The organism is Cupriavidus sp. NPDC089707, from assembly GCF_044748965.1.
Lineage (GTDB): Bacteria > Pseudomonadota > Gammaproteobacteria > Burkholderiales > Burkholderiaceae > Cupriavidus.
Genome location: NZ_JBIVHB010000006.1, coordinates 112,709 through 222,902, shown reverse-complemented (window position 1 = coordinate 222,902; position 110,194 = coordinate 112,709). Strand labels below are relative to the sequence as shown.

The window sequence follows — 110,194 nt, the reverse complement described above, 5'->3', positions numbered from 1 at the left end:
AATCTGGTCCCTCCGGGCGCTGCCGCGACGGCTGATTGTGCTGGGTGGTGGCCCGGCCGGCTGCGAGCTGGCGCAAGCGTTCGCCCGCTTCGGGGCGGAAGTCACGGTGGTGCAGCGGTCGCCGCGACTTCTCGTCCGTGAGGACCCAGAGGCCTCCGCACGGATCGCCGCGGCGCTGGCGGCGGACGGCGTGCGGGTTCTGGCCGGCCACCGCGCGGTGCGCTGCGAGCAAGCCGGCGACCAGAAGCGGTTGATCGTCAGCGGCGGCGAGCAGGAAACGGTCCTGGAGTTTGATGCACTGCTGTGCGCAGTCGGGCGTCGCCCGCGCACAGCGGGGTATGGCCTGGAGGCGCTGGGTATCCCGCTGACGCCGGCCCGCACCATCGAGACCAATGCCTACCTGCAGACGCTCTACCCGAATATTTACGCCTGTGGCGATGTCGCCGGGCCGTATCAGTTCACCCATGCCGCAGCCCATCAAGCCTGGTTCGCGGCGGTCAACGCGCTGTTCAGCGGCTTGAAGCGCTTCAAGGCCGACTACACAGTGATGCCGTGGTGCACCTTTACGGATCCGGAGGTGGCCCGTGTGGGTCGGAGCGAGCAGGACTGCGCGGAGCACGGCGTTCCCTATGAGGTGACTCGCTATGATCTTAGTGAGCTGGATCGCGCCATCACGGACGAGCGCGCTTATGGCTTCGTCAAGGTTCTGACCGTACCGGGCCGGGACAGGATCCTCGGGGTGACCATCGTCGGGGACCATGCCGCAGACCTGCTGGCGGAGTTTGTGCTGGCGATGAAGCATGGCCTGGGACTCAACAAGATTCTCGCCACGGTCCACACCTATCCGACACTGGCCGAGGCCAACAAGTACACTGCTGGCGCTTGGAGACAGGCACACACGTCGCAACGACTGCTGGGATGGCTTGCACGTCTTCACGCCTGGCGGCGCGGTGGCGTCGCGGCAATGCGGGGGGAGCCGGAATGATGAGATTGTCGGGAACCGCAGCCCAGAAAGCCAACCGCATCCGCGTCCTGGTCGTGGTGGCAATCCTCATGCTGTTCGCGGCCTATTTTGGCCTCGATCTCGGGCGTGACCTGAATCTGGCCCACCTGAAAGCAGCGCAGGCGGCATGGCAGGCGTACTATGCGGAGCATCCAGTTGTGGCGATGTGGGGCTATTTCCTGCTCTATGTCGCTGTCACCGCGCTCTCCCTGCCCGGTGCCGCGATCATGACGCTGGCGGGCGGCGCAATCTTCGGTCTGTGGGGCGGCATCTTGCTCGTGTCGTTCGCCTCGACCATTGGTGCCACCCTGGCCTTTCTCGCCTCGCGCCACGTATTCCGCGACGCGGTACAACGCCGCTTCGCCGATCGGCTTCCAGCCATCCATGCCGGTCTCGCGAAAGACGGGGCGTTCTATCTATTCGCGCTCAGGCTGGTTCCATTGATTCCGTTCTTCGCGATCAACCTGGCCATGGGGCTGACACCGATGAAGACCAGCACATTCATCTGGGTCAGCCAAGTCGGCATGTTCGCCGGTACGGTGGTCTATGTGAACGCCGGCACCCAATTGGCTCGCGTCAGCGACGTTGCCGATATCTTGTCGCCGGCGCTGCTCGGCTCGTTCGCGCTGATTGGGCTGCTGCCACTTGCCGCGCGAGCGGCCGTGCGACGCATTCAGGCAAGTGGCCGTTTCCGGGGAGAACGCTGATGCGCCTGTCAATCGTGGTCCCGACCTGGAACGAAGCGACGCAGATCGAAGCAGCGCTTACCGCGCTGCAACCGCTGCGCCGAAAGGGCGTGGAAATCGTCGTGGCAGACGCTGGCAGCGCGGACGGCACGGCTGGCCTGGCGCAACCCCTGGCTGATCGAGTCGTCATCACCGCCCGCGGGCGGGCACGCCAGATGAATGCCGGCGCCGCTGCAGCCCGTGGGGAACTGCTGATTTTCCTCCATGCCGATACGCGCTTGCCGGCCGAGGCCGACCTGGCTGTCTGCGCCGCCCTGCAAGCTGGCCAACGGGCGTGGGGCCGGTTCGACATCCATATCGCCGGAAGGCTGTGGCTCTTGCCCGTTGTCGCGGCATCGATGAACCTTCGCTCGCGGCTTACCGGCATCGCCACCGGGGACCAGGCGATGTTCGTGCGCCGCGAGGCCTTCTTCGCCGTCGGGGGCTTTCCGGATCTGCCGCTGATGGAGGACATTGTGCTGTCGGCCCGCCTGAAGCGCCGCAGCCCCCCGGCATGCTTGCCTGAGCGCGTGATCACGTCCGGGCGGCGCTGGGAGCAGCATGGACTCTGGCGGACGATATGGCTGATGTGGTGGCTGCGCCTGCAATTTTTCTTCGGGCGCAGCGCCGCCGCCCTGGCGCAACGTTATGAAAGCAAGGAGCACCCATGCGCCCCTCCCCGTGCAAAGTGATTGTCTTTGCCAAGGCGCCCGAGCCAGGGTACGCAAAGACCCGGCTGATGCCCGCGCTGGGCGCCCATGGGGCGGCGGCGCTGGCCGAGCGCCTGCTGCGACATACGCTTGCCTCAGCCTGCGCGGCCGAACTGGGCCCGGTAGAGCTTTGCTGCACGCCGGATACGGAGCATCCGGCGTTCCTGGCCTGTGCGCGGGAATTCAATGCGACGCTGTCGCGCCAGTGCGACGGCGACCTCGGCCAGAGAATGGCGTCGGCCGCCCGTCGGGCCTTGGCGCGTGCCCGCAGCGTGCTCATCATCGGCACCGACTGCCCGGCGCTGGCGCCAACGCAACTGAACACTGCGGCGCGAATCCTGAACGCCGGCCATGATGCGGTATTCGTTCCCGCCACCGACGGCGGCTATGTCCTGCTGGGTCTGCGGCGCGTGGATCGCCATCTGTTCTCGGCAATACGCTGGGGCACTGCCACCGTCATGACTGAAACACGCAAGCGCCTGACTGAGCTTGGCTGGCAGTGGGCAGAACTGCCAGCCTTGCCGGACATTGACGAACCAGCCGATCTGCGGCACGTCCCCATCGCGCTGCTGCCAGCAGCGCCGAACTTGAGTCCTGACGAGGAGTAGTCACCATGCTAGGGATCATTGGCGGAACCGGAATCTATGCCATCGACGGGCTCAGCGTGATCGGGGAGCACCTGGTGGACACGCCATTCGGCGCGCCGTCGGCGCCCGCGGTCCATGGCCGTCTCGGCGCCATGGAGGTCATGTTCCTGCCCCGGCATGGCCGACAACATGAACTATTGCCCCACGAGGTCAACTACCGTGCCAATATCTACGCCCTGAAGGCACTCGGGGTACGCCAGATCATCGGCCTGTCCGCCGTCGGTAGCCTGCGGCAGTCGATCACGCCTGGCGAATTCACCATCCCAACCCAATATGTGGACTGGGTGCGCGGCAACCGAGCCAAGACTTTCTTTGGGGAAGGGCTGGTCGCGCACATTTCTTCGGCCGAGCCCACTTGTAGCCGCCTCGCCTCGACCCTCGAAGCGACCGCGAGAGCGCTGCGACTGCCCGTGCATTCCAGGGTGACATACGGCTGCGTGGACGGCCCGCGCCTGGGCACTCGCGCCGAGAGCCATTTCCTGCGCGATGCGATGGCCTGCGATGTCGTGGGCATGACTAACGTGCCGGAAGTGTTCCTCGCCCGCGAGGCCCAGATCTGCTACTGCACCCTGGGCATCGTCACCGACTATGACTGCTGGCTCGAGGATCCCGCGCAGCATGCCACCGTGGCGGCGGTGATCGCCCGCTATGGGGAGAGTGTCGGCAAGGCCAGGCAGATCCTGGCCCACATCCTGTCGACAGGATTGCCCGACCACGACGCTTGTCCCTGCCGCCACGCCCTGAGCGAAGCGGTACTGACCCCGGAGGGAGCAGTCCCCGCGGAAAAGCGGTCGCTGCTTCAACTCTTGAGGGCATAGCGCGACCAGAGCCAGTCCAGTTGCGCCGGTGCGCGCAGCGCTGCGCCTGCGTCCGGGCCAATACGGGCGGATTGCCACCAAAGGAGACGAGTCGTGCGTTTCATGTCTAGCGAGGAAGTCGAGGCTGGTGCGCCAGAGGCCTGGCCACGATCCCCAGCCGACGCCCTGTGGCGCGCGCGGGCCGTCATGGCCAAGCAAGGGCTTGCGCAACCGCACCAGCAGATGGGGCAGCGATGGCCGATCGGCTGTGTCGCACTGGAAATCACGCAGCGCTGCAATCTGGACTGCACGTTGTGCTACCTGTCCGAGAACTCGGAGGCGGTGAAGGATATTCCCCTCGATGAGGTAATGGCCAGAGTTGACAGCATCTTCCGCGCCTATGGGAGGAACACCGACGTCCAGGTTACGGGCGGCGAGCCCACCCTGCGCAAGCGCGACGAGTTGCTCGCCATCGTACGCAGGATCCATGCGTTGGGCATGCGTGCCACGCTGATGACCAATGGCATTCGGGCGACCCGCGCCCTGCTCGGCGAGTTGGCTGCTGCCGGACTGGCGGACGTCGCTTTCCATGTCGATACCACGCAGCAGCGACCGGGTTACCAGACGGAAACCCAGTTGAATACCCTACGTCAGCGCTACCTGGAGCGCGCGGCGGGATTGCCACTATCAGTGATGTTCAATACCACGGTTCACGATGGAAATTTCGACGAGATTCCCGCCGTCGTCGCGTTCTTCCGGGCGCGCGCCGGGCGGATCCGCACGGTCTCGTTCCAGTTGCAGGCCGACATTGGCCGGGGCGTGCAAGGTGCGCGGCGGCGGGGCATTTCGCTCGATTCCACAGCCGCTCAGATTGAGCGCGGAGCGGGAACGGCGCTCCAGTTTGCCGGCTCCCTGATCGGGCATCCTTCGTGTAGCCGCTATGGGATGTGCTTGGCGGCGAACGGCAATCTCTACGACGCCTTTGACGACTTGCACGTCGTGGCCACCTTCCAGGCAGCTACCGCCGGCGTGGTGTTGGACCGGACCCGCCCCACCAAGACCGCCCGGAGACTGGCGCTTTGGCTATGCGCCCACCCGACCTTGTGGGCGCCGGTCTTGTCGTGGCTGACCAGGAAAGCCTGGGCAATGAGGGATGATCTCATCAGGAGTCGAGGGCATGTGCACACCCTCTCGTTTGTCATCCATAATTTTATGGATGCGACCAGGCTGGAAGCGGACCGGATTGAAGCCTGTGCGTTCAAGGTCATCACCGCCGACGGCCCCATGTCCATGTGCTTGCATAACGCCAGGCGTGACGCGTTCATTCTGCGGCCCATTCGATTCTACCGGGCTGCATCGCCGCTCTTTTGGGACCCGCTGACAGGCACCGAGACAACTGAGGCCGCCGCGAGCATCGGCCTCGCTTGCCAGCCCCGACAATTGAAAGGTCGCGCGCGCGACCGGTCGCCGCGACGCGCTTAGAGGATTGCCGGCGAGATTGGCTATGTTCCCCAGGATACTTCGCGCATCACTCCTAGCCATGTGCATGTCGCTGACAGCTGCCTTGGGTCCAGGCATCGTGCAGGCCGACATGCCTGGCGCCGGTGTGCACTGGGCACGCGTGCTTCAAAAGTATGTGAATGATCACGGGCAGGTCGACTTCTGCGGACTCGCCAAGGACCCAGCCGATTTGCTCGCCTACCTCGACTATGTCGAGCGCGTGAGTCCGCAAAACATGCGGGATGCATTCCCGACGCGCGGCGCGGCGCTTGCCTACCACATCAATTCCTACAATGCGCTCGCCATGTACAACGTCATCGCCTCCGGCATGCCCAAAGAGTTGGGATGGCTGACGCGGCTACGATTCTTTGGTGGCAGGCGCTTTGTGATCGGTGGAAAGGCAATGACGCTCTACACCTATGAGAACACCGTGATCCGTCCCTTGGGGGATGAACGCGTCCATTTTGCGCTGAACTGCATGGTGATCGGCTGTCCGCAATTACCCACCCAGCCATTCTCTGGCGAACACCTCGATGCGCAGCTGGAAATGGCCGCGCAGCGCTTCTTCAGCGAGCCGCGAAACCTTCAGGTCGATCCGGCAAGAGGCACCGTCCGAGTCTCATCGATCCTCAAGTTCTATGAGAACGACTTCCTGACGCGAAGCCCGACCTTGCTTGCCTACATCAACCGTTATGCGCCCGTGACGCTTCCTCCGTGGTTGGAAGTCGAGTTTATTCCCTACGACTGGAGCATCAACATACAAGAGCACGGTTGCCAGCCCAGTGATTGACGTTTTCGGCACCCATTGCAGCGGGAGCGGCGCAGCACGGTCGCTCGATCCACGGCTGATCTCCCACGAAGAGGGGAGTCGCTGGATACAAATTGACGCTTGACTCTGGAGTTAGGTCCAAGGTTTATCTTGAGATCATGACGGGCTCTTGCTCATGCGGTGTCGCTCGTCATGCTGCCGAAAAGGAGACCGTATATGACTGCCAAACGCAAAGTCGAAGTCTTCAGCGCCGGCTGTCCCGTCTGCGCCGAAGTGGAAGCACTCGTAAAAAGCCTGGCTTGCCCGTCGTGCGAAGTCGTTGTGCTCGACATGCGCGATATCGCCGTGGCGCAGCGCGCCAAGGCGCTCGGCGTGCGCTCGGTGCCAGCCGTGGCAATCGACGGCCAGCTCGCCAGCTGCTGCGCCGGACGCGGCGTCGATGAAGCCAGTCTGCGCGCCGCCGGCCTCGGCCAGCCATGATGCTGACCATCGGCAGGCTCGCACGGGCAGGTGATGTCAGCCCCGACGCACTGCGTTACTACGAGCGCGAGGGGCTGTTGATTCCCGCCGGCAAGACCGCAGTTGGGTACCGGCTCTATGGAGCCGACGCCGTGCGTCGTGTGCGCTTCATCCAGCACGCCCAGGCCTGCGGCTTCACGCTGGCGGAAATTGGCGAGCTGTTGCAGCTGCGCCGGACCGACAGCGCTTGCTGCGACGACGTGCGGCAGCGTGCCTGCCATCGCGAAGCAACGCCAACTCGCCGAGAAGGTCAATAGTCAGTAAGCGGGTCTCGCGTAGCTGACCGGAGCATATCAGACGCCCTGCCACGCGCCACATGCCCTTAGGAAGCAATGTTGCGAGAACCGCTCTGAGAGAGATCAATCTGCTGTTCATAGCAAAACCCCCAACCGGCCCGCGCGATGGACGGCGCCACCCGGAACCGGCGTGATCGAGCGTCGTCAAACTTGTATGGTGCTGGGTGAAGGGGACGACTCCCACGCCTTGATGCTGTGTAGCCGTTACGCGAAATCGAACGAAGATGCTGCATTCTCTTCTGGCGTGTGCGTTGCCCGTCATGGTCGCGGCTTGTGCCCAGGGACTTGACCGGCAAAGCATGGTCCCCCCTGGGGACCTTGCCCGCGTGATCGGGACATCCGGTAGCGCTGTCGTGAGTATCAGCGCGAGCTCGGACGGGCGTTCCTATCTCGGGCAAGCGACTCCCGGTCCCGCCCCTGGTGATATCCGTATCCGGTGGTCCCAACGCGCATACCCGGGTGCATACTCGCCATCAGAAAATGGTCAGAAGGTTCTTGGCGGCAACGGTTCAGGATTCATCTTCAGCCCGGCAGGATTGATCCTAACCTGCGCGCACGTGGTCGAGAGCGCCAGGTTCGTGCGCGTGAAGCTGCCCGACCGTCGTGAGTTCGATGCCACGGTGGTTGGAAGCGACTTGCGCAGTGACATTGCGGTCTTGCAGATTCAGGGCGATCAGCTCCCTGTCGTGACGATAGGCGATTCGTCACGGGTCCGCGCCGGGAACTGGGTCGTAGCAATCGGCGCGCCGTACGGCTTCCAGAACAGCGCCTCATTCGGCATTGTCAGCGCCGTCAGACGAACTATCACGGCCGGCTCCGCGCCTATACCGCTGATCCAGAGCGATGTGGCAGTAAATCCGGGAAGCTCCGGTGGGCCGCTGCTCAACGCTAATGGTGAGGTCATTGGCGTCAGTACCCATATCTTCACGCTGACCGGTGGATTCCAGGGCCTGTCCTTCGCGATTCCGATCAACCCGGCCATGCGCATCGCGCAACAGCTCGTCGCATCCAGCCACGTCAATCGCGGCCACCTTGGGGTCGGGGTGCAGGATGTCGATCAGGACCTGGCCGAGGCCTTCGGCTTACCGACTGTCGCGGGTGTGTTGATCGACTTGGTGGAACCGGACAGCCCCGCCGCGCAAGCGGGTGTGAAGGTTGGCGACGTGATCGTACAGATTGGCGATGCCCGGGTCGCCGACGCGATGGCGCTGGCAATGGCGGTCAGCGACCTGCTACCGGGAAGCAAGATCCGGCTGCACGTGGTGCGAAACGGGGTCCTACAAACCGTCGTTGTCGTTATCGGCGCGCCTCCATCGCTCGCTTTCCCGGCGAACCGCGTCCAGTCGGATGCCGTAGGCGGAAATGGCCCGGAACTCCAGGTACGTCGTCTTGCTGCTTCGGAGGCTTATGCAAGCGGGATAAACGGGGGTGTGATGGTTGAGCAAGCCAGGGGCGCAGCACGCCGAGCGGGCATTCTGCCGGGCGATGTGATTCTCGCCGTCAACGGCATCGCGGTCACTACAGCGGCCCAGTTGCATTCCGCCATGGCGGCGACTGACACGAAAGCCGCGCTGCTGGTGCTCCGGGGAGATGTGCGGACATATATTCCCGTTGACACCAGTCAACATAGTGATCTTCGGCAGCACGAGTTCCGCCAATCTGGATTCTTCGAGTCCGCCATCTGAAAAGTCCGGCACGCGCCGACCAATTCGTCCACCAGCATTGGGTGCGCGCAAGTTCTTCGAACGCGTCCGGCGCAGCCGGAGTGGCGAGGTGCGAGGCCGAGTACGTCAGGACAAAGGGCACGGCCCGTCCTGCCTCCACAGTGAACTCAGCAACGGTGGACAGGTCCTCGCCGTGCAAAGGAACGGGCGTACGCAAGACCGCCATGGCGGGTCCTGCCACCGCGCGTATGCCGTGTTCACCGTCCAGCCGTGTCACCCAGGGCACCGTCGCCCCATAGTCAAATCGCAGAGTCAGGTCCATTCTCATTCATACCCTGCCGCGCCGGCCGTATACGATATGAATCAGATTCGCCCGTGCGCTTGAATCGGACATGCCTTGGCGTACCGGCATGTAGTCGACGATCGCCACCACACCTTCAGGATGGTCGCGGGCATGGCATATCCAGATCAGAAGTATGAACGAGCCATTGTGTTGAGCGCAGCCAAGGGACCGGCGCGAGGGCTTTGCTTTCGCAGGGATGTATAACGCCTCAAATAGTTCGACGCGAGGTTGCCGCGAAGGTGCCTGTTGTGGTTCATGGTATGCGGCGCGACGGTTCTAACGCGTTCTCGTCCCTGGGCTTTTGCAGCACATTTTCCTAGACTGAAGAGGCGGACGCCGCACGGCAAAGCCTGGTAGCCTGGTCGGGTCGGGAATTGCCATTAAGTGGTGCAACGATGGTAGGACGCATCGACCTCGTCCTTTGTAACGTTGGAAGCGTCAGTCAGTGGAGCGCAACCATGGAATTCGTCGTCAGCGCCACCAGCATCGCCGTCTTGGGAGCCCTGCTTGTCATTTCATCCTTCCGCGTACTGCGAGAGTACGAACGGGGCGTGGTCTTCATGCTCGGTCGCTTCTGGAAGGTCAAAGGCCCCGGGTTGGTACTGGTCCTGCCGATGGTCCAGCAGATGGTGAGAGTTGACTTGCGCACCGTGGTACTGGAAGTGCCGCCGCAAGACGTCATTTCGCGCGATAACGTTTCAGTGAAAGTCAGTGCGGTCGTGTACTTCCGAGTCGTTGATGCTCAGTTCGCCATCATCCAGGTGGCCAATTTCCTCAATGCCACGAGCCAGCTGTCGCAGACCACATTGCGCTCCGTCCTGGGCAAGCATGAGCTGGACGAGATCCTGGCCGAGCGCGAGCGGCTCAATGCCGAAATCCAACAGGTGCTCGATGGCCAGACCGAAGGCTGGGGGATCAAGGTGTCAAACGTCGAGATCAAGCATGTCGATCTCAACGAGAACATGATTCGTGCCATCGCCCGCCAGGCCGAGGCAGAACGCGAACGCCGCGCCAAGGTGATCCACGCCGAAGGCGAACTGCAGGCTTCGACGAAGTTGCTCGAGGCTGCTCAGATGCTTGCCAAAGCCCCTGAGGCGATGCAGTTGCGCTATCTGCAGACGCTCACGCAGATCACTGGGGAAAAAAGCTCGACCATCGTCTTTCCGCTGCCGGTCGATATGCGATGACACTCAGTCGCTATTCGGCGCTTGGACAAAGCATCTGAGGGACGGCGCCTTTGCTGAACTGAGTCCAAAATATGAATCAACACTTTTTTGACATGCCTGGCGGCAACTACCCTCGCGCTGATGCTGGCGGCTTGTCCGGCGCGACGCCAGGAGAATGCTTGCGTGGCGAAGGGGCAAGTCTGCTGTGTGGTGGATACCAGCCCCTCACAAGACATAAAGATGTGTGTACCAGATGGCAGCTTGCTTGGCGAAGCGGCCCGCCGGGGCGACCACACCTTATCCGCGGCCGCATACCGAAACCGCTGTCGATCTGTGCACCGGCGGCTAAGTCAGCCTGCGCCGGTGGAACCGTGAAATTGTGTTGATTCCAGCTAACTGGACTGTACGGGCCAGACGCGTAAGGTGCGCGTCTAGTGCGAGACCGGTCAGTCTTTCACGTAAAATCGCCATAGGGTGTCAGCACTGCACATTGCAGTGAGACAGGTTGACGCGTTGGTCGGGCCGCCAACGCGAATCTTCTATGACCCTGGATCGCCCCCCATCCCAACAGGAGTTGCCGCGCGCGCAGGCCTTGGCTGAAAAGGCCTTCTCGGCGCTTGAGCACTTCATTCATATCGAAGCCGTAAGCGGCATTGTGTTGCTGGCCGCCGCCGGGATCGCGCTGCTCTGGGCGAATTCGCCAGCAGCCGACAGTTACCACGCGCTCTGGCATGCCCCGCTGTCGGTGGGAATTGGTCCCTATTTGGTGTCGCAGTCACTGCATTTCTGGGTCAACGACGCCCTCATGACCATCTTTTTTCTTGTGGTGGGAATGGAGATCCGGCGCGAGATCCATGAAGGCGCGCTGGCGAACTTTCAGCTGGCAGCGCTACCTATGGCGGCAGCGCTCGGCGGCGTGATCGCCCCGGCATTGCTGTATCTTGCGATGAACGCAGAGATGCCCGAGCGCCGGGGTTGGGCGATACCGACCGCGACCGACATTGCATTTGCCGTCGGCGTGCTGGCACTGCTTGGCAAAGCGATACCCGGCAATGTTCGTGTGTTCCTGCTTGCGTTAGCGATTATCGACGATATCGTCGCCGTAATGATCATAGCGGTAGCCTTTTCCGCCGGGCTGGACTATTCGGGGCTACTGGTTGCCGGTGCAGGTATTCTGATGGTTCTGGGGCTGCAATGGATCGGTGTGGGGAGCGCCTACGCTTACATCATCCCCGGGGCCATTCTATGGTGGGGCATGCTGAAAACGGGTGCCCACCCCACCCTCGCTGGCGTTGTGCTCGGCATGATGACCCCGGCGCTTCCTGGCCGTACGCGAGAGAGGCCCCTGGACGCTGCGACCCAAGCGCTTCATGATCTTCGGGTGCGCGCGCGCGGTCCGGCACCGCAGGCCGAGCATCTCGCAGCACCACTCAAGCAACTTCGCCAAGCGCAGCGCGAGGTGCTGCCGCCTGTGACGCGCGTGCAAATGGCGCTCCATCCTTGGGTTGCGTATCTCGTGATGCCGCTCTTTGCGTTGGCAAACGCGGGAGTCAGCCTCGATGGCGTTGATCTCGGGGTGGGCAGCTCGAAAGGTGTGCTGCTCGGTGTGGCGGTTGCACTGATTGTCGGCAAGCCACTGGGCATTGTGTCGGTCAGCTGGTGTGCCGTGCGTCTGGGCTGGTGCAAACTGCCGCCAGGCGTGACATGGGGCGGCGTCTGCTTGATTGGCCTGTTGGCGGGGATCGGCTTCACGATGTCCATTTTCATCGCCACGCTTGGCTTTTCGGATGCCAACCTCCTTGGCGCTGCTAAGCTTGGTGTGCTGTTGGCATCCGCTCTGGCCGCTGTCAGTGGGCTTACCTGGGGCTTCATCTATGCAAGGCGCCTGAAGCCGGAGACCGAAGAACGTGCAGGCGAATCCGGTGCTACGACGGCAGACTGATTCTCGCGCGCGTTAAGAAGCCGCCTTGCTCAGTAACGGCGCATGCAGGCGCGCGAAGCGACGCTGGGATCCAATATTGCATGCCGTGGTAGTGGCGCACAGTCGATTGCGAATCCGAGCTCAGAGGAATGGAGGAGACGTTATGGATGGCAGCTTGAAGATCGGCTTGGGGCCATCTACACCGCAGCGCGAGTGATGGGTATGGATATGAGCGCAGCGGATGTGGTTGAGGTCGTTGGTGCAGCATGGCACCGAGTTTTTGCATGGTCTTTTCTATTTGTGAACTGTCCCTAGACTGTGGCACATGAGCCGGCGAGGACTGGCGCTCGGCATGGCGCTCGGATTCTTTTTCGGCCTGCTGATCCCGCTGGCACAGATACCACGGAGCGCAGCCGCTGCGGTGGCGCTGCGCGCCAACGTGCCCGCCGCAGTAGCCAGCACCCTGGTGACCAATCCGCTGACCTTCGGTCCGATTTACTATGCCGCCTGGCGCGTAGGCAGCGCGATTCTCGGGGAACCGGTCGATGCTCCGCCGGCACGAGGCGCAGAGGCAAGCACGAACCGGCCGACGAAAGCTGGTTTCGTATGGTGACTCGGCGAGTCCTAGGCGTCGGCAAGCCCCTGCTGCTCGGGCTGGCAATCATGGCCGTCGTCGTCGGAGTCGCGACCTACTTCCTTGTCTCGGCGGCATGGAGGGCCTCCGTAGCTGGCGCATCACGTTCACATCGGTCGAATCTGCCTGGACTGCGCAGGTCAACGCATTCGACCAGCGCTGTACAAGATCGGCATCCTTGTCGATGCCCATGACATCGTGGCCCAGGCGGATAAGCGATTGCGCCACTGAACTGCCAAAGCGCCCGAGCCCGATCACTACGACGCTGTCGCCTGCAGAGAACGCAAATTGCTCGGTAAACAATCTAGCCAACAATTGGGTGCTCCTCCGGGTAGCGGTATGGTGTGCGGTGTTCGCCCATCGCCAGAGATACCGCGAGCGTGATGGTGCCGACCCGGCCAGCGTACATGAGCGCTATCAGCGTAAGTTGGCCGGAAGCGGGAAGGTCCGCCGTGATGCCTGTCGACAAGCCAACGGTGCCGAAGGCCGAAATGACTTCAAAAATGACTTGATCGGTCGGCAATTCGGTAACGAACAGGATGGTCAGCGTTCCCAGCGTAATCAAGGCGCTTCCCAATACCAGCACGGTGATCGCCTGCCGCTGTGCCGATCTGCTGACTCGCCGCCCGAATGCCTCGCTGTCGCCGCGCCCGCGAATCTCGGCAATTACAAGCAACGCCAGGATTGCGACGGTGCCGACTTTGACGCCGCCGGCGGTACTGGCGCTGCCTCCGCCGACGAACATCAGGAAGTAATGCAGCGCCAGGCTTTCATGGGTCAGCGCACCGATGTCGATCGAATTAAATCCGGCGGTGCGAGCGGAGACTGAGGCAAACATTGCGGACAACAGCTTCCCTGCAGATGACATCGCGCCGAGCGTCCTCGGATTGTTCCATTCGAACAATAGCAGGCCAAGAAAGCCGGTGATCAGCAGCACCACCGTAACGGACAAGGTGAGCTTGCTATGCAGGGACCATCGACGCGGATCGGATATCTTGTTCCGCAAATCGTGCAGCACCGGGAACCCAATGCCGCCGACAACGATTGCCACCATCACCGGCCCCAGCATCCATAAGTCGGCCACGTAGCGCGTCAGGTTGTCTGCGTGGGTTGAGAAGCCAGCGTTGTTGAAGGCTGAGATCGAATGAAACAAGCCATTCCATGCTGCCTCGCGCCAGGGGAGGTCATAGGTGAAATACAGCCGCGAGGCTAGCCACACCGCGATGACAATCTCGAAGCTCAATGTCACCACCAGCACCAGCCTGGCCACGCCGGCGATGTCGCCAAGGCCGATCGTATGGGTCTCGACCTGAGTAATTAGCTTGGTCCGCAATCGCAGCGAGCGATTGACCATTAGGCCCAGTAGCGTGGACGCGGTCATCATGCCAAAGCCGCCAAGCTGGAACATCACCAAAATGACTGCCTGGCCGAAGCCGGACCAGTAAGTTCCCGTATCCACGACCACCAGGCCGGTCACGCAGACCGCCGAGACTGCGGTGAAGAATGCGGTCAGCCACGGCACGCCTTCGTCATCGACACGGGACCAGGGTAACATCAGCAGTATGCTGCCTGCCACGATGGCCAGCAGGAAACCCATGGCAACGGTCCGGGTTGGATGCAGAGATGCTCTCATTCCGGAATTGTGCACTGAAGGCTGTCACAAATCCACGCTTCCATGGACGGCCCGCGTCCGAGCGGGCCTCACTCGCCGCTGCTGCAACTGGCGCTACCAAGAGGGACCTTTCGGAATAGTGTTCGGCCATCCGGGTAGCGAGGGCTACCTCACGCCAACAACTGCAACTTTGCAGAATTGCCCCTGAAGGCGGCAAGCCCCGCTTTGACGCTGGTCGCGTGATCAATCGCGTTGGGTTGGTCCTTGGACAATCTCATGGGTCAGCTCAGGTGATGCAAGGCGGACGCTCTATGGCGCATTTGTGAAGCTATTTGGCTGGCGCTGCACGAGTCGCCGGCCACCCAGCGCGCCTATCGGAAGGAGGCTGAGCGCCTGATCCTGTGGGCGATCGTTGAGCGCCAACGGCCGCTGTCGTCGCTGACCACCGAAGACGCGATTGCCTATCGCAGTTTCATGCGCCGGCCAACGCCGCACAGGCGCTGGGCGGCACCACCACGGCCGTGCACGTCGCCGGAGTGGCGCCCGTTCACGCAAGGCCTGTCGGCTCGCTCAATGGCCTATGCGTTGTCCGTGCTCGCGGCCATGTTCCGCTGGCTGATCCAGCAGCGCTACGTGCTGGCCAATCCGTTCGCCGGCATCAAGGTACGCGGCAGCGGCCGGGCCGCGCCGTTGGATAGCTCACACGCGTTCACGGAAGGCGAATGGTTGTTGATCCGCACCATTGCCGACGGCCTGGAGTGGTCGTATGGCTGGGACGCGTCGGCGGCGCAGCGGCTACGCGTCGTGCTGGATTTTGGCTACGCGACAGGTCTGCGCGCCAGCGAACTCGTCGGAGCGACCCTCGGCGGCATTGAAAGCGATCGTCATGGCGACCATTGGCTCAACCTCGTCGGCAAGGGCGTGAAGCCGGGCAAGGTGGCGCTGCACCCGTTGGCGCGCGTGGCGCTCGACCGCTATCTAGGGGGAGCGCGGCCTGCCGGTGACGCCGGCGCGCTGGAACAGGCCAGTCCCCACTGGATGCGGCACACTCATGCGACCCATGCGCTGGCGCGCGGCGCGGAATTGACGACCGTCCGGGACAACCTGCGCCACGCGTCAATTTCAACCACCTCGATCTACCTGCACGGCGAGGAAGTGAAACGATCGCGGCAAATTGGCGCGGCATTCTCCGCTCCGTAGCAAGTTTGACCAAGGGGGGCGATTGGCAAATATCGCTTATATTGAGGCCGGCCGGTCCTATCCCTTCTTATAACCGATGAGGTCCAACGCAAGGAGCGGACGATGAGTGACATGATGAACGGGATGATGAGCGGCGGCATGATGTGGGGCATGGGGCTCTTCGGACTTCTGATACTGTTGCTGCTGGTGCTTGGCGTGGGCGCATTGATCAAGTATTTGTTTTTCGACGGCCGACGAAAGTAGAGTCTCCTCACTCGACCACGCATGGCGGCTCGTTGTTGGATCAACATCTCTTCTTGCGTCAGGTCCACGTCCACGCCGCGCACCGTCCATACGCCCCCCGAGCTTTAGTGATTTGGCGCTTGCGCCCGACTGGACGAACGGCATCCGGGGCGCTGGTCCGAGCGACGGACTGCTTGGCAACCCTCATTGCCATTGCTCGGGGATCGACTTCGCGCTGCGCCGTCTTCCTGGCGTCCAAAATGTGCACGCCAATGCCGCGGCCCAACGGATTCGGCGATCATTGTCGTGCTGGTCGGGGCGACTCGGCGCGGTGGGGACGCCTACCCATCGACAGCCGCGGTGGAGCACGGCGTCGGTGATGGTTACCCGTGTCGGGATCAACGGCAAGCGGACCTTCGCCCCCCGCATCGACGAAGGGCTGAAGGTCTACCTGCACCGGGATGCCTATCCCCAAGGGCTTGCTGACCGAATCTGCGTTGGCCTGGTGCGTGCAGTTCCTCAAGGAAGCCGTTCGGCTCGCGCAGAGCAAGAGCTACTTGTGGGCGCGGATGAACGGCTCGGATCCGCCGGTACGGCTGTTTGCCTATAGCCCAACACGGGCGGCGAAGCAAGCTGCGGCGCTCTATGCCGGCATCAAGCCAGGCGCGGCATTGATGACGGATGGGATAAGAGCCATACAACAACATCGCGCAAGCAAATCGGCTGGTGCACCTTGCATGCTGGGCCCGCCGCTACATGATCGAGGCCGAGGACGCGTTGCCCAAGGAGCAGCGCGGCGGCAAACATCCCGCCACGCAGTTCATCAAGCTCATCGGCAAGCAAGCTGACGGTGGCGCTTCGTTCAGCAATTGGCAAAGCATTAGCGGCCACCCTGGCACGGCGCCAAGGTCCTCAGAATGGCGTTGAAAGATGGCTTACGCCCGGGTAGGCTGTTCGCTCCGTTTTCAGTGTCAAGGATATCCTTTGCCGCGTGCGCAAACGGAATTACCTCTTCCTGTGGAGAATCTGAAATGCCATTGCCACTTGATTTGCCTTTACCAGCCAGTTTCGACGATACGGCACTTCAGATGGAAAGACTAAAAGAGATAACAAATTTCCTGCGGAACGATGAACGATGTCAAGGAGCTGCGCTTGTTGGCTCTTTCGCAAAGGGCACGGCAGACCGAATGTCCGATCTGGATCTCATCGTCTACGCGCGAGACGAGGAGGTTGGCGAGATCGCAGATGGCTTACGGGGATTGATCCCCGACGAAGACGTGCTCTGGAGTTTTTCAGGCCACTACGATGATTTCAGCGTCTTCACGAAATGCATTCTCCTGAACTTCACCAGTGTCGAGTTCAGCGTAATCGGCACCTCAACGACATCGAGGTTTAAGCTTCGCCGACCGTACATCGAACTTGCAAACAGAAATAGCTTCTTGTCTTCAAGAGTCAGTGACTTGCCGACGATCGATAAGGCGGAGTTCCCCGTTTATGTGAACGGCGAACGAGGGCTCATGTGGGAGCTATTTAGCTACCTCAAGCGACTTCGGCGTGGTCAGGTCGAGTCTGTTAAGAAAGACCTACTACGTCTTGCAGGCGAGATTTCGCGGACCTTGGATTGATTTCTCCGGGCGACCTCCAAGGGCAACAGGCATTTCCGACCCACTGCCGACAACGAGGTCGGCCATAGTTGCCAATGTCGTTCGCCCCGTGTGCGGAACAGCATCAAGGCGCGCATCAATATCACGAGGCGTTGTTCTTGAAGAAGCTCCTTTGACCGCTAAAAGGCGTGATCATTTCTCACAGTCATGCTGACCACTTCGGCGGAATCGACGGCGTCTATGCTGCGGGGCTTGCCGAGCCCGAGGATTTCAAAAGCGGAAGAATCCCGCTAGTTGCACCGCAAGGGTTCTTGGAGGAAGCCATTGCCGAAAACGTCACGGCCGGCAACATTATGTCTCGGCGTGCCGGCTATCAATACGGCAATGTGCTCAAGCCCGGCGAGCGAGGCATCATTACCGGCTCGCTTGGCGCTGCGCTCGCGAATGGCAAGTCGGGCCTGCCAATCCCGAACATGTCGATCACCAAGGACGGTCAGAAGGTCACCATCGATGGGGTGGACTTCGTCTTTTATTTGGCGCCGCATTCGGAAGCTCCGGCGGAAATGGTCATGTACATCCCGCAATGGAAGGCCCTGTCCATGGCGGAGGACGTCAACCATTTGCAGCACAACATTTACACCCTGCGCGGCGCCCAGACACGCGATGCCAGCGTCTGGGCCAAGTATATTGGCGAGGCGCTGGCAAGATGGGGCAGCGAAGTGGAGGTCAACTTCGGTCCCCACACTTGGCCTGTCTGGGGTAACAAGAACGTAGTCGAGTACCTGAAGAATCAGCGCGATGTGTATCAGTCTCTCTATGACACGACGCTTCGCTATGCCAATTATGGTTACCGACCCGATGACATTGCCGAGAACGCACAGTTGCCCAAGGCGGTGTTCAACCAATGGGACAACCGGCCCTATTACGGGCATACACGCAACAACTTGAAGTCGACGTACGTACGGAACCTTGGCTGGTACAGCGGCAATGCGGCCGAACTCGCCAGGTATCCGGATGCTGAACGCGGTAAGCGATACGTTGAAGCCATGGGTGGGGCGCAGAAGGTGCTTGACCTGGCAACGGCGAGTTTCCAGAAGGGGGACTATCGATTCGCGTCGGATCTGCTTAACAACGTGGTTGCCTATGAGGGCGGCAACCAGAATGTCAACTTCCTGATGGCGGACGCGCTTGAGCAGTTGGGCTATCAGGAGGAGAACTCCCTGTACCGCAATTGGTATCTGGGCGCCGCCGTCGAATTGCGTCAAGGTGGCAACGTGAAGAACGAGCTGAGCACCTCGTCACCGGAAGTGATTGCCGGACTTCCGCCGGAGCATTTCATCAACTACCTCGGCATGCTCGTCGATCAGATCAAGGCGGAGAAGGCCGGCAATGCGACCATCAATCTGAACCTGGCTGGTGGTGCCAAGTTCGGGCTGGACCTGCACAACGGCGTGCTGAACCGGGTCTCCGGCCTGCAAGCCAAGAAGCCCGATGCAACACTGGAAATCTCCCAGGCAGACCTGCTGGCCTTTGCCTCGGGAAAGTCTTCGCTTGATGACCTGCTGGGCGCAGGGAAGGCAAAGATCACTGGCGACAAGGCCGCCGTAGGGAAGCTCAACGGTATCTTCGCACTGGACCTGAAGAACAACATGAACCTTGTGCTGCCGCTTCAGACCGAAAACCGCGTTCGGTAAGTTGGCAATCCTGCCTTGCCACCCCGAATTCGGGGTGGCAGAAGGGCCAGTAGAGCCCCAGCGCGCAGCATTGGAACTACCTCTCTCATGTTCTTCGTCACCACTTTTCCAGCTCGCATGGCTGCGCTAGGTCTAATGTCCTTAGGCCTGAGCTCGCCCACCATTGCGCAAGACTCGGCCGATCTTGCGAAGAAGCTCAGCAACCCCGTCGCCGCGCTGATCAGCGTACCGTTTCAGTTCAACTACGATCGCGGCATCGGTCCCGCCCATGACGGCGAACGGTTGACGATGAACTTCCAGCCCGTGGTGCCGATATCGCTGAACGCGGACTGGAACCTGATCTCGCGTACGATCCTGCCGCTTACGTACCAAACGTCAGGCGCCCCCGCGTCTCACCGTCCTGCAGACGAGGGCAGGCATCAAACAATCCTTAACAAACTCGGAAGTCCGTCGGTCGCCGACCCCGCTGCCGCGTCGAACTTCCGTAGCGGACCCTGAGACGCCAGTCAGCATGGCGGAAAAGCAACGCTGACGAACTTCGTACGCGGTCATACGAATGGCAACGCATCGAGCAAACGCAACACCGGTCAATTTCCAAAGGCAGCACTCTTTTGAGGCAGCCTTGCCAGGCAAGCCTTTGAATGGCAACGTGAGGCTAGGTGCCTACTTGTACTTGATCTCATAGCGCCAGGCCGCGGCGTCGGCCGGAGGCTTGTCGACCAGCGTGGCCAACTGCGTCGCCAGCGCCAGCGCCAGCGGCAACGCCGCGCGGTGGCTTCGGTGCCTTGGCGGGAGTGGCGGCGCCGGCTTCCCTGCCCGCTTCCTAGTCCGCTTCCTAGTCCGTTTCCTTGTCCGCCTTCCCGCCGGAATCAGCCTTGCTGGCGCGCGGTGCGGCTGTCGCCGGAGTCCTGTCGCGTCGTCTTGGCCATGGCTGTCGCCGGTTGGGGGAATATGCATCCAGCTTAGGCAGCACATGGCGCTGCCGAAATCGGCGCCAGTCCTACAGCGGGACAGGATGGCATCATGGTGGCCCATGCGCGGCAGCGCGCGCAGGCCGGCATGTGGTTCTTACCGGACGTTGTAATTCTGCCGCGCGTCCTCTGCCACCCATGCGCGCCCGCAGGCCGGCGCGCATGGGAACGCAATTTGCGATGCATGTATTTGCGATGCTCTGTTGGCGCTGAACCATTGCCACGCCCGGTGCCCTGCCGGGACCATCCCGAGGAGGAAGCGGCAGATGAAACCAACCCTGAAGAAAATCGGTTCGCAGGTGATCGTGCTGACCGGCGCCACCAGCGGCGTGGGCCTGGTCACCGCGCGCAAGGCCGCCGCGCGGGGTGCGCGGCTGGTGCTGGCGGCGCGCAGCGAAGATTCGTTGCACAAGCTGGCCGAAGAGCTGCGCGAGCAGGGCGCCGAAGTCATCACTGTCACTGCCGATGTGGGGCGGCATGAAGACGTCGCCAAGGTCGCGCATGCCGCGATCGAGCGTTTCGGCAGCTTCGACACATGGATCAACAATGCCGGCGTGACGATCTTCGGCCGCCATGGCGACGTGCCGCTGGAAGACCAGCGGCGGCTGTTCGACACCAACTACTGGGGCACCGTCCATGGCTCGCTCGCCGCGGCCGCGCACCTGCGCGAATGCGGTGGCGCCATCATCAACATGGGCAGCGAAGCCTCTGACGGGCCGCTGCCGCTTCAAAGCGCGTATGTGGCCTCGCAGCATGCGATCAAGGGCTTTACCGATTCGCTGCGGCTGGAGCTGGAACAGGAACAGGCGCCGGTCAGCGTCACGCTGATCAAGCCCGCCGGCCTGGAAACGCCGTTGGCCATGCATGCCAAGAACTTCCTCGACGTCGAGCCGCGCCTGCCGCCGCCGCTGTACGATCCGGCGCTGGCCGCCGACGCGATCCTGTTCGCCGCCGAGAACCCGCGCCGCGATCTCTTCGTTGGCGGTGCGGCCAAGGCATTTTCCGCCGCGGCGTACTACACGCCGCATACCTTCGACCGCTTCATGCGCCGCTTCATGGGCCGTGCCCAGCAGACGCGCCATCCCGCGGGCCCGCTCGAGGACAACACCCTGTACGGCAGCGGCAGCGGGCTGCAGGAGCGCAGCGGCACGCGCACCGCCCTGCAATCCTGCCCCTATACGACCACGGCTCGGCATCCGGTGCTGGCCACCGCGCTGGTCGTCGGCGCCTCCGCCGTGCTGGCGGCGGTGGTGCAGATGCGAAGGGGACGCTAGCCTCCTCCGGCCCGTCACGGCCGTACGGGCAAGCAGCGCGCCGCGTGGCATGCACTGCGGTCGCGGTCGGTGCCACGAACACCTATCATGGATCTGGATGCCCGCCGGCTGGCGGGCATTTAGCCGTGCCGTATGCGTAGCGCATGCCGGCCATGGGTGGCATGCCGGGCGCCCGCATCCGCCGTAGCGAACGGCCTGCCAGGTTCCTCCACTACCACATAGGGTTTGTCCATGTCGGAGCTGCAAGCGGCAAGAAGTGCCCGCGCGCCACATCTGGCAGAGGCGGGAGGCGTCCTGCCCGGGCAAGCCGGCCAGCCGCTCGTTGAGCAGTACCGGCGCCTGCTGGACGCGGTCGAGGACGTGGCGGTGTTCGAAACGGATGCCGAGGGCCTGATCGTGGCATGGCCCGACGCTGCGCGGCGTGTCTTCGGCTACCGCGCCGAAGATATTGCCGGCCGCCATTTCTCTTGCCTGCACCGTGCCGATGATGTCGCCGCCGGGCTGCCGCTGCAGTGGCAGCAGGCCGCGGAGCGGGCCGGCAGCGCGCGCGACCGGGGCTGGCGCGTGCGCCGGGACGGCAGCCAGTTGCAGGCCGCCTGTGTCATGCATGCGGGCGCCGGGGGCTTCGTGGTGGCTTGCCGCGATATCACCGTGCAGGAAGCCGCGTCCGAGCACGCGCGTCTGGCCGAGTCGCGCCTGCAGCTGCTGGCCGACAATTTGCCCGGCACCGCGGTCTGCGAACTGGATCTGGATGGCACCATCCGCAGCTGGAACGTCGGCGCGCAGGCCGTGACCGGATACGAGGCGGCTGACGCGATCGGCAAGCCGCTGGCGCTGCTGTACACCGGGCCGGATGCCGCGGCCGGGCGCGACCGCACGGCGCTCGAAGCGGCGCGCGCCTGCGGCCAGTGGGCAGGCGACGAGCGCCTGGCACGCCAGGATGGCGCGATCGTGCGCTGCCAGACCCGCATGGCGCTGGTGCGCGATGCCGCGGGCTGCCCGGTCGGGCTGCTCTGGAGCGCGCGCGACATCAGCGACGCGCTGCGCCTGGAACTGCTGGAAACCGGCAACCGGCGGCTGCAGTCCTTCCTTGCCATCCTTGGGCACGAACTGCGCAACCCGCTGGCACCGGTGCGCAATGCGGTCGAGGTGATCGCGCTGACGCCGGACGCAGATGCCCGTATCCGCCATTGCGCCGCGATCATCGACCGACAGTTGCGCCAGCTCGAGCGGCTGGTCAATGACCTGCTGGATGTGGGCCGCGTTACCGCGGGCAAGATGAAGATGGAGTTGATGCCGACCTCCTACAACGACGTGGTCGGCAACAGCCTGGAGGCGATCCGGCCGGTCCTCGATGCCGCCGGCCAGCAACTGGTGGTGGACCTGCCCGCCGACTCGCCGCACGTTCGCGCCGATGTCAACCGGCTGGGACAGGTGCTGCTCAACCTGCTCAGCAACGCCACCAAGTACACCCCTCGCGGCGGCACCGTCAGCGTGCGGGTCCACGTGGAGCCGGCGCGCGTGGTGACGACCATCTCCGACACCGGCCGTGGCCTGCCGGCGGCGGCGCTGGACCGGATCTTCAACCTGTTCTCGCAGGAAACCGAGGTTGGCAGCCGCAGCGGGCTCGGCATCGGGCTGGCGCTGGCCAAGGCCGTGGTCGAAGCGCATGGCGGCGCGATCCAGGCCGAGAGCGCCGGGCCGGGCAAGGGCAGCACCTTCACCGTGATCCTGCCGCGTGCCGGCGCGCCTCGCCACGTAGCGGCCGCACCAGCGCCAGGAGCGCTGCCGCGGCGGCGCGTGCTGGTGGTCGACGACAATGCGGATTCCGCCGACAGCATGGCCGAACTGCTCGCCATGCTCGGCCACGATGCGCGCGCGGCCCATGGCGGACATGAGGCGCTGGCGCTGGCCGGGAGCTTTCACCCGGACTGTGTACTGCTAGACCTGGAGATGCCCGACATGTCGGGCTATGAAGTCCTGCAGGCGTTGCGCCAGACCTGCGGCGCGGAGGTGCGCTTCCTGGCGCTGACCGGGCGCGGCACCCCCGAGGACCATCGGCGCAGCAAGCTGGCCGGCTTTCATGCGCACCTGATCAAGCCGCTGGGGATCGACACGCTGTCGCGCGCGCTGGCTGATCCGGACGCAGGCGCGCCGCCGTCTCAGAGCGACCGGTAAGCGTCCAGCCGGTTGTACAGCGTCTTCAGGCTGATGCCCAGGGCGCGCGCCGCCTGGCGCTTGTCGCCGTCGAAGCGCGCCAGCGTGGCCATGATGATCTCGCGCTGGGTATCGGCCAGCGTGGTGCCCACGCGCACGTTGACCACGCCGTCCACGGTGGTGGGCCGCGGCGGCTGCGTGGCCAGGTTGGGATTGCCGATCTCGACCACCTTGTCGGCCAGGATAAAGGCACGGTAGACCGCGTTTTTCAGTTCGCGCACGTTGCCCGGCCAGTCATAGCGCACCAGCCGCTCGAGTGAAGCGGCCGAGAAGGCCTTGTCGCTGTGCTCCATCGCGTTGTATTCGGCGAGGAAGTGCCGCGCCAGCGGCACGATATCGTCCGGGCGTTCGCGCAGCGGCGGGATATGCAGCGGAAACACGGCCAGCCGGTACAGCAGGTCTTCGCGCAACTGGCCGGTGCGCACGGCCTCCACCGGGTCGCGGTTGGTCGCGGCCAGGATGCGCACGTCGGTGACGATCGGCGTATCGCCGCCGACGCGGTGGAAGGTGCGGCTTTCCAGAACCCGCAACAATTTGATCTGCATGTCGAGTGGCATTTCGGTGACTTCGTCCAGGAACAGGGTGCCGCCCTGTGCCTGCTCGAAGTACCCCGCCTTCTGCTCGATCGCGCCGGTAAAACCGCCTTTCTCGTGCCCGAACAGCTCCGACTCGATCAGCGTCGGCTGGATCGCGCCGCAGTTGACGGCGATGAAGGGGCCGTTGCGCCGCGCGCTGCGCTCATGCACCGCGCGCGCCACCACTTCCTTGCCCGAGCCGCTTTCCCCCACCGCCAGCATGGTGACATCGGTCGGCGCCACCCGCTCCACCTGGGCCATCAGGCGCTGCATGGCCGGCGCGGCGCTTTCCCACAGCAGCGAGACCTGCGAGGGCACGGCACGGCGCGGCGCGCCTTCCCCGGCCGCAGGGGAGAGAGTGGCCGGGCGGGTGGGGGCGGGGACGGCGGCGCTGCGCCGCGCAGGCGTGGTGGTCACGGGCACGATCGAAGGCAGGGCCTGGCGAGCTTGTCGTGTGAGGGTGGGAAGTTCCTATGCTAGCCTTTGCCACAGGGCCTTGCCATAGCCGCGCGGTCCTGCGCGGAAAGTTCCGACAGCTGTGTCAGACAGACACCGGCAATCACGACACCAGGCCCCGCTTAGACTTGCATTACGCTTGTATTACGCAGTGGACTGGCAGTACGCAGTCGGAACCGTGCCGCCCCTGCCCTGAACTGCCCGGAATGCCTGCCTTGCCGCGCTTCGCATGCGCGCGGCGGCGGCTTCGGTACCTGGTGCCGGGTGGGAAATCGCGCAGGCTTTTGCTGGTTCCGCAGAAGTTTCCATTAAGTCTCACTGACGGATCGTATGCCCCACATCCTGATTGTCGATGACGACGAGAACGCATGTGCCGCGCTGGCGGAGATCGTGGCCATGGAAGGCTTCACTTCCGCCACCGCCGGCAGCCTGCGTGAAGCCCGGCTGCAATTCGGCTGGCACATGCCTGACGCGATCGTCGCCGATCTGCGCCTGCCCGATGGCAACGGCATGGAGCTGTTCGACGAGGTCGGCGCCTCCGGCGTCGAAGTGATCCTGACCACCGGTTACGCCAGCGTCGAAAGCGCGGTCGAGGCACTGCGCGCCGGCGCGACCGACTACCTGGTCAAGCCGATCAACGTGGCGCGGCTGCAGACCGTGCTCAAGCGCCTGGCCACCACCGGCGAGTTGCGCGCCGAAATCCATTCGCTGCGCGGCGAATTGCGCCGCTACGGTCGCTTTGGCCGCCTGATGGGCAGTTCGGAAGTGATGCAGACGGTCTATGACCAGCTCGCGCGCGTGGCGCCCACCGAGGCCACGGTGCTGCTGATCGGCGAGAGCGGCACCGGCAAGGAGCTGGCGGCACAGACCGTGCATGAGCTGTCGTCGCGGCGCCGCCAGCCCTTCCTCGCGGTCAACTGCGGCGCGATCTCGCCTACGCTGATCGAAAGCGAGATGTTCGGCCACGAGCGTGGCAGCTTTACCGGCGCCGACCGCCAGCACAAGGGCTATTTCGAGCGCGCGGACGGCGGCACGCTGTTCCTCGACGAAATCACCGAGATGCCGGCCGAGTTGCAGGTCAAGCTGCTGCGCGTGCTGGAGACCGGCACCTTCATGCGCGTGGGCACCAACCGCGAATGCCATGCAGACGTGCGCGTGCTGGCCGCCACCAACCGCAACCCCGAAGAGGCCGTGGCCGACGGCAAGCTGCGCGCCGACCTGTTCCACCGCCTGAATGTGTTCCCGGTGGAGCTGCCGCCGCTGCGCGCGCGCGGCGACGACGTGATCCAGATCGCCAACCTGATGCTGGACCAGCTCAATGGCGAGCAAGGCACGCAGCGGCGCTTCGCCCCCAACGTGCTCGACAGCCTGCGTCTGCATGCCTGGCCGGGCAATGTGCGCGAGCTGCGCAATTTCGTGCAGCGTGCCTTCATCATGGCCGACGAGGACCTCATCACCGAGGTGCAGGTGCCGCTGCAGGTGGCGGCCACGCAGGCCCCCGGCGCGGCGGTGGTATCGGTGCCGGTGGGCATGTCGCTGGCCGACGCTGACCGCCAGCTGATTTTCGCCACGCTGGAGCAGTGCGCCGGCGTCAAGAAGCACGCCGCCGAAATCCTCGGCATCAGCCTGAAGACTTTGTACAACCGGCTGGAAGATTATGCCGCCCGCGGGGAGCTGCCCGAGTGGCTGCGCGCCTCGCGCAATGACACAGGATCGTCCGCGACCGGTTGAGTGCCCTGGGACGGCACGCGGACTGGCGCCGCCGGCGCTGCGCGCAGCACGTTTCTTGCTTCCACGCCAAGCAGCCAACCTGGCCGACCCGACAATCCGATCATGACGCTACTGCAGCCGCCGTCCAACCAGCCGGACGTTTCTGACGATCATTCCACGGATGTGGCCGCCGGCGCAGACTCCCGGGGGGAGGACTCCGCGGCCGCGGTGCGCGCGGTGCAGGAAGTCAGCACGCTGATCGAGCAGTCGGCCCATGACCTGCGTTCATCGCTCAATGCCATCCAGAGCTGGGCCTACGTGCTGGACCGCGCCTTTGATACGGCGCCGGCCCCGGCGCAGCGCGCGCTCGACGGGATTCGCGCCGGCACCCAGCAGCAGCTGGCGCTGATCGAGGAAATGGAGGAGTCGGTGCGCCTGCTGGCCGACGAGCGCGCGCCGCGCTGGGAGCACGTCGACCTGCTCGACGCGGCCGCGCAGGCCATTGCCGACCGCCGCCCGGCCGCCGAGGCGCGAGGGGTGCTGCTGGCCCCTGTCACCACTGACGGCGCGGGAGATGGCGCGTATGGTATCGACGGCGACGCGACCCGCCTCGCCCCGTTGCTGCGGCACTTGCTGGTGCATTGCATCTGGCGCGCGCCGGCGGGGGGGGCGGTGGCCATGCAGCTGTTCGGCGAGCCCGCCCACGTGAAGCTGCGCATCACCGAGAGCCCCCCGCTGGACCAGCAGCGCAGCGCCAGCCGGCTGGCGGCGCTGACCGATTTCTTCGGCCGCCGCGCCGCGGCCGACGGTGCCACGCCGGCGCGGCAGAGCACCGCGCTGCTGCTCACGCGGCGCATGGTCGAGATGCATGGCGCTCTCCTCAGCGCCGAAAGCGACGGCTGCGAAGCGGACAAGATCAGCGTCTGCATTGCCGTCAGGTTCCCGCGCCAGCCACGTGCGGCGTGACATCGCGCGTTGCGCGCGCCTCTATCCTTTGCTTGACGATGTAGTTTTTACCGGCATGTCCGGCGCGACGCGCATTGGCTGGGCGCCGGTGGCGCGGCCGGCGTGGCGCCTGGCGCGCCGGTAGCGCGGCCGGCGTGGCGCCTGGCGCGCCGGTAGCGCGCGGCGCACCGGTCCGGCGTGTCTGGCCCGGGCTTTGCATGGGTAAGTCACTCACACTAGGAGGGAACAACCATGCCTAAAGCCAGCCGCAAGTCCGACAAGGCCGCGCAGGTTGCCCACAAGCCGTCCGGCGCGAAATCCTCGGCATCCACCGCAAGATCCTCGGCCAAGCCTGGTGCGCGATCGGCCACCAGACCGGCCGCGAAGCCTGCTGCAAAACCTGCTGCAAAAACCGCAGCCAAGACCGCGACCAAGACCGCGTCCATGAGCAAGCCAGCAGCAAAGCCAGCAGCAAAGCCAGCAGCAAAGCCAGCGGCCAAGCCGGCAGCGAAGTCCGCCGCCAGGCCTGCTGCGAAGCCTGCCACAAAGACCGCGGCCCGTCCTGCAGCCAAGGCCGCCGCCAAGGCTGACAAGCCGCAGGCCATGCGCGCCGGCTCCGCCTCCGACAAGCCCGGCAAGGCCGGCACCGCGTCGCGCTCCGGCGGGGCCAGGGCCGGCATGGGCACGGACAAGCCCCTGCGCGGCAAGGAGGCCAGGACCTACCAGGCTGCGGTCGACGACTCGCTGGAGATGACCTTCCCGGCCAGCGACCCGATCTCGCCGAGCGCCGCCATGCATGCCGAAAAGAGGACGCAGACCGCGCGCGACGACGTCGACTGGAAGCTCAAGCGCGGCAGCGAGCAGCAGCCCGTGGGAGCCAAGCCGGCGGGCCAGCGCAAGGGCAGTGTGCGCGGCCGCTAGCGTGGTCCATGGGCGATTCCGATCAACAAGAAACGGAGCCAGCATGACCGTCATCGTCGCAGGTCGTTTCGACAGCTTCAGTACCGCCGAATCCGTCGCCAGCCGCCTCAAGGCACGCGGTTTCGCTGAGCAGGACCTCAGCCTCTTCTACGTCAATCCACCCGGGCAGCACGCCGCCTACGCGGTGGGCGGAGACCATGCGGCCGATGCCGGCGCGCGCAAGTCTGGCGCCGGGGCCATCGCCGGCGTTGTGATCGGCGCCGCGGCCGGCGCTGCCGTAGGCGCGATGCTGGTGTCGGCGCTGTCCGCCGTACCGCCCGTGTCGATCCTGGTGCTGGTGTTTGCCGTAGGCCTGGGCGCTTACCTCGGCTCGCTCGCCGGCGCTCTGGCGCTGGCGCGTGATGGCCGCCGCAATCCGGTGACCGGCCAGCCGCCCGTGCGCAACGCCGGCGTGCTGCTGGCCGCGCACGTTCCCAGCGGCAATACCGCCGCGGTCGCGGACCTGCTGCGCCAGGAAGGCGCCAAGGACGTGGAGCGTGCCGACGGGCAATGGGTCGATGGCCGCTGGGTGGACTTCGATCCGCTGGTACCGCCGGTGCCGGCAGACGCGCGCCGCCAGGCTCAGGGCAGCTGGGCCCGCACGGAATGACTTTTTTGCAGCGACTTGTTGCAGCCAACCCGAAACGGAGGTGTCCATGACCCCAGTCCAACCTGAATCCCCTGGCGAACAGCCGCGCGGCGCATCGATCGTCGGCGGCATCGACCGCAATTCCCCGGGCCCAGGCCCGTTCGTGATGGCCGCCGATACGCTCGAGGGCAACAAGGTGGTCGACCCGGCGGGCGACGACATCGGAACCATCGACCACATCATGATCGATGTTCTTGGCGGCCGCGTCGCGTATGCGGTGCTGGCCATGGGCGGCTTCCTCGGCATCGGCGAGAAGCTGTTTGCCTTGCCGTGGTCCGCGCTGACGCTGGACACGCGCCGCAAGTGCTTCGTGCTCGGCGTCGAGAAAGACCGGCTCAAGGCCGCGCCCGGGTTTGACAAGGACCACTGGCCGAGCATGGCCGATTCGCAGTGGGCCACCAGCATTCACCAGTACTACGGCATTTCCCCGTACTGGGAGGCGGACCGCTACGATCCGTGGGGCTGACCCGCGGAGAGAGCGCGGTGCCAGTGACCGATGAGCGGAGGCGCCGGATTTAATCCGGCGCCTCAGGCTGCTGACAAAGTCAAAGATTGCGAATGTTGTCTCCCCTCTCCCATTTATGGGAGAGGGGCGGGGGAGAGGGCAGGAGTTGCCACGAAGTGAGGCGCCACGGTGCTTGCCGTGCGCCTGCCCTCTCCCCCGGCCCCTCTCCCGCAAGCGGGAGAGGGGGGCAAACCACCTGGAATTCTCCCTTTGTCAGCAATCTGAGGCGCCGGATTCGATCCGGCGCCCCTGTCTTTCCGGGAGTCAGACCTTGTGGTTGATCTGTCCGTACGGACGCTGCGATGGGTCGGCTTGCATGCCGCTGTCTTCGGGCTGCGCCGGTGCCTCCGGTGGCGATTCGCGCCGCAGCGACAGCGCGTTGTGTACGCCGAGCACGCCCGCGCTGACGGCCGCTGCTTTCTCGATGCGCTGCGCGGTGTCGACATCCTCAACGCAGCCCCGCACGGTGACCCGGCGATCCGCGACTTCGAGCGTCACGCCGTCGGGAAAGCGCCCGTCGAATGCCGCGGCAATCTCGGCACGCACCGCTACGCGCAGGGCTTCGTCGTCGTCGGCGGATGGGGAAGGGGCATTCTGGTTCATCTCGGCTCCTCGACAGAAAAAAACATATCCGGCGCAAGAAGCATTCCCGCGCGCCGCGCGCCGCAGAAACGCAAGCCGTGCGCCGCGGTTTGCCACGCAAGTGCTGCGCGCGTTGTAGGACTGCGCCCGCTGCTCATCGGCCCCATGCCCTCCATACAATGAAATCAGCATACCCCGCGCCGGCGCACAGCGCGAACGGGCAAGCGCAATCGAGGAGCGCAACGATGAGCAAGTCCAGCCCAATCCTGCCGGGCGCTAAGCATCTGCCAGCGTCTGGCAAGCATGCCAGCGTACTGCACGCGTTTGACAGCTTCGCGGGTGCTGCCACACGCCATGCCGGCTCTCCCACTGCATTCGTGCTCGCGGTCGGCGTGGTGGCCGCCTGGGCCATTACCGGACCCATGTTCGGGTTCTCCGAGACCTGGCAGCTGGTGATCAACACCGGCACCACCATCGTCACCTTCCTGATGGTGTTCCTGATCCAGCAGAGCCAGAACAAGGATGCCGTCGCGGTCCACCTCAAGCTCAACGAGCTGCTGGCCTCGCACCGCGAAGCCAGCAACATGCTGGTCTCGATCGAAGACCTCGACGAGGAAGAACTGCGGCAGCTGGTGACCTTCTACCGCCACCTGGCCGAGCTGGCCGACAAGGAAGACGGCGTCAAGATGAGCCATTCGCTGGACGAGGCGCGCGAAAACCACGCGGCCAAGCAACACGCCCGCGCCTCGCGCCAGCGCCAGCCCGAAGACGGTGGCAGCGGCGCCGATGCGCGTGCCACCGCCGCCGCGAGTCCCTAGGCAGCACCATTGGGGATCACCACCGGGCGGCGGCACGCATGCCGCATGCCGCGGTAGCCGTCAACTTGTCGCGCCAACCAGGTCATCGAGCAAGGAGTCACCCGTGTCCGATCCGAACAAGGCAAGCCAGCGCAAGCAGATGGGACCGGAGGCCGTTGCGTCCCGCGCGGTCATGGTGTATGGCTGCGAGTCGCTCGGGCAGCCGGACAGCCACCTTGGCACCACCATGGCCAATATCGCGCGCAAGGTGGCCGAGATCGCGGGGATCGGCTATGCCGGCGCCTACGATGAAGCCGCGCCGGGCCAGCCGCGGCCCTACCTGGTGCCCGCACAGACGCTGGTGGGGCAGGACTTTGCCGAGCGCCTCGGCGTACACGGGGAGGCTGACCTGTTCGGCGGCGTGGTGCCGTACGCGTTTGTCGCCACCAAGGCGATCACGCATGGGCTGGTCGAGCCCGGCGCGGCGGCTCCCGAAGGATGGAGCGAGGCCTTCGTGCAGCGCGTGGTGGGCGCGACGCTGCCGGGCTTCACTGCATTCACCCTCGCCGATGCGCGCACCGCCGGCAAGCGCCTGCTGGCACTGGGCCCGGTGCGGCTGAAAGAGCCATGCGGTATCGGCGGGCTGGGCCAATGCGTGGTAGACAGCGAGCGCGCGCTGGACGAAGCGCTTGCCGCCATGCCCGATGCGGTGGTGGCGGCCCACGGCATCGTGGTGGAGCGCGACCTGGACGCGCCGCAGACCTATAGCGTCGGCCAGGTGGAACTTGCCGGACTGCGCGCCAGCTATTGCGGCACGCAGGGGCTCACGCAGAACAACCGTGGCCAGCAGGTCTACGGCGGCTCGACGCTGACGGTGGTGCGCGGCGGCTTCGATACGCTGCTGCAGCAGCCGTTCGACGCGCGCACGCTGGCCGCGGTGCGCGCGGCGATGGTGTATCACGATGCCGCGCTGGCCTGCTATGGCGGCATGGTGCTGACGCGCTGCAACTACGACGTGGCCTTCGGCCCGGCTGCGGGCCCCGGCGCCGACCGCGAACAGGTGCTTGGCGGCGTGCTCGAGCAGTCGTGGCGCGTAGGCGGCGCTACCGGTGCCGAGCTGGCGGCACTGGCGGCGCTGCAGCGCGACCCAGGCCGCGCTCAGGTGGTAGCGTCCACGCGCGAGGTGTACGGCGCCAACGTGCGGGTGCCCGACGGCGCCGTGATCTATTTCCAGGGAGAGGACCGCCACGTCGGTCCCCTCACCAAGTACGCAAGGCTGGAGCCCGATTCCCATGGCAACCCATGAAGAACTGCTGCAGATTCAAAGCGAGGGCGGCACGATTGCCGGCACCCTGATCAGTCCCGAGACCCGCTTGCCCGGCGTGCTGTTCGTGCACGGCTGGGGCGGCAGCCAGCAGCAATACCTTGCGCGCGCGCGCAAGGTCGCGGGGCTGGGCTGCGTCTGCCTGACCTTCGACCTGACCGGCCACGCCGGCACCAAGTCGCAGTACGAGACCGTCACCCGCATGCGCAACCTGGCCGACGTGGTCGCCGCGTACGACACGCTGGTGCGGCAGCCGGAAGTCGATCGCAACGCCATCGCGGTGGTAGGCAGCAGCTACGGCGGCTACCTGGCGGCTCTGCTGAGCGTGATGCGCCCGGTGCGCTGGATGGGCTTTCGCGCGCCCGCGCTGTACATGGATTCCGGCTGGGAGCTGCCCAAGCGCCAGCTGCATCGCGAACAGGACCTGGTAGCGTACCGGCGCAGCGTGGTCCCGCCCGAAGACAACCGCGCCGTGCGCGCCTGCGCGGAATTCGGCGGCGACGTGCTGGTGATCGAGTCCGAGCATGACCAGGTGGTCCCGCACGCCGCGGTGATGAGCTATGTCGACGCATGCGTGCATGCCAACTCGATGACCTACCGCGTGATCAAGGGCGCCGACCATGGACTGACCGACGAGGAAAGCCAGCGCGCCTACAGCAGCCTGCTGGTCAACTGGCTGCGCGAGATGATCACCGTGGCGCGCGCCGGTCCGGTCAGCGCCGACCGTGCCTTGCAGCCGAAGCCGCGGCCCACGGCACCGGAGCCCGACGACAAGGACGTCGCCATGGGCGGGGCGGTGCCGCCGCCGGCTTCCGGTTCCGCCAGTGTTCCGCCGGCCGGCGCCGAATAGCGCCGCGTGGCGCCAGTTGCCCGCACACCGCCGGCATGGACAGCACCCTGCCCGCCACCGAGCCCGCCGCGGCGCTTGACGCCGTGCTGCGCGATGCTGGCCTGTGCTACGTCGACGACGGCAGCCCCGGTATCACGCGGCGCCGCCAGGGCGGCGGCTTCAGCTACATCAACCCCGATGGCCAGCGCGTGCGCGACGAAGCCACGCTGGCGCGCATCGCCGCGCTGGCCATCCCGCCGGCGTACGAGTCGGTGTGGATCTGCCCGGATGCGCACGGCCACCTGCAGGCCACGGGGCGCGACGCGCGCGGGCGCAAGCAGTACGTCTACCACCCCGAATGGGCGGCATTGCGCGATTCGGACAAGTACGCGCGCCTGCCCGCCTTCGGCGCGATGTTGCCGCGGCTGCGCGCCTGTGCCGCGCGGGATCTTGGCCGCAACGGCATGCCGCGTGAAAAGGTCGTGGCGGCAGTGGTGGTGTTGCTCGATGCCACGCTGGTGCGCGTGGGCTCGCCGCGGTATGCGCTGCAGAACCGCACCTACGGCCTGACCACGCTGCGGCGCCGGCACGTGACCGTGCGCGGCAGCCGGCTGCGCTTCCAGTTCACCGGCAAGAGCGGCATTACCCATGACGTCTCGGTCAACGACCCGCGCCTGGCGCGCGTCGTGCGCAACTGCGCAGACCTGCCGGGCCAGCGTCTGTTCAAGTACCGCGACAATGACGGCGAAATCCGGGAAATCGGCTCGGCCGACGTGAACGCCTACCTGAAGGAGGCGACGGGCGGCGAATTCACCGCCAAGGATTTCCGCACCTGGGCCGGCAGCGTGCATGCGCTGGCAATCCTGCGCAAGCTGCCGCCGGCAGCCAGCGAAACCGCACGCAAGAAGGCCGTGGCCGACGCAATTCGCGAGGTGGCGCGCCAACTGCGCAACACCATGGCGGTTTGCCGCAAGTGCTACGTGCATCCCGGCGTCATCGAGGCCTACCTGTGCGGTCTGCTCGAATCCGGCGGGCGAGCGCCTTCGGTGACCCGGCTGCGCGCTGACGAAGCCCGCTTGCTGCGGCTGCTGGCCGCGGTGCAGCGCGAAGGCTGAGCGGCCACCCATTCGCAGCCACCCATTCGGGCAGGCGACGATTCAGTGAGCGGCCATCCGGCACCGGCCTTCAGCACCGCAGCGTGCCGAGATAACCGGGCAGCGCGCGCGCGCCTTCGGCATGCGCCAGGCGGAACGCGCGCGCCAGCGCGGCGGCGAAGTGATGCGCCGTGTCGAACGGACCCGGCACGTTGCGGCGGAAGTAGTCGGCCCAGCGGAAATCCGGGTAGGCGGTCTTGACCTTGCGGTAGCCGCCGGCGAGCTGCACGAAGGCCTCCAGGCTGCGGTAGGGATCGTCGCGCATGTCGTGGATGGCTTCGGGCAGCTCGGTCAGCGGCCGGCGGCGGCCGTGCTCGTCATACGGGTGGACCAGGTGGTTGGCAACCATGTAGCGCCAGAACGCCGGCACGTCGAGATCGCTGACATCGGTGCGGACAATGCCGGGCACGTGGGTCAGGCCGAGGTCGTGCCAGGCGCGCACCCAGTGGTGGTGGTCGACCACGTAAAGGCCCAGGTCCGGCCCGACCACAAGGTGGACGCGGTGCCGGTCCAGGAACGCAGCGCGGTACTCGGGCGGCACGCGGCGCGTCACGTGGACCTTTTGCGCCACGTGGTAGCCGCCGACAGTGATCTGGGTCGGGTGCAGCGCGTCCAGGGGCACCATCAGCTTGCTGCCGGGACAAAATTTGCGGGGATGGCGTGGCACGTCGGCGCGGCGCGGCGCTTGCTCGCGCCGCGCCGGATGTCTGGTGCTTCAGCTCTTGTTCAGCGTGCGCTCCGGCGACGTGCCGGTATCCGCCGCGCTGCCGGCGGTGTCTTCGCCACCGACTTCCGAACCCGCGGCCCAGGCCGAGCCTCGGCCGCCCTGGCTACCTTGCCCGCGTTCCACGCGCAGGCGGTTGTCGACCTCGGTCACGCCGAACACCGCGTCAGCGATTTCCTCGATCACATACTTCTCGCGGCGCTCGCGCACGGTACCGTCCAGCGTGACCACGCCGTTGGCCACTTCCACGCTGACTTCGCCGACATCGATGTAGGGGTTCATGGCGAGGCGCTCGCAGACATCCTCGCGCACGCGCTCGTCCGAGCGGCGGTAGCCCTTGGGCCCGGTCATGCGCCGGCCGGCATGCGCGGTCGCCTGCTGGCCGAAGGCCCGGCTGCGGCGATAGCCGGGATCGTCCGGATAGACCCGTTGCCCCCCGCTGAACGACTGGCCGCCGCTGGCGGAATCGCCGTAGTAGCCGCTGCCATAGCTCGGCTCGCCGCCGCGCTGGCTGCGGTCGCGCTCCAGGCCTTCGCGCCAGTGCATGGCGCGGCCGCCACGTTCGCCACCGCCGCCCCGGTCATCTCGCTCGCCGCCACGGCCGCGCGGCCCGAAGCGGTCTTCGTCGCGATAGCCATAGCCCGATTCCCGCTCCTGGCTGCGATAGCCGCTGTCTTGCGCGGACGGACGGTAGCCGCCGTAGCCGCTGCTGTAAGGATGGCCGGTGCCGCCGGCATCCGAAGCGCCATAGCCCGGCTGGCCCCAGCTGCCGCGGCCCTGGCCGGCGGGCGTGTCCTGCTGGTACCACGGACCGCCGTGGCGCGTGGATTCGCCGCCGCGGCGTTCATCGCCACGTTCGTTGCCGTACGAGCCGGTGCCGGAGCGGCCTCGGCCTTCACCGCGCCACTCGCCGCGGCCCGCGCGCGCCTCTGCGCGCTCATCCCCTGCGCGCTCATCACCGCGCCAGTCTTCGCCCCATTCCTGGCCCCAGTCTTCCGAGCCGCTGCCCCGTCTCTCGTCGCGCCGGCCCGCTTGCTGGCCCTGGCTGCCCTCGCGGCGCTGGCCCTGATTGCCCCCGCGGCTGCCGCGGTCGTTGCGGAAGTTGAACATCGCTTGCCTCCTGGCTGAGTGGTCCGGCTGGGCCGTTGCCTGCGCAAACGCCGGTTGCGGCGCCGGGCCGTTGAAGTGCGGTGGTTTCCGCAGGGGAAAGCCGCAAAATCCGTGCCCCTTCGCTACCGCGCTGGCACGCTGCTGCGCGCGCTGCGGCGCTGTAAGGATTGCCGGGCGATGTAACGGTTACGGGCGGCTGCGACGTCACCGCAGGTGGCGCGGCGCGCCGCGGGGTAGCATGCAGAAGTGCCATCCCAGCGGCATGGAACTTGCGCGGCACGCGCATGGGCCCAGCGCCCCTCCACAGACAGGAGTCAGCCATGTCCACACCGAAGAGCGTCCCACCCCAGCACCAGGATCGCCAACCCGGGCTGGAAGCACCCATGCGGCCGCAGCCGGATAGCGGCGCGGACGACTACGTCGGCAGCGGCCGCCTGCAAGGGCGCGTGGCGCTGATCACCGGCGGCGACAGCGGCATCGGCCGCGCCATCGCGGTGGCCTTCGCGCGCGAAGGCGCCGACGTTGCCATCGCCTACCTCGACGAGCATGCCGACGCCCGCAAAACCGTCGAACTGGTCGAAGCCTCCGGGCGCAAATGCCTTGCGGTCGCAGGCGATCTTGGCGACTGCAGCCATGCCGAAGGGGTTGCCCGCCAGACGCTGCAGCAATACGGCAAGCTCGATATCCTGGTCAACAACGCCGCCGAGCAGCATCCCGAGAAATCCCTGGAAGACGTCGAAGAAAGCCAGGTCGAGGCCACCTTCCGCACCAATGTCTTTGCCATGTTCCACCTGACGCGGGCGGTACTGCCGCATATGAAGGCGGGCGCGTCGATCCTGAACACCACGTCGGTGACCGCGTATCGCGGCAGCAAGCATCTGCTCGACTACTCGGCGACCAAGGGCGCGATCGTGTCATTCACGCGTTCGCTCGCGCTGCAGGTGGTCGAACGCGGCATTCGCGTCAACGGTGTTGCGCCGGGCCCGATCTGGACGCCTCTGATCCCGTCCACCTTTACTGCCGAGGAAGTCGCCGAGTTCGGCAAGAAGACGCCGATGGGCCGGCCGGGGCAGCCGTTCGAAGTGGCGGCGGGCTTCGTGTTCCTGGCCTCGGATGCGGCGAGCTATATCACGGGGCAGATCCTGCACATCAACGGCGGCGAGGTCGTCAACGGCTGAGCCGGTGCCGCTGTTCGCGCACGCCGCGCATGCCGCGCGTGTAGTTAGGGCGCCGCGCTTGCAAAAATTGCACATGCCGCGCGCCGCCGCGACCGCCACCGTGCAGATCGGGCGCGGGCGTGGCTCTTGCGAGCGGCCGGAGAAGTACCGCATCCATTCATCGCATCCATTCACGTATCCCAGGAGCCACCATGTCACCGATCGTAGCGGGTCGCTTCGACTCTATCCCCAGCGCCGAAGACGCGGCGCGGACCTTGTTCGCCCGAGGATTCTCGGTATGGGACGTTTCCATCATGTCGGTACGGCCGTCAGGCGAGGCGCAGCCCGGGGAGAGGGCCGGCACCGAAGCTCAAACACAAGCCGACGAGAGCGCCTGCAACGTGATGCTGGCCGCTTGCGTCGGCAATGGCCTGTCGTCGGTTGCGGTCGACGTGCTGCGCGAAGCCGGCGCGAGCCATCTGGAGCGCGCGCAGGGCTGCTGGGAATGCGGCCAGTGGACCGACTTCGACCCGAACGCGCACGGCGAGCCCGTGCAGGACGGCGAGGGTGAATACTGGCCGCGGCCGCTGGCACGGGAATCGGTGGCCGAGCAGTCCACCGGCAACGAGGACCCGGGCAGCGAGCTGGAGCATTTCGTCAACCAGAAGCGTGCCGAACACGACTGAACGGCGCGACCGCGCCAGCCCCCGGAGCGGCAATGCCATTGCCGAACTCGTACGGCTGCGTCCCACGCAACTCACGCTGGGCTATGCGCATGTCAGGCACAAGAAGGAAGTCACGCAACGCCACGCGGACCTCAATGACCTCGCGGCGCTGCGGCGCTTCATGCGCAGGCATCGCATCAAGACCGTGGCCGGCCCCGGCGGCAGCCTCTATATCGTCGATCGCCATCACTGGGCGCGCGCCTGGCTGGAGCTGGGATACCAGTGGGGACCGGTGCGCATCCTGCGCGACCTGAGCGCCCTGAGTCCGTCCGCGTTCTGGAAGCGCATGCGCCAGCTCGGCCACGTCCATCCGTACGACGAGCACGGCAAGCTCCAGGGCCACAGGGCGTTGCCGCCCACCGTGATGGGCATGCGCGACGATCCGTACCGCAGCCTGGCGGCATTTGCGTGCGCGGCTGGCGCTTACCGCAAGCCGGGCAGTGCTTATGGGGACTTCTGCTGGGCCGGCTTCCTGCGCGATCGGGTGCTGCAGGATCTCGACAGCATCGCGGGCTTTGGGCTGGCGCTGGCCGAATCGATCAAGCTGGCGCGCAGCAGCAAGGCCAGGCGGCTGCCGGGATATTGTGGTGGGCCTGCGAACAACAAGGAAGGGAAGGGCTGAAACGGACGCGTCGCTCCCGCGCCAGCGGGAACGACGGGATGCGGGAGCGCGTCAGCGCTCCGCTCAGCGCTCTGATTTGTGCTTCGGCAGTTTCTTGGTCTTGGTCGATGCCATCTTGTCGAGTTCGCTTTCGCTCATCGACTTGTACATCGAACGCGAAGGGCCCTTCAGCGAACTGGCCTTCTTATCCCCGCGCTTGGCGGAGAGCGCCGCTCCCGCGGCCTGCTGTTGCGCCTTCGATTTGGCTGGCATATCAGTCTCCTTGGGATAGGGTGGCAGCAAACCGGACGATGCGGCAGCGGCCCCGGCATGCATGGCAACGCCGCAGCGATGCCATGCATGCCGGGGCCTGTCTGCCGCTGTCGCCCGCTGGATGGCCGGAACGCTATATCCGGCCGAGAAGCACGAGCAGCAGCACGATCAGGACGATCAGGCCCAGGCCGCCGCTTGGCCAGTAGCCCCAGCCGGAACTGTACGGCCAGGCCGGCAGGGCACTGACCAGCAGCAGGACAAGAATGATCAGAAGGATAGTGCCGATTCCCATGGCGTGCTCCTTGTTCGTGGATCGGGGAAGCCAGGGCTTCCGTACCGAAGCGGCCCGCGCATCTGAAAGGCCACTGCTCAAGGTTCAGCCTAGGTCAAGGCCCGGCCGCATCCCTCCGGGCAGGGGCTGATATCGGTGTAGGAATCGGACGACGCCGTGCGCCGACGAGCGCATCTGGCGCGTTGCACAACGGCCCGCGCAGCACATGGCTCTAGTTGTGGCTGGGCCTTCAGCCCGCCTCCGTCAGGCCGTGCTCGACCGCGTAGACCGCCACCTGCACGCGGCTGGCGAGGTTGAGCTTCTTCAGGATGTTCTGCACGTGGATCTTCACCGTGCTTTCGGCCACGCCGAGATCGCGTGCGATTTCCTTGTTGCTTTCGCCGCGCGCCAGCCCCTGCACGATTTCGCGCTCGCGCGCGGTCAGGCGCGGCGCGTCGTCGTGGCGCGGCGCGGCGGCGGGCGCCGGCGTGCGGAACTGCGCCACCAGCTTGGCCGTCATGCTGTCGGAGATCACCGGCTCGCCCGCGGCGGCGCGGCGGATGCCGGCGATCAGCGCCTCGGTCTCGATGTTCTTGATCAGGTAGCCGCGCGCACCGCTGCGCAGCGCGGCGGCCAGTTCTTCGGCTTCCTCGGACACGGTCAGCACGATCACCGCGGTCTGCGGCAGGTCTTCCACCAGCAGCTGCAGCGCCTCCAGCCCCGACAGGCCGGGCATATTGAGATCCAGCAGGATCACGTCGGGGCGATGCTGCTTGGCGCGCTTGATGCCCTCCACGCCATCGGCGGCTTCGTCGACGATCTCGAAATCGGTCTGGCGCTGCAGCAGCGCGCGAATGCCGGAGCGGAACAAGGTATGGTCGTCGATCAGCAGGATGCGGATAGTCATGGCTGGGTCTCGGTAGTCTGTGGGGCGGGGCGCGGCAGCACCAGCTCGATGCGCACGCCGCGGCCCGGGGCCGCCTGCACGTGCAGCTGCGCGCCCAGGCGCGCGGCGCGCTCGCGCATGATGCTCAGGCCGATATGCGCGTCGGCGCGCGTGGCGAGTTCGGCGGGATCGAAGCCTTCGCCGTCGTCTTCCACCACCAGGCGGAAGTCGCGGCCATGGCTGAGCGCCACCGTCACGTGCGCGGCCAGCGCGTGCTTGCGCACATTGGAGAGTGCTTCCTGCAGGATGAAGAGCACCTGCAGCTGTTGTTCCGGCGACAGCGGTCGGCCGCCTGCGCCGTTGCCGTCGGCATGCTCGTCGATGGTGAGCGTGGCTTCGGTGCGGCACTGCCGGCGGAAGCGCGTCACGGTGTCCTCCACTGCCGGGCGCAGTTCGCCGCTGCCCAGGCGCGAGCGGAAATTGTTGAGCAGCTCGCGCACGTCCTGGTAGCTCTCTTCCACGCCATGGCGCAGCATTGGCACGATCTCGCGGGTCTCGGCCAGGTCGTCGCGCGCCACGGCGTCGTCGAGCAGCTGCACCTGCAGGTTCAGGTAGTTCAGACCCTGCGCGATGCTGTCGTGCAGGCCCTGCGCCACCAGATTGCGTTCTTCCACCACCGCCAGCTGGCGCGCCGTCGCCGACAGCCGCAAGTGTTCCAGCGCCGTGCCCAGGTGCTGGCCCAGCGTTTCGAGCAGTTGCCGGTCGGAGGCGGGCAGCGCGCGCGGGGCGCGGAAATGCAGCGCGAACACGCCGGTGGCGCCGCGCTGGCTTTCGATGCGGAAGGCCGCCAGCGCCTGGAAGCCGTTGCGCGCGCACGGCGTGCCGTCCTGCATGGCCGCGGCGCCTTGCATGCCGCGCAGGTCGGTGATGGTAATCACGGCCTCGCGCGTCGCGTTGCCACAGTGGCAGGCATCGGCGGCGGCACACGACGCGGCCTCGGCCAGCGCCGCGGGCAGGCCCGCGCTGGCCAGCAGGTGCATGCGGCCGTGGCGCGGGTCGAGCACGCGCACGCTGCCGCCCTCGGCGTCGAACTGGCGCATCACGCGCGCCAGGAAGCCACGCGTCATGGTATCGACGTCGCTGGCCTGGTTCAGGAACGCCGCCATGTCGTACAGGGTCTCCAGGTCGCGGTTCTGGCGTTCCAGCTCGGCGGTCTTCTGCGCCACGCGCGCCTCCAGGTCGCGGTACAGGCCCTGCAGTTCGCCGGCCATGCGGTTGAAGCCTTCGTTGAGGGTGCCGAATTCGTCGCGGGTCTCCACCGGCAGGCGCAGCGAGAACTCGCGCGCGGCCATGCGCCGCAGGCCGTCCTGCAGCCGCAGCACCGGCAGGATGATCCACAGGTAGAGCAGGTAGATCACGGCCACGGTGCCCACGCAGGCCATCAGCGCCAGCGCCGTCTGCGACAGGCGCAGCAGGTCGGTCTTGCGCGCGCTGTCGTGCTCGATCATGCCGACCAGCGCGTCGGCCTGCGCCACGAAGCCCGGCAGCGCCGCGATATAGCGCGCCGGCGCGGTGCGGTCGGCGCCGGCCATGGCGATCGGGCGCAGCTGGGTGTGCCAGTCCTGCGTCACGCGCGCGAGTTGGGCGTGGATGGCGGGTTCGTCGGGCAGGAACAGCGGGCGCGACGGGTTGCCGCGGCGCAATTGCGCCAGCGTGCCGTCCAGCGCCTGTACCTGCATCGCCAGCGCGTTGCCGCGCTGCGCGTGCGCCAGCGTCAGCTCGATCGCGACCCGGTTGGCGCGCATGCGCAGGCTGCCGGCGTCATTGATGGCGGCGCCCGCGCCTTCGAGCTTCCACGACAGCCACAGCGTGCCGGAAATCATGCCGAGCACCACCAGCAGCACGGCCAGTGACAGCGAGATGATGCGCGTGGAAAGGCGATGGCGCAGCGGGGTGGCGGCCTGCGCTTCGGCCGGGGGATCGGCCGCAGGATCGGTGTAAGGCATGGTTCGGTATCGGGGGCTACCTGTCAGGGGAACGCTGGCTTGCTGTCAGCCTCGCGCGCGTCTCGAAGGCAATTCTCCGCGTGGCAGGCGCCGCACTACCTGCGCCAGATCAAGAAAACGCAAGGTCGGCCAGCTTCTTGCATGTGCGCGCGGAACCGCATTGCTCGCCCAGGCGTCAAGCGAGTTGGTGAGGAATACGACGCTATTGACATATCACGTTGTGATATGTCGACGCACCGGTCCCCTTGCACGGGCTATTGGCGCCCGACTTATCCCCGATCAAATCCCCACGCCGGGCAGCGCCCTAGCATCCGCTCAATACCGGTTTGGAGAATCCACGCCATGTCTGATGGCATCGACACCCTGGTGCAGCAGCACCGCCGTTGCGACACCGCGCTGGCACGCCTGGAAGGCGCGCTGCGCGAAGCTGACTGGGCACAGGCCGCCGCGGCGTTCGCTGGGCTGGAGGCCGCGCTCGACGGCAACTTCGGCGCGGAAGAGGCGCGGCTGTTCCCCGCCTTCGAGCAGGCCACCGGCATGGCCGGCGGCCCGACCGCCGTCATGCGCCACGAACACGACGAAGTGCGCGCACTGATGGACAACGTGCGTGAATGGCTGTCCCTGCGCGACGGCAATGCGCTCGCGGCCGAGACCGACACGCTGATGGTGTTGCTGCAGCAGCACAACATCAAGGAAGAAAACGTGCTGTTCCCGATGTGCCGCACGCACTTGCCGGATCTTGATGCCGTGCTGCATGGCATCGCATAGCGCTGGCGAGGCAACGCAACCGAGATGAAAGCCGCCAACCTCGACTACGAGCGCGCGCCGCGTCCCGCAGTGGTGTTCGGCTGCCTGGTGCCGGCGCCATGGCTGGGCGCCGCGGCAGGGCTGCTGCTCGCGGCGGGGCCCGCCGTTGGCTTGCCGGACCGCTTTGCGCCGCTGGCGCTGGTGGCAGTCCATGTGCTCGCGCTGGGCATGCTGATGCCGGTGATGGTAGGCGCGTTGTTCCAGATGATGCCGGTGGTGGCGGGCGTGGCCGTGCCGGGTGCTGGCGTGCTGGCGCCGTTTGTCGCCGTTGCCGGCGCCGGCGCGGCCGCCGGGCTGGGCTTCGGGCTGCTCGGCGGCATCCCGGGCGGCCTGCGCGCAGCGGCGGCGGCAGGCGTGCTGCTGCTGCTGGCTGGCGCGCTGCTGCTGGCCGCGGGGCGGCGCGTGGCCGCGGTCGACGCCACCACGCGCACGCTGGCCGGCATTGGCGCGCCGCTGCTGGCCGCGGCGCTGTGCGGTATCGCGCTGGCCGGCACCTTCGGCGGCTGGTGGCAGGTGCCTGTGGCGCCTGTGCTCGGCATGCATATGGCCTGGGCGCTGGGCGGCTGGCTGGCGGCGCTGGTGACCGGCGTGGCCACCACCGTGTTGCCGATGTTCTGGCAGACGCGGCGCCTGCCCGCGGCGCTGGCGCGCGGCCTGCCGATGGCGCACTGGGTGCCGCTGGCGCTGTTCAGTCTCGCAACCTTGCTTTGGCCCGGGCAGCCTGCCCTGGGCCAGGCGGTGCTGCTGGCGTGGCTGGCGTTCGTCGCCGTGGTGGCTGCCTGCGGGCTGGCCGGCACGCTGCGCGCGCGGCGCCGCCAGGACCCGCTGTGGCTGCTGTGGCCGGTGGCCTGCGCCAGTATGCTGGGCGCTGCCGTGCTGGGCGCGGCGGCGATCGTGCGGCCCGCATCGGATGCGCCGCTGGCGTGGTGGGCCGGCACCATGGCGCTCATCGGCACCGGCGTGCTGCCGGTCACGGCGATGCTCGGCAAGATCGTGCCGTTCCTGGTCTGGCTGCACCTGCGCCGGCTGCTGCCGCCGCGCGCGCGCGTGCCCGCCATGCAAGCCATCATCGTGCCCGCCCGGCAACGCCGCCAGGCGTGGCTGCTGCTGGCGGCCTACCTGCTGCTGCTGGCGCTGCCGCTGGCGCCTGTGCCGCTGGCGCGCGCCGCCGGCCTGCTGCTCGCCGCGGCCAATGCGTGGCTGGGCTGGCAATTGTTGTCCGCGTTGCGCTGCATGCGGCAGGTGCGTCGCCGTGGCGGCCTGCCGCCGCGCCATGCGGCCAGGAATACTGAAGGCAGTCATGTCGAAGGAGGTCATCACCATGGGTGAAACCGTCAACCTGGAAGCGCTGCCATTGTTCCGCGGCGTCGATGCAGACGTGGTGGCGCAGTTGCGAGGCGCGGCAACGCTGCGCTGCCTGCGCAAGGGCGAATACCTGTTCCGTGGCGGCGGGCCGTGCGCCGGCCTCTATATCGTGGTGGAGGGTTTGCTCAAGCTGGCGCTGCAGCCGCCGGCCGGGGACGAGACCACCGGCGAGCGCGCCATCGAAGTCTTCGGCCCGGGCGCGGCCTTCGGCGAAGATTTGCTCTGCCTGGACGTGCCGGGGCGCATGGCCTGCCAGGCGCAGACGCGCACGCTGGTGCTGCAGATCGGCAAGGCGGCGCTGTGGCAGGCCGTCATGCAGGAACCGCTGCTGGCCGCGCAGTTGCTGCGCAACCTGTCGGGCCGGCTGCATGGACTGATGCGCGATATCGAGGCGATCAGCCTGCAGAGCGCGTTGCAGCGCGTGGCGGGCTTCCTGCGCGAGCAGGCGTTTGCCACGCGGCGGACCTGGCTGGCCTGCACGCAGCGCGTGATTGCGTCAAAGCTGGGGATTACGCCGGAGACCCTGTCGCGCGTGATGCACAGGTTCTGCGCCGAGCGGCTGGTGCGGATCGAGCGCGGCAAGATCTACCTGATCGATCCGGATGGGTTGGCGCGCCAGGCCGGCGTGGGCGAATTGGCCGCGGCCTGACTGTCGGCGCGCGGCAGGCGCTGCGCGCCGGCGAACCGGCACGCGGCGGGCAGGTTCAGGCCGTGGCGGCCAACTTGGCAGGGGCCAGCGCCGCTGGCTTTTCTCCTGTCATCAGGTAGTGGATCAGCTCGGCCACAGGGCGGATCGCCTCGCCGAACGGCAGCGCGCCCTTGCCCCGGAAGAACAGCCCGCGTTCCACGTCGCCACGCACTGCCTGCGCCAGCTTGAGGTCGATGCAGAACTGGCCGATGCGCGCAATGCCATCGCGCAGGCCGCACGATTGCAGGCAATCGAACCCTTCCAGGCACTCGCGTACCTTGGCGCGGCGCTGCAGCCGTGCCTCGCTCGACAGATAGCGCGACAGCCATGGCGTCAGCACCGCGCGCGCCGGCAGGCCGGCCACGCTGGTGAATTCGCGCAGCGTCTCGGGCCGCGCCGTGGCCAGCACCTGCTTGAAGGCCGGATGCGCATCGCATTCCTCGGTGACGGCAAAAGCGGTGCCGAGCTGCACCGCCGCGGCGCCCTCGTTGAGCCAGTGGCGCACCTTGGCATGGCTGTCGATGCCGCCCGCGAGAATCAGCGGGATGCTGTCCCATGCGAGGCCCAGCGACTGGAACAGTTCGCGGCATTCGGCCAGCACGCGCGAAAACGAGAAGCGCGGCTCGGACAGATCCTGGATCGTGGCGGCGCCAAGGTGGCCACCGGCGTGGGCCGGGTGCTCGACCACGATGGCATCGGGCAGCCGGCCCTTCTTCATCCAGCGGCGCAGCACCAGGCCGATGCCGCGCGACTCGGACAGGATCGGGATCAGCGCCACCCTGGGGTGGCCGGCGGCCAGCTCGGGCAGGTCCAGCGGCAGCCCGGCGCCCATCACGATGGCATCGGCGCCGCTTTCGCACGCCTGGCGCACCAGCGCGGCGTGCGAGCCCACCGCCTTCATCACGTTGACCGCGATCATCCCGCGGCCTTCTGACAGCGTGCGCGCGGCGCGGATCTCGCGGTCGAGCGCCTCCAGGTTGGCGGCTTCGATGCCCGCCTTGTCGCGTACGCCGCGGGTGCGCGCCATCAGGTCGGGGTGGTGGTGGCGCAGGTCGATGCTGGCGATGGTGCCCACGCCGTTCTCGCGTGCCACGGCGCCGGCAAGCCGGTGCGCTGAAATGCCGATGCCCATGCCGCCCTGCACGATGGGCAACAGGCGGCGGCCGGCCAGCTTCAGCCAGTGTTCGTTCATAAATGGGATCTCCGGAAGGTAAATCGCGTGTTTGGCCGGCAGCCGGCCTGGCGCGGGGGGTGACTGGCGAAGCGTGGCACAGCGGAAAGCCCCTCCGTTTGCCGCAGGTCAAGTGCACGGGCGCTGCCTGCCATCGGCCTACGCCGACCGGCGTACGCCGGCGCGCGGCATGTGCCGTTGGTGCCGGTTTGCGCGCGATCAAGCCCCTGCCGCCAGCGCGTGGCTAGCATCAGCCGCTGTTCTTGTCCTGATTTCCTTGTCTTGTTTTCCACACCATGACAACTGCCTGTACTGGCCCGGATGCGGCCACCGTTGCGCCTGCCAGCGCGCCACGCCGGCCTCAGCTGGTCGCGCCCGCCGGCTCGCTGGCGGCGCTGCGCATGGCGCTGCAGCACGGCGCCGACGCGGTTTACCTTGGCCTGCGCGATGCCACCAATGCGCGCAACTTCGGTGGCCTGAACTTCACCGAGGCGGACATCCGCACCGGCGTCGCCGAAGCCCATGCCCGTGGCGCCGAAGTGCTGTTCGCGATCAACACCTTCGCGCAGATGGGCGCGGTGGCGCAGTGGCACCGCGCCGTCGACGCCGCGGCTGAACTGGGTGCCGACGCGGTCATCATGGCCGACGCCGGCCTGATGGGCTACGCCTGCGAGCGCCATCCCGGGCTGCGCCTGCACTTGTCGGTGCAGGGCTCGGCCACGCATGCCGATGCCATCGAGCTGATGCGCGAGCGCTTCAATATCCGCCGCGTGGTGCTGCCGCGCGTGCTGTCGCTGGCGCAGATCGGCAAGCTGGCGCGGCAGACCAGCGTCGAGCTGGAAGTGTTCGGCTTCGGCAGCCTGTGCGTGATGGCCGAAGGGCGCTGCCTGCTGTCGTCGTACGCGACCGGCGATTCGCCCAACAACAAGGGGGTCTGCTCGCCCGCGCACGCGGTGCGCTGGACCGAGCAGGACGGCACCATGCAGGCGCGCCTGTCCGGCATCCTGATCGACAGCTACGCGCCCGGCGAGCCGGCCGGCTATCCAACGCTGTGCAAGGGCCGCTTCGAGGTGGAGGGCGAGCGCGGCTACGTGCTGGAAGAGCCCACCAGCCTCAACGCGCTGTCGCTGCTGCCCGCGCTGGTCGGCATGGGCATCGCCGCGATCAAGATCGAAGGCCGGCAGCGTAGCCCGCGCTATGTCGCCGATGTGGTCGGCGTGCTGCGCGCCGCCATCGACGACGCCTGCGGCGATCCCGCGCGCTTTGCGCCGCGCCAGGAATGGCAGGCCACGCTGGGCCGCCATGCCGAGGGCGACCAGGTGACCCAGGGCGCCTACGACCGGCCATGGCGGTGATGCGCATGGATGCGACCCCTGTTTATGCCGCCACCGCCCTTGCCACCATGGACCTTGCCATGCCTGAGACCGCAGCGGCGACCGCGCCGCAACCTGCTTCACTACGTACTGCGCCGCCATTCGGCATCGCCCTCGGCCCGCTGCTGTACTACTGGCCGCGCGAGCGCGTGCTGCAGTTCTACGCCGCGGTCGCCGATGCTCCGGTGGACCGCGTCTACCTCGGCGAGACTGTCTGCACGCGGCGCCATGAGCTGCGCCACGCGCAATGGCTGGAGATCGCGCAGATGCTGCGCGATGCCGGCAAGGAGGTGGTGCTGTCCACGCCGGTGCTGGTGGAGTCCGATACCGACATCGCCTGGATGCGCCGCGCCTGCGAGCAGCACGGCTACCTGGTCGAGGCCAACGACCTCGGCGCGGTGCGCTGCATGGGCGGGAGGGCGTTCATCGCCGGCCCGCATCTGAACGTCTACCACGCCGACACGCTGGCCTGGCTGGCGGGGCTGGGCGCGGCCGGCTGCGTCGTGCCGGTGGAAATGGACGGCCGCACGCTGGCCGCACTGGCCGCGGCGCGGCCGGGCGGCACCGCGGTCGAGGCCTTTGTCTGGGGCCGCATGCCGCTGGCCTTCTCGGCGCGCTGCTTCACCGCGCGCCACCATCGGCTGCGCAAGGACAGCTGCGAGTTCCGCTGCATGGACTACCCCGACGGGCTGGTTGCGGCCACCGGCGAAGGCCAGGCGTTCTTCACGCTCAACGGCGTGCAGACGCAGAGCGCGACCTGCCTGGACCTGTGCGGCGAGGCGCTCGCCATGGCCGCGATGGGCGTGGACATGCTGCGCGTCAGCCCGCACTCGACCGGCACGCTGGAGGTGGTGCAACACCTGGCGGCGATCCGCGCGGGCAAGCGCGCGCCGGTGCCCAGCGGCATCACGCCGGCGGAGGCGCAGCCCTGCAACGGCTACTGGCACGGCGGCGCCGGCATTGCGTGGGAGGCACGGGCATGAACACGTTGCACAAGCTGTTGACCGGCGTGCACCGGCGCATGCCGGCACGGGCACGCGCGCTGCCGCTGGTGGCGGCGCTGGAACTGGCGCGCCGCGCTGGCTGGCTGGAGCCGCCGGCCGCGCTGGAAGGGCAGGTGTTCCTGCTGACGGTGCAGGACCTGGGGCTGGAAGTGCCGTTCCGCTGTGAGGGCGGGCGCTTCCGCACCGCCAGCGCGGGCAGCGGCGAACCCGCGCTGACGCTGCGCGCGGCCGCGGTGGACTACCTGCGGCTGCTCGGCGGCGAGGCCGACACCGACACGCTGTTCTTCCAGCGCAAGCTGGTGATCAGCGGCGACACCGCGCTCGGGCTCGAGGTCAAGTACTGGCTCGATGCGGCACCGCGGCCGGCGTGGGTCAGCCAGGCAGCGGCGCGGCTGGTGGCCCTGCAGGGCGCGCTGACGGTGCGCGCCGGCTAGCGGCAGTCAGGGCTTCATGCCTCGGCCTCGGCCACGGCCGCTCACGCCGCTTCGCCATCCAGCATGTACCGGTTGCGGCCCGCGCGCTTGGCGCGGTACATCGCGCTGTCGGCGTGGTGCAGCAGCGGCTCCAGCCGCGGCGACTCGGGCACGGCGCAGACCGCGCCGACGCTGATCGTCACCACGGGCTGCACCGGGGTGCCGCGGTGCGCGATGCCGAGCTCGCGCACCGCCGCGACCATGCGGCGCGCCACGTCGCGGGTCTCTTCGCGCGATGCGCCGGGCAGCACCGCCGCGAATTCCTCGCCGCCCAGCCGCGCGCAGAACTGCTCGCCCGCCACCGTGCCGGCCAGCGCGCAGGCGATCTGGCGCAGGCAGTCGTCGCCCGCCACGTGGCCGTGCAGGTCGTTGTATTGCTTGAACAGGTCGACATCCAGGATCAGCAGCCCCAGCGTCTGGCCGCGCTCGTGCGAGCGGGTCACGGCGGCAAGCGACTCGCGCTGGAAGTAGCGCCGGTTCGGGATGCCGGTGAGCGCGTCGACGTCGAGGTCGGCCTGCATCTGCCACAGCTGCTCCTCGGTCTGGCCAAGGCGCGCGGTCAGTGCCAGCTCGCGCGACTGGAAGCGGCTGATGTCGCGCATGAACACCAGGCTGCCGATCTGCCTGCCGTCCAGGCGCGCGACGCTTTCGACAGTCAGCTCGAACGGGGCGCCTGCCGGCACGAACGGCGTGGCGGGTGCAGGCCCGGGTGCCGCCTGCGCCGATTCCAGCGCCGTCGCCCATCCCGTCGGCACCGGGCTGCCGCGGCGCAGCTCCGGCCACAACTGCACCGCCGCCGGGTTGAACTCGACCACTGTGCGCTTGGCGTCGACAATCACGCAGCCCTCGCGCAGCGCGTCGAACACGCGCAGCCGGGAGTAGTGGCCGATATCGTCCAGGTGCGTGCGCAGCGCGCAGAACCACACCAGCACCGCCATCAGCGAAAACGTGGCCGGGGTCAGGTCGCCGCCCAGCGGGCCGGTCCAGCGGTTCAGGTAAGCGACATGGGCAATCAGCGGCAGGGCCAGGCCGCCGGCCAGGATGACGCGGCCGCGGCGCGACAGGGCGTCGTTGGGCACTTCGGCCGTCATCAGGAAATACCAGCTCAGCGCCAGCAGCGAGTAAGACCAGAACGCCACCACAACGTAACCCGCGCCATGCTCGAACACCGCGCCGGGTGCGACTCCCGGCGGCATCAGCGTAATGCGCGTCCAGACCAGGTGGTGCCGCTCGTTGGTGAAGACCAGCACCACCGTCACCACCGCCGCCAGCACCGGCAGCCACAGCCGCGACCATGGCACCACGTAGCGCGGGCGGCTCAGGTGCACCATCGCCACCAGCCAGCCGATCGGCACCGCGACGATGCCGATGTACTGGATCTTGGCCCACAGGATGCGCCCGGGCAGGTCGGTCGAACTGATCTCAAGCAGGCGTCCGCCGCTCCAGACTACCGCACCGAAGGCCAGCACCAGGAACGCCTGGACGGTGGGGTCGTCGCGCCGGGGCCAGGTGGCAATGGCCATGCCGATGCAGCAGACGACGGCGACGGTGAGCAGCAGGACCAGTGGATATGAGGGCATGAACCGGGGCGCGTCCTGAACCAGTCCTGTGTGGGGATCCGCCAGCCGGGACGGCGGGGATGGCGGATCGGCGTGTCATGATTTGCATGATACCGGGGCGCGCGCGTTGTCATGGCAAGGCACGCAGGAATAATTGGCCAGCGGCGTGCTGGCACGCAACGCCATGGCGCTCGTGCCGGGTCAGTTCGCGCGCGGACGCGGTGTCTCGCGGACCAGCCAGGCGGGAATGTCGGTGACGGCCTTCGCGCCCGCGGTCCAATCCGTCAGCGGGCCCTGCATGAACAGGTGGCCCCAGCCATCGATCCATTTCTGCTGGGCGCGCGCCAGCAGTTCCAGCATGGCCGAGGCATAGTGCAGCGGCCCGCCCAGCAGCGGCAACTCGCTGGCGATCTCGCGCGCGTACAGGGTCTCGGGATCCTGTTCCACCAGCAGGCCCACGGCGTCGAAGCGCAGTTCGTCGGCCATGCTGCGGGCAAATTCCAGGTTCAGTTCGGCCATGCGGCGCCACGTGTCGGCCAGGTCTGCCTGCATGGACTGGAACTGTTGCAGGCTGGCAAAGCCTGCCGCGAAGACGGCAGGGAATGCGCCAGGGAATGGCCAGAAGGCTTGCGTTGCGGTCATCATCATGGGCATCTCCGGTACGGGTCCACAGGAAGCGCCGGCCGCAGGGTGGTGACGCCACCACATGCATGTTGCACTGCAAACGACGCCTGATTAGCTTAGGCAGACCAGGCGACCTTTGCCATCGCCGATGCCGCCCACGCCCTCACTTGCAGCCCAGGCGCCTGGCCAGCTTGTGCAGGTTGCTGGCGTCCACGCCAAGTTGCCGCGCCGCCTGCGCCCAGTTGCCGCCCTGGGCCTGCAGCGCCTGTTCGATGCAGGCGCGCTGGGTCTGGTCGACGGCGTCGCGCAGGCTCGTGCCGGGGACGATCGCGGGCAGCGCGGCGCGAGCGGCCTCCGCCGGCGCCTGGGGCGCCGCATCGAGCCCGTCCAGGTCAAGCAGTTCCGTCTCCAGCGTGACGATGTCGTTGCGGCCGGCGCCCCGGCTGACCGCACGCAGCGCGGCGCGACTGAGCACGTGCTCTAGCTCGCGCACGTTGCCGGGCCAGCGATAGCGCCGCAGCGCGTCCTGCGCCGCCGGCGACAGGCGCAGGCTGCGCAGGCCCAGGCGGGCGCGGTTCAGTTCCAGGAAGCGCCCGGCCAGCAGCAGCACATCGTTGCCGCGCTCGCGCAGCGGCGGGATCGGGATCGGATAGACCGACAGGCGGTGGTACAGGTCGGCGCGGAACGAGCCATCGCGCACATGTTCGCGCAGGTTGCGATTGGTGGCGGCAATCACGCGCACGTTGACGCGGCGCGGCCGGTCCGAGCCCAACCGCTGGATCTCGCCGTTCTGGAGGGTGCGCAGCAGCTTGGCCTGGATCGACAGCGGCAATTCGCCAACTTCATCGAGGAACAGCGTGCCGCCGTCAGCGGCCTCGAAGCGGCCCGGACGTTCGCCGGTGGCGCCGGAGAAGGCGCCGCGGGCGTGGCCGAACAACTCGCTCTCGGCCAGGGACTCAGGCAGCGCCGCGCAGTTGACATGCACCAGCGGCTGCGCGCGCCGGCGCGACTGGCGGTGCAGCCGGTGCGCGAACAGCTCCTTGCCGACGCCGGTCTCGCCCAGCAGCAGCACCGGCAGCTCGGTATCGGCAACCACTTGCAGCTCGTGCAGCAGGTTGGCGATGGCCTCGCTCTGGCCGACGATCTCGCCGGTGATGTCACCGTTGCCGACAGTGCCCTCGTCGGCAACCGGTTTGCCCCGTGCCACCTGCAGCGCCAGGATCTCGGCCTCGAGCCGGGTGGTCCGGATCGCGGCCTCGACGACCACGGTAAGGCGCTGCAACTCGGCCTGCGCGGCGGCGTCGAAGGTGCCCACCGTGAGCGCATCGAGCGTCAGCACGCCCCATGGCTGCCCTTCGACCTCCAGGCTGGTGCCCATGCAGTCGTGCACCGGCAGCGGCTCGCCCACGCGCTCGTCGATCAGGCCATCGTACGGGTCAGGCAGCACGCTGTCGTGGTGGAAGCAGGTCACGCCGCGCCGCGCCAGGATCGCCGCCAGCCGGGGGTGCAGGCCGACGGCAAAGCGCCGGCCCAGCGCGTCGCCGACCAGGCCGTCCACCGCCATCGGGCGCAGGTGGTCTTCTTCCTGCCGCAGCAGCGCCACGGCGCCACAGCGGAAATGTGCCCGCAGGCCGCTGACCAGGCGCTGCAGGCGCACGGCATGGGGCAGGTCGGCGACCAGGTCGGCCAGCAATTCGGGAACGATCGCGGAAGTCGTCATGGTGAAAAACACCATTTAGGGTGATTGATACCACGGCCAGTCTAGGGTATTTAAAACCATCTGTGTGGCAAACCATTGATCCAAAATGGTTTTTTTCAGGCACGCTCCTCGCGTCATGTCATGCGGACGCAACTTCCCACCCAGGAGCACCTCATGACCTTCCAAGACCAATCGCTTGGCCAGCTGGCCCGCCGCATCCCCGGCGCGACGCGCATCTTCCATGACTACGCGCTCGACTTCTGCTGCGGAGGCAAGCAGACGCTGCGCGATGCCGCGCTCGAAAAGGGCCTCGATGCCGCCGCCGTCGACAGCATCGAAGCGCGGCTGCATGCCCTGCACGACGACGCCGCACCCGCCGGACAGGACTGGAACATCGCGACGCCGGGCGCGCTGATCGACCATATCCTGACGCGCTTCCACGCCCGTCACCGCGAGCAGTTGCCTGAACTGATCCGGCTCGCAAGCCGGGTCGAGCAGGTCCACGGCGACCGGCCCGATTGCCCGGTCGGCCTGGCCGACCACCTGACCGGCATGCTCGGCGAGCTGGAAACCCATATGCAGAAGGAAGAGCAGGTGCTGTTCCCGATGCTGACCCGGGGCATGCAGGCCGCCGCCGGCCGCCCGATCGCGGTGATGCGCATGGAGCATGACGACCACGGCGTCGCGCTGCAGCGGCTCGCTGCGCTGACCAATGACATCACGCTGCCGCGCGCGGCCTGCAATACCTGGCGCGCGCTTTACCTGGGCCTGCGCGCATTGCGCGAAGACCTGATGGAACACATCCACCTGGAAAACAACGTGCTGTTCGAGAACGCGACCGTGGCCGCCACCGTACCCGCCACCGGTTGCGGCTGCCCGAGCCACGCCTGAGCCGCGCACCAGCCATTACAACCAACGACTTCGCATCATGGGTTCCTACCGCAGACTCTGGTTCCTGCTGATCGCCGTGCTGGCGGTCACTTTCTCCCTGCTCGGCTACTACGGCGTCGAGGTGTACCGGCAGGCCCCGCCAATGCCGGCCAAGGTCGTCACGGCCGAAGGCCGCACCCTGTTCACCGGCGACGAGATCCTGGACGGCCAGACCGCCTGGCAGTCCGTTGGCGGCATGCAGCTCGGTTCGATCTGGGGCCATGGCGCCTACCAGGCGCCGGACTGGACCGCCGACTGGCTGCATCGCGAACTGATCGCGTGGCTCGAGTTGGCGGCGCAGGACGCATACGGCCGTCCGTACGCCAGACTGGCCGCGCCCGAACAGGCCGCGCTGCGCGAGCAGTTGCGAGCGGAATACCGCGGCAACGCCACCGATCCGGCCACCAACGTGCTGACGGTGTCGAAGCGCCGCGCGCAGGCCATTGCCAACACCGCGGCCTACTACGACCAGCTCTTCTCCGACGCGCCGGCGCTGCACACCACGCGCGATCACTACGCCATGAAGGAGAACACGCTGCCCAGCGCCGAGCGGCGCCAGCAGCTGACGCACTTCTTCTTCTGGACCGCATGGGTCGCTTCGACCGCGCGCCCCGGGCATGAAGCCACCTATACCAACAACTGGCCGCATGAGCCGCTGATCGGCAACCAGCCGACCAGCGAAAACGTGGTGTGGTCGGTGATCAGCGTGGTGGTGCTGCTGGCCGGGGTGGGCTTCCTGGTGTGGGCGTGGGCCTTCCTGCGCGGCAAGGAAGAAACGCCGCCGCAGGCGCCCGCGCGCGACCCGCTGCTGTCGGTGGCGCTGAGCCCGTCGCAGCGCGCGCTTGGCAAGTACCTGTTCCTGGTGGTGGCGCTGTTCGTGTTCCAGGTGTTCCTGGGCGGCTTTACCGCGCACTACACCGTCGAGGGGCAGAAGTTTTACGGCATCGACGTATCGCAGTGGTTCCCGTACGCGCTGGTGCGCACCTGGCATATCCAGAGCGCGCTGTTCTGGATCGCAACCGGCTTCCTGGCCGCGGGCCTGTTCCTGGCGCCGCTGATCAACGGCGGCAAGGACCCGAAGTTCCAGCGGCTCGGCGTCGATGTCCTGTTCTGGGCGCTGGTGGTAGTGGTGGTGGGCTCGTTTACCGGCAACTACCTGGCGATCGCGCAGAAGCTGCCGCCGCACCTGAACTTCTGGCTGGGCCACCAGGGCTATGAATATGTCGACCTGGGCCGGCTGTGGCAGATCGGCAAGTTCGCCGGCATCCTGATCTGGCTCGTGCTGATGATGCGCGGCATCCTGCCGGCGCTGCGCGCGCGCGGCACCGACCGCAACCTGCTGGCGCTGCTGACCTCTTCGGTGGTGGCGATCGGCCTGTTCTACGGCGCGGGCCTGGCCTACGGCGAGCGCACCAGCCTGACGGTGATGGAGTACTGGCGCTGGTGGGTGGTGCACCTGTGGGTGGAAGGCTTCTTCGAGGTCTTCGCCACCACCGCGCTGGCCTTTATCTTCGCCACGCTTGGGCTGGTGTCGCGCCCGATGGCGACCGCGGCCAGCCTGGCCTCGGCATCGCTGTTCATGCTCGGCGGCATCCCCGGCACCTTCCACCACCTGTACTTTGCCGGCACCACCACGCCGGTGATGGCGGTCGGCGCCGCGTTCAGCGCGCTGGAAGTGGTGCCGCTGATCGTGCTGGGCCATGAGGCCTGGGAGAACTGGAGCCTGAAGCAGCGCGCGCCGTGGATGGCCGACCTGAAGTGGCCGCTGATGTGCTTCGTCGCGGTGGCGTTCTGGAACATGCTGGGCGCCGGCGTGTTCGGCTTCATGATCAACCCGCCGATCGCGCTGTACTACATCCAGGGCCAGAACACCACGCCGGTCCACGCGCATGCGGCGCTGTTCGGGGTCTATGGCTTCCTGGCGCTGGGCTTTACGCTGCTGGTGCTGCGCTACGTGCGGCCGGCGTACCGGTTGAGCCCGGCGCTGATGAAGACGGCTTTCTGGGGCCTGAACGCCGGCCTCGTGCTGATGATCGGCACCAGCCTGCTGCCCGTCGGCATCATCCAGTTCCTGGCCAGCGTCGAGCATGGCACGTGGTATTCGCGCAGCGAGGAATTCATGCAGCAGCCGATCCTGCAGACGCTGCGCTGGGTGCGCACGTTCGGCGACGTGGTGTTTATCGTCGGCGCGGTGTCGTTTGCCTGGCAGGTGCTGCTGGGGCTGGCGAATCGGACGCCGGCCGCGGCGGATGCGGCGGCAGTGAGGATGAAGGCGGCGGCGCGTTGAAGCGCGCGGTAACGACGCTGTAAGAGGTAAGGAGAGGCAATAGTTGCCCGCCCGGGTTCCGGGCGGGTATTTTTTACGTCAGTTGTAGCCTAGGACCGCGATCGTCGCTACGTCTGGCCGGTCGTTCGAATTGTCCGTCAGCACTTCCGTGGGTGTCTTTTGCTGGCCCGCCCAATGCGGCCTGATCTGCGATGCCTGGCGGGTTGCGCCCGGCAACGATACGGGAGAGGGATCAATGCTGGTGGTGGCGTTCATCTGCGTTTCTCGGTAAGAAGCTCTTCAGGTCGGCGATTCTTCAGGCGCGGCCTGCCTGGGCAAGGCCATCGTGGGATTTCTGGGTCCGGCTGCGCTTGATGATGCCGAACACAATCAGCACCACGGGAAGGATCAGCAGGCCTTCCGCCAACTCGGGATCGACGGGTAGCTTGACGACATGCAACGCCTTCAACCCGGCTGCCGCGATGGACAACACGTAATACGAGATCGCTGCGACGGACAGGCCCTCGACGGCATGCTGCAGATGCAGCTGGTTCCGCGCGGTACGATCCAGTCCGGCCAGCAGCCTGGTGACATCGCGTTCCTGGGTCAGGTTGACACGGGTGCGGAGCAGGTCGACAGCACGCGCCACCCGTGCCGCGATCTGTTCGTGGCGTGACCAGACGCTGCGGCATGTCTCCATGGCGGGTCCGAAACGCCGCTCCATGAACTCCGAGATCGTAGGCATGCCTTCGATTCGCTGTTCCCGCAACTCCTGGATGCGCGCCAGCACGATTCGCTCATAGGCGCGCGAAGCGCTGAAGCGCCCGCTGTGCCCGGACAGTGATTCCACGCGCACGGCCAGTTCGGTGAGCCTGTCCAGCAGTTCCGCATCGTCTTCGCCGGCGCGACGGGTATCCATGGCCCGCATCAGTTCCTGGAGCGACGCGTGAATGTCGTCGAGCTCCCGGCCCAGGCTGCGTGCGACCGGCAATGCCAGCAACGCCATCATGCGATACGTCTCGATCTCGTAGAGCCGTTGCAGCAGCCTGCCGCCTTGTTCCTCGCGGAAGTCCTCATCGATCGCAAGGATGCGCATATAGCCGTCGGCCCGCACATTCCAGTCGCAGTAGACCTTGCCGCCGCCAAGGACTTCGCTGCCGACGAGAACCGGGCCGTCGAGCCAATGGCGCAAGCTAGCGCTCGCGCCGGCGGCAGCGTTTCCTGACAGCAATTCCATCCGGACCGCATGAAATCGCTTGCCCGCCAGCAGGCTCAGCCAATCCGCCGGAACACCATCGATGGCGAGGTCGTTGAAGTAGTCGGTGTCGTCGCGCGGACTGACGAACGTGAACGTGGAGAACTCGGTGTGCCGCTCCCATTTCAGATGCCAGCCGAAGGGCGACTGCACGGCGTAGTGCGTGAGCCCGTCCACGGGTAGCGCCATGCCGGTCTGTTCGCACAGGGTGCGAACGAGATACTCGTGGATCGCAGGATCCTCATCCGAGTAGATTGCGTAGTGGGTCAGTGACACGCTGCCGCTGAGCCGAAGAAAGGGGCGGGCGTGCAATTCAGCGACGAGGGAGGCGCGTAGCGGGTGGTCGACGAGTAGCGAAGCGGCTTTGTTGTCCATGCTAGGAGGGCGGATTCCGGAATCCCGCGGTCAAGACGTGGCGCGAGTTTGCGGCCCACGTTTTTTTGTTTGCTGTTGCCGAATATCGCACGCCGTTTTCCAGAAGAAAAACGCATAATATTGATTGTTGCATTCAGTTTTTCTGATAGCCATGAAGATGCTTGACCACGATGTCCTGGCCACGGTCGTCGCAATCGCCGAGACCGGCAACATGACGCGGGCCGCCGAGGCGGTGAACCGCTCGCAGTCCGCAGTCAGCATGCAAATCAAGGCACTAGAGGAAGCGCTGGGCCGGCCCCTGTTCGTGCGGCGGCCGCGCAGCATCGTGCCGACGCACGAGGGTGAAGTGCTGCTGGGCTTCGCCCGGCGGATGCTGGCCCTGCACGACGAAGCCTGGGCCGCCGTGGTACGGCCGGAGGTGACGGGGAAGGTAGCGATCGGGGTGCCCGACGACTACGCGTCATCGCTGCTGCCCTCGGTGTTGAAGAAGTTCTCGACGACGTATCCGAAAGTGCAGATCCAGGTAGTCGGCCTGCCCAGCAGCGCGCTGGCGCCACTGGTCAAGGACGGCACGGTAGACCTGGTCTGCGGCACGCGGGTGAAGGGCTTGTCCGGCGACTTTATCCGGAACGAGCCGATGGCATGGGCCGCCATGGCGAACGGGCCGCAAGTCTGGGAGGACAGGCCGTTGCCTATCGCCGTGTTCATGCCAGGGAGCGTAGCGCGCGAGAACGCGATCCGCAGCCTGGATCGCGCACGGATTGCGCATCGAACGTCGTACGAGAGTCCGAGCCTGCTGGGTTTGCTCAGCATGGTCGAGGCTGGACTGGCCGTCGCGGCGCTGGCCCGATGCGCAATCCCGCCACAACTGACCGTGCTCGGCCAGGCCCATGGTTTGCCCGACCTGCCGCCGCTCGAGCTCATCCTCGCCCGAAGCGCGAAGTCCAAGCGGCCGCCTTGCGATTTCCTTGCCGAACAGATCATGACGGACCTTCGGGCAGGGGTAGCGCAGGCTTAGCGCTGGCTGCCGGTGTTAAGGCGGCGCTTAAATCGGGGCTTTGTCCCCGCTACGCAGGCACGATGCAGACATGGCTAACGCCTGCCCGATAGTCCATACTCCATTGCGTGCATTCTGGCTCTAACCATAAATCCAAGGGGCTAGCCATGAAGCTGTCCTGCGTTGCTGCCCTGGCCTTCGTACTTGCCGGATGCGCCATGAACCAGGGATCGCCAGCCAATCCACAGGCGTCGTCACAGGCGTCACGCACCGAATCCTGCAAGCAAGCCTCAGAGCAGGAAATCGCCGCGTTGTTCGATCGATGGAACCAGTCCCTGCAGACAGGCGATCCCAACAAGGTGGTGGCCAATTATGCGGAACGCTCGATCCTGCTTCCGACGGTATCCAACAAACCGCGCCTGACCCCCGCCGAGAAGCTCGACTATTTCAACGAGTTCCTGCAAAGCCGTCCTTCCGGGAAAATCGACTTTCGCAGCATCGAGCTGGGCTGCAATTATGCGGTGGATGCCGGGATCTATACCTTCACGTTTGCGCGGACCGGAGCCGTCGTGAAGGCGCGTTATACCTACACCTATCGCTGGACCGGTTCGCAATGGCTGATCACAAGCCACCACTCGTCGGCCATGCCGGAAAAGACCTGACGCAAGCCTGGCTTCAGGAACCCTTGCGCCCGGCCATGTGATGCAGGTACGCCAGCAGGTCCTTCAGGTCAGCATCCGATAGCGTCCTTTCGTCAATGGCTGGCATGCGCGCGCCGGGCCACCAGCGCAGTGACTGCGGGTCGCGGATCAGCCTGGCCAGCTTGTCGTCGCCCATGTACTCCACCGCGCTGTACGGCACATTGAGGTCCGGACCGAGGTGGGCATCGCCCACCTTGTTCAGCGAGTGGCATGAGAAGCAGACGCGCTGGAAGGTCGCGAAGCCGCGCATGACCGAGCCGTCGGCCGGCTGGTCGGAGGCGGGCCGGATGGCCGCAAAGCGCTCCGCGGGCGATGCGGTGATATCGATGCGCACGATGTTGTAGGTCCAATGGCTTTCGCTGACCACGGATGCGGCGCGCCAGGAAGAAGGCTTAGGCTTCGATCAGTGAGACCGCCACGACGAAGGCTGTGGCGAGAAGGGTGATCTTGTGGAGACTGTGCATGATCGTCCTGCGTGGTGAGAGGGGACGCCTTGCTTTGCGGGGAGCCTGCATTGCTGCGTCGGTGAGGCAAATGTAGTGGTCGATCGCGGCCGGCGCCATGTGGGAAATATGTCGCCGCATGTCATGCCTCGCGGGGCCGCCGTCGTGTAATACCGCGACATGTTTTCGGCGTCGAAATTCGCCGGCCCCCGGCCTATAGTTCGGTCCGTTGCCGCGCTGCACCGGCCGGCTGAAACCGAAACTGAAGGACTTGTGATGACCTCGCGCTTCTCCCGATTCCTCAGAATTCCCCGCTTCCTTGGCGCTGCCGCCGGCGCGCTGATCCTGCTGGCAAGCAGCCAGGCCTTTGCCTCGACCGTGGTGGTCGCGCCGGCCAGCGTGTATGTCCGTCCGCCGGCGGTGGTGGTTGCGCCGCCGCCCAGGGTGGTGGTCAAGCCTGCACCCAAGGTGGTCGTTGCCTCGGCACCGCTGCCGACGGTGGTCGTCAAGGCCACGCCGCTGCTGCGTACCGTCTACGTCGCATCTCGCCCGGTCCACGTAGTGCGTTGATATGCCGAGGCTACTGCGCCAGGCCACCGCGCGGCTGCCGTATGCGTATCCGCGAATCAGCGTTCACAACGCCGGCAGAGCCCGGCAAAACGGAGAAAAACCATGAAGAAGATGATTGCAGTAGCCGCCATGTGCCTGGCTTCCGCTGGCGCGTTCGCGCAAAGCATCGACATGCCCGCAGCCGCCGCCAACCCGCGAGTGGAGCGTGCGATGCAGCAAGTGCAGGGCCGCTTTGCCAACGCAAATACCACGCACGACGGCAAGCTGACGCGTGAGCAGGCGGCCGCGGGCATGCCAATGGTCGCGAAGCATTTCGACCAGATCGACGCGCAGCGAACTGGCTATGTGACGCTGCCGCAGATCGAGGCTTTCATGGGGCAGATGATGATGTCGCGGTGACCTGGGTGTCATCTCCGGCTCAAAGGCCAAATCGATCGGTTGAATCCGCACCGGCAATGCGGACTTTCTCGACGATCGATTCGACCACCTGCAAGTGCTGCGCAATCCAGTCTCCGGCGGTCCACATCCCGGCCCGATGGATCAGTTGAGCGGCTTGACGCGACGGAATGTGCGCAGCAGCGCGAGGTCGTAGGCGATCTTCAGCAAGCCGCAGGCGACCAGCGGCGTACTGGTAAAGCCGTAAGCCATCAGCGCGGCGGCGAGCGCAGGACTGAGTGCCGCAGTCAGGCTGCGCGGCACTGCGGTCAGGCTTGCAGCCGCCGCCCGTTCAGGCGGCGTGACAACGGCCATCACATAGGCTGTCCGGGTAGGCACATCCATTTGCGACAGCGCACTGCGAGCCAGCAGCAGTGCCAGGCCAAGCGTCAGCGTGGGCGCAAAGGCGGCTGCAATCAGGCACAGGCTGGACGGGATATGCGTGAACACCATCGTATTGAGCAGGCCGATCTTTCGCGCCAGCGGCACCGCGGCGAGTTGGGAGAAGGTCGTCAGGAGTCCTGCCAGGAAGAAGAACTGGCCAGTCGCGGCAGGACTCAGGCCGAAACGCTGCATCAGCCACAGCGACAGGAGCGAATTGACGACGAGCCCGCCCGCGAACGCGTCTACGCTGAACAACATGGCCAGGCGCAACACGATCGGACGCGAAGGACCCAATGGTGTTCTCGTCGTCGCAGCTCCATGTGGCTGGCCGACATGTACGCGCGCATAGAGACGCCACAGCAGCATCCCTACGATCCCGTAGAAGACGAACATCAGGCGCATCGCATCGAGCAAGGACAGCGGGGATTGCTCGACCATCCATGCCGGTATCGCCGCTGCCAGTGCCCCGAAAGCGGACGAGAATGCGCCGATCAGGCCGTAGCGGGCAAATAGCGCCGTCCGGGTGTCGGGCGTCGCTGCTTCCGCCAGCCGCGCATGCTCCAGCGGCAGGAAGACACTGACATCGCCGGACCCCGGGTTGAGCGTGCCGACGAAGGCGATCATCAGAAGCGGCCACAGCGTGGAGAAACCCGCGAAGCCGAGGCCAGTCGCAAACATCAGGGCAGCCGCCAGCATCATCAAGCGGCGTTGCGGGTAGCGGTGCCCCACGATCCCGATCAGGATCGTGGCGAGGGCGGAGCCGATCAGAGTCGCGCTGCTTATGAGCCCAACTGCCATCGAGCCGAACCCAAGCGCCAGCAGGTAAGACGGTAAAAGCACGGCAACATAGCCATCGCAGATGCCACGCAGCGCGCGGCCGGCAAGCAGCGGCAAGGCGTCCGCGTGAACACCGGATGGCAGCGCCATGCGTTCTAGCCAGCTGCTTCTGGCGTTCGAGGGGTGGTCATTGTGCGCGGTCATGGCGAGCCTGACTTTCGCGGAGCATGTGCCTGGACTGCATCGGCAAACTGCTTTTCAATCAGCCGGGAGAGCGCCGTTTCGCAGTACAGCGCCGCCAATTGTCTTGATCGCGCGCCAGATCCGCATCCGGCGGTGGCGCGCAAGGTCGTAGCGTGGCGCCAAGCAAGGCCGCCGAGGTGTCGGTGAACGCTGCCATGAGCGCATGTTAGAGGCCCATCACTCGCATTTCAATGATGTAGCAATCTCCACGATAAGATACTTTTTGGACACCTCCCGGAATGAGCTGAAGAGCAGAGGTCCGCGCTTTATTATGACGGGTGTTATGATAAAAAGGATTTTTGAGACTGAGCGGCGCAGCCGTACCTGCCCGCTTCCTGGAAACCGTGGCTGAAGGGCATTCAACAGGCCGCTAGAGGGGACGATCAGCATGAGCACTGCTTTCAGAAATTCAGACACGCACGGACCCATCCAACGGGCTGACTTCGGGCGCGTCTCGGTTTTTTTCGGCGAGAAGAACGGCAAATACCCCGACGGAAACCAGGTACTGGTGCGGGGCACGGATACTCGTGCGGCCTTTGACACGCCGATTGTCGCGAACCACATCGGAGCCGAGTTCGACGCCACTGAACTGGTGGTGATGGGCCATGTGCATGAAGACCATATGGCCGGCCTGCACCGTCTCCCGGCTGCCTCGGTATACGTGCACGAAGCGGATTTGCCAGCGGCACAAAGCTGGGAAGGGATGATCGCCGCTTTCGGCAATGCGGAGTACGCGTCGGAGACGCTGCTGAAGTTCCAGCGCAATTTCTTCTATGTACCGCGGCCTGATGCACAGGGCTACGTGGACGGCGCCACCTGGGATCTTGGCCAGAGCCGCATTCGCGCATTCCACATGCCCGGGCACACCGCGGGCCACTCCGTTCTTTTTGCTGAACCGGAGTGTGTGGCGTTCACGGGGGACATCGACCTCACCGGATTCGGGCCTTACTACGGCGACGCAGGTTCCAGCCTGGCGGACTTCCGTCGCAGTCTGGCGCGGCTCCCGGAAATTCCGGCAAAGGTGTGGGTCACGTCCCATCACCGGGGCGTCTACACCGATCGCGAGCACTTCCAGCGTGATCTCGCTGCCTATGCAGCCAAGCTGGACGAGCGCGAACAGCGCCTGCTGGCGTTGCTGCGAGAATCGCCAAAGACGCTGGCGCAACTGGTCGATCTGCGGTTGTTGTATCCGCCGGGCTATGAAGGCCTATGGGTGGCAAACGCCGAGACCCGAACGATTTCACAGCACCTGGCCGAACTGCTGGCTGACGGGCGGGTTGAGGTAAGCGAAGACGGCGTCTACCGGGCCGGGTAAACCTGGCGGCGCGCCGCGCAGGCCACACCCTCGTGACCCGCGCGGTCTGTCGCGGCGCGGTGCGCCGTTGCTCTCAGAAGTGGTGACGGATACCCAGTGCAGCACCGAACATGCTGTTCTTGCCCCCGCCGAGCTGATAGCCGTTGGTAAAGGCAATAGACGCGGTGTCCAGGCACAGCCCGGCATTCTTTGAGTAGGCGGTGGTCAGGTACAGGTCGGTACGCCTGGAGAGGCGGTAGTCGGCGATAAACATCAACTGCCTCGGATTGCCCGGCGGCTTCAGCGCGGGCAAGGTCGAGGAGCGGAACACCTGGTAGTAGTAGTCCAGGGTCAGGCTCAGCGCAGGCGTTACTTCGTAGTACACACCAGCCCAGTACAAGTTGTCGCGCACCAGTGTCTGCCCCGGCGCACTCGACCTGGCCCAGCGGTAGCCGCCCATGAAGATGGCCGGGCCGACCGCATAGCTGACGGCTGCGGCGGCCTTCTTGAAGGTCCCGGTACCGAGGAAGGTGCCGTTGCTGATGATGCTCGGATTCACCTGGTCATAGGTCAGGGCGGTGCCGAACGGGCCGGCCGTATAGGACGCCCGCGCACCGTAGCCGGTGTCGCGGCGAAACTGGCCGGGCACCTCGCCCTTGCCACCAAGGCTGCTGCCGTTCACGGTGCCGCTGCTCCCACCGGTTCCGAAGCTCCAGTGGGCACCTACGCTAATCGGGCCGAAGGTCGCAGAGTACTTGGCGGTGTTGTCTTCGCGGTAGACCGGCCCGATCTGGGCGATAACGGGCTCATACAGGCTCGACATGGCGGCTGGCGAGAAGTTGGCCAGTGCCTCGAGCATCGAGGTGTATTGGCGACCGAAGGTGAGCTTGCCGTAGGTGGCGCTCTGCAGGCCGATGAACGCCTGACGGCCGAACAACCGGCCCCCTTGCTGCGATGTGCCGTCGTCTCCGCCGAAGCCGCTTTCCAGAACAAAGACACCGCTCAGGCCGCCGCCCAGGTCTTCCACGCCACGCAGGCCCCAGCGTGAACCCGACAGGCCCTCGCCATTGAGGGCGAACCTGTTATCCGGGCCGCCGCTCGGGTTCTTGAAGTTCGTGTCGAATTCAAGGTTGGTGTCCACCGTACCGTACAACGTGATCGAGGATTGCGCACATGCCGCACCCGCGAAGGTGGCAAGCACGCCCAGCGCGATCAATGACCTGCTGCTCCAGTCGAGCGCCTTTCCGCATGGCATTCGCTGCTTCCCTTCAGGGCGCCGCTTAACGACAGCGCCATCCTCCTCCACGGCCTTGCGCCTGGATGCATCCATCAGCCATCTCCTGTTTTTCAGTCATATGGCAGCCGCATGCAGAAGCCTCGGCTGCACAATCTTCGTGGAACGTTCACCGTCATATGCGGGTGAATCGAGGACTTAGCATAACGACCGTAATGTTAAATAGAAAGGCCGGGTATTCCCTGCGCTATCCTGGAAATCGAGGGCACAGGTGTTGCTAAGTCGTTGGCACGGATGCGGGCAGTGCGTCCACGGCGGGCAGGGCTGCACCGATGCCTGGACCCCCTTGACGGACTGGCATCAAGAGATAACGCGGATTCTGTAAAATCGGGTTTCCCGCACCCGGCGCCGTTGAATGAAATGGCGCCTGGACGGTTGGCATCCCGTAACGAAACCCTCAACAGGCAGATCAGAACAATGCGCAGTGATGGCGATATCGAGCAGGTCTCAACCCGGGGTCGTCCGATCGGCGATCGCGAAGCGAAGCGCAAGGCGCTGCTGAGGGCGGCATCGTCCGTGATTGCGGAGGAGGGATATGCCAATGCATCGCTGCGCAAGGTAGCCAAGTACGCCGGGTACACGACCGGTGCGGTGACCTATTACTTTGCCAACAAGGAAGAGCTGGTCGTTGCATTGATGGAAAGTGCATTTGACCGCTTCGAGGCGATGCTGGAGTCCGCCCGGGAAAGCGGTGACATCCTGGCACCTTTCGAAAGCTGGTTGAGGCTGACCGATCGCAGCAGAAGATTCTGGCCGGCGACGTCGGAATTGCTTGCGCAGGGGCGGCACGAGCCTGCCTTCGCTGAAGTCATCGCCAGGCGCTATGCGCGTTATCGCCGCATCCTCGCCTCACTTGTCAAGGACGCTCAGGAGCGAGGGGCAGTCCGCAACGATATTCCGGCCGATATCCTCACCGACCAGCTCGTCGCCATGGGCGATGGGTGGATGATGATGTACCCGATCGAGCCCAAGCGATTTACACCCAAGCGGATGCGGGCACTCATTGACGCGCTGGGGGTCTTGATCGCCCCGGTTCCAGGCGAGGCCCGGGATGCCGGGGCGCGCTCCAGGCAGGGCTAGCAAGGCGTCAACCCAGGCGCAATCAACGGATTGCCATGTCCAATGCGCGAGCGACGTCGACGGCGGCCCTCGCGCCGGTCTCGATGGCACCGTCGATGCCGCCGACACCGATGCCGGCTATGTCAGCGCCTGCGAAATGGATGCGGCCGTGGGGCTTTCGCATCAGGGGCGCAGCCTGGGTCAGGTTGCCGGGCCGGTGATGCATCCACCCGCCCCTGGCAAAGGGGTCGTTTGCCCAATCCTGGCAGACCGTGTCCACCACTTCGATATCCGGCACAAAGTCACGCAGTGCGCGCTGTACGGCCTCGCGATCATTGCCGTCGAGCGCCGACGTATCGGAGCAGAAGCACACCACCAGCGTATCGCCATTGTCGCGCCGTTCGGCATGCGCGGTATTGATGGGATGCTTGCCGACGGGAGCATAAATCACGAAGGGCTCGATCTCGCCCTTGACGCGTACCCAGATCTTGCTGGGCATGATCGGGTTCTTCTGCTCGATCATGGCACGCACGGGTTGCGGCAGCGGCGGCGTGACGGAGAGTTCGTCCAGCATGTTGAGCGGCAACGCCACGACGACGTGCCGGGCCCGGATTCGTTGCCCGTCGCGAGTGGTCACCATGACTTCCCGTCCGTTGTCGTCGACAGCGACCACCGGCGTTGAAAGGCGCAACTCGGCTCTCGACTCGGCGCTGATGGCGTTGATCAGCCGGCCGGTTCCGCCTTCGATCGGCCAATGCCCGGCAATCTCCTTGAAGGCGTTCCAGTCGCCAAAGCAGATCGCGCACCAGTACAGGAGCTGCGCAAGTCCCTGCTCGTGTTCGGAGCACACCAGGATGGACATCGCGTTGACTAGCAGATCCCGGTCGTGCGGAGACAGCTGAAGCGAGTCGATCCGGTCGCCGACGGTCTGCTTGTCGATCTCGCTGGCATCGGCGACTGCAAGGTTGTCCACCTGCGGAAAGTGCACCCGGGCGTCGGCAAAGAAGCGGGTGGCCAGTGGCGTGGTCAGTTGTTTGAGCTCCGCCAGCGTCCCCGAGTGCACCAGACCGTCGGCTTGCCAGTAGGCCTTAGTGACCGGCATCGGCGTCGCCAGGCCGATGCCGTAGCGCTTGAGTTCGCGCCAGACATGCGCCTGGGTCCAGTGCACGTAAGTGCCGCCCAGATCCAGGTGCACGCCGAGGGCTTCGGCCCACCAGGTCCGGCCGCCAATGCGATCGCGCCCTTCAAGCAGCACCACCGAGTGGCCTGCCATGCTGAGGTCCCGGGCAGCAGTCACGCCAGCGAAGCCTGCGCCGATCACGGCGACATCGTACAGATCTGTCATCAGAGTTTCCGTATTGAGTTTCAGGAGAAGCGAGGGGCCGGTGCAAGACCCCGCGGTCATGTCATGTCGTGCAACGGCTGGATGCCAGTTCCCAAAGGGCGCTTGCTCATGCCGCACGCGCCTTGCGGTTCAACCGGTCATCCAGCCTGTTTGCCACTTTCAATGCTCCGTTGAGGGCGAACCAGCGCAGCGGTTCGGGCAGCGTCGAGGGTGCGCTGTGGCTCATCAGCATCGCAAGCAGCGGGTTCTCGCCGCCCAGGATCTTCCCGGCCATCATGTGGCCGACCATGCCCTGGGTGCCGACGCCGTGCCCGGAACAACCCGCGGCGTAATAGACGTTCCGATCCGCTCCGATGGCGCCGACGACTGGCAGCCCATCGTTGGCATAGCTGATATAGCCGCTCCAGCAGCTCTTGATAGCAATGCCCTTCAGCGGCGGAAAGCGATCGTGCAACGCCCTCTGCAGCTCACGATACTGGCCGTGCTCGGGCACGTCAGGCGTGCGCGAGCCGAAGGGGTAGCGCAGCCGCTTGGTCGTCACAACGAGCGTGTTGCGCGCGGTCAGACGGTGGCTTTCCATGACCCAGTGAACTGTCGTGATGCCTTCGCGAGATACCCTGCATTGCGGCTGCTCGCGCCGGAGCCGGCAAAGTCGCGCTCGAGGACCACCACTTTCACCTTGTGCCGGGCCAGCTCCAGAGCCGCGCACAGGCCGGCAAAGCCGGCGCCGACGATGACCACGTCCGCATTGCTATGGCCATCGAGTTGTGGCTGCGGGTCGGCCGGCTTTTCTATCCATCCGCCCAACGTTCGGTAGGTCTTGAGGTTCATGAATTTGCTGCCTTTCATTGGCTTGGGAAACGCTGTCGGGCTCAGGCCGCGATGCGCGTGTCGTGGGAAGAATGCGCTCCCGCCGCAGTACCGGGCGGCTCGCCGGTGACGGCTTCGAGCGAGCGGTTCGTGGTACGCGGGCCAAACAGCGCGACGGGGATGGAAAAGACGATGTAGCAGGCCGCCGCCGCGAGCATCACGCCACCCATGCCGCCCGCGGAGAACAGCGCCGCGCCCAGGACGCCGGCGGCGGCGCCGCCGAATCGCCCGCAGGAGATCACGATGCCGCTGCCCAGTGCGCGCAGCGGCGTCGGAAGGGTTTCCGGGATATAGGTGTAGTAGGCGTTGATGACCAGGCCGGTGATGATGGAGGCCATGCCGCCCGCGGCGATCAGCACCCAGCTGGTGGCCGAGAGTCCCAGCACGACCAGCGGCAGGGCGCTGAGCACGGACACGGCCAGGATGGTGGACTTGCGCTCATACCGGTCGAGGGACAGCATGGCAAGGAACGGCGTGACGCAATAGATCACGTTCCAGAGGAACGTGATGTAGTACGCATCCTCCTCGGAATACTTGAGGCTGTAGACCAGCGCGTAGGCGCCCCATTGCGCGAACAGGTAATAGGCCAGGGTGGATCCGAAGTAGCCGAATGCGACGACGGCCATGGTGCGGAGAACGGCCTTGTCGTTGAAAAGATCGCGTAGCGTCGGCACCTTTGGGTGTACCTGGATGTCTGTGATCGCTGGCTCGGCGAGCGGGCCGCGGCGCAGTGCGCGAGCTTCCAGCTTCGCGACGATCTTCTCGGCGCGGTCGGTCAGCCCCCGAGAGACGCACCAGCGCACCGACTCCGGCAGGACCACGCGCGCCAGCGGTGCAATCAGCAGGCCGATGCTGCCTGCGAGGAACAGGTTGCGCCAGGCACCGGGGCTGCTGTGCGGCAGATAGAACATGGCCAGTGCCGCGGCCCCGACGCCTGAAACCACGAATCCGATCGTCACGATCGAGACGAAGCGCCCGCGTGCCTTGCCAGGAAACATCTCGGCGATATAGACCAGCAACACCGATGTGGCCGCCTGGACGCCGATGCCCGTGACGATCCGGGAGGCCAGTATGGTCTCGTAGTCGGGCGCGAATGCCGTCGCCAGCGCGCCCAGCGAGTACAGGACGGTGGTCCATACCAGCACCGAGCGCCGCCCCCATTTGTCGGAAAGCCTTCCTCCGATCAGTGCGCCGATGATCATGCCCACGAAGAACGCGCTGCTGACAAGTCCGATCTGCTCGGTGCTCAGGTTGGTGTGGGCTTTGATCGTTGGGCTGGCGTAGGCAAAGATGGCATTGTCGTAGTACTCCAGCATCAGGTTGGCCGCGAGCAGCGCGGCCCAGATGTAATGGGATGCCATGACCGGCAGGCGGTCCAACCGTGCAAGCAGGTGGGATGCCTTGTCGGGCCTGACGATCGTGTCTGGGCGATTCATGTGCTTGTCTCCATCAGCGTTGTCGCTGTTCTTCTGTTCTTTAGGTCATGCGCGCCTTCTTGCGAGGCTGTGGACCGGGTGGGCCACGGCCAGGGGCCGTGGCTTCATGCCATCAGCCGGCGCCGCAGCCGGCTACCGCGAAGGCGCGGATCTCGATCAGGAACTCGGGGCGGGCCAGCTGGCTTACGCCGACCCCCGTCCACGAGGGATAGCGGTCGGGGATGTATTCATCCTTGACCTTGATGAATTCGTGGATGTCGCCACGCAGGTCGGTGTGGAAGGTCATGATCTCGACTATGTCGGCCATGCCTGCGCCTGCGGCTTCGAGCACGGTTTTCAGGTTCTCGAATGCCTGGCGGGCCTGTGCTTCCATTCCCTGCCCCACCGTGGCGGTGGCCAGGTCGATGCCCACCTGGCCGGACACCCAGATCATGTCGCCGACGCGGGTCGCCGACGAGAAATGAAGCTGGTCGTAGTGCCTTGCCTGGGCGAGCCCGGGGTTGATCATCTGTCGTTTCATGGCGAGTGCTCCGTGCAAGGCGATATCAGGCGATCTGGCGGAAAACAGGCGAGCGGAACGGCTCGCCCTCGTTGAGCCTGGCCATGTCTTCCTTGAAGAGCGGCCCATTGCGGGCATAGCGCGGGTTCGACATCGGCAGGGTGCGGAATGTGGCGTCGTCGCCGAAGAAGCGCAGCACCAGGGTGTGACGCGTCGGACAGCCGGCGTCGACGGCCGCTCCGCCGTGCAGCGAGCGCGGGTGCAGGAAAACGACGTCACCGGGTGTCACTGGCCAGGACAGCACGTCCCAGGCATTGGGGTCTTCGGCGAGTTCCCTGTCGATATGCGGCAGGCGGGGCATGGAGCCGTCGCCATACAGCGGGTCGGTCGGATCGTCGGCATTCGCAAAGCTGGCCCCGTCGTACTGGATGCCGAGATGGGAGCCGCGAACGATCTCCAGCGAATTCTTCTTAGGGATGGACTGGAAGGTGATCCAGGCGTTGCCCCAGTGCCTGCCGGCCCAGGGCAGGTTCGCGGTGTCCTGGTGCCACGGCCCGCGGCCACTCTTGCCGCCTTCCTTGGCGAATACTTCCTCGGCGAAGTACCAGACATGCTCCGAACCCCACAGCTCCTGGAACACCCGCCCGAACGGGAGCGTCATGACCATATCGTCGAGCTTGCCCTTGACGGCCGGATTGGCGTTGTCGATATGGGTCTGCAGGCTGGTTCCGTCCAGCGCCCGGAAGTGGTACGGGCCCGGGTTGGCGAGATTCCACTTGAAGGCTTCGTAGCACTGCGCGACCTGTGCCGGGTCAAGGCAGTTCTCGACAAGGACGGCGCCGTCGTTGCGGAACGCCTCTCGTTGGGATGGGGTGGTGAGCATGTTGAGTCTCCTTCGTTCTGCGGTGATGGACGCTTGCCTGCGCGACGCAACGAACAATAACCCGCAACGCGAATTAAGACAACACGTGTTGTGTTAAATTATGAGGACGCGACGCTGTCCCTGCAGCGGGGAGGCACCTGCGGCGCAGGGTGGCGAAGGCGGGCCATATGTGCCCATCAGCACAGATCGGGAGCCGGCCGGCCTTCCGCCTGGCTTGACGCCCCCGGCATTGGTGTAGCACCATCGTTTGCTAGCAAAACCTGGTCGACCTCGCCATGAACGATCCTCTCAAGCCTTCGTCCACCATCGCCAATGAATGGCAATCACCGCCGGACCGCACCAGCGTGACTGACGACGCGCATGTCGAAGACATCATCCCGCTACCGCCGCCAGAACACCTGATCCGCTTTTTCCCGATCCGGAACACGGCTGTCGAGTCGCTGATCACGCAGACGCGCCAGCGCATCGCGCGTATCCAGCATGGCGAGGACGACCGCTTGCTGGTGATCATGGGACCTTGCTCGATCCACGACCCGCAGGCGGCGCTGGAGTATGCGCGGCTGTTGCTGGCGCAACGGCAGCGCCATGCCGGGACGCTCGAGATCGTGATGCGCGTGTATTTTGAGAAGCCCCGGACCACGGTCGGCTGGAAAGGGCTGATCAATGACCCTTATCTGGACGAGAGCTACCGTATTGACGAGGGCCTGCGCATTGCGCGCAGCCTGCTGGTCGACATCAACCGCCTCGGCCTGCCGGCGGCCGGCGAGCTGCTCGACGTGATCTCGCCGCAGTACATAGGCGACCTGATCTGCTGGGGCGCGATCGGCGCCCGCACCACGGAAAGCCAGGTGCATCGCGAGCTGGCTTCGGGGATTTCAGCGCCGATCGGCTTCAAGAATGGCACCGACGGAAATATCAGGATTGCGATCGACGCGATCCAGGCCGCATCGCGTCCGCACCATTTCCTGGGCGTGCACAAGAACGGCCAGGTCGCGACGGTGCACACCAAGGGCAATCCGGATTGCCACGTCATTCTCCGCGGCGGCAAGGTCCCCAACTACGATGCGGATTCCGTGGCGGCGGCCTGCAGGGAACTACAGGCGGCAGGGCTGGACGACGCGCTGATGGTGGATTTCAGTCACGCCAACAGCAGCAAGCAGCATGAGCGGCAGATCGATGTGGCCAGAGACGTGGCGCAGCAGATCGGCAGCGGCAGCCGGTCTGTCTTCGGGGTCATGGTCGAAAGCAATCTGGTGGCCGGCGCGCAGAAGTTCACCCCGGGGCAGCACAATCCGTCCGCCTTGACATACGGGCAGAGTATTACCGATGCCTGCATCGGCTGGGACGATTCTCTGGCAATGCTGGAAATGCTCGGCGACGCGGTCGAGGAACGCCGCGGACGCAAGCGCAATACGTAGCCTGCAAGCTGCCGGCCCGCAGGCCATCCTTTCGGCCGGCCAGTTAGTCCTCTCGTTGCCTTAGCGCGGCGTACCCGCCTGCGCTTCGGCCACGATCTCCCGGATCGCCTGTTCGAAGGCCTCGACCGGCTGCCCACCCGTTACCAGGTAGCGGTTGTTGAAGATCACCGACGGTACCGACTGGATGCCCATCTGCTGGTACTGGCGCTCTTCGGCGCGCACGTCGTCAGCGTACTGGCCGCTTTCCAGCACGTGGCGCGCTGCGTCCGCATCCAGGCCGACCGACGACGCCGCTTCAAGCAGTACGGCATGGTTGCTCGGATCCTTGCCATCGGTATGGTAGGCGCGCAGCAGCGCCAGCTTCAGCGGGACTTGCTTGCCCTCCAGGCCGGCCCAGTGCAGCAGCCGGTGCGCGTCGAAAGTGTTGTAGACGAACGCGCGCTCGCCGAAGGTGAAACCCACGCCGGCGCCGCGCTCGCGGATCATGGCCTGGGTTTCGGCGATCTGCGCGGGCGTGCGGCCATACTTCTTGCCGAGGTAGTCGACGATGGCCTGGCCTTCGGAGCCCATGTCGGGGTTCAGCTCGAAGGGATGCAGCACGATTCCGGCGTCGACGTTATCGCCCAGCCGCTGCAGCGCCAGCTGGAGCGACGACAGGCCGATGGCGCACCAGGGGCAGGCGATGTCGGAGACGAAGTCGATTCTGAGGGGGTGGGTCATGGCGATTTCCTGGCGGGCTCAAACGGGATGTTGGCCGACAGGGTAGCCTGACTTGCGGATCTTTGCTGAAAGGGTCTTTTTGCTGCCGGCCGGGCCCGCAGGCCCGGCCGACAGCGGCGTGTCAGTCCCAGTGGCGGCCGGGGCCGCGGTGATAGCCGTGGCCGTCATGGCGACGGTGCCATTCGCGCTCGCGCCATTCGCGGCGAGCTTCACGGTATTCTGCGCGGTGATAGCCGGGACGATAGCCGGGACGATAGTCGGCCCGATAGTCGGGGCGATAGTGCACAGGCACCGGGGCTACCACCACCGGGCGCACCGGGGCATAGGCGACGGGAGCAGGGGCATACGCAACGGGCACAGGCGCGTAGACCGGAGCCGGGCGGTACACCGGCGCGGGCTCGGCCACCACGACGGCAGGCGCCCCGATATTGATACCGACGCTGACGCCGGCATGGGCCGCGGCGCTCGCCGCCAGCAATGCACCGCCTGCTACTGCCATTGCCAGGATTCGTTTCATGGCTGCCTCCCAAGGGGCGTTGGACATGGACTCACTGTAGGGGCAGGCCCCGTAATATTGGGCGCTCGAAGTGTTGCAAGTGTGACGCGGTGTAACTCGTCCGCCAGCCCGTCCGCCAACCCGTCCCCCAATCCGTCCACTACCCGCGCCCCTGTATCATGCAGCCTCGCAGTTCTTTGCCCAGTGTTGCCATGCGCCGTACCGTCTCGCCCGCAGCTTCCGCCGTTGCCTTGTCCCTCCTCACAACAATCCTCACAGCAATCCTCGCCGCAATGCCCGCGGTGGCGCGTGCCGAGCCTGACCTGCAGGCCGGCAAGGCACTGTTTGCCACGCGCTGCGCGTCGTGCCACTACGTCGGCCGCAATGCGCGTGGCGCGTTCGGCCCGCAGTTGAACGGCATCTTCGGGCGCCAGGCGGGCACCACGACGGATTTCCAGTACTCGGAAGCGATGCGCGCATCCAGGGTGGTGTGGTCGCACGAGACGTTGAGCGCTTTCCTGCGTTCCCCGGCCAAGGTCATACCGGGCACCAGGATGCGGTTCTGGGGCATGAGCAACGACAAGCAGATCGAAGACCTGCTCCGCTACCTGCAGACCTTCCGCTAAGACGTTCGCTTGTCATGCGTTCGCTTATTCCTGTTCGGCGGGGAAATGCGGCCCTGGCCCCTCTCCGGCCAGCGCATCGTGCGGATTGCGCAGCGGGCATGCCTTCAGCGACAAACAGCCGCACCCAATGCAGCCATCGAGCTGGTCGCGCAGCAGGGTCAGCGTGCGGATGCGTTCATCCAGGTCATCGCGCCAACTGGCCGACAGCCGTCGCCAGTCCGCCACCGTAGGCGCGCGTCCGTCGGGCAGTTTCTGCATCGCCGCCGCGATCACCGCCAGCGGCAGCCCCATGCGCTGCGCCACGCGGATCACCGCCAGCCGCCGCAGCACGGCGCGCGCATAGCGGCGCTGGTTGCCGCCGCTGCGGGTGCTGGCGATCAACCCGCGCGATTCATAGAAATGCAGCGCCGATACCGCGATGCCGGTGCGTTCGGCCACCTGGCCGACCGAGAGCAGTTCTTCGGCAGGTCCTGGCCGGCGCCGGCGCGGCGCATCGGCCGTGGTCGGCGCGGCGGAAACAGGTCTGGACGTCTTGGACATGGCTGGGAGCGGGTGGCGGTGAGTGGCTGTGGGTAGCAGCAGGCGGCGGAAATGCCCATGCTATCACCATGGCCGCGCTTGACCTTAACCTAACTTGAGGTTTGATACTTGCGGCTCCATTGTTCGCCTTTGCTCAACACAGAGTTGATGACCATGCTGACGCTTGCCCGCCCCAATGCTTCGCTGAACCTGATCAATCCCCCCGCGCTGTACGACCCGCGTCCCAACGGTTATTCGCACGTGGCTGTGGTGGAAGGGCCCGCACGCATCGTCTACGTGGCCGGACAGGGCGGCGAGGATGCCGCCGGCTGCCTGGCAGCGGATTTCCCGCGGCAGGTGGCGCGAGCCATGCAGAACCTGCGCATTGCGCTGCAGGCGGCAGGCGCGGACGTGGGCGATGTCGCGAAGCTGACCGTGCTGGTGGTCGACCACTCGCACGACCGCTTGCGCACCTTCGGCGCCGCGTTGCGTGAGATGTGGGGCGACCGGCCGGCGCCGGCCTGCACGCTGATCCCCGTGCCGCGGCTGGCGCTCGACAACATGCTGTTCGAGATCGAAGCCACCGCGGTGCTGCCCGGCTGAGCCGCGCGGGCAACTGCCGCGTGCGTTACTGCTGCGCGCGCGGCGCCGCGCTGAAGGTCTTGTTGACGATCTTCCACGTGCCGTCGATCTGCAGCAGCGTCATGAAGTCGGTAAAGACCACGTCCGGATGCTCCAGCACGACCTTGGCCACGCCGGCATTGCCGACCACGTCGAACTGGGTGATAGCGCGCTGGCGTTGCGCTTCGTCGGCCGCCGGATGGCCGGGGCAGCGCGCGGCGATAAAGTCTTCCACCGTCAGCGAATGCAGCTTGCCGTCGCGGAACGAGACGATGCGGGCGTCGGCATGGAAGGCGCGGCGCATCACCTCGGGGTTGCCGGTGGCGTGGCCCTGCAGGTAGTCCTCGATCGGGGCCAGCGCGGCGGTGTGGCGGGAAGTCATCCCGGTTGCACTGTAGGTCATGGTCTCCTCCAAAACTGGGGCGGCGCGGAAAGCACCCGGCCGCTAAGTTGAAAACTTTGATTGTATTCCAGTTTTGTATGCAAAAAGCAACCAACCATCGACGTCCTGTTCCCGATCCAGCACGGCGTCCTGTACTACCCGGGCTTCGACGTGTTGCCGCCGTACGTGGTGTACCGGACCAGCCGGGTCGACGACGGGCGCTTCGCCGCGATCCGCGAAGACGTGGCGCCCGGTCTGGCAGGGTTTGCCGCGCACGTCGCATGAGCCGAGCGCGGTAACGGCAGGTGGGCAGCCAGGCGGCTGCCGCCGTCATTCCGCGCGGATATCCGCGCGCGCGGCCACCGCGCGCATCTCCGGCAGCTCCTTCTCGACTCGCGCCCGCACTGCGGCACCGTTGCCGTAGGCCGGCGTCAGCGCCAGTTCGACCATGCGCGCGCGCGTGGCCGGCGCATTGGCGACGTCGGCCAGCGCCTTCTCCAGCTTCTGCTGCACCGGCGCAGGCAGTCCCGCCGGCGCCAGCAGTGCGAACCACGTGCCCATCTGGAAGCCGGGATAGCCGCTTTCCGCCACCGTCGGCACTTGCGGCAGCGCCGGCAGCCGCTGCGGCGACAGCACCGCCACCGGCCGGATCTTGCCGCCCTTGATCAGCGGCAGGCTGGCCACCACGGTATCGACTGCCACCTGCACCTGTCCGCCGGCGAGCGCGGTCAGGCTCGGCGCGCTGCCGTTGAAGGGCACGTGGACCATGCGGATGCCGGTGGCTGACTTGAGCATCTCGCCACCGAAATGCACCGACGAACCCGTGCCGAACGAACCATAGGAGAACTTGTCGGGATGGGCCTTCGCCTGCGTCACCAGGTCCTTGACCGAGCCGACTTGCGCGTCGGGATTGGCGACCAGCACCAGGCTCATGTCGGCGACCAGGCCCAGCGGCGTGAAGCTCTTGATCGGGTCGTAGCCCAGGTGCTGCCGGATCGCTGGGTTCAGCGTCAGCGTGGTGCTGGCCGCCAGCAGCAGGGTGTAGCCATCGGGCGCGGCCTTGGCGACCTGGGTGGCGCCGACCACCGTGCTGGCGCCGGGCTTGTTCTCGACCACCACCGGCTGGCCCAGCTTTTCGCCCAGGCCGACGGCGAGCAGGCGGCCCAGGAGGTCGGTGGCGCCGCCGGCGGCGAACGGCACCACCAGCCGCAACGGGCGCTCGGGCCAGGCCGACGCCTGCGCCATGGCAGGCGCCGTGGCCATCGCCGCGCTGAATGCGGCACAGGCGAGGAACAGCTTCGGGGGCATTGCGGTCATCGGAATCACTCCTGCCGGCAGTTGTAGGAAAGCGAAGCGTGGGCGTCAGCCCGACTCGGATCGGGCCGCGCGGTGTTGTTGTGGTGTCCGTGTGTTGCCGTATCAGGCGGCCTGGTCCAGCCAGGGGCTGCGCACGCGCGAGAAGCCGCCCGCCTGGTCGTAGGCATGGCCCAGTTGCAGCACCGCCGCGTCGGCCTGCGCCGGCCCGATGATCTGGATGCCCGCGGGCAGCCCCTGCAGCCCCTGCGGGCCAAAACCGGCGGGCGCGGCCAGCGCCGGCAGCCCGGCCATGGTGGCCGGCACCACGACCTGCATCCAGCGGTGATAGGTGTCCATGTCGCGGCCGCCGACGGTGCGCGGCCAGTCCCATTCGGCGTCGAACGGGAACACCTGCGCGGCCGGCAGCACGAGATAGTCGAAGCGCTCGAACAGCGAGCGCAGCGCCTGGTACCACGCGCTGCGCTCGCACAGGGCTTCATAGACGCGCGTGCCGGGCAGCGCCAGGCCGCGCTCGATTTCCCAGGCTGCCTCGGGCTTGAGCAATGCGCGCGTGGCCGGATCGCGGTACAGCGCGGCGTTGGCGCCTGCCACCGAGAAGCTGCGCAGGTCGATCCAGGCATGCCACAGGCGCTCCAGCTCGAAATCCGGCAGTGCGGCGTCGACGTCGCAGCCGAGCGCACGGAAGTGGTCCAGCGCTTGCTCGCAGGTGTCGAGCACACCGGGTTCGGTCGGCAAGTGGCCGCCCAGGTCGCCAAGCCAGCCCACGCGCACACCTTTCCAGTCGCGCGGGGGTGGCAGCGTGAAGGCGCCGGGCGCTTCGGTGCGGCGCGTCAGCGGCATGCGCGCATCGAAGCCGGCCTGCACCGACAGCAGCAGCGCCAGGTCGGGCACGTTGCGCGCCATCGGCCCGGCCACGCTGAACTGCTGGAAGAAAACCTCGTCGGCGGGCCCGTGCGGCACGCAGCCGACCGAGGTGCGCAGGCCGTACACCTGGTTGAACGCCGCGGGCGTGCGCAGCGAGCCCATCATGTCCGATCCATCCGCCACGGGCAGCATGTGCAGCGCCACCGCCACCGCGGCGCCGCCGGAGCTGCCGCCAGCCGAGCGCGCCGGATCGAACGCGTTGCGGGTGGTGCCGTAGACGGGGTTGTAGGTATGGCCGCCCAGGCCGAACTCGGGCGAGTTGGTGCGGCCGATAAAGACCGAGCCCGCGGCGCGCATGCGCTCGAAGATCGCGGCATCGCTCTGGGTGACCTGTCCGGCAAAAATCGGCGAGCCCTTGGTGGTGACCATGCCCGCCGCCGGGCTGATGTCCTTGGGCGCTTGCGGAAAGCCGTGCAGAAGGCCGCGGCTGTCGCCACGCGCCAGTTCGGCGTCGAGCGCTTGCGCCTGGGCGCGCACCGCATCGCGGTCGATCGGCGCGACGATGGCGTTGACGCGCGGGTTGTGGCGGTCGACCTGGCCGAGGAAGGCCTCCAGCACCTCCACGCAAGAGACCTCGCGGGCATGGATGGCGCGCGACAGGGCGACGGCATCGAGTTCGGTGATCGGGTCGGTGTGAGGCGCGGTGGATGGCGCGGTGGAAAGCGTATTCGCCATGGGTTCTCCCGGGTGTCTCCTGTGGTGTCGGGAAAAAGCATACGGGCCCGGTGGCGTTTCCCGCAATCGATGATTTTTTCAAATATCCTTGCGTAAAACGCAAAGCAGCGCATCGCTGCACCGCCGCAATCCAGGGAGCCGCCCCCCATGCTGTCGCACCGCCTGCAGGACACTTCGCTGCGCTACTTCCTGGAGGTGGTGCGCAGCGGCTCGCTGACCGAGGCGGCGCAGCGCCTGAGCGTGACCGTGTCGGCGGTCAGCCGGCAGGTCGCGGCACTGGAGGCGCTGCTGGGCGTGCCGCTGTTCGACCGGCGCCCGCGCGGCATGGTCGCAAGCGCAGCCGGCGAACTGCTCGCCGCCTATGCGCTGCGCGGCGCCCTGGAAGCGGACCGCGTCGTGGCAGAGATCGCCGCGCTGCAGGGCCTGCGCCGTGGCCGCGTGCGCGTTGCCAGTTCCGCGGGGTTTGCCATCGAGTTCCTGCCACGCATCATCGCCGAGTTCCGCCAGCGCTATCCGGGGCTGCATTTCCACGTGCGCGTGGCGGCGCCAGCGGAAGTGACCGGCATCGTGCTGCATGGCGACGCGGACATCGGCATCACCTACAGCCGCGCGGCCGAGCAAGGCATCCGCATCGAGCATCGCCAGCCCGCGCCGGTCATCGCCATCATGCGGCCGGACCACCCGCTGGCGCGCTTTCGCAGTATCACGCTGGCGCAGATGCAGGCATACCCGCTGGCGCTGCCGGAAGGCGACAACACCGTGCGCCAGCTGTTCGACATTGCCTGCAGCGAGCGCGGCATCGTGTTCGAGCCGGTGCTGCTGACCAACCACTTCGAGACGCTGACCAGCTTCGTGCTGCACGGCGGCGGGCTGTCGATCTCGGGCGCGGTGACGGTGGGCGATCGCCTGCGGCGCGGCGAACTGCATGCCGCCGCCATCCGCGAGCGCGGCATGCGCAGCCGCGCGGTCGAACTGCAGACGCTGGCGGGGCGAACCTTGCCCGAGGGCGTGCGCGCCTTCCTGGGCTTCGCCCGGGAGCGCCTGGCGGCGGAGATGGGCGCGGGGAGCTGAATCCGGCGCTCACCTATGCCGGTCGCTTGCGCCGGACGGCGGGCCGGTTCAGCACGACCCACGCCGGGGCATGGTCGCTGGGATGATCCTCGCCGCGGACCCAGGTGTCGACGCCCGCGTCGCGCAGGCGCGGGGCCAGGTCGGCGCTCAGCAGCAGGTGGTCGATGCGCAGCCCGGAGTTGGTCTGCCAGTGCTGGCGGAAGTAGTCCCAGAAGGTGTAGATGCGTTCCTCGCCATAGTGCGTGCGCAACGCGTCGGTCCAGCCTTGCGCCAGCAGGCGTGCATAGGCATCACGGCTTTCCGGCTGCAGCAGCGCATCCTTGCGCCACGAGCGCGGGTTGTAGATGTCTTCGTCCGTGGGGACCACGTTGTAGTCGCCCGCCAGCACCACCGGGTGGCCGCTGTCGAACAGCGTCTGCGCATGTTCGATCAGCCGCGCGAACCAGGCCAGCTTGTAGTCGAACTTGGGCCCGGGCTGCGGATTGCCGTTGGGCAGGTACAGGCAGCCGACCAGGATCCCGTGCACGGCTGCCTCCAGGTAGCGGCTGTGGCTGTCGTCGGGATCGCCGGGCAGGCCACGGCGCACTTCCGCCGGCTCGGCGCCGCGCGCCAGGATGGCAACGCCGTTCCATGACTTCTGGCCGTGCCAGATGGCGCCGTAGCCCGCTTCGCGCAGTTCGCGCGCGGGAAAGCTCTCGTCGGCGGTCTTCAGTTCCTGCAGGCAGGCCACGTCGGGCGCCTCGCGCTCCAGCCAGTGGCGCAGCGCGCCGATCCGGCTGCGGATGCCGTTGATGTTGAACGTGGCGATCTTGATGGCGGGCATGGGTACCTTGCGCGTCGGCAACGAGCCCCGGCCGGCACAAGTGCCGGCCGGGGCATCCGCTGGGCGCACCGGCGCTATGCCAGTGCGCTGCGGCAGCAATTTATGCGCGCCACGTGCTGCCGGTCGGCTCGGAGGTGCCGGTGCTGCCCGAGCTGCCGGCGCTGCTGCTGTAGCCTTCGCGGCGCACCCGGATGTCGTTGTTGACTTCCTTCACGCCGTAGGTGCCGTCGGCCAGGTCCTCGATGTAGTACTTCTGGCCGCGCTCGCGCACCGTGCCAGTCAGCGACACCACGCCATTGCTCACGTCGACGCTGACATCGCTCACGTCGACGCCGCGCGCATAGCTGAGCCGCTCGCAGATCTGGTCGCGGATGCGGTCGTCGCTGCGCTGGTAGCCGCGCGGGCCAGCCTTGCGCTCGTGCTCGCGCTGGTCGGTGCCGAACAGGTCGCCGACCGCTTCGCCGATGCGGCGGCCAAGGTTGTAGAGCACGCCGTGGTCTTCGCGGTCGTCGTCGCGATAGTCTTCCCGGTCATCGGATTCCCAGCCGCGCTGGCGTGCCGCCTCGCGGCTGTAGCGCTGGCCGTACCGCTGCTCATCCTCGCGCTCGTCGCGGTCCTCGGTCCAGTAGCGGGTGTCGCTGCGCAGGTCGCGGAAATAACTGTCGCGGTTGCGCTCGCGGGCCGACTCATACGGGTCGCGGGCGCGTTCGGCGCTTTCGCGCCACTGGCCTTCGGCGTAGTCGTCATCGCGCTGCCACGCTTGCGGATCGCGCCATTCGCTGGCGCGTTCCCAGCCATAGCCACCGTTCAGGCCGTAGCGCAGGCTGCTGCCGGCATGGCGGCGATAGCGCTGTTCGTCCTGGTCGCGCTGACCGCGCTGGCTGCGCTCATCGCGCTCATACCGGCTCCCTTCATAGCCCTGGTAGCCCTGAGAACCCTGGTACCCCTGCTGGCCTCCTTCATAGGTCTGGCTACCGCGGGAGCGCTGCTGGCCGCGGCTGCTGTCATCGCTGCCGTAACCGCCGCGATAACCGCCGCGATAACCGCTGCGGTAATCCCCGCGGCTGCCGTACTGGCCTTGCGTCGGCCGCCCCGGATACCGGCCGGCGCCGTACTCGTCACTGTAGCCGCCGGCCTGGCGCGCCGGGCCGCCGTAGCTGGTCTGGCCCGGCGTCAGCTGCTGGCGACGGCGCTGCATTTGCCAGGGGTCGCGTTCGGATTCCGGTTGCCAGTCGTCGTCGTCCCACGCCTGGCGGCGTTGGCGTTCGTCGTAGTAGTAACTCATGCTGGTTTCCTGATATGTGAATGGCGCCATACGCGGACGGGCATAAAGGTGCCCGCGGTCCGCTGGCGGGTAATCAGGAACGGCAAGATTCGTACCGTGCGGCAGGCGCCCACCTGCGGCGCAGGTGGCGCCGCAGGCCGTGCAAGCCTTGCAGACCTTGTAAGGGATGCAGGGTACGAGATCGGAAAAAATGTCGCGATGTCCACAACAGCGCGGCGGGTGGGCTAGCGGACGAAAGGCAGCGCCAGCCACTCGGAGGTGAGTGCGACGGGCGCGGCTTCAACGTCAGCGCCAAGCGTGACGGCGCGGGCTGCGCAATATGCGAACTGCCGCTGGCGCACCCGGCGGGGAAGAGAAGGACGGCGAGTAAGGGGAGTGGCTGGCACCCGCAGCAACGCGCACAGCAACTGCGCGAGGGCTCCGGCGGCATCCCGTCGATTCGCGTGCAAGCGCGATTTTCCTGCCCCCTGCGCGTGCATTTTGCCCCGCTGCAGGGCATTTCCTGCCCCCCGTTTGCGCATCGTCAAAACGATCAGAATTCGTGCTTCAGGCCTGGAAAACGCAGCCGATAGCCGGGGGGAAAGCCAACCCCTTGCCAGTCCTTTCTTGCCAGTCCAGCCGAGCCGATGACAGCCTTTTTCCGCCCCGCCGAGCGCCTGATGGCGCGCCTTGACATCAACCAGAAACTGATCCTGATCGCAGTGCTGTTCCTCGTGCCGCTGTGCGGCGCGATGTACGTCGTGCTGCATGGCTCGGCGCAGTCGATCCGCGCCACCGACAGCGAACGGCGCGGTCTGGTCATCGTCGGCCACGCGCTTGACTTCATGCGCGAGACGCAGGTCCGGCGCGGTGCCGCGAATACCGTGCTGGCCGGCAACGCCAGCTTCCGGCCGACCTTCGACGCGGCCGACGGCAAGGGCGCGGCCAACCTCGCCGAACTGCTGCGCGCCACCACCGACAATCCCGGATTTGCGCTTGAGCCAGCGGCGCGCAAGCTGGAGCAGGACTGGCAGCACATCCGCGGCCTCGGCCTGAACACCACGCCCGGGCCGCTGTTCGAGCGTCACAGCGCGCTGGTCAAGCAGACGCAGCTGTTCATCAGCGACGTGGCTGACCGCTCCGAGCTTGCGCTCGACGGCGAAGCCGGCACGTACTACCTGATCAGCCTGATGGTCGGCCCGATGCCGCGCCTGGCTGAGCACAGCGCGCTGGCCCGCGGGCGCGGCGCCGGCATCATTGCGCAGGGCGGCTATGCCGATGCCGCGCAGCAGGCCGACTTGGGCGCGCTCGCCGAGCAGATCCAGGAGGGACTGGAGGCCATCCGGCGCGATGTCGCGCGCGCGCGCAAGCATGCGCCGGCATACCAGCCACAGCTCGACGCGGCCATGCGGCAGCTGGCGGCGATGGACAACTTCTACCGCACGCTCAGGGTGCGCATGCTTGGTGCGAGCGGCATCAGCATCGATGCCAAGACCTATTTCGACGAGGCGACCGCGGCGATCAATGGCGTGCTGGCCGCGAACAAGGAATTTTCAGCGATCACCGGCGCCATGCTGGCGCAGCGCATCGCCGCGCAGCAGCGCCAGTTCGCGCTGCTGGCGGCGCTGGGCGTGGTCACGCTGGCCCTTGCCTTCTATTTGTTCAGCGGCTTCAGCCGCGGCATGCGCAGCGACGTGCGCGCCGTGGGGGACATGCTTGGCCGCATCAACGCCGGTGACCTGAGCCTGCGCATGGCGGTGCACGGGCGCGATGAGTTTAGCGAGGTCAAGCGCCACCTGCTGTCGCTGGTGGACAGCTGGCGCGGGCTGATTGGCGATACCAAGGCCGGCGCGCACAACGTGCTGGTTGCCGCCGGCGAGATCGCGCAGGGCAATATCGACCTGTCGCAGCGCACCGAGGAACAGGCCTCGTCGCTGGAGCAGACCGCGGCCAGCATGGAGCAACTCACCGCCACCGTGCAGCAGAACGCCGGCAGTGCAGGGCAGGCCAGCGAACTGGCGCGCGCGGCGTCGGACATCGCGCTGGCCGGCGGCGCCGCGGTGGGCCGCATGCAGCAGACCATGCAGGACATCGAAGCGGATTCGCGCCGCATCGTCGACATCACCGCGGTGATCGATGCCATCGCCTTCCAGACCAATATCCTGGCGCTGAACGCAGCGGTGGAAGCCGCCCGCGCGGGCGAGGCCGGGCGCGGCTTCGCCGTGGTGGCGGCCGAGGTGCGCGGGCTGGCGCAGCGCGCCGGCAATTCGGCCAAGGAAATCGGCACGCTGATCTCGCAGTCGGCGCAGCGCGTGGCATCCGGCACGTCGCTGGCGGTGGATGCTGCCGCCAGCATGGACAGCACGGTGGCCGCGATCCGGCGCGTGACGGCGATGATGGACGAGATCAGTCATGCCTCGCGCGAGCAGAGCAGCGGCATTGCGCAGGTCAACCAGGCGGTGGCGCAGATGGATCAGGCCACGCAGCAGAACGCCGCGCTGGTGGAGGAGGCGGCCGCCGCGGCGCAGTCGCTGCAGGCGCAGGCGCAGCAGATGCAGCACGCGATGGCGGTGTTCCGCACCGAGGCGCAGGCGGCCTGATTCCGGTGGCGCGGGGTTAGCGCCGGATTAGCGCCGGATTAGCGCCGGATTAGCGCCGGATTAGCGCCGCACCAGCCAGATCACGACCGAGACCACCACCGACACCAGGATGCAGGTCGTGATCGGCAGGTAGAAGCTGAAGCCGTCGCGGACGATATGGATGTCGCCGGGCAGGCGGCCAATGCGATCGAACGGCAGCTTCGACAGCCAGGGCCAGGCGGCGCCGGCGGCCAGCAGCACGGCGCCCAGGATGAGGAGCAGGCGTTGCATGGGATGGGGGACGGTCTCAAGCTTTCATTCCGTGGCATGCGGATGTCGCATGCCATCTTGAGGCATTTGACCGGCGCTTGACGCATGGATTCCGGCCTGCTGCGAGCGCCAGCCGATCAGGGCGCTGAGATTTCCAGAGATTCCCGGAATGTAAATTGAGCGATGGCGCTTTTTCTATGAAATTTTCTTATTCATCTCCGTGCGAAGGATTGATAATTTCACAAGCTCGATAAGTTGTGGATGAAAATAGCTAGTAATGACATTAAATGGCGTGGAATGGCCTGAAAATAGAGAAATTATAGTGAATCCGGCTTCCGGTGGCACGCCTTTTTTGCCGGGTTAACGCTAATTCTTGGCCCCGATGCCCGTTGCCTAAGATTCGTTCAGCTAGAGAACGTGAGTTCGCTATTAGAACAAGATCGTAGCGCCACGCTTGCAGGGTGGACCGCGCGATTTTCAAGGCAGACGGAGACAACAGTGCCCCAATCCCTCCAAACCAAGGCTGGCGTCGCGGACGTCCAGGCCCTGATCGACGGACAGCGATTCACTGGTTACCAGTGGCTCGTTCTTGTGCTTTGCTTCCTGGTGGTTGCCGTCGACGGCTTCGATACCGCCGCCATCGGGTATATCGCGCCGGCGCTGGTGCAGGACTGGGGGATCGAGAAATCGGCCCTTGGGCCCGTCATGAGCGCGGCCCTGTTCGGGCTCGCCTTCGGCGCGATCTTTGCCGGCCCGCTGGCTGACCGCATCGGCCGCAAGAAGGTGCTGGTGCTGTCGGTCTTCTTCTTTGGTGCCTGCAGCCTGGCCACGGCCTTTGCGCCCACGCTGGGCTGGCTGACGGTGCTGCGCTTCCTGACCGGCCTGGGCCTGGGTGCCGCCATGCCCAATGCCGTGACGCTGACCGCCGAGTTCGCGCCGCAACGCCGCCGGGCCGTGCTGGTGAACACCATGTTCTGCGGCTTTCCGCTCGGCTCCGCAGCCGGCGGCTTTGTCGCCGCCGCGATGATCCCGCACTTCGGCTGGCACAGCGTGCTGCTGCTTGGCGGCATCGTGCCACTTGCGCTCGCGCTGCTGCTGGTGGTGCTGCTGCCGGAGTCGGTGCGCTACATGGTGGTGCGCAACTATCCGGCTGACCAGATCCGCCAGCTGTTGCGGCGCGTGACCGGCGTAGACGTGGGTGGGGCGAACGCCTTCATCATCGGCGAGCAGGCGCCCGCGGCCCACTCCGCCATCGGCACCGTGCTGGCGCCCGGCTATCGCCTGGGTTCGGCGATGCTGTGGTGCACCTACTTCATGGGCCTGGTCATCTTCTACCTGCTCACGAGCTGGATGCCCACGCTGATGAAGGACGCCGGCTTCTCGATCCAGCAAGCGTCATTCCTGACGGCGCTGTTCCCGCTCGGCGGCGGCATCGGCACCATCGCGGCCGGCTGGTTCATGGACCGCTTCAATCCGAACAAGGTGATTGCCATCACCTACGCAGCCACCGGCGTGCTGATCTACGCCGTGGGGCACGGGACCGGCAGCCAGGTGCTGCTTGGCGTGCTGATCTTCCTGGCCGGCACCGCCATGAACGGCGCGCAGTCGTCGATGCCTTCGCTGGCCGCGGCGTTCTACCCGACGCAGGGCCGTGCCACCGGGGTGGCGTGGATGCTTGGCATCGGCCGCTTCGGCGGCATCACCGGGGCGTTGCTCGGTGCCGAACTGCTGCGCCTGCATCTTGGCTTCGATACCATTTTTACGCTGCTCGCCGTGCCGGCATTCCTGGCCGCCGGGGCGCTGGTGGTCAAGCATTTGAGCGGCAGTCGCGCGCCGGCGGGTGCCGACACCGCCGGCAGCGCAGGCGTGGCAGCTCACTGAGCGCCAACCTAAGCGGCAACCGGCCGGGCCGCGGCGCGGATGCAGTCCGCCAGCGCTTCGGCCATCGGGCTGAGCGTGCGGTCGCCGTGCCGCAGCAGGCCGATTGGTTCCTCCGTGCCCTGCGTATCGAGCGGCAGGAGGATCAGCTCATCCTCGGACACCGCGCGCTGCGCGGCGGACAGCGGCGCAGCCCATACACAGTCGCTGTTGCGGGCCAGCAGCCGTCCGAGGTAGGCATCCGACGTCTCCACGCATCCGCCCGGCAGGGGCAGGCCGTGGCGGGCGAGCAGGCTTTCGGTGTTGTGGCGGGGGATCGAGCCCGCGGCGGGGATCACCAGCGGCCAGGCCAGCACGTCAAGCAAGGTCGGCCGCCGCGATACGGCAATGGCGGCAAGAGGATGCCCGGGACGCACCGCCAGTGCCAGCGAGTCCGGGCCCAGCGATTCGAACCACAGGCTTTCCATGGCAACCGGGTCATCCATCCGGCCAATGACGAGATCCAGCACATCGGCCTTGAGCTGGTCGATCAGGCTGCGGTTCATGCCGGTCTGGACGGCAAGCCCGACCTCGGGATGTGCGGCACGGAAGCGCAGCAAGGCATCGGTCAGCACCGCCGGCACGACGCTGGGCAGCGCGCCCAGCCGGATGCGCTCCTGTGGCTGCGCCTGCTCGCCGGCCATGCTGTCGGCCGCCGCATCGATATCCGCAAGGATGCGCAGGGCGTGGCGCAGGAAGCGCGTGCCGGCGGTGGTCAGTTCCGTGCCCGCGCGCTGGCGCACCAGCAGGCGTGTGCCGGTCAGTTCCTCCAGCTCGCTCAGGGTCTTGGACACGGCTGGCTGCGTCAGCCCCAGGCGATCGGCGGCGCGGCCCAGGTGCTGGGTCTGCGACACCGCCACGAAGCAATAGAGATGCCGCAGCCGCACGCGGTTGCGGAAGATTTCGAGCGCGGGCGGGGCGGGGGTTTTCATGCTGAAAAGTTATCGAAATTCTCATAAATCTCAATTTACATGACTTTATGTGTTGCTTAAAGTCAATACCATTCCAACGACAAGGAGACTGCGCAATGAACCGCCTTGCCCAGTATCGCCGTCCCTACTGGGACACCCAGCCCGAATACCGCTTCGATCCCTACGCTTCCACGCAGAAGCGCTCGCCGGGCCAGCCGCTGATTGCGTTGCCGCAGTCGTTGTCCGAAGTGACCGGCCCCACCTTCGGCGCCGAGCTCGTCCGCGAAGGCGATAACGACCTCACCGTCGGCAACGGCGGCGAGCCCATCGGCGAGCGCATCCTTGTGACGGGCCGTGTGCTGGACGAGAATGGCCGGCCGGTGCCGAACGCGCTGATCGAGGTGTGGCAGGCCAACGCGGCCGGCCGCTACGTGCACAAGCGTGACCAGCATGACGCGCCGCTGGATCCGCATTTCTCCGGCGAGGGCCGCACCGTCACCGACGCCAACGGGCACTACCGGTTCAAGACCATCAAGCCCGGCGCCTATCCCTGGCGCAACCACCACAATGCCTGGCGGCCGCAGCATATCCACTTCTCGCTGTTCGGCAATGCCTACGCCACGCGGCTGGTGACGCAGATGTATTTCCCCGGCGATCCGCTGCTGCCGTTCGACCCGATCTTCAACTGCGTGCCGGACGAGAAGGCGCGCGACCGGCTCATCGCCAGCCTCGACTGGGAGACCACCCAGCCCGAATACGCGCTCGGCTACCGTTTCGATATCGTGCTGCGTGGCCGCGATGCCACGCCGATGGAGTAAGACCATGCTTTATGCCACCGCATCCCAGACCGTCGGTCCTTACCTCCATATCGGCCTGAGCGGGCTGAACTGCGCCGACCTGACCGCCAGCGCACCGGCACTGGCCGGCCAGCGCATCGTGATCGAAGGCCGCGTGACCGACGGCAACGGCGAGCCCGTGCCGGACGGCATGGTCGAGATCTGGCAGGCCAATCCCGCCGGCCGCTACCGCCACGCCGAAGACACGCGCGAGCTGCCGCTGGTGCCCGGCTTTACCGGTTTCGGCCGCGTGCCGACCGAGGCTGACGGGTCGTTCCGTTTCGTCACCGTCAAGCCGGGCACCGTGCCCGGTGCCGACGGCCTGCCGCAGGCGCCGCACATCATGGTGTCGGTGTTCATGCGCGGGTTGGTCAAGCACGTCGCCACGCGCATGTACTTCCCGGACGAGGCCGCGGCCAATGAGGCCGATCCGGTGCTGGCGCTGGTGCCGGCCGAGCGGCGCGGCACGCTGGTTGGCAACGATGCCGGCAACGGCACGCTGCGCTGGGATATCGTGCTGCAAGGCCCGGGCGAGACGGTGTTCTTCAATATCTGACACGCTGCGCCGGCGGCCGGGGAAGCACCTGGGCCGCCGGCGACAGACGCATAATCAGGTGGTCGTCATCGTCACGACCCCTACCGATCGCCCCCATGCCAACCGTCACGCCAACCGTCACGCGCCTAACCGACCCCATGTTCGGCAGCCCCGCTGTGCTGGACATCTTCTCCGACGCCGGCACCGTGGAACGCATGCTCGCCGTTGAGGCCGCGCTCGCGCGCGCCGAAGCGCAATGCGGCGTGATTCCGGCCGCCGCCGCGACAGTCATCACCGAAGTCTGCCGCGACGTCGGCGCCATCGACCGCGATGCACTGGCACAGGCCGCGGTCGCAGCCGGCAATCTTGCCATTCCCTTCGTCAAGCAACTGACCGCCGCCGTGGCTGCGCGCGATGCCGAGGCGGCGCGCTTCGTGCACTGGGGCGCCACCAGCCAGGACATCATCGATACCGCGCTGGTACTCCAGCTCGGCGACGCGCTGCGCGTGCTCGATACCGACCTGGTCCGCCTGGGCGAAGCCAGCGCCGCGCTGGCTACCGCGCATCGCGCCACGCCGATGGTGGCGCGCACCTGGCTGCAGCATGCACTGCCGACCACCTTTGGCTGCAAGGCCGCCGGCTGGCTCGACGCGCTGCGTCGCGACCTCGCCCGCCTTGATGCAGCGCGCGCGCAGGCCCGCGCGCTGCAGTTCGGCGGCGCCGCGGGCACGCTTGCCGGTCTCGGCGATGCCGCGCCCGGCGTGGTTGCCGCACTGGCTCGCGAGCTGGGCCTGGTCGCACCCGTGCTGCCGTGGCATGCGCATCGTGACCGCATGGTCGAGGTTGCCACCACGCTCGGCATGCTGACCGGCACGCTCGGCAAGATGGCTCGCGACATCTCGCTGCTGATGCAGACCGAGGTGGCGGAAGTGGCCGAGCCCACCGGGCCCGGCCGCGGCGGTTCCAGCACCATGCCGCACAAGCGCAATCCGGTCGGCTGCGCGGCGGTGCTCACGGCATCGGTGCGCGTGCCGCCGCTGGTGGCCACCATGCTGTCAGGCATGGTGCAGGAACATGAGCGCGCGCTTGGCGGCTGGCAGGCGGAATGGGACACGCTGCCGCAGATCGTCACGCTGGCCGCTGGCGCGTTGCGCCAGATGGGCGAGGTGGTGGCAGGGCTGCAGGTCGATGCGGCGCGCATGCGTGCCAACCTCGATCTCACGCACGGGCTGATCCTCGGCGAGGCTGCGATGCTGGCGCTGGGTGCTCGCATCGGCCGCTTGCCGGCGCACAAGCTGGTGGAAAGCGCCTCGCGGCGCGCGGTGGATCGGGGCACGAGCCTGCGCGACGCGTTGGCGGCACTGCTGCGCGAAGATCCCGCGCATGCCGGACTGCTGGATGCGGCTGCGCTGGACCGGCTGGCCGATCCGGCTAACTATGCGGGGCAGTCGGTGCAGTTCGCCGATGCTGCGGTGGCGGCGTGGCGGGAAGCGGTGGCGAGGCATTGATGTGCGATCCGCACGACCGCCTGCTGTGTCGGCTTCTCCCGAGGCTGACTGCTGGCTTGCTGGCTTGCCGAGTATTGGCAGGGCGGTACGTCGTGGTAGCGCCGGCCCTCTCCCCCGCCCCTCTCCCGCGCGCGGGAGAGGGGAGCAAACCGGCCGGTATGCGGAGGTCATCGAGTTGGCCCTCACCCGTCGTGAACGCTCCCCTCTCCCGCTTGCGGGAGAGGGGTAGGGGAGAGGGCAGGCGCCTGCCAAGCCCGTCGCGCGCCAATTTCACCAATAACCAATATCCAGGGAGACCCCCTTGCCTTATCTAGACCACGCCGGCGCCCGCCTCTTCTACACCGTCGACGGCCCCGAGTCCGCACCGGCCATCGTCTTCTCCAACTCGCTCGGCACCGACCACACCATGTGGGCGCCACAGGCCGCCACGCTGGCCGGGCGCTTTCGCGTGGTGCGCTACGACACGCGCGGCCACGGCCTCTCGACCGCACCCGGCGATGCCTTCACCGTTGAACAACTCGGTCAGGATGTGATCGCCATCCTGGACGCATTGGGCATTGGCCAGGCCGTGTTCTGTGGCCTGTCGATGGGTGGCCTGACGGGGATGTGGCTCAGCATCCATGCGCCCGAGCGCTTCTCCCGCATCGTGCTGGCCAATACTGCCGCAAGGATCGGCAACGCGCAGGGATGGAACACGCGCATCGACACCGTTCTGCGCGACGGCTTGGGCGTGATGGTCGCGCCTTCGGTCGAGCGTTGGTTCACCCCCGGGTTTGCCGCCACGGCCGACCGTGCGCTGGACGGCCTGCGCAACGTGCTGGCAGGACTCGATCCGCGCGGCTATGCGGCCAACTGCGCGGCGGTGCGCGACGCCGACTTCCGCGAGACGGTGTCGTCGATCACGGTGCCGGTGCTGGTCATCGCCGGCATCCATGACCCATCGACCACGGCGCAGGAGGGGCGCGCGCTGGCCGATGCGATTCCCGGTGCGCGTTTTATCGAATTGCCTGCCGCGCATATCTCCAACTTCGAGCAGCCGGGCCGCTTCACTGCTGCACTGATCGATTTCGTGCGCGGCCGCCTGCCCGTGAGCGACGACCACGCTCGCTATGACGCCGGCCTCTCGGTGCGGCGCGAGGTGCTCGGCAGCGCGCATGTCGATCGTTCGCTGGCGCGGCTGACGCCGCTCAACGAAGAATTCCAGAACCTGATCACGCGCTATGCCTGGGGCGAGATCTGGACGCGCGAGGGCCTGCCGCGCCATACGCGCAGCCTGCTGACCATCGCCATGATGGTGGCGCTGAACCGCACGGACGAACTGAAGCTGCATCTGCGCGCAGCGGCCAACAACGGCGTGACGCGCGAGGAGATCAAGGAAGTGCTGTTGCAGACGGCGATCTATTGCGGTGTGCCGGCGGCGAATTCCGCCTTCCACATGGCTGAGGAAATCTTCGCCGCGATGGACCTGATGGACAAGCCAGCCTGATCCATCAGCGCACCGCGAACACCGGCAGCCGCGCCCGCCCCGATTGCCGGAACTCCGTGGGCGTCTGTCCAACCTGCCGCGCGAAGAAGCGCGAGAAGTACGCCGCATCGGAGAACCCGAGCGACAGCGCGATGTGCTTGATTTCCAGATCGCTGAAGAGCAGGTCGCGCTGCGCTTCGGCGAGCACGCGCGCGTGGATCAGCTGCAGGGCGGACTGCCCTGAGGCCTGGCGGCACACACGGTTGAGCTGCGTGGGCGTGATGCCAATCGCGCCGGCGTAGTAGCCGATCTCCTTTTGCTCGCGGTAGTCCGATTCCAGCAGTTGCTGGAAGTGCTGGAAGTGCCGAGCCGGGCGGCTGTTGCTGCGCGCGGCTGCCGGCGCCGAGGCATTGGCCAGCCGCGCGATGCCGATCAGCATCAGCGTCAGCAGCGCCGACAGCGACGCCCCGCGCCAGGCGGACACGGCTTCCATCTCCCCGCGAAACAGCGCCAGGGTATCCGCCAGCGCGCGGCCTTGCCGCACGCGGTCGTGACGCGGGTGATCGAACAGCGGCAGCGCATCCGGCAGACCCGCCAGCAGCGTGCGCAGGTGGCTGTCGGTCATGGTGACCACCATGCCGTCAGTGTCCGGCGTGAACACGAAGCCGTGGATGTGCCGCGGCGGCATCGTCACAAGCGAGCCGCCGCGCAACGGCTCGCGGCGCTCTTCGAGCAGCGCTTCTCCGCCACCCGCATGAATGTACAGAATTTGCAGGAAGCGCTCATGCCGGTGGGGCTTGATCTCCCACCCGTGCAGCCGGCTGCGCGCCGCGATGGACTCGAAATGCAGCTGATCGGACAGCGGCTCGGACGAATTCACGCCGTACAGGGAGTAGGTCGGGACAGGTCTCACGGGGGGGCGTCAGTGTTTACCAGCAATGTTCCGATTGTCCTGTCATTGGTTCGGTCTGTCCATTCCGTAGCGGGCGTCCGGCGACTATCGTTAGCGCCACCAGATCGATATGCACAAGGAGACAAGACATGCGCACTCAGGTTGCCATCATCGGCGCCGGCCCCGCCGGCCTGTTGCTCGGGCAGTTGCTCACCAAGGCGGGCATCGACAACATCATCGTCGAACAACGCAGTCCGGAATACGTGCTGGGGCGCATCCGCGCCGGCATTCTCGAGAGCGTGACCGTCGATGCGCTGGAGCGCGCGGGCGTGGCGGCGCGGCTGCATGAGGAAGGGCTGGTGCACGATGGCATCGAGCTGTCGTTCGATGGCCAGCGCCATCGCATCGACCTGCACGCGCTGGTCGGCCGCAGCGTGACCGTCTACGGCCAGACCGAGGTCACGCGCGACCTGATGGCGGCACGGCAGGCAGCGGGCATCACTACGGTCTATGAGGCGCAGGATGTCAGCCTGCATGACTTCGACAGTGCGAGTCCGGTGGTCCGCTATCGCAAGGACGGCGTCGCGCGCGAGATCTGCTGTGACTACATCGCCGGCTGTGACGGCTTCCATGGCGTCAGCCGCCAGAGCGTGCCGCATACCGCCACGCAGTTGTTTGAGCGCGTCTATCCGTTCGGCTGGCTTGGCATTCTCTCGGACACACCGCCGGTGGCGGACGAACTGATCTACGCCAGCCACGAACGCGGCTTTGCGCTATGCAGCATGCGCTCCCGCACGCGCAGCCGCTACTACGTACAGGTGCCTTCCAGCGAGCGCGTGGAGGACTGGTCCGATGACCGCTTCTGGGACGAACTGCGCCATCGCCTTGATCCGGGGACGGCGCAGTCGCTGGTGACGGGGCCGAGCATCGAGAAGAGCATCGCGCCATTGCGCAGCTTTGTCTGCGAGCCGATGCGCTTCGGCAACCTGTTCCTGGCTGGCGATGCCGCGCATATCGTGCCGCCTACCGGCGCCAAGGGGCTGAACCTGGCGGCCAGCGACGTACTGACCCTGGCCGACGGACTGATCGCCGCCTGCCGGCATGACGACAAGCGCGAGCTGGATGCCTATTCGGCGCGCTGCCTGCGCCGCATCTGGAAGGCCGAGCGCTTTTCATGGTGGCTGACTTCGCTGATGCATCGCTTCCCGGATGCGGATCCGTTTGCGCTGCGCATGCAGCGGGCCGAACTCGATTACCTGGTGGGTTCGGAAGCGGCGTGCCGGGGGTTGGCGGAGAATTATGTGGGGTTGCCTTACTGACAGTGCTGAACGCAAACGACCACCGCCAGTGAAGGCTCCCCCTTCCCGCGTGCAGGACGCGTGCTGGAGGGGAGAGCAAGCCGGCAGCTGCGCGAGCGTCGCCAGCAGCAAGAAAAAAGCGCGGACTTTGCCGCGCTCAGATTGCAGACAAAGGGAGAATTCCAGGTTGCTTGCTCCCCTCTCCCGCTTGCGGGAGAGGGGCCGGGGAGAGGGCAGGCGCATGGCAAGCACTGTGGCGCCTCACTTCGTGGTAACTCCTGCCCTCTCCCCCGCCCCTCTCCCATAAATGGGAGAGGGGAGACAACATTCGCAGCCTTTGACCTTGTCGGCAGCCTAAGCGCGGCCTTTGCCGCGCTTTCCAATCCTGCGTCCCGCAGGGATTACCTGACCTCCACCGCCACCGCGCGCTCAGCCTGCGCCTGCAGCCGCAGACTCTCCGTGGTTTCACCCGACCCATCTGGCGTCCAACCCGGGGGCATCACCACATAGCCAATCGCATTCAGCAGGCTGCCGGCATTGGCCATGTCCTTGCCCAGGCTGACCCAGTGCTCGAACTGATTAACGATCGGGTTATGCGTGGTGGTCGGCTTGACCAGGCCATAGCGGCAGGGCTCGTCCTCACGTTCTTCCACATAGGTGCCGAACAGGCGGTCGAAGATGATCAGCACGCCGCCGAAGTTGGCATCGAGGTAGTCGATGTTCGAGGCATGGTGCACGCGGTGCGCAGACGGGGTGTTGAACACGTATTCGAGCCAGCCCAGCTTGGGGATCCAGGTGGTGTGCAGCCAGAACTGGTACAGCAGGTTCAGGCTCACCGTGGCCAGTACCACTTCAGGACGAACGCCCAGGAAGACCAGTGGCGCGAAGAAGATGGCGGTGCCAGTGATCTTGCCGGTCCAGCCCAGGCGATAGGCCGTGCCCAGCGTCAGCTCGTTCGGCGAGTGGTGCACCGCGTGCGTCGCCCAGAAGAAGCGGATGCGGTGCGAGGCGCGATGGTACCAGTAGTAGCAGAACTCTTGTCCGAGGAAGAGCAGCAGCACGGCCAGCGCGCTGTTGATCTCGACCGTGAAGATACGGTGCTGCCAGGCAAACGCGAACACCGGCGTGGCCAGCGACAGCGGCAGCAGCGCCAGCAGTTTGCGGCCAATCAGGTCGGCCAGTGACAGGGCAACTTCATGCCAGGGGTAGGCCTTGCCCTGGCGGTTCGTCTTGCGTGCCAGCACGAAGGCTTCGACCAGAGAGACCGCCACGATAAACGCCGTGACGTAGAGGGTGAATTTTCCGAGGTTGTGCATGTCGGGTCCAGTGCGGTGAGGTGGGACGCTTGGCTTGCGGGGTTGACTGCTTGCTGCGTCGGTGAGGCAAATGTAGTGGCTGGACCCGAGCGGCGCCATGCAGCAATTATTTCGCCGTATGTCATGTGCGAAAGGGCGCGGGCGGTGTAACACCGCGACATTCTTCTCACCGCGAAAAGCCGCGGTCCCTTGCCTAAAGTTCGACCGTCGCCGCGACCCATTACGCGGCATGAACCTGACCAGAAGGACTGCCATGACGAAACGCCCCGCCAATACCGGAAGCTCTCCCCGCAGGCTGCGCCTGCACTGCCTGCTCGGCATCGCCGGCGGCGCGCTGGTGATCCTGTCGAGCACGCCCGCCTATGCCGCGTTCGGCGGCCACGGCACGGCCTACACGCCGCGCGGCACGTTCAACACCGGGCATATCGGCGCCTGCGGTGGCGGCAGCTGCTCGCACGCCGACGGCATCGAAGGCCCGCATGGCGGACTGGCGACCAACACCGGCATGGTCACACGCACCGCGCCGGGCCAGTTCAGCAACAGCGGCACCGCCATCGGTCCCAACGGGCGCTCGGTGCAGCATGACGGCAGCACCAGTTGCGCCGGCGGCACCTGCTCGCACAGCGGCGATCTGACCGGCCCCAACGGCCAGACCGCCACGACTTCCGGGAGCGTGACCCGCGATGGCGCGGGCCAGTATTCATCGTCGGGCACCGTCACTGGCGCAAATGGCAATACCTACGGGCACGCCGCTGCGACCAGCTGCGCCGGCTCGACCTGCTACCGCTCGGGCACCGTGACTGGCGCGCAGGGCGGCACCGCTACGCACTCGGGCAGCGCCACCAGCGTGGCGCCTGGGGTCGTGGCCACCGGCGGCGGCACTACCGTAGTCCACGGCGCGGCAGTAACGACCGGCGGCACGACCGTCACCACGGTCGGAGCGGTCGGCACTGTGGCTGCCGTCGGCACGGTGGGTACGACGGTGGCAGTCAGCACGCCGCCCGTGGTGGTCACGCCGCCGCCTCCGCCGCCGGTCTACGTGCCGGCCCCGGCGCCCGCCACGGTGTACGTGCCGCCGCCAGCGAAGGTCGTGGTGGCCCCGCCGCCGCCGGTCCGCGTCGTGGTCGCCGCACCGGTGCCGCGCACGGTCTATGTCGCGCCGCGCGCGGTCTACGTCGCCCGTCCGGGCGTCATGATCCCCGGCCACTGGGCCGGCGGCGTGTGGGTACCCGCTCACGTGGTCTGAGCGCAACGACGCGCTTTCCCATCGATTTTTCCCCTACCAATCGCCGGCAAGGGCCGGCAAGGGCCGGCTGTCCCACGGAGTCCATCATGAAGAAGATGATTGCAGTGCTTATGTTGTGTATTGTTTCTGCAGGCGCCTATGCACAAAGTGCCGAGATGCCGGCAGCGGCAGGTGCCGGTGGAGTGCGGGCCGAGCGTGCCGTGCAGCAGTTGCAGGAGCGTTTCGCCAGCGCGAACACCACGCGGGACGGCAAGCTGACCCGCGAGCAGGCGCAGGCCGGCATGCCGATGGTCGCGAGCCACTTCGACCAGATCGACACGCAGCGGCTGGGCTACGTAACGTTGCCGCAGCTCGAGGCGTTCATGAAGCAGAAGATGTCGCGCTGAAGCCATGCGCTGAAGCCTGGCGCCGAAGTTGCGGCAGCAAGCCGGCGTCAGCCCGCCGGCATCGCCGGAGACCCGTGATGGAACAGGTGAACAGGATTGTCGTGCTCGACGACGAAGCCGAGCTGCGCAACATGCTGCAACGCTTCCTGAGCGGGCACGGCTTCCGCGTGCGCGCGGTGGCCGACGGCAAGCAGCTCGACAAGTACCTGCAGCGCGAGCCGCACGACCTGCTGGTGCTCGACCTGATGATGGAGCCCGAGGACGGCCTCACCATCTGCAAGCGCCTGCGGGCAGAGGGCCATACGCTGCCGATCCTGATGCTCACGGCCAAGGGCGACCCGATGGACCGCGTCGCCGGCCTGGAAACGGGTGCCGACGACTATCTCGCCAAGCCCTTCGTGCCGGATGAGCTGGTGGCGCGTATCCGCGCGCTGCTGCGCCGGCAGAAGATGTCGGCCGGCGACCTCACCGTGACTACGCAGAGGCTGCGCTTCGGCGACTTCACCTTCGATGTCGGCAAGCAGACCCTGCTGCGCGGCGGCGAGCCGGTCGAAGTGCATTCGGCGCAGATGCTGCTGCTGCACGCGCTGGGATCGTCGCCGAACCGCGCGGTCAGCCGCGAGAACCTGCTGGCGCGGGCGCGCGGGCGCGACCATGACGCGCTCGACCGCAGCATCGACGTGCAGATCCTGCGGCTGCGCCAGATAGTCGAAGACGATCCGTCCAAGCCGCGCTTTATCAAGACCGTGTGGGGCGTCGGCTACATGCTGGTCGCCGGCGTGGATTCGTGACGCGTTCGTCGTTCATGTTCCGGCGCCTGCTGCCGCGCTCGCTGCTGGCGCGCAATATTTGGCTGCTGGTGGCGCTGGTGGCCATCACCCAGGTGTGTTCGCTGACGGTGCTGCTGCATTACGTGCAGCGCCCGCGCATCGAGCGCGCTGCCATCGTCTTTGCCGATTACGTGCGCACGCTAGACCGCGTGGTGGCGGCAATGCCGCTTGACCCCAGCGGTGTCGCGGCCACGCGCATGGGCGCGCAGGCGCAAGAGCCCGAGCATGCGGTTGCGAAACCAGCGGCCGATCTGCAGCACCTGCTGCGCACGTGGCAACGCGATGTCTTCATGGAGGCGCTGCGGCGCCACCTGCCCGCCGACATGCCGGTGCGATGGCAGGCCGGCGAGGCCGAGCAGCTCTGGATCCGCATGCATGTGGGCGGCGAGCCCCGCTGGATCGGCCTGCCGATCAGCGAGGACGTGCGCGCCGGCGGCATCGCCACGGCGCTGGCGCTGTCGACCGCGCTGGCGCTGCTTGCGGCACTGACCGGCTACCTGATCCAGCGCCACCTGAACCGGCCGCTGCAGGACCTTGCGCGTGCCGCGCAGGACATCTGCGCCGGATCGACACCGCCACCACTGCCGACTGACGGCCCGACCGAGATCGCGCAGGTCAGCGGTGCCTTCAACCAGATGACGCAGGCGTTGCAGCAGGCCGAGCAGACGCGGGCGCTGATGCTGGCGGGTGTCTCGCACGACATTCGCACGCCACTGACCAAGCTGCGCCTGGCCATGGCCATGTCGATCCCGCGCGGCGCCGACGACGCGTTCGTGGCCTCGGCCGAGGGCTACCTGGACCACATCGAGACCATCCTGCAGCAATTCATGGACTACGCCGGCAGCGGTGAGAAAGAGCAGCCGCAGCCCGGCGACGTCAACGCGCTCGTGTCGCAGCTCGCTGCCGACTTCGCCGGCCTGGGACATGAGTTCGCGCTGTCGCTGGAGGAATTGCCGCCGGTTTCCTATCGCCCGGTCAGCCTGATGCGGCTGCTGATGAACCTGATGCAGAACGCTGTCGTCTACGGCAAGTCAGGCTTCAGCGTGCGCACGTGGCGCGATGCCGGGTGTGCCTACGTGGCCGTCGGCGATCGCGGCACCGGCATCGCCGCGCACGAGCTGGAGCAGCTCAAGGCGCCCTTCAGCCGCGGCGCCAACGCGCGCGGCCACGCTGGTGGCACAGGGCTCGGGTTGGCCATCGTCGAGCGCATCGCGCGACTGCACGGCGGCACACTGCAGTTCCGCCAGCGCGATGGCGGCGGGCTTGAGGCGGTGGTGGCGCTGCCGCTGCAGGCACCGGCGGCGTAGCGCTGCATCTTCTCCTCCCGCTGGGGCCGTGACATGGCGCGAAATAATTCCCACATGGCGCTGCGCGCGGGTCTTTCCCATACTTCCGTCATCGCGACGCCACGCACGGAAACACCGAAGCAGGCAGCGCGACAAGAAGCTCCCGATGGTTTGCGATCCCCTGATGCAACGATGTCGGTGACAGCTTTTCCAGACCACCGACGGCACGACTCGCCAACCCAAAGGAACCGATATGCGCAACGCTCTCCAGACCATCGCCAAGCAAACCAAGCGCCTGACCATCGCCGCACTCGCCGCCACCGCCCTGCTCGGCGCCGGCTGCGCCAACGCCGGTGTCACCGGCATCAACCAGATGGGCCTGATGCAGGCCGCGCACGCCGACGTGATCTACGTCCACGCGTTCGACGCCGATGCCGGGCAGGTGAAGCTTGACGGTGGCCTGGCGCAGAAGGTCAAGATGATGGCTACGGGCGGCTCGTCGGCCAGCGCGCAAGACCAGACCGCGGCCGAAGCGCGCGAGCAGGTCGCCAGCGAGATCGTGCGCGAACTGCGCGGCATGGGCCTGAACGCGGTGCGTTCCGATGCGCCGGCGCCGGCGGGTGCCAACGCGCTGATCGTCGAGGGCGACTTCCGCAAGATCGATGAAGGCAGCGGCCGTCGCCGTCTGCTGATTGGCCTGGGTGCGGGCAAGAGCGAAGTCGTGGCCGACGTGCGCATCTCGTACAAGCCTGCCAACGGCGCCCCGGTTTCGCTGCAGAGCTTTGTTGCCAATGCGGATAGCGGCCATATCCCCGGCATGGCGGAAACCGCCGGCATCGGCGCCGCGGCCGGACATGTGGCGATGGCGGCTGCCGGTGGCGCCGGGGTGCACGGCGCCACGGAAATGACGCACGACTCGATCTCCGCCGATGCCACGCGCCTGGGCCATTCGATTGCCAACCAGGTCGCGGCTGCGAGCACAGAGGAAGGCTGGCTGAGCGCCTCGGCGGCTCGCTAAGCGGCAGGCACGTGAGGCGGGACGGCTCGCCCCGCGCCGCCTTCGACCATCAAGCCCCGGCCCCGCCTTGCGCGGGGCCTTCGCTTTCCCGGTGGCGCAGCGCGTTGGTCACCACCTTGGAAAAGAACGCGAAGTACAAGCCGGTCGACAGGCCGCACATCAGGATGCCGGTCAGCGCTTCCACGCTGCCCACCAGGCGCCATGGTTGCGGCAGCACCACGTCGCCATATCCGGTGGTGGTGTAGGTCACGGCGCTGAAGTAGAGCGCCGTGAGCACATCCGGCATCCCGGCGCGCCAGTAGTAGAACAGGCCCCAGACCATGATCTGCAACAGGTGCAGCAGGATCGTGCACGCCGCCAGGCTGATCAGCGCGTGCGTGGCGCGCCAGAAGTAGCGCGGACCCGGCGGGATCCGCCACTTGAGCCAGTGAAATGCGGCCATGATGCCGATCGCGTGGATCGATACGCAAAGCGCCATCAAGAGGAATGCGAAGAGAGCCTTGGTCAGCATGGTTGTGCCTGTTGTTGTCGCGCGGCCCCATGCTACTCCAGTGGGGCGGCTGCATGTTTGGGCAGCATGATGAGGCGCCAATTGCGATGGTCCGATTTCGGATCAAGGCCTGTCGCCTGCCGGTTTGGCCGCAGGGTGCGCCATCCCTAGACTCAAGCCGTTCGAGTCAAGGAGAACGCGCCATGGCAACCCTGCCACCCTTCCTTCCCAATCTACCCGCCTGCATGCTCGGGGTGCTTTGTCTGGCCCCGGCCGGTGCTGCGGTCGCGCAGGACTGGCCCACCAAGCCGGTCACACTGGTGGTGCCGTTTCCGGCCGGCGGCGGCACCGACCTGCTGGTTCGCACCCTCCAGCCCAAACTGCAGGCGGCGCTCGGCCAGCCCGTAGTGATCGACAACCGCAGCGGCGCGGGCGGCACCATCGGCTCGACGTTCGTGGCGCGTGCCGCGCCGGACGGCTACGTGGTCGGCGTGGCGACCACCAGTACGCATGCGGTCAGCGCCAGCGTCTATCCCAGGCTGCCGTACAGGCCGGCCACCGACTTTGCCTACGCCGGCTTTATCGGCACGTCGCCTTATGTGCTCGCGGTCAATCGCGCACTGCAGGCACCTGACGTGAAGACGCTGCTCGACCGGCTGCGCCACGCCAAGCTTGAGCAGCACAGCTTTGCCTCGGTCGGCGTGGGCACGGTATCGCACCTGATCGGTGTGCAATTCCAGGCGTTGTCCAGGGTGCCGCTGACGCATGTGCCGTATCGCGGCGCAGCGCCCGCATATACCGACCTCATCGGTGGCCAGGTACAGTTGATGTTCGACAACCCCGCGGGACTTGTGCCGTACCTCCGCGCCAGCAAGCTTATTGCCGTCGCGACGACGGCGCCGACGCCACTGCTGCCCAGCGTGCCGACCTTCGCCAGCCAGGGCGTGCCGGGCTTCGCGCAGCAGCTCTGGTATGGACTGGCATTTCCGCGCGGGACGCCGGCGCCGGTGATCGCGCGCATGAACCAGGCGCTCAACCAGGTGCTGGCGGACAAGGACACCGTTCGCGAACTCGCCGACAAGGGTGTGACGGCGCGCCCGGGCACGCCTGCCGAGATGCTTGCCGCGGTGCAGAACGACCTGTCCTACTGGGGCGAGATCGCCCGGTCCGTGGGAGCGACGATTGAATAAGCCACAGCAACACAACATGCCCGTGTGTGGCCGCGTAGCGCTGATCGACGTATTCGTACGTGGCTCCGGCGGCGGCAACCCGGTACCGCTGGTGGCCGATGCGCGAGGCATGTCCGAGGCGGACATGCAGCAGGTCGCGGCGCGCCACGGCCATGAATCCGCCTTTGTGCTGCCGCCGTCGGCCGATGGGGCGGACCTGCGCCTGCGCTTCTTCGTGCCGCGGCACGAGATGGAGATGTGCGGCCATGCCACGGTGGGCGCGTTGTGGGCGCTGCGCCAATGGGGCCTCTGGACCACGCCGGCCGCGCGCGTGGAGACGGTGAGCGGCATCGTGACGGCGCGCTGGGATGACGCGGCGCAGCGGGTGTGGATTTCGCAGCCGCCGGTACAGGCAAGCGCGCTGGATGCGGTCCAGCGCCGGGCGGTCGCCGCGGTGCTGGGCCTGCCCGGCGGCGGCGCTGGCCATGCCATGACAAATGCCTGCACCAGCCGCGTCAAGACACTGGTGGCGATGCCGGATGCACCGGCGCTGGCCGCGCTGCAGCCGGACTTCACACGGATGGCGGAGTTGTGCGATGTGATTGGGTCCACCGGGCTGTACCCGTACGCGGATGCGGCAACGGACGACGCGGCAGCGCCGCCGGCCACGCGGGTGGTGCATGCACGGCAGTTTCCCCGCTCTTCCGGCTACCCGGAGGACGCCGCCACCGGCATTGCCGCCGCGGCGCTGTGGGGGCACCTTTTCGGCAATTCCCGGGGTGTCGCGCCAGTGCTCGCGGTACGGCAGGGCGAAACCATGGGCCGCCCCTCGGAAATCGTGGTGGCACCGCGCACGGCGGCCGACGGCAGGGCGCAGGGCTGCTGGCTCAGCGGCGCGGTCCAATGGAGCCAGTCATGAGCGCCACAACGCCGGAAGCCCGGCTCGCGGCCGCGGGCTTTGTGCTGCCGAACGCGCCCGTCCCGCGCGGCAGCTACGCGCCGGCCTGCGTGATAGATGGCCGCATCAGCATCAGCGGCCAGACGCCGCGGCGTGACGGCATCGCCATGGCTGGCTGCTGCGCCACCGAAGCCGATATCCCGGCCGCTTGCCTTGCAGCCGAGGTGGCGCTGCTGAATGCGCTGGCCGCGCTGCGCGCAGCCGCCGGTGGCAAACTGGCGGCAGTGCGGCAGGTCACGCGGCTGCGCGGCTTCGTGCGTGCGCATGGCGATTTCACCCGGCACTCGCTGGTGGTGGACAGTGCCTCCGCGTTGCTGGCACTGGTTTTTCCCGACCAGGCGCTGCCGGCCCGCACCGCGGTGGGTGTGGCAAGCCTGCCGGACCGTGCCTGGATCGAGATCGAACTGGAGGCCTGCCTGGCGTGAATGGCAGGTAATGACCCGGGCAGTGCGCTCACCCCGCAGGCGGCACCTCGCGCAGCAGGCGCGCGAGATGGCCGCTGCTGGCAAAGCCAAGACGCTCGCTGACGCGGGACAGCGGTAGCCCTGCGGCCAGCAGGCCGCGCGCATGCGCGGCGAGCACCCGCCGGCGGATAGCGACCGGGCTGGCGCCAAATTCGAGCTGGCAGGCGCGCTGCAGCTGCCGCGCCGAGACGCCCAGGGTACAGGCCGCGGCATCGATCGACGGAAGCGCCTGGTCGCGCTCCAGCGCCGTACTGAAGCATCGCACCAGTCTGAGCGCGAGGGAGGCCGGCTCCTGAGGCAGCGCCAGCAGCGGGCTGGCCATGATCTGGCCGACGATCGCGCGCACCAGCAGTTCTGCGCTGGCAGGCGCAAGCCCGGGCGTCAGCAGCGCTTCAAGCATCGCCAGCGCAGCGCCGTCGAGCCGCAGCGCGCCGTAGGGCGCGGGTCCGCGCAGCCTGTCCGGGGGCAGGTAGAGTTCGCCGTGATGCTGGCGGCCGGCTTCCGCCGCAGTGAAATGGCGCGTCGACGCCGGCAGCAGGACCGCGCCGCCGCGTACCAGCGTGGCCGCGACCGGGCCGGGCTGCCGCGCGTCGGGCTGGTTTTCCCACACGCTGCGCAGCCGGCCGGCGCGCGTCCACAGCAGCATGCTGCAGTCGTGCGTATGCCATTCGCGCCGGAAGCCCGCGTGGCGGCTTTCATGCAAGACAAAGCCACGCTCGGCGGTCAGGTGCAGCTTGGGGGAGTGATGTGTCAGGGCGGCCACTTTCGGCGATTGCGGGCGATTGCTTGTGATTTGGGCGTGCCGACGATGGTGCCATATCGCGGGCAGGACGGGGAGTCCCGCCAGCGAGAGTTACGGCGCGGCGGGCGACAAGGCCGTCACCTGTGGCGTGGCCTCTGCCACCACGCCGCCCACCAGCACCACCGCCGGGCTGGCCATCCCGGCGGACAACGCTTCGGCGAGCGTTTGCACCGTGCCGGCCCAGCAGCGTTCTTCCGCGCCGCCGGCATGCATCACCACCGCCGCCGGCACGTCGGCGCGCATGCCAGCCGCCAGCAGCCCGTCCCGGATCGCCGCGAGCCGGCTCATGCCCATGTAGATGACCAGCGTTGTGCCGCCACGCACCAGTGCATCCCAGTCGGGCGAGCCGTGTTCGCTGGTGTGCCCGGTGACAAAGGTCACGCCGTGGCAGTGGGCGCGGTGGGTCAGCGCGATACCCAGGGCCTGCGCCGCCGCCATGCCGCTGCTGATGCCGTTGACCACTTCCACCGGCACGCCGTGCGCGCGCAGGAAGGCGGCCTCTTCGCCGCCGCGGCCGAACAGCAGCGGATCGCCGCCCTTGACGCGCGCCACGGTGCGGCCGGCCAGCGCGTGCTGCAGCGTCAGCTGCTGGATGCGCGCCTGTGTGACCGAGCAGCGGCCGCCGCGCTTGCCGACCCACTCGACATGCGTGCCGGGCCGGGCATAGCAGGATATCTCCGGCGAGACCAGGTCATCGACCAGCCATACGTCGGCGGATGCAAGCGCGCGCACTGCGCGCACCGTGACCAGGTCGGGGCTGCCGGGGCCGACGCCGACCAGCCAGACCATGCCGGGCTTGAGGGGAGAGTTCATGCGAGGGACTCCTGCGTGCGCGGCGGCATGGCGTCAGTGACTGGTGCCGGCCGAGCGCGTGGTCTTGTTGAAGACGTTGTACTTGCCGATGGGCTTGTCCATCGGGATGCGCTTCACTTCCTGCAGCGTGGCGGCGTCATAGACTACGATCGCGCCGTCGCGCTCCATCAGGCTGACCAGCGCATAGCGCCCGTCGCGCGTGAATTCCACATGCGCGGCGGTGCGGCCCGGGCTGGGCGTGACGCTGCCGGCGACTTGCAGGGTCTGCTTGTCGATCACCTGCAGCGTGTCGCGGCGCGGGCTCATCATTGCGTCGGCCCAGGCGTAGCGGCTGTTCTCGTGGCTGCGCAGGAAGAAGCCGGGGCCGTTGGTCGGAATGGTGGCGACGGTGCGCCAGTCCTGCATGTCGATCACCGGGATGCGGCCCTGCCCGAGGTCGGGCGACGCCATCACTTCATGGCCACCCCGTTCCCACGTGATGCCGCTGCCGAGGTGGGGCATGCCACCGAGCGCCAGCGAGGCCACCTTGCGACCCTGGTCGAGGTCGATCACCTGGCCGCCGCCGCTGCGCGAGGCGCCGAGGATGTGGCGGTAAGGCGGGTCGAAGAAGAAGTCGTCGAGCACATCGTCCAGCACGATCGCACGCGGTGGCAGCGACGCAAGCGGCGACGCCAGCGGCTTGCCGGCGGCGTCGGCATACGGGATTTCCCAGACCTCGGCGATGTCCTTAAGGGCCGCGATAAAGCTGTGGCGCGGCGCCGCGTCGTAGACCGCCGATACCCGCGAAGCGTCGCCATTGCGACCCTTGACGTCGATCACCCGCGCCGGCGACAGATCGTCGGCGCGCAGCAGCACCAGCGTGCGCGGCAGCGTATTGCCGGCCAGCACCCAGCGCCCGTCGTCGCTGACGGCAACGTTGCGCGTATTGATGCCGACGCGGATCTCGGCGACATAGGCCAGGTTCCACAGGTCGTATTTGCTGACCCAGCCGTCGCGGCTTGCCATGTAGACATAGCGGCCATCGCGGCTGAATTTGGGGCCGCCGTGCAGCGCGAAGCGCGTGGCAAAGCGATGGATCGGTGCCAGCCGGTCGCCGTCGAGCACGGTCATGTGATGGCTGCCTGCCTCGACCACCACGAACAGGTTCTGCGGATCGGCGCTGAACACGGGACGCGCCGGCAGCGTGCCGGGTGCGTGCGTGACCACGTGGCTGGCACGGATTGCGTCGGCGCGCCATTGCGGCGCGGTGGCGGGTGCAGTGCGCAGCCAGCGCGCCAGCGCCTGCAGTTCCGGCGCCGCCAGCGCGGCGCCGAATGCCGGCATCTGCGTCGCGGCGCGGCCGTCGCGCAGCACGGTGTCGAGTTCGCTGGCGCGCAACCGCTCCAGGCTTTCCGGCAGCAGCGCGGGGCCCATGCCGCCGAGGCGGTCGGCGCCGTGGCAGGCGGCGCAGTGCTGGCCATAGAGCGCGGCAGGATCGAGTGCGAACGCGGCTTGCGTCCCGCAGACCAGCGCCAGGGACAGGAGCCATCGGACCATGCGCGTCATGCCGCCACCTCGGTGCCGGGAGTGGTGGCGATCTCGGTGGCGATCTCGGTGTCGCTGAGGTAGCAGCCCGGATCTTCCGCCCACGCGTTGCCGGTCAGCGCGAGCGCGCGCACGCGGGTATTGCCGTTGCAGATGGCACGGTGCGCGCACGCCGCGCAGCGCCCTTGCAGCGGACGCGGCCGGCTGGCCAGTCCCGCCATCAGCGGATCGGCGCGGCTTGCCCAGATCTCGCCAAAGGGCCGTTCGCGCACGTTGCCCAGCGTGACGTGCCACCACATCGTGTCGGGATGCACGTTGCCGAGGTTGTCGATATTGGCCACGCCCACGCCGGTCGCGTTGCCGCCCCACTGTTCCAGCCGCTGGCGCATGTCGGCAACGCGGTGCGGGAAGCGCTGCGCGATCCAGTACAGCAGGTAGACCCCGTCGGCGTCGTTGTTGCCGGTGACGAAGTCGCCGGCATGGCCCGCGCGCGTGCGTTGCCAGACATAGTCGAACAGCCAGTCCAGCGCGGCGCGCGTGCGCGCATGGCGGGCATCCTCGGCGCGATGGCTGCGCGCGCGGCCGGCGTAGTTGAAGTGGGACAGGTAGAACTTGTCGATGCCTTCGTGTTCGGCCAGCGCGACGAGGTCGGGCAGCTGCGCGGCGTTGGCTTCGGTCAGCGTCATGCGCACGCCGACGCGCAGGCCGGCGGCGCGCGCGACGCGCAGGCCCGCCAGCGCCTGCGCGAAGGCGCCGTCGCTGCGGCGGAAGCGGTCGTGCGTGGCAGGCAGGCCGTCCAGGCTGACGCCGACGTAGTCGAAGCCCGCCGCGGCCAGCCGTGCAGCGTGGCCGGCATCGAGCAGCGTGCCATTCGACGACAGCGACAGGTGGAAGCCGAGCGCGCGCGCATGGGCGGCAATGTCATACAGGTCCGGCCGCAGCAGCGGCTCGCCACCGGACAGGATCAGCGCGGGCACGCGCGCGTCGCGCAACTGCGCCAGCACGCGCAGCGCTTCGGCGGTATCCAGCTCGCCCTTGAAATCGGTATCGGTCGAGGTGGCATAGCAGTGCCGGCAGTTGAGGTTGCAGCGGCGGATCAGGTTCCAGATCACGACCGGTCCGGCAGCTTTGCGGGCAGGCGGCAGCGGCCCGGCATCGCGCAGGGCTTCCATGAAACGGGACAGGCGGAACATCAGTGTGGCTCCTGTGGGGCAGCGGCGGCCGGCGGCAGGCGCAGGCCGGTTTTCTTCAGGATGCGGGTGGACCACAGCACGTCATGCGCGCGGCAGGCGTCGCCCAGCAGTGCCGCGATGCGGTCGATCTGCGGCGCCGCGTCGGCGCGCGTCTGCGCGTGGACCATCGCGAACAGGTTGTAGGGCCAGTGCGGCAACCGGCGCGGGCGCAGGTAGCAGTGGCTGACGAAGGGCAGCGCACCGACGCGTTCGCCGAGCGCATCGACGTGGGCATCGTCCACGTCCCACACCGTCATGCCATTGGCGCGCCAGCCCAGCCGGTAGTGGTTGGGCACCGCGCCGATGCGGCGCAGCATGCCGCGCGCCTGCATCGCTGCCAGCCGGGCGATGACTTCGGCTTCGTCGAGTCCCAGCAAGGTGGCGACCGCCGCGAACGGCGCTGGCTCCAGCGGCAACCCCGCCTGGGTGGCGCGGATCAGGGCGAGATCGATGGCATCGTGGGCGGAGGTGGGCATCAGGCCGGCAGAAACAGGTTGACGAAGAACTCGCGTTCCTTGGGAAACGGCAGGATCTCGACGTCCGCCGCGGCGGCGATGCGCGCGAGCACCGGGGCCACGTCTTCGCCCCGAGCGACCGCCAGCACGAACCACAGGTTCAGGTGGTGGGTGCGCTGGTAGTGGTGTGCGACCTCCGGGAACGCGTTGATCGCGCCGGCCACCGCGTCGAGCCGCGGTTCCGGCGCGTGGCAGGCGCACAGCACGAAGCGGCCGCCCGCGCGCTCGATCTGGTAGAGCGGGCCGAAGCGTGTCAGCACGCCGTGATCGAGCAGCTGCCGCAGCCGCGCAAGCAATTCGTCCTCAACGATGCCGAGGGCGGCGGCAGCCTCGGCATAAGGCCGCGGCACCAGCGGCAGGCCGCGCTGCAATGCGTTGATGATGCGGCGGTCGACGGCGTCGATGGTGTCGGCAAGCGCGGCACCGCAGGCATGGGATCCCATGTTCACGCCGGCTCCGGCGTGGCATAACGCGTGCCCCGCTGCTTGTAGCAACGGGTGCCGACCAGCACCGCGCCGGGCGTCTGGTCCAGCCCGACGGTGGCGCGGATGTGGTCGAGCGCCGGCTGCAGGTCGTGCGCGTCGCGGGCATGGATCATCGCGAACAGGTTGAAGGGCCAGGCCGGCCGGCGCCGCTCGCGCCGATAGCACAGCGTCACGCGCGGCTGGCGTGCCAGACGCTGTCCGATCGCGTCGATACGGGCGTCCGGCACATCCCACACGCACATGGCGTTGTGCCCATAGCCAAAGCGTCCGTGGCGAAGCACCACGCCCAGCCGACGGATAACGCCCTGCGCTGACCATTGCGCGATCCGCTCCAGTACCCGCGGCATCGGCAGCCGCGTGCGCAACGCCAGATCATGGAACGGGTGCGGGGTCAGCGGCAGGCCCGCCTCCAGCGCCGCCACCAGGCGCCAGTCCTCCGCATCCAGCGTGACCGGCAGCACGGGTGCAGCAACCCCGCGCCGGCGGCGGTTGCCCGTACCGAGCGCGGTACCGAGCGAAAAACCCAGATCGATGTGGTACTCGCGCGCCATCGGCAGGTCCAGCGGCACTTGCCCGGCCATATCGGCAATGGCGGCCAGCGTGCCGTCCAGCGTGCTGCGCTCGCGCGCCCCAGCGACAAACCACAGGTTGAACGCGTGGCCGCTGCGTGCGTAGTTGTGGCTGACCGACGCGCAGGTGCTGACGCGCGCCGCCACGCGATCCAGTTGTGCCGTCGGCACGCTCAGAGCAGCCAGCGTGCTGACGCCGATCACGTTGGGCGCGAACACGGCGCCGACGCGGCTGATCCGGCCCGCGCCCAGGTCGCGCGCGAGCAGCGACAGCAGCGTGTGCTCGCACAGGCCCAGTCCTTCCGCGAGCGCCTGGTAAGGGCGGGGCTGCAGCGGGAAGCCGTGCTGCAGCGTGTCGTACAGGGTGCGTTCATCAAGCATGGCGCCCCCTTACATGCCGAAGCGCTGCGCCCGCGCGGTGAAGAAGATGCCGCTGGGGTTGTCGGCCGGCAGCGTGGCGATGCGCGTGAGGCTGGCGGTGTCATAGACCTCGACGCGGTTGTCGTCGCGGCAGGACAGCCACAGCGCCTCGCCCTTCGGGGTGAACTCCATATGCAGCACGCCGCGGCACGGGCGCAGCGTGCGTACCACCTCGCGCGTGGCGGTGTCGATGACCTGTACGGTGTCGTTGTGCGGGAAGGCGAAATTGACCCATACCTGCCGGCCGTCCGGGCGTGCCATGACAAAGACTGGCTGGCCGGCCAGCGCCACGCGCGCGGTCTGCTGCCAGCCGTGCGCCGGATCGGCGACCAGCACTTCATGACGGCCGATGGCCGGCAGCCATGCCTGGCCCTGCGCCATTGCCCAGCCGCGCAGGTGCGGCATCTTGTAGACCGGCAGCGGCTGGCTGCCGCGGCCGTAGCCGGAGAGGATGCTGTGTGCCTGCGGCGGCGCCTGCCACAGGTCGACCAGCGCCAGCCCGTCTTCGCCGAACAGGCCGGCGAGGTACCAGCGGCCGTCGGGCGTGACCAGGCCATCGTACGGCTCGCGCCCGGCCGGCACGCGCGTCACCTGCGGATGGCGCGGATCGGCGGCATCGACGATCCAGATCTCGCCGGACTCGAACAGGCTGGCGGCGAAGCGCCGGCCCGGCAGGTCGGCCAGGCCCACCACCTTGGCGCGGCGCCCGTCCTGGCCGATGGCCGGCAGGTCCGCCAGCGGCTCAAGCGTGCGCGCATCGAACAGCCGGATCCCGCCCGGCGCGTAGTTCTGCGCGGCCACCACGCGGCCGTCCTGCGAGATCGCGCCGCCGATGCTGTTGCCGGCCTGCAGGGTGCGGTGCGTGATGCGCGCTTCCAGCAGGTCCACGCGTGTCAGCCCGCCATCGCGGCCGAACACGTAGGCGTAGCGCGCATCGCGCGAGAACACCACGCTGGCGTGCGACAGGTCGCCCAGCCCGTCGACCGTGGCCAGCCGCGTCATGCCGGTGGTTTCCACGATCTGCAGCCGGCCGGCGGCACGTTCCACCACCACGCCGA

Annotated in this window: 108 protein-coding genes and 6 pseudogenes (2 of these 114 cut by a window edge); 68 read left to right on the top strand and 46 right to left on the bottom strand. The window is 66.9% G+C overall.

All coding sequences use genetic code 11. The features are described 5' to 3' along the window. The 14 genes and pseudogenes from ACIP1U_RS12785 to ACIP1U_RS12720 all read left to right on the top strand — a co-directional run. On the top strand, window positions 1–985 hold the 3' portion of the coding sequence (locus tag ACIP1U_RS12785; RefSeq protein ID WP_400315184.1) for a dihydrolipoyl dehydrogenase family protein. It extends 569 nt beyond the left edge of the window; the window shows 985 of its 1,554 coding nt (coding positions 570–1,554); the start codon falls outside the window, past its left edge; its stop codon occupies window positions 983–985. Then, window positions 982–1,710, top strand: coding sequence for a TVP38/TMEM64 family protein (locus tag ACIP1U_RS12780; RefSeq protein ID WP_400315183.1), 729 nt, complete (start codon window positions 982–984; stop codon window positions 1,708–1,710). The genes ACIP1U_RS12785 and ACIP1U_RS12780 overlap by 4 nt, the downstream gene beginning before the upstream one ends. Beyond that, window positions 1,710–2,420, top strand: a complete 711-nt coding sequence (locus ACIP1U_RS12775; protein WP_400315181.1) for a TIGR04283 family arsenosugar biosynthesis glycosyltransferase — start codon at window positions 1,710–1,712, stop codon at window positions 2,418–2,420. Before ACIP1U_RS12780 ends, ACIP1U_RS12775 begins: the two co-directional genes overlap by 1 nt. Before the next feature lie 47 nt (window positions 2,421–2,467). After that, entirely contained in the window at window positions 2,468–3,046 is a 579-nt protein-coding gene (locus ACIP1U_RS12770) for a TIGR04282 family arsenosugar biosynthesis glycosyltransferase (RefSeq protein ID WP_400315179.1), read from the top strand. A 5-nt stretch (window positions 3,047–3,051) separates the two neighbouring features. Then, the gene (gene mtnP / locus ACIP1U_RS12765; RefSeq protein ID WP_400315177.1) at window positions 3,052–3,903 is read left to right on the top strand and encodes an S-methyl-5'-thioadenosine phosphorylase; all 852 of its coding nucleotides are present in this window, start codon (window positions 3,052–3,054) and stop codon (window positions 3,901–3,903) included. 102 nt (window positions 3,904–4,005) lie between these two features. Further along, window positions 4,006–5,364 carry a radical SAM protein gene (locus ACIP1U_RS12760; RefSeq protein WP_400315450.1) on the top strand — a complete coding sequence of 453 codons (1,359 nt, stop codon included), beginning with the start codon at window positions 4,006–4,008 and terminating at the stop codon, window positions 5,362–5,364. Between the two features lie 64 nt (window positions 5,365–5,428). Further along, window positions 5,429–6,172, top strand: coding sequence for a DUF547 domain-containing protein (locus ACIP1U_RS12755; RefSeq protein WP_400315174.1), 744 nt, complete (start codon window positions 5,429–5,431; stop codon window positions 6,170–6,172). A 195-nt stretch (window positions 6,173–6,367) separates the two neighbouring features. Continuing rightward, window positions 6,368–6,631 carry a thioredoxin family protein gene (locus ACIP1U_RS12750; protein ID WP_400315172.1) on the top strand — a complete coding sequence of 88 codons (264 nt, stop codon included), beginning with the start codon at window positions 6,368–6,370 and terminating at the stop codon, window positions 6,629–6,631. Beyond that, window positions 6,628–6,927 (top strand): MerR family transcriptional regulator, encoded by a 300-nt coding sequence (locus ACIP1U_RS12745; protein ID WP_400315170.1) that lies wholly within the window; start codon window positions 6,628–6,630, stop codon window positions 6,925–6,927. Before ACIP1U_RS12750 ends, ACIP1U_RS12745 begins: the two co-directional genes overlap by 4 nt. Before the next feature lie 263 nt (window positions 6,928–7,190). After that, a complete protein-coding gene (locus ACIP1U_RS12740) occupies window positions 7,191–8,651 on the top strand; it encodes a trypsin-like peptidase domain-containing protein (RefSeq protein WP_400315167.1) in 1,461 nt (486 codons plus the stop codon). A gap of 780 nt (window positions 8,652–9,431) precedes the next feature. After that, entirely contained in the window at window positions 9,432–10,160 is a 729-nt protein-coding gene (locus ACIP1U_RS12735; RefSeq protein WP_400315165.1) for a slipin family protein, read from the top strand. A gap of 520 nt (window positions 10,161–10,680) precedes the next feature. Beyond that, on the top strand, window positions 10,681–12,081 hold the full coding sequence (nhaA, locus tag ACIP1U_RS12730; RefSeq protein ID WP_400315163.1) for a Na+/H+ antiporter NhaA: 1,401 nt from the start codon (window positions 10,681–10,683) through the stop codon (window positions 12,079–12,081). A gap of 331 nt (window positions 12,082–12,412) precedes the next feature. Beyond that, complete coding sequence (locus tag ACIP1U_RS12725; protein WP_400315161.1) at window positions 12,413–12,673, top strand: DUF2062 domain-containing protein; 261 nt, start codon at window positions 12,413–12,415, stop codon at window positions 12,671–12,673. Beyond that, window positions 12,667–12,726, top strand: a pseudogene (locus tag ACIP1U_RS12720) (hypothetical protein); the annotation flags it as partial. The gene ACIP1U_RS12725 and the pseudogene ACIP1U_RS12720, both read left to right, overlap by 7 nt. Here the strand turns inward: ACIP1U_RS12720 and ACIP1U_RS12715 are convergent. Next, window positions 12,722–12,922: an NAD-binding protein gene (locus ACIP1U_RS12715; RefSeq protein ID WP_400315448.1), complete on the bottom strand. Its 201-nt coding sequence runs from the start codon at window positions 12,920–12,922 to the stop codon at window positions 12,722–12,724. The pseudogene ACIP1U_RS12720 and the gene ACIP1U_RS12715 overlap by 5 nt on opposite strands. 76 nt (window positions 12,923–12,998) lie before the next feature. Next, entirely contained in the window at window positions 12,999–14,327 is a 1,329-nt protein-coding gene (locus ACIP1U_RS12710) for a TrkH family potassium uptake protein (protein WP_400315158.1), read from the bottom strand. Between the two features lie 312 nt (window positions 14,328–14,639). On the opposite strand from ACIP1U_RS12710, the pseudogene ACIP1U_RS12705 reads away from it, so the two are divergent. From ACIP1U_RS12705 to ACIP1U_RS12670, 8 genes and pseudogenes are all read left to right on the top strand, one after another. Then, a pseudogene (locus ACIP1U_RS12705) lies at window positions 14,640–15,506 on the top strand (tyrosine-type recombinase/integrase); the annotation flags it as partial. A 102-nt stretch (window positions 15,507–15,608) separates the two neighbouring features. Next, entirely contained in the window at window positions 15,609–15,749 is a 141-nt protein-coding gene (locus ACIP1U_RS12700) for a hypothetical protein (protein WP_400315156.1), read from the top strand. A gap of 446 nt (window positions 15,750–16,195) precedes the next feature. Further along, window positions 16,196–16,568 (top strand): annotated as a pseudogene (locus tag ACIP1U_RS12695) (transposase); the annotation flags it as partial. A 191-nt stretch (window positions 16,569–16,759) separates the two neighbouring features. Beyond that, window positions 16,760–17,353, top strand: coding sequence for a nucleotidyltransferase domain-containing protein (locus ACIP1U_RS12690; RefSeq protein ID WP_400315153.1), 594 nt, complete (start codon window positions 16,760–16,762; stop codon window positions 17,351–17,353). Window positions 17,354–17,520: 167 nt separating this feature from the next. Beyond that, on the top strand, window positions 17,521–19,026 hold the full coding sequence (locus ACIP1U_RS12685) for an alkyl/aryl-sulfatase (RefSeq protein ID WP_400315150.1): 1,506 nt from the start codon (window positions 17,521–17,523) through the stop codon (window positions 19,024–19,026). Between the two features lie 87 nt (window positions 19,027–19,113). Then, window positions 19,114–19,524, top strand: a complete 411-nt coding sequence (locus tag ACIP1U_RS12680; RefSeq protein WP_400315147.1) for a hypothetical protein — start codon at window positions 19,114–19,116, stop codon at window positions 19,522–19,524. 739 nt (window positions 19,525–20,263) lie between these two features. Continuing rightward, a complete protein-coding gene (locus ACIP1U_RS12675; protein ID WP_400315144.1) occupies window positions 20,264–21,271 on the top strand; it encodes an SDR family oxidoreductase in 1,008 nt (335 codons plus the stop codon). A gap of 231 nt (window positions 21,272–21,502) precedes the next feature. Beyond that, a complete protein-coding gene (locus tag ACIP1U_RS12670) occupies window positions 21,503–23,449 on the top strand; it encodes an ATP-binding protein (RefSeq protein ID WP_400315141.1) in 1,947 nt (648 codons plus the stop codon). On the opposite strand, the gene ACIP1U_RS12665 is transcribed toward ACIP1U_RS12670, so the two are convergent. Continuing rightward, window positions 23,434–24,486: a sigma-54 interaction domain-containing protein gene (locus ACIP1U_RS12665; RefSeq protein WP_400315138.1), complete on the bottom strand. Its 1,053-nt coding sequence runs from the start codon at window positions 24,484–24,486 to the stop codon at window positions 23,434–23,436. The two genes, ACIP1U_RS12670 and ACIP1U_RS12665, sit on opposite strands and share 16 nt — an antisense overlap. Window positions 24,487–24,849: 363 nt before the next feature. Here ACIP1U_RS12665 and ACIP1U_RS12660 point away from each other — a divergent pair, with 363 nt between their 5' ends. Both ACIP1U_RS12660 and ACIP1U_RS12655 read left to right on the top strand, forming a co-directional pair. Continuing rightward, window positions 24,850–26,250, top strand: coding sequence for a sigma-54 dependent transcriptional regulator (locus ACIP1U_RS12660; protein WP_133096000.1), 1,401 nt, complete (start codon window positions 24,850–24,852; stop codon window positions 26,248–26,250). 102 nt (window positions 26,251–26,352) lie between these two features. Then, on the top strand, window positions 26,353–27,195 hold the full coding sequence (locus tag ACIP1U_RS12655; protein WP_400315135.1) for a sensor histidine kinase: 843 nt from the start codon (window positions 26,353–26,355) through the stop codon (window positions 27,193–27,195). A gap of 215 nt (window positions 27,196–27,410) precedes the next feature. Here the strand turns inward: ACIP1U_RS12655 and ACIP1U_RS12650 are convergent, their stop codons facing one another. After that, the gene (locus tag ACIP1U_RS12650; RefSeq protein ID WP_400315132.1) at window positions 27,411–27,779 is read right to left on the bottom strand and encodes a hypothetical protein; all 369 of its coding nucleotides are present in this window, start codon (window positions 27,777–27,779) and stop codon (window positions 27,411–27,413) included. Here ACIP1U_RS12650 and ACIP1U_RS12645 point away from each other — a divergent pair. The 3 genes from ACIP1U_RS12645 to ACIP1U_RS12635 are packed head-to-tail and all read left to right on the top strand — an operon-like array spanning window position 27,778 to window position 29,249. Next, a complete protein-coding gene (locus tag ACIP1U_RS12645) occupies window positions 27,778–28,095 on the top strand; it encodes a hypothetical protein (RefSeq protein ID WP_400315129.1) in 318 nt (105 codons plus the stop codon). The two genes, ACIP1U_RS12650 and ACIP1U_RS12645, sit on opposite strands and share 2 nt — an antisense overlap. Before the next feature lie 43 nt (window positions 28,096–28,138). Next, on the top strand, window positions 28,139–28,744 hold the full coding sequence (locus ACIP1U_RS12640; RefSeq protein ID WP_400315127.1) for a hypothetical protein: 606 nt from the start codon (window positions 28,139–28,141) through the stop codon (window positions 28,742–28,744). 46 nt (window positions 28,745–28,790) lie between these two features. After that, window positions 28,791–29,249 carry a PRC-barrel domain-containing protein gene (locus tag ACIP1U_RS12635; protein WP_400315125.1) on the top strand — a complete coding sequence of 153 codons (459 nt, stop codon included), beginning with the start codon at window positions 28,791–28,793 and terminating at the stop codon, window positions 29,247–29,249. 303 nt (window positions 29,250–29,552) lie between these two features. Here the strand turns inward: ACIP1U_RS12635 and ACIP1U_RS12630 are convergent, their stop codons facing one another. Further along, on the bottom strand, window positions 29,553–29,891 hold the full coding sequence (locus ACIP1U_RS12630) for a BON domain-containing protein (RefSeq protein ID WP_400315123.1): 339 nt from the start codon (window positions 29,889–29,891) through the stop codon (window positions 29,553–29,555). 224 nt (window positions 29,892–30,115) lie between these two features. Between ACIP1U_RS12630 and ACIP1U_RS12625 the strand changes: the two genes are divergently transcribed. The 4 genes from ACIP1U_RS12625 (at window position 30,116) to ACIP1U_RS12610 (ending at window position 33,935) form a co-directional block, all read left to right on the top strand. Beyond that, on the top strand, window positions 30,116–30,688 hold the full coding sequence (locus ACIP1U_RS12625) for a low affinity iron permease family protein (RefSeq protein ID WP_400315120.1): 573 nt from the start codon (window positions 30,116–30,118) through the stop codon (window positions 30,686–30,688). A 103-nt stretch (window positions 30,689–30,791) separates the two neighbouring features. Next, a complete protein-coding gene (locus ACIP1U_RS12620) occupies window positions 30,792–31,973 on the top strand; it encodes a DUF3182 family protein (protein ID WP_400315119.1) in 1,182 nt (393 codons plus the stop codon). Further along, on the top strand, window positions 31,960–32,841 hold the full coding sequence (locus ACIP1U_RS12615; protein WP_400315117.1) for an alpha/beta hydrolase family protein: 882 nt from the start codon (window positions 31,960–31,962) through the stop codon (window positions 32,839–32,841). The genes ACIP1U_RS12620 and ACIP1U_RS12615 overlap by 14 nt, the downstream gene beginning before the upstream one ends. Window positions 32,842–32,876: 35 nt before the next feature. Then, complete coding sequence (locus tag ACIP1U_RS12610) at window positions 32,877–33,935, top strand: DNA topoisomerase IB (protein WP_400315115.1); 1,059 nt, start codon at window positions 32,877–32,879, stop codon at window positions 33,933–33,935. A gap of 70 nt (window positions 33,936–34,005) precedes the next feature. Here the strand turns inward: ACIP1U_RS12610 and ACIP1U_RS12605 are convergent, their stop codons facing one another. Continuing rightward, window positions 34,006–34,641 (bottom strand): ParB-like protein, encoded by a 636-nt coding sequence (locus ACIP1U_RS12605; protein ID WP_400315114.1) that lies wholly within the window; start codon window positions 34,639–34,641, stop codon window positions 34,006–34,008. A gap of 48 nt (window positions 34,642–34,689) precedes the next feature. Next, the gene (locus tag ACIP1U_RS12600) at window positions 34,690–35,808 is read right to left on the bottom strand and encodes a BON domain-containing protein (protein WP_400315112.1); all 1,119 of its coding nucleotides are present in this window, start codon (window positions 35,806–35,808) and stop codon (window positions 34,690–34,692) included. A gap of 320 nt (window positions 35,809–36,128) precedes the next feature. Between ACIP1U_RS12600 and ACIP1U_RS12595 the strand changes: the two genes are divergently transcribed. The 3 genes from ACIP1U_RS12595 (at window position 36,129) to ACIP1U_RS12585 (ending at window position 38,312) form a co-directional block, all read left to right on the top strand. Then, complete coding sequence (locus ACIP1U_RS12595; RefSeq protein WP_400315110.1) at window positions 36,129–36,986, top strand: SDR family oxidoreductase; 858 nt, start codon at window positions 36,129–36,131, stop codon at window positions 36,984–36,986. A 191-nt stretch (window positions 36,987–37,177) separates the two neighbouring features. Continuing rightward, window positions 37,178–37,651: a hypothetical protein gene (locus ACIP1U_RS12590; RefSeq protein WP_400315108.1), complete on the top strand. Its 474-nt coding sequence runs from the start codon at window positions 37,178–37,180 to the stop codon at window positions 37,649–37,651. After that, a complete protein-coding gene (locus tag ACIP1U_RS12585; RefSeq protein ID WP_400315105.1) occupies window positions 37,635–38,312 on the top strand; it encodes a ParB-like protein in 678 nt (225 codons plus the stop codon). The genes ACIP1U_RS12590 and ACIP1U_RS12585 overlap by 17 nt, the downstream gene beginning before the upstream one ends. A gap of 63 nt (window positions 38,313–38,375) precedes the next feature. On the opposite strand, the gene ACIP1U_RS12580 is transcribed toward ACIP1U_RS12585, so the two are convergent. The 4 genes from ACIP1U_RS12580 to ACIP1U_RS12565 all read right to left on the bottom strand — a co-directional run bounded on the left by ACIP1U_RS12580 (window position 38,376) and on the right by ACIP1U_RS12565 (window position 41,727). Further along, window positions 38,376–38,564: a DUF3008 family protein gene (locus tag ACIP1U_RS12580; protein WP_400315102.1), complete on the bottom strand. Its 189-nt coding sequence runs from the start codon at window positions 38,562–38,564 to the stop codon at window positions 38,376–38,378. Window positions 38,565–38,697: 133 nt separating this feature from the next. Beyond that, on the bottom strand, window positions 38,698–38,856 hold the full coding sequence (locus ACIP1U_RS12575; protein WP_400315100.1) for a DUF3309 family protein: 159 nt from the start codon (window positions 38,854–38,856) through the stop codon (window positions 38,698–38,700). 229 nt (window positions 38,857–39,085) lie between these two features. Next, complete coding sequence (locus ACIP1U_RS12570; protein ID WP_063237447.1) at window positions 39,086–39,742, bottom strand: response regulator transcription factor; 657 nt, start codon at window positions 39,740–39,742, stop codon at window positions 39,086–39,088. Further along, a complete protein-coding gene (locus ACIP1U_RS12565; RefSeq protein WP_400315097.1) occupies window positions 39,739–41,727 on the bottom strand; it encodes a type IV pili methyl-accepting chemotaxis transducer N-terminal domain-containing protein in 1,989 nt (662 codons plus the stop codon). Before ACIP1U_RS12565 ends, ACIP1U_RS12570 begins: the two co-directional genes overlap by 4 nt. 342 nt (window positions 41,728–42,069) lie before the next feature. On the opposite strand from ACIP1U_RS12565, the gene ACIP1U_RS12560 reads away from it, so the two are divergent. The 3 genes from ACIP1U_RS12560 to ACIP1U_RS12550 are packed head-to-tail and all read left to right on the top strand — an operon-like array spanning window position 42,070 to window position 44,548. After that, window positions 42,070–42,495, top strand: a complete 426-nt coding sequence (locus tag ACIP1U_RS12560; RefSeq protein ID WP_400315095.1) for a hemerythrin domain-containing protein — start codon at window positions 42,070–42,072, stop codon at window positions 42,493–42,495. A gap of 24 nt (window positions 42,496–42,519) precedes the next feature. Beyond that, entirely contained in the window at window positions 42,520–43,863 is a 1,344-nt protein-coding gene (locus tag ACIP1U_RS12555; RefSeq protein ID WP_400315093.1) for a hypothetical protein, read from the top strand. Further along, a complete protein-coding gene (locus ACIP1U_RS12550; protein WP_400315090.1) occupies window positions 43,835–44,548 on the top strand; it encodes a Crp/Fnr family transcriptional regulator in 714 nt (237 codons plus the stop codon). Before ACIP1U_RS12555 ends, ACIP1U_RS12550 begins: the two co-directional genes overlap by 29 nt. 55 nt (window positions 44,549–44,603) lie before the next feature. On the opposite strand, the gene ACIP1U_RS12545 is transcribed toward ACIP1U_RS12550, so the two are convergent. Next, the gene (locus ACIP1U_RS12545; protein WP_400315087.1) at window positions 44,604–45,779 is read right to left on the bottom strand and encodes an NAD(P)H-dependent flavin oxidoreductase; all 1,176 of its coding nucleotides are present in this window, start codon (window positions 45,777–45,779) and stop codon (window positions 44,604–44,606) included. 380 nt (window positions 45,780–46,159) lie between these two features. Here ACIP1U_RS12545 and ACIP1U_RS12540 point away from each other — a divergent pair, with 380 nt between their 5' ends. Genes ACIP1U_RS12540 through ACIP1U_RS12530 form a run of 3 tightly spaced genes read left to right on the top strand, consistent with a single transcriptional unit; the run spans window position 46,160 to window position 48,569 of the window. Next, on the top strand, window positions 46,160–47,113 hold the full coding sequence (locus tag ACIP1U_RS12540) for a peptidase U32 family protein (RefSeq protein ID WP_035876790.1): 954 nt from the start codon (window positions 46,160–46,162) through the stop codon (window positions 47,111–47,113). A gap of 59 nt (window positions 47,114–47,172) precedes the next feature. Then, window positions 47,173–48,114 (top strand): U32 family peptidase, encoded by a 942-nt coding sequence (locus ACIP1U_RS12535; RefSeq protein WP_400315446.1) that lies wholly within the window; start codon window positions 47,173–47,175, stop codon window positions 48,112–48,114. Next, window positions 48,111–48,569 (top strand): SCP2 domain-containing protein, encoded by a 459-nt coding sequence (locus tag ACIP1U_RS12530; protein ID WP_400315085.1) that lies wholly within the window; start codon window positions 48,111–48,113, stop codon window positions 48,567–48,569. Before ACIP1U_RS12535 ends, ACIP1U_RS12530 begins: the two co-directional genes overlap by 4 nt. Before the next feature lie 41 nt (window positions 48,570–48,610). Here ACIP1U_RS12530 and ACIP1U_RS12525 read toward each other — a convergent pair whose 3' ends face one another. From ACIP1U_RS12525 to norR, 3 genes are all read right to left on the bottom strand, one after another. After that, window positions 48,611–50,188, bottom strand: a complete 1,578-nt coding sequence (locus ACIP1U_RS12525) for a histidine kinase N-terminal 7TM domain-containing protein (RefSeq protein WP_400315082.1) — start codon at window positions 50,186–50,188, stop codon at window positions 48,611–48,613. Window positions 50,189–50,368: 180 nt separating this feature from the next. Then, window positions 50,369–50,815 carry a polyhydroxyalkanoate granule-associated phasin gene (locus tag ACIP1U_RS12520; protein WP_400315079.1) on the bottom strand — a complete coding sequence of 149 codons (447 nt, stop codon included), beginning with the start codon at window positions 50,813–50,815 and terminating at the stop codon, window positions 50,369–50,371. A gap of 139 nt (window positions 50,816–50,954) precedes the next feature. Beyond that, entirely contained in the window at window positions 50,955–52,511 is a 1,557-nt protein-coding gene (norR, locus tag ACIP1U_RS12515; protein WP_400315077.1) for a nitric oxide reductase transcriptional regulator NorR, read from the bottom strand. Window positions 52,512–52,664: 153 nt separating this feature from the next. Here norR and ytfE point away from each other — a divergent pair, with 153 nt between their 5' ends. Further along, window positions 52,665–53,381, top strand: a complete 717-nt coding sequence (gene ytfE / locus ACIP1U_RS12510) for an iron-sulfur cluster repair protein YtfE (protein WP_400315076.1) — start codon at window positions 52,665–52,667, stop codon at window positions 53,379–53,381. 37 nt (window positions 53,382–53,418) lie between these two features. Continuing rightward, a complete protein-coding gene (locus tag ACIP1U_RS12505) occupies window positions 53,419–55,707 on the top strand; it encodes a nitric-oxide reductase large subunit (protein ID WP_400315074.1) in 2,289 nt (762 codons plus the stop codon). A gap of 78 nt (window positions 55,708–55,785) precedes the next feature. On the opposite strand, the gene ACIP1U_RS12500 is transcribed toward ACIP1U_RS12505, so the two are convergent. Beyond that, on the bottom strand, window positions 55,786–55,962 hold the full coding sequence (locus ACIP1U_RS12500) for a hypothetical protein (RefSeq protein WP_400315072.1): 177 nt from the start codon (window positions 55,960–55,962) through the stop codon (window positions 55,786–55,788). Between the two features lie 40 nt (window positions 55,963–56,002). Beyond that, window positions 56,003–57,316 (bottom strand): DUF3422 family protein, encoded by a 1,314-nt coding sequence (locus tag ACIP1U_RS12495; RefSeq protein ID WP_400315070.1) that lies wholly within the window; start codon window positions 57,314–57,316, stop codon window positions 56,003–56,005. Window positions 57,317–57,467: 151 nt separating this feature from the next. Here ACIP1U_RS12495 and ACIP1U_RS12490 point away from each other — a divergent pair, with 151 nt between their 5' ends. Then, entirely contained in the window at window positions 57,468–58,334 is an 867-nt protein-coding gene (locus ACIP1U_RS12490; protein WP_400315069.1) for a LysR family transcriptional regulator, read from the top strand. 146 nt (window positions 58,335–58,480) lie between these two features. Then, window positions 58,481–58,975, top strand: a complete 495-nt coding sequence (locus ACIP1U_RS12485; RefSeq protein WP_400315067.1) for an SgcJ/EcaC family oxidoreductase — start codon at window positions 58,481–58,483, stop codon at window positions 58,973–58,975. 13 nt (window positions 58,976–58,988) lie between these two features. On the opposite strand, the pseudogene ACIP1U_RS12480 reads toward ACIP1U_RS12485, so the two are convergent. After that, window positions 58,989–59,387 (bottom strand): annotated as a pseudogene (locus tag ACIP1U_RS12480) (c-type cytochrome); the annotation flags it as partial. 346 nt (window positions 59,388–59,733) lie between these two features. Here ACIP1U_RS12480 and ACIP1U_RS12475 point away from each other — a divergent pair. Further along, window positions 59,734–60,027 carry a hypothetical protein gene (locus ACIP1U_RS12475; protein ID WP_400315065.1) on the top strand — a complete coding sequence of 98 codons (294 nt, stop codon included), beginning with the start codon at window positions 59,734–59,736 and terminating at the stop codon, window positions 60,025–60,027. Window positions 60,028–60,129: 102 nt separating this feature from the next. After that, complete coding sequence (locus ACIP1U_RS12470) at window positions 60,130–60,426, top strand: EF-hand domain-containing protein (protein WP_400315063.1); 297 nt, start codon at window positions 60,130–60,132, stop codon at window positions 60,424–60,426. A 141-nt stretch (window positions 60,427–60,567) separates the two neighbouring features. Here ACIP1U_RS12470 and ACIP1U_RS12465 read toward each other — a convergent pair whose 3' ends face one another. Continuing rightward, window positions 60,568–61,827, bottom strand: a complete 1,260-nt coding sequence (locus ACIP1U_RS12465) for an MFS transporter (RefSeq protein ID WP_400315061.1) — start codon at window positions 61,825–61,827, stop codon at window positions 60,568–60,570. A gap of 427 nt (window positions 61,828–62,254) precedes the next feature. On the opposite strand from ACIP1U_RS12465, the gene ACIP1U_RS12460 reads away from it, so the two are divergent. Next, window positions 62,255–63,181, top strand: coding sequence for an MBL fold metallo-hydrolase (locus ACIP1U_RS12460; RefSeq protein ID WP_400315057.1), 927 nt, complete (start codon window positions 62,255–62,257; stop codon window positions 63,179–63,181). A 73-nt stretch (window positions 63,182–63,254) separates the two neighbouring features. Here the strand turns inward: ACIP1U_RS12460 and ACIP1U_RS12455 are convergent, their stop codons facing one another. After that, window positions 63,255–64,490 carry a porin gene (locus ACIP1U_RS12455; protein WP_400315054.1) on the bottom strand — a complete coding sequence of 412 codons (1,236 nt, stop codon included), beginning with the start codon at window positions 64,488–64,490 and terminating at the stop codon, window positions 63,255–63,257. A 381-nt stretch (window positions 64,491–64,871) separates the two neighbouring features. On the opposite strand from ACIP1U_RS12455, the gene ACIP1U_RS12450 reads away from it, so the two are divergent. After that, window positions 64,872–65,534 carry a TetR/AcrR family transcriptional regulator gene (locus ACIP1U_RS12450; RefSeq protein WP_400315052.1) on the top strand — a complete coding sequence of 221 codons (663 nt, stop codon included), beginning with the start codon at window positions 64,872–64,874 and terminating at the stop codon, window positions 65,532–65,534. 22 nt (window positions 65,535–65,556) lie between these two features. Here the strand turns inward: ACIP1U_RS12450 and ACIP1U_RS12445 are convergent, their stop codons facing one another. The 5 genes and pseudogenes from ACIP1U_RS12445 to ACIP1U_RS12425 all read right to left on the bottom strand — a co-directional run bounded on the left by ACIP1U_RS12445 (window position 65,557) and on the right by ACIP1U_RS12425 (window position 70,546). Beyond that, complete coding sequence (locus ACIP1U_RS12445) at window positions 65,557–66,858, bottom strand: flavin monoamine oxidase family protein (RefSeq protein WP_400315051.1); 1,302 nt, start codon at window positions 66,856–66,858, stop codon at window positions 65,557–65,559. 106 nt (window positions 66,859–66,964) lie between these two features. Continuing rightward, window positions 66,965–67,707: pseudogene (locus ACIP1U_RS12440) on the bottom strand (NAD(P)/FAD-dependent oxidoreductase). Between the two features lie 23 nt (window positions 67,708–67,730). Then, window positions 67,731–69,164 carry an MFS transporter gene (locus tag ACIP1U_RS12435; RefSeq protein ID WP_400315049.1) on the bottom strand — a complete coding sequence of 478 codons (1,434 nt, stop codon included), beginning with the start codon at window positions 69,162–69,164 and terminating at the stop codon, window positions 67,731–67,733. 112 nt (window positions 69,165–69,276) lie between these two features. Next, on the bottom strand, window positions 69,277–69,684 hold the full coding sequence (locus ACIP1U_RS12430) for a RidA family protein (protein ID WP_400315047.1): 408 nt from the start codon (window positions 69,682–69,684) through the stop codon (window positions 69,277–69,279). A 25-nt stretch (window positions 69,685–69,709) separates the two neighbouring features. Continuing rightward, window positions 69,710–70,546, bottom strand: a complete 837-nt coding sequence (locus ACIP1U_RS12425; protein WP_400315045.1) for a phytanoyl-CoA dioxygenase family protein — start codon at window positions 70,544–70,546, stop codon at window positions 69,710–69,712. A 275-nt stretch (window positions 70,547–70,821) separates the two neighbouring features. On the opposite strand from ACIP1U_RS12425, the gene ACIP1U_RS12420 reads away from it, so the two are divergent. Continuing rightward, a complete protein-coding gene (locus tag ACIP1U_RS12420) occupies window positions 70,822–71,964 on the top strand; it encodes a 3-deoxy-7-phosphoheptulonate synthase (RefSeq protein ID WP_400315043.1) in 1,143 nt (380 codons plus the stop codon). Window positions 71,965–72,024: 60 nt separating this feature from the next. Here ACIP1U_RS12420 and ACIP1U_RS12415 read toward each other — a convergent pair whose 3' ends face one another. Both ACIP1U_RS12415 and ACIP1U_RS12410 read right to left on the bottom strand, forming a co-directional pair. Then, complete coding sequence (locus ACIP1U_RS12415; protein ID WP_400315041.1) at window positions 72,025–72,684, bottom strand: DsbA family oxidoreductase; 660 nt, start codon at window positions 72,682–72,684, stop codon at window positions 72,025–72,027. Window positions 72,685–72,805: 121 nt separating this feature from the next. After that, window positions 72,806–73,201: a hypothetical protein gene (locus ACIP1U_RS12410; RefSeq protein ID WP_400315039.1), complete on the bottom strand. Its 396-nt coding sequence runs from the start codon at window positions 73,199–73,201 to the stop codon at window positions 72,806–72,808. A gap of 191 nt (window positions 73,202–73,392) precedes the next feature. On the opposite strand from ACIP1U_RS12410, the gene ACIP1U_RS12405 reads away from it, so the two are divergent. Further along, a complete protein-coding gene (locus tag ACIP1U_RS12405) occupies window positions 73,393–73,806 on the top strand; it encodes a c-type cytochrome (protein ID WP_400315037.1) in 414 nt (137 codons plus the stop codon). A gap of 24 nt (window positions 73,807–73,830) precedes the next feature. Here ACIP1U_RS12405 and soxR read toward each other — a convergent pair whose 3' ends face one another. Next, the gene (gene soxR, locus ACIP1U_RS12400) at window positions 73,831–74,346 is read right to left on the bottom strand and encodes a redox-sensitive transcriptional activator SoxR (RefSeq protein ID WP_400315035.1); all 516 of its coding nucleotides are present in this window, start codon (window positions 74,344–74,346) and stop codon (window positions 73,831–73,833) included. Between the two features lie 153 nt (window positions 74,347–74,499). Here soxR and ACIP1U_RS12395 point away from each other — a divergent pair, with 153 nt between their 5' ends. Beyond that, a complete protein-coding gene (locus ACIP1U_RS12395) occupies window positions 74,500–74,928 on the top strand; it encodes a RidA family protein (protein ID WP_400315033.1) in 429 nt (142 codons plus the stop codon). A 25-nt stretch (window positions 74,929–74,953) separates the two neighbouring features. On the opposite strand, the gene ACIP1U_RS12390 is transcribed toward ACIP1U_RS12395, so the two are convergent. Further along, entirely contained in the window at window positions 74,954–75,349 is a 396-nt protein-coding gene (locus tag ACIP1U_RS12390) for a nuclear transport factor 2 family protein (protein WP_400315031.1), read from the bottom strand. A 90-nt stretch (window positions 75,350–75,439) separates the two neighbouring features. Between ACIP1U_RS12390 and ACIP1U_RS12385 the strand changes: the two are divergent. Continuing rightward, window positions 75,440–75,613, top strand: a pseudogene (locus ACIP1U_RS12385) (flavodoxin family protein); the annotation flags it as partial. A gap of 45 nt (window positions 75,614–75,658) precedes the next feature. Here the strand turns inward: ACIP1U_RS12385 and ACIP1U_RS12380 are convergent. After that, window positions 75,659–76,645 carry a Bug family tripartite tricarboxylate transporter substrate binding protein gene (locus tag ACIP1U_RS12380; protein ID WP_400315029.1) on the bottom strand — a complete coding sequence of 329 codons (987 nt, stop codon included), beginning with the start codon at window positions 76,643–76,645 and terminating at the stop codon, window positions 75,659–75,661. A gap of 102 nt (window positions 76,646–76,747) precedes the next feature. Further along, window positions 76,748–78,244 (bottom strand): amidase, encoded by a 1,497-nt coding sequence (locus ACIP1U_RS12375; RefSeq protein ID WP_400315027.1) that lies wholly within the window; start codon window positions 78,242–78,244, stop codon window positions 76,748–76,750. A gap of 147 nt (window positions 78,245–78,391) precedes the next feature. On the opposite strand from ACIP1U_RS12375, the gene ACIP1U_RS12370 reads away from it, so the two are divergent. Beyond that, window positions 78,392–79,315, top strand: coding sequence for a LysR substrate-binding domain-containing protein (locus ACIP1U_RS12370; RefSeq protein ID WP_400315025.1), 924 nt, complete (start codon window positions 78,392–78,394; stop codon window positions 79,313–79,315). A 13-nt stretch (window positions 79,316–79,328) separates the two neighbouring features. Here ACIP1U_RS12370 and xth read toward each other — a convergent pair whose 3' ends face one another. Beyond that, window positions 79,329–80,138: an exodeoxyribonuclease III gene (gene xth / locus ACIP1U_RS12365; RefSeq protein WP_400315023.1), complete on the bottom strand. Its 810-nt coding sequence runs from the start codon at window positions 80,136–80,138 to the stop codon at window positions 79,329–79,331. A gap of 100 nt (window positions 80,139–80,238) precedes the next feature. After that, a complete protein-coding gene (locus ACIP1U_RS12360) occupies window positions 80,239–81,423 on the bottom strand; it encodes a BON domain-containing protein (protein ID WP_400315022.1) in 1,185 nt (394 codons plus the stop codon). 626 nt (window positions 81,424–82,049) lie between these two features. Here ACIP1U_RS12360 and ACIP1U_RS12355 point away from each other — a divergent pair. Continuing rightward, window positions 82,050–84,002 carry a methyl-accepting chemotaxis protein gene (locus ACIP1U_RS12355; protein WP_400315020.1) on the top strand — a complete coding sequence of 651 codons (1,953 nt, stop codon included), beginning with the start codon at window positions 82,050–82,052 and terminating at the stop codon, window positions 84,000–84,002. Between the two features lie 60 nt (window positions 84,003–84,062). Here the strand turns inward: ACIP1U_RS12355 and ACIP1U_RS12350 are convergent, their stop codons facing one another. Further along, window positions 84,063–84,272 (bottom strand): DUF2905 domain-containing protein, encoded by a 210-nt coding sequence (locus tag ACIP1U_RS12350; RefSeq protein ID WP_400315018.1) that lies wholly within the window; start codon window positions 84,270–84,272, stop codon window positions 84,063–84,065. 477 nt (window positions 84,273–84,749) lie between these two features. On the opposite strand from ACIP1U_RS12350, the gene ACIP1U_RS12345 reads away from it, so the two are divergent. Continuing rightward, complete coding sequence (locus ACIP1U_RS12345) at window positions 84,750–86,132, top strand: MFS transporter (RefSeq protein WP_400315017.1); 1,383 nt, start codon at window positions 84,750–84,752, stop codon at window positions 86,130–86,132. Window positions 86,133–86,140: 8 nt separating this feature from the next. Here ACIP1U_RS12345 and ACIP1U_RS12340 read toward each other — a convergent pair whose 3' ends face one another. Further along, the gene (locus ACIP1U_RS12340; protein WP_400315015.1) at window positions 86,141–87,100 is read right to left on the bottom strand and encodes a LysR substrate-binding domain-containing protein; all 960 of its coding nucleotides are present in this window, start codon (window positions 87,098–87,100) and stop codon (window positions 86,141–86,143) included. Window positions 87,101–87,195: 95 nt separating this feature from the next. On the opposite strand from ACIP1U_RS12340, the gene pcaH reads away from it, so the two are divergent. The 4 genes from pcaH to pcaD all read left to right on the top strand — a co-directional run bounded on the left by pcaH (window position 87,196) and on the right by pcaD (window position 91,444). Beyond that, complete coding sequence (gene pcaH / locus ACIP1U_RS12335; RefSeq protein ID WP_400315014.1) at window positions 87,196–87,897, top strand: protocatechuate 3,4-dioxygenase subunit beta; 702 nt, start codon at window positions 87,196–87,198, stop codon at window positions 87,895–87,897. Window positions 87,898–87,901: 4 nt separating this feature from the next. Further along, entirely contained in the window at window positions 87,902–88,471 is a 570-nt protein-coding gene (gene pcaG / locus ACIP1U_RS12330) for a protocatechuate 3,4-dioxygenase subunit alpha (RefSeq protein ID WP_400315013.1), read from the top strand. Window positions 88,472–88,566: 95 nt separating this feature from the next. Further along, complete coding sequence (locus ACIP1U_RS12325; protein ID WP_400315012.1) at window positions 88,567–89,958, top strand: 3-carboxy-cis,cis-muconate cycloisomerase; 1,392 nt, start codon at window positions 88,567–88,569, stop codon at window positions 89,956–89,958. Between the two features lie 301 nt (window positions 89,959–90,259). Then, complete coding sequence (gene pcaD / locus ACIP1U_RS12320) at window positions 90,260–91,444, top strand: 3-oxoadipate enol-lactonase (protein ID WP_400315010.1); 1,185 nt, start codon at window positions 90,260–90,262, stop codon at window positions 91,442–91,444. Between the two features lie 4 nt (window positions 91,445–91,448). Here pcaD and ACIP1U_RS12315 read toward each other — a convergent pair whose 3' ends face one another. After that, window positions 91,449–92,336: a helix-turn-helix domain-containing protein gene (locus tag ACIP1U_RS12315; protein WP_400315008.1), complete on the bottom strand. Its 888-nt coding sequence runs from the start codon at window positions 92,334–92,336 to the stop codon at window positions 91,449–91,451. A 128-nt stretch (window positions 92,337–92,464) separates the two neighbouring features. Here ACIP1U_RS12315 and pobA point away from each other — a divergent pair, with 128 nt between their 5' ends. After that, window positions 92,465–93,634: a 4-hydroxybenzoate 3-monooxygenase gene (pobA, locus tag ACIP1U_RS12310; protein ID WP_400315007.1), complete on the top strand. Its 1,170-nt coding sequence runs from the start codon at window positions 92,465–92,467 to the stop codon at window positions 93,632–93,634. Window positions 93,635–94,014: 380 nt separating this feature from the next. Here pobA and ACIP1U_RS12305 read toward each other — a convergent pair whose 3' ends face one another. Next, complete coding sequence (locus tag ACIP1U_RS12305) at window positions 94,015–94,929, bottom strand: sterol desaturase family protein (protein ID WP_400315006.1); 915 nt, start codon at window positions 94,927–94,929, stop codon at window positions 94,015–94,017. Between the two features lie 253 nt (window positions 94,930–95,182). Here ACIP1U_RS12305 and ACIP1U_RS12300 point away from each other — a divergent pair, with 253 nt between their 5' ends. The 5 genes from ACIP1U_RS12300 to ACIP1U_RS12280 all read left to right on the top strand — a co-directional run bounded on the left by ACIP1U_RS12300 (window position 95,183) and on the right by ACIP1U_RS12280 (window position 99,695). Next, window positions 95,183–96,175 (top strand): hypothetical protein, encoded by a 993-nt coding sequence (locus ACIP1U_RS12300; RefSeq protein WP_400315005.1) that lies wholly within the window; start codon window positions 95,183–95,185, stop codon window positions 96,173–96,175. An 86-nt stretch (window positions 96,176–96,261) separates the two neighbouring features. Beyond that, a complete protein-coding gene (locus ACIP1U_RS12295; RefSeq protein WP_400315004.1) occupies window positions 96,262–96,561 on the top strand; it encodes an EF-hand domain-containing protein in 300 nt (99 codons plus the stop codon). 77 nt (window positions 96,562–96,638) lie between these two features. Continuing rightward, window positions 96,639–97,352: a response regulator gene (locus ACIP1U_RS12290; RefSeq protein ID WP_400315002.1), complete on the top strand. Its 714-nt coding sequence runs from the start codon at window positions 96,639–96,641 to the stop codon at window positions 97,350–97,352. A gap of 14 nt (window positions 97,353–97,366) precedes the next feature. Continuing rightward, window positions 97,367–98,698, top strand: coding sequence for an ATP-binding protein (locus tag ACIP1U_RS12285; RefSeq protein ID WP_400315443.1), 1,332 nt, complete (start codon window positions 97,367–97,369; stop codon window positions 98,696–98,698). Window positions 98,699–98,930: 232 nt separating this feature from the next. After that, the gene (locus ACIP1U_RS12280) at window positions 98,931–99,695 is read left to right on the top strand and encodes a DUF4410 domain-containing protein (protein ID WP_400315001.1); all 765 of its coding nucleotides are present in this window, start codon (window positions 98,931–98,933) and stop codon (window positions 99,693–99,695) included. A 49-nt stretch (window positions 99,696–99,744) separates the two neighbouring features. Here ACIP1U_RS12280 and ACIP1U_RS12275 read toward each other — a convergent pair whose 3' ends face one another. Next, on the bottom strand, window positions 99,745–100,206 hold the full coding sequence (locus ACIP1U_RS12275; RefSeq protein ID WP_400315000.1) for a potassium channel family protein: 462 nt from the start codon (window positions 100,204–100,206) through the stop codon (window positions 99,745–99,747). A gap of 182 nt (window positions 100,207–100,388) precedes the next feature. Here ACIP1U_RS12275 and ACIP1U_RS12270 point away from each other — a divergent pair, with 182 nt between their 5' ends. From ACIP1U_RS12270 to ACIP1U_RS12260, 3 genes are read left to right on the top strand one after another with little or no spacing between them, the layout of a single operon-like run. Further along, the gene (locus ACIP1U_RS12270) at window positions 100,389–101,375 is read left to right on the top strand and encodes a Bug family tripartite tricarboxylate transporter substrate binding protein (RefSeq protein ID WP_400314998.1); all 987 of its coding nucleotides are present in this window, start codon (window positions 100,389–100,391) and stop codon (window positions 101,373–101,375) included. A 16-nt stretch (window positions 101,376–101,391) separates the two neighbouring features. Next, complete coding sequence (locus ACIP1U_RS12265; protein WP_400314996.1) at window positions 101,392–102,273, top strand: PhzF family phenazine biosynthesis protein; 882 nt, start codon at window positions 101,392–101,394, stop codon at window positions 102,271–102,273. Then, complete coding sequence (locus ACIP1U_RS12260) at window positions 102,270–102,737, top strand: RidA family protein (RefSeq protein WP_400314995.1); 468 nt, start codon at window positions 102,270–102,272, stop codon at window positions 102,735–102,737. Before ACIP1U_RS12265 ends, ACIP1U_RS12260 begins: the two co-directional genes overlap by 4 nt. Before the next feature lie 28 nt (window positions 102,738–102,765). Here ACIP1U_RS12260 and ACIP1U_RS12255 read toward each other — a convergent pair whose 3' ends face one another. From ACIP1U_RS12255 to ACIP1U_RS12220, 8 genes are all read right to left on the bottom strand, one after another. Continuing rightward, window positions 102,766–103,539 carry a helix-turn-helix domain-containing protein gene (locus tag ACIP1U_RS12255; RefSeq protein ID WP_400314994.1) on the bottom strand — a complete coding sequence of 258 codons (774 nt, stop codon included), beginning with the start codon at window positions 103,537–103,539 and terminating at the stop codon, window positions 102,766–102,768. A gap of 90 nt (window positions 103,540–103,629) precedes the next feature. Beyond that, entirely contained in the window at window positions 103,630–104,391 is a 762-nt protein-coding gene (cobA, locus tag ACIP1U_RS12250; RefSeq protein WP_400314992.1) for a uroporphyrinogen-III C-methyltransferase, read from the bottom strand. Between the two features lie 33 nt (window positions 104,392–104,424). Beyond that, the gene (locus ACIP1U_RS12245; RefSeq protein WP_400314991.1) at window positions 104,425–105,936 is read right to left on the bottom strand and encodes a cytochrome D1 domain-containing protein; all 1,512 of its coding nucleotides are present in this window, start codon (window positions 105,934–105,936) and stop codon (window positions 104,425–104,427) included. Beyond that, complete coding sequence (gene nirJ / locus ACIP1U_RS12240) at window positions 105,933–107,108, bottom strand: heme d1 biosynthesis radical SAM protein NirJ (RefSeq protein WP_400314990.1); 1,176 nt, start codon at window positions 107,106–107,108, stop codon at window positions 105,933–105,935. Before nirJ ends, ACIP1U_RS12245 begins: the two co-directional genes overlap by 4 nt. Then, complete coding sequence (locus tag ACIP1U_RS12235) at window positions 107,108–107,623, bottom strand: Lrp/AsnC family transcriptional regulator (protein WP_400314988.1); 516 nt, start codon at window positions 107,621–107,623, stop codon at window positions 107,108–107,110. Before ACIP1U_RS12235 ends, nirJ begins: the two co-directional genes overlap by 1 nt. Next, complete coding sequence (locus tag ACIP1U_RS12230; protein WP_400315440.1) at window positions 107,623–108,105, bottom strand: Lrp/AsnC family transcriptional regulator; 483 nt, start codon at window positions 108,103–108,105, stop codon at window positions 107,623–107,625. The genes ACIP1U_RS12235 and ACIP1U_RS12230 overlap by 1 nt, the downstream gene beginning before the upstream one ends. 2 nt (window positions 108,106–108,107) lie before the next feature. Beyond that, window positions 108,108–109,097 (bottom strand): Lrp/AsnC family transcriptional regulator, encoded by a 990-nt coding sequence (locus tag ACIP1U_RS12225; protein ID WP_400314987.1) that lies wholly within the window; start codon window positions 109,095–109,097, stop codon window positions 108,108–108,110. Window positions 109,098–109,106: 9 nt separating this feature from the next. Next, window positions 109,107–110,194, bottom strand: the 3' portion of a protein-coding gene (locus ACIP1U_RS12220) for a cytochrome D1 domain-containing protein (RefSeq protein ID WP_400314985.1). The gene runs 82 nt beyond the window's last position; 1,088 of the gene's 1,170 nt are visible here — the last part of the coding sequence; its start codon lies off the right edge, out of view; its stop codon occupies window positions 109,107–109,109.

Bases quoted from the DNA above. Each gene is read 5' to 3' on its own strand.
- ACIP1U_RS12230 (WP_400315440.1), bottom strand. From the start codon at position 108,105: ATGGGATCCCATGCCTGCGGTGCCGCGCTTGCCGACACCATCGACGCC.
- ACIP1U_RS12430 (WP_400315047.1), bottom strand. From the start codon at position 69,684: ATGAAACGACAGATGATCAACCCCGGGCTCGCCCAGGCAAGGCACTAC.
- ACIP1U_RS12635 (WP_400315125.1), top strand. From the start codon at position 28,791: ATGACCCCAGTCCAACCTGAATCCCCTGGCGAACAGCCGCGCGGCGCA.
- ACIP1U_RS12285 (WP_400315443.1), top strand. From the start codon at position 97,367: ATGTTCCGGCGCCTGCTGCCGCGCTCGCTGCTGGCGCGCAATATTTGG.
- ACIP1U_RS12485 (WP_400315067.1), top strand. From the start codon at position 58,481: ATGAAGCTGTCCTGCGTTGCTGCCCTGGCCTTCGTACTTGCCGGATGC.
- ACIP1U_RS12340 (WP_400315015.1), bottom strand. From the start codon at position 87,100: ATGAAAACCCCCGCCCCGCCCGCGCTCGAAATCTTCCGCAACCGCGTG.
- ACIP1U_RS12755 (WP_400315174.1), top strand. From the start codon at position 5,429: ATGTCGCTGACAGCTGCCTTGGGTCCAGGCATCGTGCAGGCCGACATG.
- ACIP1U_RS12630 (WP_400315123.1), bottom strand. From the start codon at position 29,891: ATGAACCAGAATGCCCCTTCCCCATCCGCCGACGACGACGAAGCCCTG.
- ACIP1U_RS12725 (WP_400315161.1), top strand. From the start codon at position 12,413: ATGGCGCTCGGATTCTTTTTCGGCCTGCTGATCCCGCTGGCACAGATA.
- ACIP1U_RS12600 (WP_400315112.1), bottom strand. From the start codon at position 35,808: ATGTTCAACTTCCGCAACGACCGCGGCAGCCGCGGGGGCAATCAGGGC.
- ACIP1U_RS12420 (WP_400315043.1), top strand. From the start codon at position 70,822: ATGAACGATCCTCTCAAGCCTTCGTCCACCATCGCCAATGAATGGCAA.
- ACIP1U_RS12295 (WP_400315004.1), top strand. From the start codon at position 96,262: ATGAAGAAGATGATTGCAGTGCTTATGTTGTGTATTGTTTCTGCAGGC.
- ACIP1U_RS12505 (WP_400315074.1), top strand. From the start codon at position 53,419: ATGGGTTCCTACCGCAGACTCTGGTTCCTGCTGATCGCCGTGCTGGCG.
- ACIP1U_RS12590 (WP_400315108.1), top strand. From the start codon at position 37,178: ATGTCACCGATCGTAGCGGGTCGCTTCGACTCTATCCCCAGCGCCGAA.
- ACIP1U_RS12465 (WP_400315061.1), bottom strand. From the start codon at position 61,827: ATGACCGCGCACAATGACCACCCCTCGAACGCCAGAAGCAGCTGGCTA.
- cobA (WP_400314992.1), bottom strand. From the start codon at position 104,391: ATGAACTCTCCCCTCAAGCCCGGCATGGTCTGGCTGGTCGGCGTCGGC.
- ACIP1U_RS12775 (WP_400315181.1), top strand. From the start codon at position 1,710: ATGCGCCTGTCAATCGTGGTCCCGACCTGGAACGAAGCGACGCAGATC.
- ACIP1U_RS12615 (WP_400315117.1), top strand. From the start codon at position 31,960: ATGGCAACCCATGAAGAACTGCTGCAGATTCAAAGCGAGGGCGGCACG.
- ACIP1U_RS12655 (WP_400315135.1), top strand. From the start codon at position 26,353: ATGACGCTACTGCAGCCGCCGTCCAACCAGCCGGACGTTTCTGACGAT.
- ACIP1U_RS12680 (WP_400315147.1), top strand. From the start codon at position 19,114: ATGTTCTTCGTCACCACTTTTCCAGCTCGCATGGCTGCGCTAGGTCTA.
- ACIP1U_RS12470 (WP_400315063.1), top strand. From the start codon at position 60,130: ATGAAGAAGATGATTGCAGTAGCCGCCATGTGCCTGGCTTCCGCTGGC.
- ACIP1U_RS12290 (WP_400315002.1), top strand. From the start codon at position 96,639: ATGGAACAGGTGAACAGGATTGTCGTGCTCGACGACGAAGCCGAGCTG.
- ACIP1U_RS12380 (WP_400315029.1), bottom strand. From the start codon at position 76,645: ATGACCGCAATGCCCCCGAAGCTGTTCCTCGCCTGTGCCGCATTCAGC.
- ACIP1U_RS12675 (WP_400315144.1), top strand. From the start codon at position 20,264: ATGAAACCAACCCTGAAGAAAATCGGTTCGCAGGTGATCGTGCTGACC.
- ACIP1U_RS12575 (WP_400315100.1), bottom strand. From the start codon at position 38,856: ATGGGAATCGGCACTATCCTTCTGATCATTCTTGTCCTGCTGCTGGTC.
- ACIP1U_RS12700 (WP_400315156.1), top strand. From the start codon at position 15,609: ATGAGTGACATGATGAACGGGATGATGAGCGGCGGCATGATGTGGGGC.
- ACIP1U_RS12595 (WP_400315110.1), top strand. From the start codon at position 36,129: ATGTCCACACCGAAGAGCGTCCCACCCCAGCACCAGGATCGCCAACCC.
- ACIP1U_RS12350 (WP_400315018.1), bottom strand. From the start codon at position 84,272: ATGCAACGCCTGCTCCTCATCCTGGGCGCCGTGCTGCTGGCCGCCGGC.
- ACIP1U_RS12390 (WP_400315031.1), bottom strand. From the start codon at position 75,349: ATGACCTACAGTGCAACCGGGATGACTTCCCGCCACACCGCCGCGCTG.
- ACIP1U_RS12645 (WP_400315129.1), top strand. From the start codon at position 27,778: ATGCGCGCCGGCTCCGCCTCCGACAAGCCCGGCAAGGCCGGCACCGCG.
- ACIP1U_RS12425 (WP_400315045.1), bottom strand. From the start codon at position 70,546: ATGCTCACCACCCCATCCCAACGAGAGGCGTTCCGCAACGACGGCGCC.
- ACIP1U_RS12540 (WP_035876790.1), top strand. From the start codon at position 46,160: ATGGCGCTGCAGCACGGCGCCGACGCGGTTTACCTTGGCCTGCGCGAT.
- ACIP1U_RS12770 (WP_400315179.1), top strand. From the start codon at position 2,468: ATGCCCGCGCTGGGCGCCCATGGGGCGGCGGCGCTGGCCGAGCGCCTG.
- ACIP1U_RS12570 (WP_063237447.1), bottom strand. From the start codon at position 39,742: ATGACTATCCGCATCCTGCTGATCGACGACCATACCTTGTTCCGCTCC.
- ACIP1U_RS12360 (WP_400315022.1), bottom strand. From the start codon at position 81,423: ATGAGTTACTACTACGACGAACGCCAACGCCGCCAGGCGTGGGACGAC.
- ACIP1U_RS12545 (WP_400315087.1), bottom strand. From the start codon at position 45,779: ATGAACGAACACTGGCTGAAGCTGGCCGGCCGCCGCCTGTTGCCCATC.
- ACIP1U_RS12580 (WP_400315102.1), bottom strand. From the start codon at position 38,564: ATGCCAGCCAAATCGAAGGCGCAACAGCAGGCCGCGGGAGCGGCGCTC.
- ACIP1U_RS12280 (WP_400315001.1), top strand. From the start codon at position 98,931: ATGCGCAACGCTCTCCAGACCATCGCCAAGCAAACCAAGCGCCTGACC.
- ACIP1U_RS12370 (WP_400315025.1), top strand. From the start codon at position 78,392: ATGCTGTCGCACCGCCTGCAGGACACTTCGCTGCGCTACTTCCTGGAG.
- ACIP1U_RS12355 (WP_400315020.1), top strand. From the start codon at position 82,050: ATGACAGCCTTTTTCCGCCCCGCCGAGCGCCTGATGGCGCGCCTTGAC.
- ACIP1U_RS12535 (WP_400315446.1), top strand. From the start codon at position 47,173: ATGCCTGAGACCGCAGCGGCGACCGCGCCGCAACCTGCTTCACTACGT.
- ACIP1U_RS12520 (WP_400315079.1), bottom strand. From the start codon at position 50,815: ATGATGATGACCGCAACGCAAGCCTTCTGGCCATTCCCTGGCGCATTC.
- ACIP1U_RS12225 (WP_400314987.1), bottom strand. From the start codon at position 109,097: ATGCTTGATGAACGCACCCTGTACGACACGCTGCAGCACGGCTTCCCG.
- ACIP1U_RS12445 (WP_400315051.1), bottom strand. From the start codon at position 66,858: ATGACAGATCTGTACGATGTCGCCGTGATCGGCGCAGGCTTCGCTGGC.
- ACIP1U_RS12300 (WP_400315005.1), top strand. From the start codon at position 95,183: ATGACGAAACGCCCCGCCAATACCGGAAGCTCTCCCCGCAGGCTGCGC.
- pcaH (WP_400315014.1), top strand. From the start codon at position 87,196: ATGAACCGCCTTGCCCAGTATCGCCGTCCCTACTGGGACACCCAGCCC.
- ACIP1U_RS12305 (WP_400315006.1), bottom strand. From the start codon at position 94,929: ATGCACAACCTCGGAAAATTCACCCTCTACGTCACGGCGTTTATCGTG.
- ACIP1U_RS12760 (WP_400315450.1), top strand. From the start codon at position 4,006: ATGTCTAGCGAGGAAGTCGAGGCTGGTGCGCCAGAGGCCTGGCCACGA.
- ytfE (WP_400315076.1), top strand. From the start codon at position 52,665: ATGACCTTCCAAGACCAATCGCTTGGCCAGCTGGCCCGCCGCATCCCC.
- ACIP1U_RS12530 (WP_400315085.1), top strand. From the start codon at position 48,111: ATGAACACGTTGCACAAGCTGTTGACCGGCGTGCACCGGCGCATGCCG.
- ACIP1U_RS12710 (WP_400315158.1), bottom strand. From the start codon at position 14,327: ATGAGAGCATCTCTGCATCCAACCCGGACCGTTGCCATGGGTTTCCTG.
- ACIP1U_RS12500 (WP_400315072.1), bottom strand. From the start codon at position 55,962: ATGAACGCCACCACCAGCATTGATCCCTCTCCCGTATCGTTGCCGGGC.
- xth (WP_400315023.1), bottom strand. From the start codon at position 80,138: ATGCCCGCCATCAAGATCGCCACGTTCAACATCAACGGCATCCGCAGC.
- ACIP1U_RS12450 (WP_400315052.1), top strand. From the start codon at position 64,872: ATGCGCAGTGATGGCGATATCGAGCAGGTCTCAACCCGGGGTCGTCCG.
- ACIP1U_RS12375 (WP_400315027.1), bottom strand. From the start codon at position 78,244: ATGGCGAATACGCTTTCCACCGCGCCATCCACCGCGCCTCACACCGAC.
- ACIP1U_RS12735 (WP_400315165.1), top strand. From the start codon at position 9,432: ATGGAATTCGTCGTCAGCGCCACCAGCATCGCCGTCTTGGGAGCCCTG.
- ACIP1U_RS12275 (WP_400315000.1), bottom strand. From the start codon at position 100,206: ATGCTGACCAAGGCTCTCTTCGCATTCCTCTTGATGGCGCTTTGCGTA.
- mtnP (WP_400315177.1), top strand. From the start codon at position 3,052: ATGCTAGGGATCATTGGCGGAACCGGAATCTATGCCATCGACGGGCTC.
- ACIP1U_RS12780 (WP_400315183.1), top strand. From the start codon at position 982: ATGATGAGATTGTCGGGAACCGCAGCCCAGAAAGCCAACCGCATCCGC.
- ACIP1U_RS12740 (WP_400315167.1), top strand. From the start codon at position 7,191: ATGCTGCATTCTCTTCTGGCGTGTGCGTTGCCCGTCATGGTCGCGGCT.
- ACIP1U_RS12270 (WP_400314998.1), top strand. From the start codon at position 100,389: ATGGCAACCCTGCCACCCTTCCTTCCCAATCTACCCGCCTGCATGCTC.
- ACIP1U_RS12610 (WP_400315115.1), top strand. From the start codon at position 32,877: ATGGACAGCACCCTGCCCGCCACCGAGCCCGCCGCGGCGCTTGACGCC.
- ACIP1U_RS12690 (WP_400315153.1), top strand. From the start codon at position 16,760: ATGCCATTGCCACTTGATTTGCCTTTACCAGCCAGTTTCGACGATACG.
- ACIP1U_RS12405 (WP_400315037.1), top strand. From the start codon at position 73,393: ATGCGCCGTACCGTCTCGCCCGCAGCTTCCGCCGTTGCCTTGTCCCTC.
- ACIP1U_RS12565 (WP_400315097.1), bottom strand. From the start codon at position 41,727: ATGCCTTACACCGATCCTGCGGCCGATCCCCCGGCCGAAGCGCAGGCC.
- pobA (WP_400315007.1), top strand. From the start codon at position 92,465: ATGCGCACTCAGGTTGCCATCATCGGCGCCGGCCCCGCCGGCCTGTTG.
- ACIP1U_RS12245 (WP_400314991.1), bottom strand. From the start codon at position 105,936: ATGACGCGCATGGTCCGATGGCTCCTGTCCCTGGCGCTGGTCTGCGGG.
- ACIP1U_RS12660 (WP_133096000.1), top strand. From the start codon at position 24,850: ATGCCCCACATCCTGATTGTCGATGACGACGAGAACGCATGTGCCGCG.
- ACIP1U_RS12750 (WP_400315172.1), top strand. From the start codon at position 6,368: ATGACTGCCAAACGCAAAGTCGAAGTCTTCAGCGCCGGCTGTCCCGTC.
- ACIP1U_RS12670 (WP_400315141.1), top strand. From the start codon at position 21,503: ATGTCGGAGCTGCAAGCGGCAAGAAGTGCCCGCGCGCCACATCTGGCA.
- ACIP1U_RS12325 (WP_400315012.1), top strand. From the start codon at position 88,567: ATGCCAACCGTCACGCCAACCGTCACGCGCCTAACCGACCCCATGTTC.
- ACIP1U_RS12495 (WP_400315070.1), bottom strand. From the start codon at position 57,316: ATGGACAACAAAGCCGCTTCGCTACTCGTCGACCACCCGCTACGCGCC.
- soxR (WP_400315035.1), bottom strand. From the start codon at position 74,346: ATGTCCAAGACGTCCAGACCTGTTTCCGCCGCGCCGACCACGGCCGAT.
- norR (WP_400315077.1), bottom strand. From the start codon at position 52,511: ATGACGACTTCCGCGATCGTTCCCGAATTGCTGGCCGACCTGGTCGCC.
- ACIP1U_RS12555 (WP_400315093.1), top strand. From the start codon at position 42,520: ATGAAAGCCGCCAACCTCGACTACGAGCGCGCGCCGCGTCCCGCAGTG.
- ACIP1U_RS12460 (WP_400315057.1), top strand. From the start codon at position 62,255: ATGAGCACTGCTTTCAGAAATTCAGACACGCACGGACCCATCCAACGG.
- nirJ (WP_400314990.1), bottom strand. From the start codon at position 107,108: ATGTTCCGCCTGTCCCGTTTCATGGAAGCCCTGCGCGATGCCGGGCCG.
- ACIP1U_RS12260 (WP_400314995.1), top strand. From the start codon at position 102,270: ATGAGCGCCACAACGCCGGAAGCCCGGCTCGCGGCCGCGGGCTTTGTG.
- ACIP1U_RS12410 (WP_400315039.1), bottom strand. From the start codon at position 73,201: ATGAAACGAATCCTGGCAATGGCAGTAGCAGGCGGTGCATTGCTGGCG.
- ACIP1U_RS12625 (WP_400315120.1), top strand. From the start codon at position 30,116: ATGAGCAAGTCCAGCCCAATCCTGCCGGGCGCTAAGCATCTGCCAGCG.
- ACIP1U_RS12415 (WP_400315041.1), bottom strand. From the start codon at position 72,684: ATGACCCACCCCCTCAGAATCGACTTCGTCTCCGACATCGCCTGCCCC.
- ACIP1U_RS12455 (WP_400315054.1), bottom strand. From the start codon at position 64,490: ATGGATGCATCCAGGCGCAAGGCCGTGGAGGAGGATGGCGCTGTCGTT.
- ACIP1U_RS12650 (WP_400315132.1), bottom strand. From the start codon at position 27,779: ATGGCCTGCGGCTTGTCAGCCTTGGCGGCGGCCTTGGCTGCAGGACGG.
- ACIP1U_RS12550 (WP_400315090.1), top strand. From the start codon at position 43,835: ATGTCGAAGGAGGTCATCACCATGGGTGAAACCGTCAACCTGGAAGCG.
- ACIP1U_RS12265 (WP_400314996.1), top strand. From the start codon at position 101,392: ATGCCCGTGTGTGGCCGCGTAGCGCTGATCGACGTATTCGTACGTGGC.
- ACIP1U_RS12490 (WP_400315069.1), top strand. From the start codon at position 57,468: ATGAAGATGCTTGACCACGATGTCCTGGCCACGGTCGTCGCAATCGCC.
- ACIP1U_RS12560 (WP_400315095.1), top strand. From the start codon at position 42,070: ATGTCTGATGGCATCGACACCCTGGTGCAGCAGCACCGCCGTTGCGAC.
- pcaG (WP_400315013.1), top strand. From the start codon at position 87,902: ATGCTTTATGCCACCGCATCCCAGACCGTCGGTCCTTACCTCCATATC.
- ACIP1U_RS12395 (WP_400315033.1), top strand. From the start codon at position 74,500: ATGCTGACGCTTGCCCGCCCCAATGCTTCGCTGAACCTGATCAATCCC.
- ACIP1U_RS12640 (WP_400315127.1), top strand. From the start codon at position 28,139: ATGACCGTCATCGTCGCAGGTCGTTTCGACAGCTTCAGTACCGCCGAA.
- ACIP1U_RS12235 (WP_400314988.1), bottom strand. From the start codon at position 107,623: ATGCCCACCTCCGCCCACGATGCCATCGATCTCGCCCTGATCCGCGCC.
- ACIP1U_RS12745 (WP_400315170.1), top strand. From the start codon at position 6,628: ATGATGCTGACCATCGGCAGGCTCGCACGGGCAGGTGATGTCAGCCCC.
- nhaA (WP_400315163.1), top strand. From the start codon at position 10,681: ATGACCCTGGATCGCCCCCCATCCCAACAGGAGTTGCCGCGCGCGCAG.
- ACIP1U_RS12525 (WP_400315082.1), bottom strand. From the start codon at position 50,188: ATGCCCTCATATCCACTGGTCCTGCTGCTCACCGTCGCCGTCGTCTGC.
- ACIP1U_RS12435 (WP_400315049.1), bottom strand. From the start codon at position 69,164: ATGAATCGCCCAGACACGATCGTCAGGCCCGACAAGGCATCCCACCTG.
- ACIP1U_RS12475 (WP_400315065.1), top strand. From the start codon at position 59,734: ATGACCTCGCGCTTCTCCCGATTCCTCAGAATTCCCCGCTTCCTTGGC.